Genomic DNA, 82,540 nt, shown 5'->3' with positions numbered 1-82,540 from the left:
CCAGCATCTGCTGGGGGCCTTTTTGCGTTCGCGGTTCGGCTACCGTGGAGCTATGGCGACGACGAAGATCGGCACGCACATCAACGCGTCTCGCGCGGAGGTCTACCGGTTGCTGCTCGACGGGGACGCGGTGCGGATGTGGATGGTGCCCGACGGCATGGCCAGCGAGGTGCACCGGTTCGAGGCGGAGGTGGGTGGATCGTTCTCGATCACCCTGATCTACGACGAGGTCACCGACGCAGGGATCATCCCGCAGCACGACGCCTACTTCGGGACCTTCCGGCAGTTGACGCCGGACGAACAGGTGGTCGAGGTGCTCGAGTTCGTCACCGAGAAGCCGGAGATGACCGGCGCGCAGACCGTCACCTTCACCCTGACCGACGAGGACGGCGGCACCCGCCTCGACGTGCTGCACGAGGACGTGCCGCACGGTCTGACCCCGGCCGACAACGAGGTGGGGTGGCAGATGGCGTTGCGCAAGCTCGTCCTGCTGGCCGAACGCGGCACGGTCGACTGATGATCCGTAGCGCGACCGCCATTTTCGGCGTCAGCTCCTCGTAAAGACGCGTCCCTACAGTGGAGGGATGTCGTCCCCGGATCGACACCCGTCCACCGTCGCGGACTACGACGACGCGCGACGGCGGGCGCGGCTGCGCGCGACCCGTCTCGGTCAGCATTGGCGTTCCTGGCGCCGCACCCGGTTGACGGCGGTGCGGTGCGCGCTGGTCGCGGTGGCGGTGCTGGCGCTGTTCGGCCAGTACTGGCGCTACGACGTCGCCCCCGAACGGGAGCGGCTCGCGCACACCACTCCGGCACTGCTGCCCGTCGCGCCACCGCTGCGCGAGGAGGGCTGGGACACCGCCGTCATCGACCTGGTCGGCCTGGGCGGCCTGAACGCGGCACCGACCGCGGCCGCGCTGCCCTCGCTCCGGAATCTGGGTGTGGTGTGGGGTGTGCGCTACGACAACGCCGGTATCGACACCAAGGTCATCGCCGACATGATCGTGGGCGCCACCCAGCGCGCGGGGGTGCGCGACATCGTGCTGGTCGGGCACAGCATGGGCGGGGTGATCGCGCTCGAGGTGGCCCGGCACATCCACCTCGGCAGCGATCGCCGACTCGTGTCGGTGGTGCTGGACTGCACCCCGGTGGATCTGGACGCGGTGCGGCCGCAGAGTCGGGGACGCGGTGCGGATCTGGTCCGGTTCATGGGCTGGCTGCCCGGTGCCCGGGAGAGTCGGTTGCTGCGGATGGCCGTGGAGACGACCGCGCGCCAGGACCGGTTCCTGCGGCGCGACCGAGGCGCGTTGCCGAGTGTCGATGTCGGTGAACTGCGCGGGGCGGTCGCGGAAGTGTTGCGCGACAAGATCTTCTCGCGGGACGCGGCCTCCAACGGCCTGATCGAGGCCCAGTTCCTGGCGATCGTCGCGGGCGGCGCGGCGGGGGATCTGCGGGCGCTGGCGCGGGAGTATCCGGACAAGCAGCGACCGGCCATCGTGTTCATCCGGCCGCGCGACGGTGACCGCGACCAGGTCGTCGATGTCGAGTACTCGCATCGCGTGCTGATCGAACTGTCCGGCGGGGTGGACGGCACGCTGCTGGTGGTGCGGCCGCGTGAGATCGAGCACGCCGATCCGCGCCAGCGCCCGGCGGAATACAACGCGATCATCGAGTCGCAGGTGCTGCCATTCGTGCAGCGCTACCAGCGGGCAACTCCGTCCTGACGGGGGTTCGCGCGGTTCGAATCACGCTAAGGCTAAAGGTATTAGCGCACCACCGTAGTTGCTTCAATCCGAGCTATGCACCGACCGAATCATTTCTTGCCCGGCCTGCGTGGCCGTGCCACCGCCGCGTTTCTCGCGGTGGCGACCATCGCGACCCTCGGCCTGAGCGGGTGCTCGGGCGGCAGCGAGCAGCCGGTCGGCACCCCGGACGCGCCCCTGCCGACCGAGGTCCCGCCGGGGACCACCCTGGTCGTGGCGGATCAGCAGGAGCGTTTGCAGTCGGCACTGCGGCTCTCCGGTGAGCTGGACAAACTGCCGTTCAAGATCGAGTTCGCGAACTTCGTCGGGGGGCCCGCGATCCTCGAGGCGTTCCGGGCGGGGGCGGCCGATGTGGGCCAGGTCGGGGACGTGCCGCCGATCCACGCACTGGCCGCCGGTCAGGACGTGCCGATCGTCGGCTCGTACCAGACCAACTCGCAGGCGCTGAAACTCGCGGTGGCGCCGGGGCGTTCGATCAGCAAACTGACCGATCTGAAGGGCAAGAAGATCGCCTACGCCGAGGGCACCGCCCAGCAGGCGGCGGTGCTCAAGGCGCTCACCAAGGCCGGGCTGAGCACCGGTGACGTGCAGCTGGTCCGGCTGCAGCTGGCCGAGTTCCTCGACGCCGTGCGCACCGGCCAGGTCGACGTCGCCCCGCTCATCGAGCCGAACGTCACCCGACTGCTGCGCACCCAGGGCGCCTCGGTGATCCCGGACTCGGAGACCACGGGCATCTACAGCGGCCTGGCCTACCTGTACGCGCGCCGGGCCGTGGTGACCGATCCGGCCAAGGCGGCGGCGACCCGCGCGCTGGTCGGTGCGTTCGTGCGGGCCTGGCACTGGACCAACACCCACCGCGAGGAATGGGCGACCCGCTACTACGTGGAGAGCCAGAAGGTCAGCGCCGACGACGCCGCGCGCATCGTCGAATCGCTGGGCACCTACACCTTCCCGCACCTGGACCAGGCGCTGGTCGCGCGGCAGCAGACCACCATCGACGCCATCGATTCCGCGGGTGAGCTGCCCAAGAAGATCAAGGCCACCGACGGCTTCGACCTGCGCTTCGACGCCGCGGTCACCGAGGCCGTCACCGCCGCGGGCGCCGCGTTCAGTCCGGCGGCGAGCTGATGGCCACGCTCGACGCCGGTGTGCTGCGCCGGATCCGGGGCGGCACCCCGGCACCGGCCCAGGCGCTCGCGCCACGCGGCCGGGGCAAGCGCAGGCTGGGTCCGGGGCGGCCGATCCCGTTCGGGTTCGCGCTCGGTCCGGCCCTGCTGATCGGGGTCTGGGTCGTCGGGTCGGCGATCGGGGGGATCGACCCCGAGACGCTGCCCGCGCCGTGGACGGTCGCGCAGACCGCCGGTGATCTGATCGCCGACGGCCGATTGCAGTCCAATCTGCTGACCTCGCTGCAACGCGCGGTGATCGGGCTCGGGCTCGGCGTGCTGATCGGGGTGGTGCTGGCCCTGGTGGCCGGGCTCAGCCGCCTCGGCGAGGCGATCGTCGACGGGCCGGTGCAGATCAAGCGTGCCATCCCGACGCTGGCGCTGATCCCGCTGTTCATCGTGTGGTTCGGCATCGGCGAGGAGATGAAACTCATCGTCATCACGACCAGCGTGCTCATCCCGGTCTACATCAACACCCACGCCTACCTGCGCAGTGTCGACGCGCGGTATGTGGAGCTGGCCGAGACGGTGGGGCTGTCGCGGTGGGGTTTCGTGCGACGCATCGCGCTGCCGGGCGCGCTGCCGGGCTTCTTCCTCGGGCTGCGGCTGGCGGTGACCATCTCCTGGCTGGCGCTGGTGGTGGTGGAACAGGTCAACGCGACCAGCGGCATCGGCTACCTGATGACGCAGGCACGCACCTACGGGCAGATCGACGTGATCGTGGTCGGCCTGGTGATCTACGGACTACTCGGACTCTTCGGCGATCTCGCCGTGCGGGCCACGGAACGGAAGGTACTGGCATGGCGACAGACACTGGGCGACTGAGCCAGGAACGCGTGGTGGTGCGCACCCGCGCGTTGACCAGAGGGTTCGGGACGCGGGTCGTCCTCGACGGGATCGACCTCGAGATCCGGCGCGGCGAGTTCGTCGCGCTGCTGGGCCGCAGCGGTTCGGGCAAGAGCACGCTGTTGCGCGCGCTGGCCGAACTCGACACCGAGGTGCCGGGGTCGGGCGAGCTGAGCGTGCCCACCCAGCGGGCGGTGGTGTTCCAGGATTCGCGGCTGTTGCCGTGGTCGCGGGTGCTCGACAATGTCGTGCTCGGGCTGTCGGGCCGCGACGCGAAGGAGCGTGGCCGCTCGGCGCTGGCCGAGGTCGGTCTGGCCGGACGCGAGAACGCGTGGCCGCGTGAGCTTTCCGGTGGCGAGCAGCAGCGGGTGGCGCTGGCGCGCTCGCTGGTGCGGGAACCGGAACTGCTGCTGGCCGACGAACCCTTCGGCGCGTTGGACGCGCTCACCCGTATCCGCATGCACGCGCTGTTGCAGGCGCTGTGCGCGCGGCATCAGCCCGCGGTCCTGCTGGTGACCCACGACGTGGACGAGGCCGTTCTGCTCGCCGATCGCGTGCTGGTCCTCGATGAGGGCCGCATCGCGATCGACCAGCGCATCGACACCCCGCGCCCGCGCAGGCACGCGCATCCGGAGTTCATCCGGTTGCGCGAGGTGCTGCTGGCGGGCCTCGGCGTCGACACCACCGAATTCGAGAAAGTGAAGCAGGCATCATGAGTGCGCCCCGGCAGCTGAGTCTCAACGCGTTCATCTATCCCTCCGGCCATCACGAGGCGGCCTGGCGGCATCCCGACAGCAGGCCCGACCGGATCTACGATGTCTCCTACTACCAGGAGATCGGGCGTACGGCCGAGGCGGCGAAGCTGGACGCGGTGTTCTTCGCCGACGGTCCCGCCCTGCGCACCGACGTGCGCCACAACGCGGCGCCCGGCCTCGAGCCGATCACGCTGCTCACCGCGATCGCTTCGGCGACAACGCATCTGGGGTTGATCGCCACCGCGTCGACCACCTACTACGAGCCCTACAACCTGGCCCGGCTGTTCTCCTCGCTCGACCACATCTCCGGTGGCCGGGCGGGCTGGAACATCGTCACCACCGGCACCGACCTGGCCGCGGCCAACTTCGGACTCGACCGGCACCCGGACCACGCCGAAAGATATGCCCGCGCGCGGGAATTCGTGGACGCGGTGGTGGCGCTGTGGGACAGCTGGGAGGACGACGCGATCCTGCTCGACCGGGAGGCGGGCGTCTACGCCGATCCGGACAGGATCCACCCGATCGACTTCGTCGGCGAGCACCTCCGGGTGCGCGGACCGTTCAATTCCGCGCGGACGCCGCAGGGGCATCCGGTGCTGGTCCAGGCGGGGGCCTCCAACGAGGGGCGGGCCTTCGCGGGCAAGTACGCCGAAGCGATCTTCACCGCGCATCAGCGACTCTCGGACGCGCAGGCGTTCTACGCCGACATCAAGGGCAAGGCCGCCGAGTACGGGCGCACCGCCGATCAGGTGAAGATCCTGCCGGGGATCAGCCCGTTCATCGCCGACACCGAAGAGGCGGCGCTGCGGCTCGAGCGTGAGTTCAACGAGCTCACCGTGCCCGAATACGGGCTCAAGCAGCTGGAATCCATCACCGGCACGTCGCTGCGGTCGCTGGCGCTCGACGAGCCGGTTCCGGTGGAGACCTTCGCGGGGGCGGGCGATGTCACCGACAACGCGCGCAGCCGGTTGCAGGTGGTGGCCGGGATCGTCGAACGGGAGCGGCCGACGCTGCGGGGGTTGCTGCACCGGTTGGCGGGCGCGCGTGGACACCGGGTGTTCGCCGGAACGCCCGAGCAGGTGGCCGACACGATCGAGGAGTGGTTCACCCAGGGCGCGGCCGACGGCTTCAATGTGATGCCGCCGTACTACCCCGGTGGGCTGGAGGTCTTCGCCGAGACGGTGGTGCCGATCCTGCAGGAGCGCGGGCTGTTCCGCACCGAATACAGCGGGACCACGCTGCGCGATCACTTCGGGCTGACCCGTCCGGAGAGCCGGTTCGCTCGCTCCGCCGCGCTCGCGGGATGACGGCCGCTGTTCCGAGGTTGAAAGAGGAGCCGCGCACGCGGCTGCGGTCGATGGCGCTGGCGGTGTTCGTGCCGTCGGCGGTGTACGGGATCGGTTCCGGCGCGGCGGCGCCCATGTTGCCGCTGCACGCGCTCGAATTGGGCGCGTCGGTGGGGACGGCGGGCGTGGTCGTCGCCATGATGGGCTTCGGGCTCATCCTGGGCGACCTGCCCGCCGGGTGGTTGGTGGCGCGGACGGGGGAGCGGCGCGCCATCGCGCTGGGCTCGCTCGCTTGCGCGATCGGGTTGCTGATCGCCATCCTCGCGCCGACCATCGCGGTGTTCGCGCTGGGTCTGCTGATCAACGGTGCGGCGGGCGCGGTGTGGGGGCTGGCCCGCCAGACCTATGTCGTGACCATGGTGCCCGGTGCGGATCGTGGGCGGGCCTTCTCGGCGCTGGCCGGGTGGATGCGGTTCGGGTTCTTCGCCGGGCCGTTCCTCGGCGCGGGGGCCGTGCACTGGCTCGGACCGGTCGGCGGGCTGTGGATCCAGTTCGTGACGACGGTCATCGGTGGCGTGATGGTGTTCGCCATGCCGGAACCCGAGGGCGCGCCCGCGGTGGTCAGCGATCACACGATCCGCTCGGTGGTGGTGCAACACCGCAGGCTGCTGGGGACGCTCGGGTTGGGTGCGTTGCTGATGGGCGCGGCGCGTGCGGCGCGGCAATCGCTGCTGCCGCTGTGGGCGGTGCACATCGGCGCGGACGCGGCCACCACGAGTCTGGTCTTCGGTATCGCGGGCGCGGTCGACGTGCTCATGTCCTATCCGTCGGGCATCCTGCTGGACCGCTACGGTCGGCGCGCCATCGGTGTGCCCGCCATGATCGGCTTCGCCGTCGGTTACGCGGTACTGCCCTTCGCCGGGTCGGTGGCCGGACTGACCGCGGTGGCGGTGTTGCTCGGCTTCGCCAATGGGCTGAGCAACGGGGTGATCATGACCGTGGGCGCCGATGTCGCCCCGCCCGAGCAGCGCGCCGAATTCCTCGGCGCCTGGCGGCTCACCCACGACATCGGCATGTTCGCCGGACCGATCGCGGTCGGCGCGATCAGCGCGGTGACGGTCCTCGGCGCGGCCGCGGCCACCCTCGCGGTCGCCGGAGTCGGCGGCGCCGCGGCGATGTACCGCTGGTTCCCGGGCCGGGTGACCGGGTCCGTGCCGGTGATCGATCCGAAGAGTGCCGGGCAGGTGGAACCGGGTCTTCCGGGGCCAGCCGTCCTCGGCGGACTACCGAACGGCGGCCCGTAGGACCGGCGGCTCAGGCCAGGCCGTCGACCAGTGGGGCGGGCAACTCCCTCTCGCGAATTGTCCGGCGCCGGTGTTCGGGGTGATCAGCGGATGCGGGTGCCGAGGATGCTGCGGACGCCCGCGAGGAAGAGTTGGAGGCCGAAGTCGAAGCGGGCGGTGGGGTCGGGGGTGTCGAGCAGGGGGGAGGAGTCGTCGGGCAGGGCGCCCGCGGAGTCCATCTGCATGCGGGACTGTTCGTCGACGGTCTGGCCCAGGACGTAGTAGAGCAGGGTGTAGGCCGTGAGTTCGGCTTCCTCCCTGGTCATTCCGGCCCGGATGACGATTCCGGCCAGGCGTTCACGGGCCTTGCTGGTGGTCAGGCGGGAGGCGTAGGTGGCCGAGACGAGTTCGGCGCCGTCGCGGTAGGCGAGCAGACAGTCGCGCAGGCGGTGGGCCAGTTCGGTGACCTGGCCCTGCCATTCGGTGGCCGCCACGGGCTCGTCCATGGGGGCCAGGATCCGGTCGGCGACCGCGCCGAGCAGGGTCTGCTTGTCCTTGACGTGCCAGTACAGCGCGCCCGGCTGCACCTGCAGCGCACCCGCCAATCTGCGCATGGTCAGGTCGGCCAGACCGTACTGGTCGAGGATCTCGACGGCGGCATCGACCACATCCGTCTTCCGCAGTTGCACGCGCGTCCTTCCGTCCGATTCGCCGACCCGGGTGTGATGGCTCACTCCCAGCCGCTACCCTATCCTGAACACCGTTCAAGTTGCGCGGCCACGCCGGGTGGATCACCCCTGTCGACCGCGCGTACCCCGACGAAGGGACTACACGTCGTGACGCAGGCACCCGTCCAGACCGACATTCTGGCCATCGCCCGTGAGCAGGTGTTCGAGCGCGGCGAGGGCCTCACCGAGGAGCAGACCGTCGAGGTGCTGCGCCTGGGTGACGACCGCCTGGAAGCGCTGCTCGAGCTCGCCCACGAAGTGCGGATGAAGTGGTGCGGCCCCGAGGTCGAGGTCGAGGGCATCATCAGCCTCAAGACCGGCGGCTGCCCCGAGGACTGCCACTTCTGCTCGCAGTCGGGCCTGTTCCAGTCGCCGGTGCGCGCGGCCTGGCTCGACATCCCCAGCCTGGTCGAGGCGGCCAAGCAGACCGCCAAGACCGGCGCCACCGAGTTCTGCATCGTGGCCGCCGTGCGCGGTCCGGACGCGCGCCTGATGGCCCAGGTCGCCGCCGGTGTGGAGGCCATCCGCAACGAGGTCGACATCCAGGTGGCCTGCTCGCTGGGCATGCTCAACCAGGAGCAGGTCGACCAGCTCGCCGCGATGGGCGTGCACCGCTACAACCACAACCTCGAGACCGCCAAGTCGCACTTCCCCAAGGTCGTCACCACCCACACCTACGAGGAGCGCTGGGACACCCTGCGCATGGTGCGCGAGGCGGGCATGGAGGTGTGCTGCGGCGGCATCCTCGGCATGGGCGAGACCATCGAGCAGCGCGCCGAATTCGCCGCGCAGCTGGCCTCGCTCGAGCCCGACGAGGTGCCGCTGAACTTCCTCAACCCGCGCCCCGGCACCCCCTTCGGTGACCTCGAGGTGCTGCCCGCCGCCGACGCGCTGCGTGCCATCGCCGCCTTCCGCCTGGCGCTGCCGCGCACCATCCTGCGCTTCGCCGGTGGCCGCGAGATCACCCTGGGCGACCTGGGCGCCAAGCAGGGCATGCTCGGTGGCATCAATGCCGTCATCGTCGGCAACTACCTCACCACGCTGGGTCGTCCGGCCGAATCGGACCTCGACCTGCTCGGTGAGCTGAAAATGCCGATCAAGGCGTTCAACGACACCCTCTGACGCGACGGCACAGTAGGGTGACAGACATGGACGAGCGCTACAACCCGTTCACCGGCAAGCGGATCGTGCCCGGTCTCGACGACGCGACGCCCGCCGCCGCGGCACTCGGGCTCGAACCGCCCCGGTTCTGCGAACAGTGCGGACGCCGGATGATCGTGCAGGTGAGCCCCGACGGCTGGTGGGCCAAGTGCTCGCGGCACGGGGTCATCGAATCGGCGCAGCTGGAACGCCGCTAGTGCTCGGCGCACAGCCGCGTCCGGAGGTGTTGCGGCGCGAGGTGATCGGGGTCGGCGTGGTCGCCGGTCTCGTCCTCGCGGCCAGCGCGGTGGCCGGGGTGGTGTGGGGTCTGCTCGCCCCGACCCAGCGCCTGCGGGTCACCTCGCCGGGCAAGGGCGCGGTCCTCACCGGCGAGAGCACGCACCTGTTCGACGCGGTCGCGGTGTTCCTGTGTCTGGGCGCGGTGGTCGCGGTGCTGAGTGTGGCCGCGGCCTGGCGGGTGCGCGGTGCGCGCGGGCCCGCGCTGGTGCTCGGGATGCTGGCGGCCTCGGGACTCGGTGCGGCCGTGATGATGTGGGTCGGCGAGTGGGTGGCCGAGCTGCGGCATCCACGGCCCGACGATCCCGCCATCGGTGAGATCGTGGCGTTGCCCGCCGAGGTGGGCACCCACCTCGCGCTGCTCGTGCAGCCCCTGCTGGCCGCGCTGGTGCTGTTGTTCCTGGCCGCGCTGCATCCGCGCACCGATCTCGGTTCGGGCACCGCGGGCCTGCTCGGTGACCTGCGACCGGCCGAATTCGACGACTATCCGGTGCACGACGCGGTGCCGGAGTATCGGCCCAGCGGCGATTTCGACGCGAGTCCGCAACCCCGGGCCTGAGCACCTCCCGATCGCTACCATCGCGAGTATTCGCAGGTGGGCGGCTCGGGAGGAGCGGTCATGGGATTCATCGGTGGCGGCCCGGTCGTCGAAGAGCTGGACGCGAAATTCTGGCGGCTCACCGAACCGCTCACGTATCAGGGGGCGGTCGAAACCTTCACCGTGCCCGCGGGATTCCGCACCGACTTCGCCTCGGTGCCGCGCGCGCTGGTCTGGTTGATCCCGCGTTACGGCGCCTACACGCGCGCCGCGATCCTGCACGACTATCTGTGTCGCGGTGCGCAAGTCAGCCGGGCCGACGCCGACGGCATCTTCCGGCGCTGTCTGCGTGAGTTCCGGATCTCGGTGCCACGACGCTGGATGATGTGGGCGGCGGTGCGGCTGGGCTCGCACCTGCGCGGCGCGACGGTGGGTGATGTGCTGCGCTGGTTGCTGATCGCGGTGCCCTCGCTGGTGTTCCTGGCCCTGCCGGTCACCGTGGTGACCACCTTCCTGCTGCTGTTCTGGCTGGTGGAACTGGCATTCTGGGCGATGAGCAGGCTCGGCAGGCGCACCACCGTGCCGCCGCCGACACCGCAGATGAAGACCGCCTGATTCACCCGGAACGGGCGATGCGCTCGCCCGGTGGGCGCTCTAGCGTCGGGGCGACAGTGGTCCGCCCACCACCAGGAGGCCCCGATGCGTCTGCCCGAGCAGGCTTCCGCACCCGCGTCACCGGAATGGTCGATTCCACGTGGCCTGATCGTCCTGCTGGCGGTGGCGGCGAGCGTGGTGGCCATCGGCGGTATGAAGGCGTTCTCCGGGGTGATCGGCCCGACCTTCCTGGCCCTCATGCTCACCATCGCGGTGCAGCCGGTGCAGGAGTGGGCGCGCAGGCGCGGCTGGCCCGCCTGGCTGGGCATGCTGTGCGCGCTGGGCGCGGTGCTGTTCATCCTGATCGGGCTGGTCGGGGCCCTGGCGCTGTCGGCCTATCAATTGGCCTCGCAACTGCCCGAATACACCGCCAGGCTCAACGATCTGCTCGACTACGCGCGTGATCTGCTCGCCGATCTGGGGGTGAGTACCGAACAGATCCAGAAGGCACTGCACAACATCGACATGAGCAAGCTCGTCGGCCTGGTCGACGACCTGCTCGGCGGGGCGATCGGGGTGTTCTCGAATCTGTTCTTCGTCGTCGCGCTGCTGCTGTTCATGGCGGTGGACGGGATGAGCATCCGTCAGCGCATGAGTGTGGTGGCGCGGCAGCGGCCCGCCATCGCGCACGCGCTGGGCGAATTCGCCTACGGCACCCGCAAATACCTGGTGGTCTCGACGGTGTTCGGCGCGATCGTCGCGGTGCTCGACGGTGGGGCGCTGTGGCTGATGGGGGTGCCGCTGCCGCTGCTGTGGGCGCTGCTGTCGTTCATCACCAACTATATTCCCAACGTCGGGTTCGTCATCGGCGTCATCCCGCCCGCGCTGCTGGCGCTGCTCGACAGCGGGCCGGTGCTGATGGTGTGGGTGATCGTGGTCTACTCGGTGATCAACTTCGTGATCCAGTCGATCATCCAGCCCAAATTCGTCGGCGACGCCGTGGGATTGAGCGTCACGCTGACCTTCCTGTCTTTGGTCTTCTGGACCTGGGTGCTCGGCGGACTCGGCGCGATCCTGGCCGTCCCGCTGACGCTGCTGGTGAAAGCGCTGCTGCTCGACATCGACCCGTCCACCCGCTGGGCCGACGTGCTGATCGGCGCCCCGCTGAACAAGAAGGAACTCGCCGAGGAGAAGGAGTCGCCATGACCCCCGCCCGCTCGGCCCCGCATCCGGTCCGGCAGGGGTTCGCCGGGGGCATCACCATGCTGATCGTGGTGTTGCTGCTCGTCTCGAGCACGCTGTCGATCCTGCGTGGGATCGCGCTGATCGCCGGTGATCAGCTCGCCCGGGTACCCGACTACAGCTATTCTCTCGACCGGACCACGTGGGGCTGGATCGATGTGGCGCTGGGTGTCCTGGGCGTCTGTGTGTCCGTCGGACTGATCCTCAGCGCCACCTGGGCGCAGGCCCTCACCATCGCCGTGGTGGCACTGTCGATCATCGGCAGCTTCCTGTCGCTGCCGTACCACCCGTGGTGGTCGGTGATCGTCATCGCGCTGGACGTGATCGTCATCTGGGCGGTGTCGAGCTGGCAGCCCTACCACTTCTGAGGCGCCGGAAAACCACTGGCGCCCACCCCCGTTCCTCCCTACCGTGGACCGGTCACGATCACCAGGGGGAGGACCCGACCATGCCCAGCACCGACCGACAACCCACTGAACGCCCCGACCTCACCGCCTGGCGCCACCGCCACGCCTTGCGCAGTTCCGGCGCCGCCACCCCGATCCCCAGCGCCCGCACCTACCGCCGCTCCGAAAAACACCGAAACCGCCGATACGAGTAGGTTCATCTCGCCGGGGAGGCGGGGTCACATGTCGAGGCCGAGGTCGAGGACTCGGACGGAGTGGGTGAGGGCGCCGATGGCCAGGTAGTCGACGCCGGTGTTCGCGTAGTCGGAGGCCTGGTCGAGCGAGAGGCCGCCGGAGGACTCGAGTTTCGTGGTGGGGGCGGTGGCGTCGCGGCGTTGGACGGCGGCCTGGGTCTGCCAGAGGGGGAAGTTGTCGAGCAGGACGAGTTCGACGTTCTCGGTGAGGACGGCGTCGAGTTGTTCGAGGCTGTCGACCTCGACCTCACAGGCGATGTCGGGGGCGAACTCGCGGACCGCGCGCAGGGCGTTGACCACCGAGCCCGCGGCCACTACGTGGTTGTCCTTGATCAGGGCCGCGTCACCCAGACCCATGCGGTGGTTCACACCGCCGCCCACCCGGACCGCGTACTTCTGCAGGGCGCGCAGGCCGGGCAGGGTTTTGCGGCTGTCGCGGATCGCGCAGCCGGTGCCCTCGACGGCGTCGACCCACGCCGCGGTGGCGGTGGCGATGCCGGACAGGTGGCAGACCAGATTGAGCATGGTCCGCTCGGCGGTGAGCAGCCCGCGCGTGGGGGCGACGATGCTCAGCACCGAGGTGCCGGGCTCCACGCGGGTGCCGTCGGCGACCCGGCCGGTGATCTCGTAGCTGTCCGCGCCGAGCACCTCGTCGAGCACGAGCAGCCCGACATCGAGCCCGGCCACGGTGCCGTGCTGACGGGAGACCACCGACGCCTTGCTGACCGCGTCGGCGGGCACCGTCGCCACGGTGGTGACATCGGGCCCGTAGCGCAGGTCCTCGTCGAGGGCGTTGCGGATCAGCGTCAGCAGTTCGTCGCGGTCCAGGCTGGCATCCAGCGCCATCACTGCACTCCTGTTCTCCGGCGCGCGGGGCGCCGAGTCGATCGGGTGGCGACGCGGCGCGCGCCACCGGTGGTCTCGTCCGGGCGCAACGCGTGCGCGGTGCCCGCAATCTCGGGATGATCGGCCGACCGAGCTCCGGCCGACCCGGCGAAACGCCGCCCGGTCCGCCGGGACGATTCGCCGGAGCCGACGGCCTCGGTGATCACCGTGCGCTCAGGGGGACCGGACCGGCCTCGACCGGCAGCTCTTCGCCCAGCGGTAGCGACGCCGCGGCCCGCACCTCGAGCTCGCCGTCCGCGTCGAGCCGGATCGTGGTGCTGTGCCGTCGGCCCTCGACCGGTCCCGCGTACTCCGAGCGGGTGTGGCAGCCACGGCTTTCCGCGCGGTCGGCGGCCGCGATCAGCAGTGCGCGGGCGGTCAGGGTGAGAGCGGCGTCCTCGACCCAGCGCAGTACTCGCGCGGAGTCGAAACCGGCGGGGTCGAGGGGTGACGCGACCGCGCGCGCGGCGTCGATCGTCGCGAGCGCGCCGGTGAGTCCGGCGCCGTCGCGGACGACCGAGGCGTGCTCGGTCATGGCCCGCTGGACCACGGACCGGTCGGCGAATTCGACTGTCCAGGAGTCGATGTGGCCGACCTCGGTGCGGTGGCCGAGGCGTTCGACGGCAGCGGCACCGGCCCGTTCGCCGACGACCAGACCTTCCAGCAGGCTGTTGGAGGCCAACCGGTTCGCCCCGTGCAGACCCGTCCGGGCGACCTCGCCCGCGGCGTAGAGGCCGGGAATTCCGGTCCGGCCGTGGGTGTCGGTGCGGACGCCGCCGCACTGGTAGTGGGCGCCGGGGGCGACCGGGATCAGCTGGGTCGCGGGGTCGATGCCCGCGGCCAGGCAGGAGGCGGTGATAGTGGGGAAACGCTCGGCGAAACCGTCGAGGTGGCGGGCGTCGAGGAAGACGTGATCGGTGCCGGTGGCACGCATGCGCTCGGCGATGGCCCGCGAGACCACATCGCGCGGGGCGAGATCGCCGCGCGGATGCACGCCCGCGGTCACCGATTCGCCGTGTGCGTCGAGGAGTGTCGCGCCCTCGCCGCGCACGGCTTCGCTGATCAGCGGCCGTCTCCCCACTCCACCCGGGGTGTAGAGGACCGTCGGATGGAACTGCACGAACTCGAGATCGGCCACCTCGGCACCCGCCCACAGGGCCAGCGCCAGGCCGTCACCGGTGGCGCCGGGCGGGTTGGTGCTGGAGGCGTAGAGCTGGCCGAGTCCGCCGGTCGCCAGCAGCAGGGCGGGGGAGCGGACCACCCCGAAACCGTTGGGCGACACCGCGACAACGCCACGCACGCCGTCCGGCCCGGTGAGCACGCGCAGGGCCGCCGCGCCGAACAGCACCGGCAGCCCGGCGGCATTGAGCGCCCGCTGCACCTCCGCGCCGGTGGCGTCACCGCCCGCGTGGATGATGCGGCGGGTGCTGTGCCCGCCCTCGCGGGTGCGCGAGATCTGGCCGTCGCGGCCCAGATCGAACACCGCGCCCAGATCGGTCAGCGCGGCCACCGCCGCCTGACCGCCCTCGACGATCGAGCGCACCGCGTCGACCTCGCACAGCCCGGCCCCGGCCTCCACCGTGTCGAGCACATGCGAGTCGACCGAGTCGCCGCGCGGCGCGACCACCGCGATCCCACCCTGGGCGTACTGCGTGGAGGTGTCGGTCGGGCCGCCCTTGCTGAGGATCAGCACGCGCAGGCCGCGCAGCGAGGCGGTGCGCGCGGCGGTGAGCCCCGCGACGCCGCCGCCGACGACCACCAGGTCGACCTCGGCCTCCCAGGAGACCGGAACCGTCGCCGTCACGGCCGTTACCGCGTCGACCGTGCGGGCGCCGAGGGGGTCACTCCCCACCGCCAGGGTTGCCGATCTCGATCATCCGCTGCACCGAAGCGCGTCCGGCCTCGGCCATCGCCAGGTCGACGTGCACCTCGTCGGCGCCCTCGACCAGGCAGCGCAGCAGCGCGGCCGGGGTGATCATCTTCATGTACGGGCAGGAGGCGCGGTCGTTGACGGCCTGGAAGTCGATGCCGGGCGCGGCCTTGCGCAGCTGGTGCAGCATGCCGATCTCGGTGGCGACCAGCACCTGGGTGGACTTGGCCTGCTTGGCGGCGTCGATCATGCCGCCGGTGGACAGGATGTGCACACGGTCGGCCGGGAACGAGCCCTCACCGGCCAGGTACAGCGCCGAGGTGGCGCAGCCGCACTCCGGGTGCACGAACAGCTCGGCGTCGGGGTGGGTGCGCGCCTGCTCGGTGAGCTCCTCGCCGTTGATCCCGGCGTGCACGTGGCACTCGCCCGCCCAGATGTGCATGTTCTCGCGCTTGGTCTCGCGCTTGACGTGCGCGCCGAGGAACTGGTCGGGCAGGAACAGTACCTCGCGGTCGGGATCGATCGAGGCGACCACGTCCACGGCGTTGGAGGAGGTGCAGCAGATGTCGGTGAGCGCCTTCACCTCGGCGGTGGTGTTGACGTAGGAGACCACCATCGCGTCGGGGAACTCGGCCTTCCAGGCGCGCAGTTCGTCGGCGGTGATGGAGTCGGCCAGCGAGCAGCCCGCGCGCTCGTCGGGGATGAGCACGGTCTTGGCCGGGCTCAGGATCTTGGCGGTCTCGGCCATGAAGTGCACGCCGCAGAACACGATGGTGTCCTCTTCGGCCTCGGCCGCGATGCGCGAGAGCGCCAGCGAGTCGCCCACGTGGTCGGCGACGTCCTGGATCTCGGGCAGCTGGTAGTTGTGCGCCAGGATGGTGGCGTTGCGCTCGCGTGCCAGTCGGCGCACTTCCCGCGCCCATTCCGGGGTCGCCTCGACACCCGCGTATCCGGTGGGTCCGTCGAACACCGAGCCCATCAGCGGCTGTGCAGTCGTCGTCGCCATGATGGCTCCCTTCTTCGTGCGAGCGGCGCCGTCGCCACGATTCGCACCTAACCAGGTTTTCGACTTATAATCGAAAACGTGCCCCATAGTAACACCATCCACGAATCGCTCACCGCGGTGTTCCAGGTTCGCCGCTTCCCCGCCGACATTTCCGCAGGTAGTGGCGTTTCGGGTCGGTCGAAGCACCCGGAACTGGCGGTTCTGCTGTGGGAGCGGGCGCTGGATCCACAGAAGGGCACCTGGTCGCTACCGGGCGGTCGGTTACGTGACGACGAGGACCTCGACACCTCGGCGCGCCGTCAGCTCGCGGAGAAGGTCGACGTGCGCGAGCTGTCGCATCTCGAGCAGCTCTCGGTGTTCAGCAATCCGCATCGGGTGCCCGCGCCGCGCCGCATCGCCTCGGCCTATCTGGGCCTGGTTCCGCTGACCACCGAACCGGAGCTGCCGCCCGACACCCGTTGGCATCCGGTCTCGGCGCTGCCGGACATGTCCTTCGACCACCGCACCGTCGTCGACCACGCCCGCACCCGCCTGGCCGCGAAACTCTCCTACACGAATATCGCCTACGCCCTCGCCCCGGATATCTTCACGCTGTCGGTGCTGCGCGAGATCTATTGCGCGGCACTGGGGTACGACGTCGATACGACCAACCTCCAGCGAGTCCTCACCCGCCGCAAGGTGATCACCCCCACCGGCGACACCGCCCCCTCCGGCCGCGCGGGCGGTCGCCCCGCCGCCCGCTACCGATTCACCGACTCCGGCCTGCGCGTCACCGACGAGTTCGCGGCCCTGCGCCCGCCGACCTGAGCGGTGTCGCGCGCCCGAAACCTGTCGGTGCCCGGTGCGACACTGCTGTCATGGATGCCGAATCGAATGCGCAGGACAGTGTCTCGACCGTTTCCTACGACGATCCCGACGCGCCGTGGAACCGCGAGTACTCGCCGGAGGAGATGGTGGGGTGGAACGACGGCGTCGTCACCGAGTTCCGGGAGAACGGCGGCGTGGTCGGCGGTGACTACGCGGGCGCGACCCTGCTCCTGTTGACGACGACGGGTGCGAAAAGCGGTCGCCCCCATCTGGTTCCGCTGGGCGCGCTGTACCGCGACGACACGCTGTACGTGAGCTCTTTCGTCGAGGGTCGGTACCCGGCCTGGTTCCACAACGCGAAGGCGAATCCGCGGGTGACGGTGGAACTGGGTGGGGAGACCTTCTCGGCCACCGCCGAGGTGCTCGAGGGTGCCCACTACGACGAGTTCGCGGCCTGGGCGCTGGCGAACAACAGCCTGCTGGCCGAGTACCAGGCCACGGTGGACAAGCCGCTGCCGCTGGTGGTGTTGCGTCGCGACGTGTGATCAGTGGTCAGCAGGCGCGCGTCATCGTCTGTTGATGCACTCGTCGGCCCTGGTAGCGCAGGCCCGGGACGTCGGCGGGGGCGCCCGTGGGGGTGAAGCCGAGGCGGGTGAAGAAGCGGACGGCCCGGGTGTTCTCGGTGAGGGTCTGTAGGTGGCAGCCGGGTGCTCCGGCGTCGCGGGCGTGGTCGAGGAAGCGGTGGACCAGGGCTTCGGCGGCGCCGGTGCCGCGGGCGGCCGGGGTCACATTGATGTGGAGGTGGGCGGGGAAGTCCGGGGCGGTGTAGTCGCCTGCCATGTCGTGGCGGCGCAGGCGTGAGGTGATGGTGTCGGCGATCGCGCGGGCGAAGAACAGGGCGGGGCCGCGACGCAGCGCCAGGCGGTAGCGGCGGATGGCGTCGGTCATCCGCTCCTCCTCGCTGGGGAAGCGCGCGGAATCGACGGCGCCGACGAGGTAGCCGGTGAGTGCGCCGTCGTCGTCGACCGAGACGAACACCGATTCCGGTTCCCGGTCCAGGTAGGGGGTGAGGTAGACCGCCGCCTCGGACTCGGGGTGGCCCCACAGGCTCTCGGTGGGTGACCCCGAACCCGCGAGCTCGGCCAGCTTCGTGAGGTCGGTGCGGTCCTGCTCGGTGAATCCACGGATTTCCACGTCTCCGACGGTACCCGAGGGTCGCTGGACCGCATCGTGGTCGGGTAAACCCTTGGTGGACACAGTGTTTCGGAGCCGAGTGACAGTGCGGGTCCCGTGCTGCGGCGCGGGACCCGTGGACGCCGCTGTGGTGACGGGAGCCCGCTCAGGCGGTGAGTTCGCGTTGCAGGGGGGTGCGGAAGCGGGGGATGGCGCGGACCTCGCCGAACCAGGCCGCCGTGCGGGCGATCTCGGCGTCGATGAGGGCGCGGTGATCGGTGCCGACGTCCTCGAGCAGACGGATGACGATCTCGCCGTCAGAACGCTGGGCCCAGCCGCCGACGATACGACCGTCGGCCCAGATGGTGGGCCCGATATTGCCGTTGGTGTCGAACAGGGCCGAGGCGTGCGGGCCGAGGAACCATTCGCGGGACTGCCAGCCCATCGGCGTCGGGTCCAGGGCGGGCAGTAGGGCGGCCCACGGTTCCGGCTCGGGGACCGGCTCGAGGTCGTCGGCGAGCAGGATGCCGGTCGCGCCGTCGAGATCGACCTCGACGATCGGCAGGGCGGCCAGCGCCTTGCGCACCTCACCGAGCGTCCAGCCGGTCCACCACTTCAGGTCGGTCACCGGCGCGGGACCGAAGGCGTACAGCCACTGCCGCACCAGCTCGACCCTGGCCTCCTCGGCCGAGAGCGTCGGAACCGATTGCGGCAGCCAGGTTTCCACGGGTGCCCAGGTGTACTGGCTGCTCGTCCAACTCCCGTTGGGGCGGCCCCGGACGATGCGGCCCTCGGCGCCGAGCACCACCAGCACCCACGTGGTGATGTTGGTCGGCTTGGAATACGACTTGCCCGGCGCGGTGTCGATCTGGGTGCGTAGGCGCGGCACGTCCTTGCTGAGCTGGGCACCCGTCGCCGCGCCACGGGCCAGCAGCGCCGCGTGCGTCTCGGCTTCGACTTCGGCCAACCAGTCGGCGATGTCGCCCTCGACGACCCCGGCCTGCTCGATCAACCGGCCGTAGGTGCGCCGCTGCTTGTGGGCGAGCGCGTCACAGGTCGCGGCCTGTAGGACCGGCACCAGTTCGGTGGGCGCCACGAACATGGTGCGGCGCATGGCCAGCAGCCGCACCAGCGCCCGTTCGTCGTAGAGGGCCCGCTCCATGTCGGCCGGGGTGAGATCGATGCCGCGGGCGCCGACCGACAGGTACACCGTGGCCGGGTCGGTGGCGTGCAGCACCACCAGCGAACGCGCGATCTCGACGGGGTCGGTCGAGCGGGCCGGGAGGGCGAGGCGGTGCCGCGTCGCCAGACGGGCCCGGCGCTGTGCGGTGTCGATCGAGGGCATGCGCGGATCGTAGGCGGACCCACCGACAATTCCGCCGCGCCTACGGAGCCTGTCCCGGACGAGCTCGAGCATGCAGGGGGAAACGGGCGTCGAGGTCGGTGACCCGGGCGTGGGCGGTGATCGCGGCGCGTCTGGCCGGTGGTGTCGTGGACGACGTGGTGGCGCGCGCGGGAGTCCGGGCGGGGACCGGAGTTCTGTCACTTTTGTGCAGAATTCCCGGTCGTCGTTTTCGCCGTGGGGCGCGGGCCGATGTTGTTATCGTCGCGCTCATGAGCGCAGCGCCACCGGTTGTCACGGCCGCTGAACTGGGCGTCGACGACGAGGAGCGACCGGCCAGGGAGCTCAGCGGATTTCCCGCGCGGCTGGTCGCGATCGTCGCGTTGGGGCTGGCCGGTTTGGCGCTGTGGCAGGTGTTCCGGCCGCTGTCGCAGGGCAGTCAGTACTACCTGGTGGTGTTCCTCGCGATCGCGCTGCCGCTGGTGTTCTTGAGCTACCGGTCGGGGTGGGGCAGGCTCGATCGGGTCGACGGGCCCGCGCCACTGGACTGGGTGCTGGCGGTGGGCGCGCTGCTGGTGTGCCTGTATCCGGTGCTGCCGTTCGTCCTCGGTGACGGTGGCGGCGGCTACAACGCCTTCCTGGACCGGCAGGGCATGCTGGCCGGGGTCGACGTGGTACTCGGCGCGATCCTGCTGGTGCTGGTCCTGGAGGCGTGCCGCCGCACCACCGGCTGGATCCTGCCCGCGGTCTGCCTGGTGTTCCTCGCCTACGGCTACTACGGCGGACTGCTGCCGCAGAGCTGGACCATCGCGCACGCGGGCCTGGACGTGGACCAGATCGTCGACGCCCTCTACAACTCCGGCAGCGGCTTCTACGGCACCCCGCTCGACGTGGCCGCCAGCTACATCGTGCTGTTCACCCTCTACGGCGCCGTCCTCGAATTCTCCGGCGCCGCACGGTTCTTCGTGGATCTGTCGGTCTCGCTGTTCCGGCGCTCGCACAGCGCGGCGGGCCGGACCGCGGTGGCCTCGGGGTTCCTGCTCGGCACCGTCTCCGGCTCGGGCACCGCGACGGCGGTGAGCACCGGCGCGGTGACCTGGCCGATCCTGCGCAAGGCGGGCTACCGGCCCGAACAGGCCGGTGGCATGCTCGCGGCGGCGGGCGTGGGCGCCATCCTCTCCCCGCCGACGCTCGGGGTCGCGGCCTTCATCGTCGCCGAATACCTGAACGTGTCGTATGTGACGGTGCTCGGCTGGGCGCTGATCCCGACCCTGCTCTACTACCTGGGCATCCTGCTCTCGGTCGAGATCGACGCCCGCCGCATCCACGCCGAGGGCCGCGCACCGGCCGATCTCGCCGACGTCCCGCCACCCACGCCGTGGTGGACGCTGCTGGGGCGCTTCGGGTATCACTTCTCCTCGCTGCTCGTGATCGTGGTGCTGCTGCTGGCGGGGATGAGCGCCACCCGCGCCGTCGTCTACGCCACGTTGCTCGCGCTGCTGCTCGCGATCCCGGACCGTCTCCTGCGCGCGCGAGCTTCGGAAGACCCTGCGGCGCGGACTGTTTCGCCGGGGACGTTCGTGTTCGACGCGCTGCGCGCGCTCTCGCTGGGGATGCGGGCGGCGCTGCCGGTGGTCGCGGTGTGCGCGGCGGCGGGGGTGATCACCGCGATGACGACCAAGACCGGGCTCGGCGCGCAGGTGGCCGCGCTGCTGGTGCGGGCGGGCTCGGTGCTCTCGGACAACCCGGCGGTGGTGCTGGCGACGACGGCGGTGCTCGCCGCGATCGCGCTGTCGCTGCTGGGACTGGCGGTGCCGGTGACGGCGTCGTTCGTGATCGGCTGGGTGATCATCGGGCCCGCCCTGCTGGAACTGGACGTGCCCGCGCCCGCCGCGGCGATGTTCGTCTTCTACTTCTCGGTGCTCTCGGAGGTCACCCCGCCCACCGCGCTGGCCGCGGTCGGCGCGGCCGCGGTGACCGGCGCCAAGGCGATGGCCACCATGTGGCACGCCCTGCGCTACGCGCTGCCCGCCTTCCTCGTGCCGCTGATGTTCGTGCTCACCGACTCCGGGCAGTACCTGCTGGGCCGGGGCACCGTCCTGGACGTGCTGTGGGTGAGCGCGGCGGCGGGCCTGGGGGTGGCGGCGCTGGCGGTGGCCACCGGTGGCTGGCTGTTCGGGATCGGCGCGGTCGGCACCGTCGTGCGGGTGCTGGCCGCGCTGACCGGGCTGACGCTGCTCTACCCGGCGCCCCCGGCCACCGCGATCGGTCTCGGCCTGCTGCTCGTCACGGTGCTCGCCGGTGTGGTCGAGCGCAGGCGTGGCGGGCCGATCGTCACGGAGACACCGTGAGTGGTCAGCGGACGGCGCGCGCGCCGTCGACGAGAGGGGACACCATGGTCAGAACTGTTGTGGCCGCGGTCGCGGTGACCGCCGCGGCGGCGCTGCTCACCGGTTGCGGCGGCAGACAGGACACCCCGACCGCCGACTCCGGCGGCGCGGTGACCTGCGAAGTCGGCCAGGACACCCGGATCGGCATCGCGACCGGCAATGCCACCGGCGTGTACTTCGCCCTCGGCAACGCCTTCGCCGAACAGGTGTCGAGCGCGACCGACGGCACGGTCAAGGCCACCGCCGCCGAGACCGGCGCGTCGGTGCAGAACATCCAGCAGGTGGTCGGCGGCACCTACCAGGTCGGCTTCTCGCTGGCCGACTCCGCCGCCGACGCGGTCCAGGGCACCGGCGGGTTCACCGAGGCCCAGCCGATCCGCGCGCTGGCCCGGCTCTACGACAACTACACCCAGGTCATCGTGCGGGCCGACGCGGGCATCGCCACCCTCGCCGACCTGCGCGGCAAGCGCGTCTCCACCGGCTCGCCGAAATCGGGCACCGAGGTGATCGCGCAGCGCGTGCTGCGGGCCGCGGGCCTGAATCCGGACAGCGACGTGTCCGCCCAGCGTCTGGACCTCACCAAGACCGTCGACGGCATGAAGGACGGCTCGATCGACGCCATGTTCTGGTCCGGTGGCCTGCCCACGCCGGGCATCACCGACCTGTTCACCACCGCGAAGGACAAGGTCCGTTTCCTCGACATCACCGGTGTGCTGCCGAAACTGAAGGAGGTCAACCCCGTCTACGAGGCCGGTGCCATCCCGGCCGCGACCTACGGACTGGCCGCCGACGTGCCCACCGTCGTGGTGCCCAACCTGCTCGTCGTCCGCGAGGACCTCGACGCGAACCTGGCCTGCGTGCTCACCCGCACCCTGCTGGACCGCAAACCCCAACTGGAACAGGCCAATCCGGCCGCCGCGGGCATCGACCGCGCCACCGCGAGCAAGACCGCGCCGGTGCCGCTGCACCGAGGGTCGGAGGTCGCGCTGGGCTGAGCGTCGTCGCCGCCTCGGACAGATGCTGGACGGCGGTCGCGCGCTGGCGGACAATCGCGGGATGAAGCGGGTCGGCGGGGTGGTCGCGGTGTGTGCCTTGGTGTTCGGCACGGTGGTCGCGCTCGGGCCCGTGGTGGGCGCGCAGCCGGAGTGCGCGGCGGGGGTGGCGGTGAACCCGGTCGCGTTGACCGTCGACGGTGAGCGGGCCACCGGGCGGGTCTACGAGCCGTACCGGTGCGTGCCGGGGGACGCCCCGGCGACGCGGCTGGTGGTCGCCGTGCACGGGCACGGCGGGTCCTCGGCCGACTTCGCGCCGTACATGACCGCGCTGGCGCGGGCGGGTGGCGCACCGATCCTGCTCATGGATCTGCGCAGCGCGGACGGACCGTGGCGCACCGGGGAATGGAATCTGTGGGCGGGCTGGCGCGATGTGGTCGCCGCGACGCGGTGGTATCGCGACGAGCACCGGGCGATCACCTCCACCGTGCTGTGGGGCTGGAGTCAGGGCGGGATCACCAGCGGACTCGCGGTCGCGCACGGTCCGGCCGGGCTGTTCGACTACTGGGTCGACAACTACGGCCCCGCCGACGACTTCAGCATGTGGGCCGCCGCGGGCACCGTGAACGCCGACCTGCCCGCCCAGATCGAACGCGACGCGGGCGGCTGTACGCCCCTGGTGTGCCCGCTCGCCTACATCGACCGCTCGCCCGCGCTGCTGGCCGGGCGGATGAGCATGCGCCGCGCCTTCCTGATCCACGGCACCGCCGACGCGGTGGTGCCCTTCGCGACCAGCGTGGAACTGCGGGCCGCGCTCACCGCGGCGGGCAAGCCGTTCTCCTTCTACACCGTCGTCAGCGGACACGACCTCGACGGCGGCGTCGTGCCGGGCAACCACGATGTCGGGCCCGCGCTGTTCGAAGGCGGCTGCGTCGTGCTGCGGCTGCTCGCGGGCACCGAACCCCTCGACCCGCCGATCAGCGACTATGTCGTCGACGTGGCCGCCGGGGTGGTCATCGCGCCGCCCGCCCCGCCGGACGCGAAGTGCGCGGCCTGAGCCGGAACACCAACTCGATCCCGGGTGTTGTCGCCAAGGCAGGGGACACTCCGGAAACGAGGACACGATGACCGAACCGGCGCGGCGCGCGGACCACTGGCAGCACCCGGACCTGGATCTGGACGCCTACCTGACCCGCATCGGCTCCGACGGACCGCGAACCCCCACCGTGGCGACCCTGCACGCCCTGGTCGAGGCCCACACCACGACCATTCCGTTCGAGAACCTCGAGATCGTGCTCGGGCGCGGAGTGCCCCTGGACCTGGCCACACTGCAGGACAAGCTGGTGCGGCGTCGCCGCGGCGGCTACTGCTACGAGAACGTCACCCTGTTCGCCGCCGTGCTGGCCCGGCTCGGTTTCGGCGTCACCGGCATCAGCGGACGGGTCACCATGGGCACCCTCGACAGCGGTATCGTCCGGCCCGCCACCCACGCGCTGCTGCGGGTGACCACCGAGTCCGACGACCGGGTCTGGCTCTGCGACGTGGGCTTCGGCTTCGGACCGCTCGCGCCCTACGAACTCACCGACACGCCCGAGGAATTCCGGGTCGGGCAGTGGCGGCTGCGGCTGGAACGGCGCGTCGACGACCTCGGCGGCGACCTGTGGGTGCTGCACCACTTCGCCCGCGACGGCTGGCAGGACCGCTACAGCTTCGGCACGCTCCCGCAGTACCCCGCCGACTACGCGGTGGGCAACCATTTCGTGTCGACCTCCCCGCATTCGCCGTTCACCCGCAGGCCCTTCGTGCAGCGGTTCCGGCCCGAGGCGCACCACGTGCTCGACGACCTCACCCTGACTACCGAGTACCCCGACGGCACCTCCCAGGCCCGTGAACTCGAACCGGGCGAATTGCCGAAAGTGCTGGCAGAAGTGTTCGACATCGACCTGGCCGCGGCCGACGCGGCTACGCTGGTCAGCACACCCTGGCGAGTGAACTAGGCACCGGCGCGGGGCGGTCTTCCACGGCCCGGCGGTTTGCTTCCGCGGTGTCGCTACGGCAAATTGATGGTTACTTGCCGGGAAACAACCCCGATGCTGGCTGTGGGGTTCGAGACAGTGGGGTCGTCCGTGCCGAAGCTTCCATCCGTGGTGCCGATTCAGCGGGAATCGGTGATCCGTCCGGGAACGGGCGACGCCGTCACCGTGCGGCGCGGGGATCTGGACGGACTGCGCGGCGTCGCGATCGCGCTGGTGGTGGCCTTCCACGTGTGGATGGGCCGGGTCTCCGGCGGCGTCGACGTATTCCTGGTGCTCTCGGGTTTCTTCTTCACCGGCGCGGTGGTGCGCGGGGTCGAGCGGCGCGGCGGAGTCGCCCCGGCGGCCACCGCGCGGCGCACCGTGCGCAGGTTGATGCCCTCGCTGGTGCTGGTGCTGGCCGCGATCGTGCTGGCCACCATCGCGCTGCGGCCCTACACCCAGTTCGGCGAGACCGCCGCGCAGACGCTGGCCTCGATGTTCTACGGCCAGAACTGGTATCTGGCCGGTGCCGAACTCGACTACCTGGCGCCCGACCCGTCGGTGAGCGCGCTGCAACACCTGTGGTCGATGTCGGTGCAGGGCCAGTTCTATGTGGCGATCGTCGCGGTACTGGCGGGCTGGGCGTGGCTGCGGCGGCGCGGCGCGGTCGGCAGACCCGCGCTGCTGCTCGTACTGACCGGCCTCGGACTGCTCTCGTTCTGGTACGCCGCGCACGGTTCGGCCACCCATCAGGCGTGGACCTACTACGACAGTCTCGCGCGCGCCTGGGAACTGCTCGCCGGTGCCGTGCTGGCCGTGGCCGCGCCCTACCTGCGGGTTCCGGTGCGATTACGTGGCGTCGTCGCGCTGATCGGGCTGGTCATGGTGCTGTCGTGCGGTCCGCTGTTCGACGGCGCCAACCAGTTCCCCGGCCCGGCGGCGTTGTGGCCGGTGGTCGCGGCCTGCCTGGTGATCGCCTCCGGCTTCGGACCCGTCGGGCCGCGCGCGTGGCCCAACCGCCTGCTCGGCGGCCGGATCTGCACCGAACTCGGCGCGCTGGCCTATCCGCTGTACCTGTGGCACTGGCCGATCCTGATCTTCTATCTGGCCGAGACCGGCCGCTCGCACGCCGGGCTGATCGACGGGCTACTCGTCATCGGCGTCTCGCTGGTGCTGGCCTACGCCACCTCGCGCTTCGTCGAGAACCCGCTGCGGACGCCGTCGGCGGGGCGCGAGAGCGGCGCGAACAACCGGGTCGCCGGAGGACTGGTCGGCGTGCTCGCGGTCGGGGTGCTGGCCGCCACCCTCGGCTGGCAGGTGGTGCTCAGCGCCAACCCGGCGGTGCCGCCGCAGGCACTGGACCCGCATCGCTATCCCGGTGCCTCTGCCCTGCTCTCCGGCGCCGAGTACTCGCCGGAACCCATGCGCCCCACGGTGTTCGAGGGCCAGGTCGACACGCCGTCACCCACCACCGACGGCTGTATCACCCCCAATCGTGAGGTCCGGGTCTGCACCTACGGCGACCCGACCGCCACCCGCTCGATCGCGCTGGTCGGCGGTTCGCATTCCGAACACTGGCTGCCCGCGCTGGAACTGCTCGGCGTCGAACACGGTTTCCGGGTGATCTCCTACCTCAAGGAGGGCTGCCCGATCGTGCTGTCGGATCAGCCGTCCTACGCCGAATACCCGTTCCCCGAATGTCACGCGTGGACCGTCGAGGTGCTCGACCGGCTCGCCGCCGACCCGCCGGGCTGGGTGCTGACCCTCTCGACCCGCTACCGCCAGAGCGGCGTCGGGGACGAGGTGCCGGTGGAGTACCTCGAGGCGTGGTCGGCGCTGCAGGACCGCGGCCTCAATGTGCTGGCCCTGCGCGACACCCCCCGGCTGCAACGTGACGGCGTCTTCTACCGGGCCACCGACTGTCTGGCGCACCGTGGCGACGCCGACAGCTGCGGCATGGACCGCACCGACGCCCTCGACGCCGTCGACCCGGCCGCCGAACCCGCCGCGGGCTACCCGAACGTGCATCTGCTGGATCTCTCCGACGCGGTGTGCCGTCCGCAACGCTGCCGGGTGGTCGAGGGCAATGTGCTCATCTACCGCGACGAACACCACCTGACCGCCAGCTACGCCCGCTCGCTCGCCCCCGAACTGGGCAGGCAGATCGGCCTCGTGACCGGCTGGTGGTAGCGCGGGATCCCCGCGTGGACCGGGGGTGGCGGTTACCCTCGGTCGCGTGCGCCTTCCCCGCAAGACCCCGGTCCTGCTCCTCGCGCTCGCCCTGCTGCCGGTGGCCTGTTCGACGGGGCCCGATCAGCCCGAGACCGTCGCCACGGCCTTCGCCGCCGCGCTGACCAGCGGGGACGCGGCCGCCGCCGCAGCACTCACCGACGCACCCGCGCAGGCCGCACCGGTCCTCACCACGCTGTTCGAGAACCTCGGCCGCAACGACACAGTCCGGGTCTCCGGCACCGACGACTCCGGCTTCACCCTCGAATCCACCTGGAAGTTCGGCCCCGAGGGCCGTAACGAGTGGACCTACACCAGCACCGGGACCGCCACCGACAGCGACGGATGGAAGATCGCCTGGCGCCCCGAGACGGTCGCGCCCGGGCTCGAGCTCGGCCCGCTGGTCTACAGCCCCGTCCCGCCGAAACCCGCGAGGGTGCTCGACGCCTCCGGCGGCGACCTGATGACCGAGCAGGAGGTGACCCTGGTCCAGGCCGCCCCCGACGCCGACCTGCCCGCCCTCGCCGCTCTGCTCGACCGGCACGGCGTCACCGAGGCGGGGATGCGCAGCGAGCTGGCCGCCGCCCAGGGCGAAACCATCACCGTCGTCGCCCTGCGCGCGACCGACATCGCCCCCGTCCGCGAACAGCTCGGCGCGGTGCGCGGGGTGACGTTGGCCCCGCAGACCCGCCTGCTCACCGTCGACCCGGCCCTGAGCGGCCCCACCCTGGCCGGGCTGAGCGACCTCTGGCAGGAACAGACCGACGCCGCCACCGGCTGGGCCGTGCGCGCCCGCACCGCCGAGGGCACCCAGCGCATCGCCGGACCCGACGCGAAACCCGTCACCGATCTCGCCACCACGCTCGACATCGACCTGCAGAACGCCGCCGAGGCGGCACTGACCCCGGTCACCACGCCCGCGGCGATCGTCGCGCTGCGTCCGTCGACGGGGGAGGTGCTCGCCGTCGCGCAGAACGACCCCGCCGACGACCAGGGCCCGATCGCGCTCACCGGCCTCTATCCGCCGGGATCGACCTTCAAGACGGTGACCGTCTCCGCCGCGCTGCAGGCCGGGGGCGTGAACGTCGACACCGTGCTGCCGTGCCCCGGCCGCGCGAGCATCGAGGGCCGCACGATTCCCAACGACAACGGCTTCGACCTCGGCGCGGTCCCGCTGCACACCGCCTTCGCCCGCTCGTGCAACACCACCATGGCCGAGTTGGGCGTGCGCCTGCCCGCCGACGGGCTCACCGCGGCGGCCGCCCAGCTGGGTCTGGGTGTGGATTATGTGACACCCGGGTTGACGACCGTCACCGGGAAGGTCCCCGCCGCGCAGAACCCGGCTCAGCGGGTCGAGGCGAGCATCGGGCAGGGCACGGTCACCGCGTCACCGTTCGGTATGGCGCTGGTCGCCGCCTCGCTCGCGCACGGTTCCGCGCCCGCCCCGGCGGTGGTGCGCGGGCGCCCCGGCACCGCCGATCGGCAGAGCGCGCCGGTGCCCGCGACGGTGACATCGCAGATAGAGACCATGATGGCCGAGACCGTGAGCGCCGGAACCGCCACCGCGCTGCGCGACATCCCCGGCCTGCTCGGCAAGACCGGCACCGCCGAATACCTCGACGACGAGCACGCGCACGGCTGGTTCGTCGGCATCGACGGCGATCTGGCCTTCGCGGTGTTCGTCGCCGACGCGGGCAGTTCCGGACCGGCGGTCGAGGCAGCGGGCAGGATGCTGCGTGTGAAACGATGATCTATGTCACGCGTCGCCGACGGGCAATCCCCCCGCTGCCGCACGCGGTCATCCCACGGGCAGCTACACTCGTCGACGGACCATACCCATGGTCAATACGCGGGATGTCACAATTTCGAGAAGGTTCGGAGTAGGCGCCATCGATACCGGTCAGAAGATCGCGGAGCATTACCGCCTGGTCGAGCGTATTGGTAGCGGCGGCACAGGCGTTGTATGGCGTGCTGTCGACGAACGCCTCCAACGCTCCGTGGCTGTGAAGCAGATCCACATCAAGCCCAGTTTGCCCGAGGGTGAACGGGATGTCGTGCGCCAGCGCGCGATTCGGGAGGCCCGCAACGCGGCGCGCTTCCAGCATCCCAATGCCATCGTGGTGTTCGACATCACCGAGCACAACGGTGACCCGTGCCTGGTGATGGAGTACCTCAAGTCGGTCAGCCTCGCGGCCGAGCTGGGCCAGAAGGGTCCGCTGCCGCTGGCCGAGGTGGCCCGCATCGGCGAACAGGTGGCCTCGGCGCTCATCGCCGCCCACCAGGCGGGTCTGGTGCACCGCGACGTGAAACCGGGCAACATCCTGCTCGGCGAGCACGGTGAGGTGAAGATCACCGACTTCGGCATCTCCCGCGCCACCGGTGACGTCACCCTCACCGAGACCGGCCTGATCTGCGGCACCGCCGCCTACCTCGCTCCCGAGGTCGCGCGCGGCTCCGATCCCACCCCCGCCGCCGACGTCTTCGCCTTGGGCGCAACGCTTTTCCACGCGCTGGAAGGCGAACCGCCCTACGGCGCCAACGCCAATCCGCTGGCCGTGCTCTACGCCGCGGCCAACGGCCAGGTGCGCGAGCCGCGCAACGCGGGCCCGGCGACCGACTTCCTGCTCGACCTGCTGAACCCGGACCCGCTGGACCGCCCGACCATGGCCGAGTCGCGTGCCGCGCTGGCCGCCTTCGCCGACGCGGACGCCGACGCCGTGCCCGCGGGCTTCGTCCCGGCCAGCGAGGCCTACAACCGTCGCAACTCCGCCGCGGCCACCCAGGTGATCCGCCAGTCCGGCCGTCGCGCCTCGCACGCGGGCGCCTCCACCGCGACCACCCGCCAGATCCGCTCCAACCCCCGCCCGCAGCCGCGTCTGGACACCGCCGCGCACCCGCCGACCCAGGCCCAGCCCGCGCCGCAGCCGCGTAAGCAGGCGGGCAAGGGCCGCGCGGTGCTGATCGGGTCGGGGGTGGGCGCGGTGATCGCCGCGATCGCCGTCGCCGTCAGCGCCATGAGCGGCTCGGACACGGAATCGCCGCAGGTGCAGGCGAGTCCGTCGTCGTCGGTGCAGTCGCCGGGCCCGGCCGCCAGCGACACCCCCGTGGCGGCGCCGCTGGGCCAGACCACCAATGTCGGCACCGTCGACATCGGTTCTGCCGGTCAGCTCGTCGAGGACTTCTACAGCAACCCGGCCGGTTCCTGGTCGCTGCTCACCCCGGCCGCGCAGAAGCTCTACGGCAGCGAGACCGCGTTCCGTGAGTACTGGAACGGGCGCATCATCAACACCTTCACCAGCATCACGGCGGTCAGCGGCAACAACGCCGACGGCTCCACCGACATGCAGCTGGCCAGCATCACCATCGACGGGCAGACCAGGTCCAACATGGTCATGCGCGTGGTGAACTCCGGCGGTCGCCTGCAGATCGACGGCAACACCCGCTGACACCGCCCACCCGAGCCGATCCCCGCGCCCGCGCCGGGATCGGCTCGCTGCTGTCCGGACCGGGGATGTGCCGGAAAAGCGATGGCGGGCGACCATTAGGCTGGTAGGTGACCTGAGACCGTGTAGAGACAGGATTGCACCCCGATATGACTCCCCGCATCGAGCTCGCCCGCGTCGACTTGCGCGGTCGTACTCCTTCCGCTGCCGAGCTGCGCACCGCGCTGCCGCGCGGAGGAGTCGACGTGGACTCGGTGCTGCATCACGTGCGGCCGGTCGTCGAGGACATCCGCGACCGGGGTGCCGAGGCCGCGCTGGACTACAGCGAGAAGTTCGACGGCGTGCGTCCCACCGCGGTGCGCGTGCCCGTCGCCGAGCTGGCGAAGGCCCTCGACGAGCTCGATCCGGCCGTGCGCGCCGCGCTCGAGGTGGCCATCGAGCGGACCAGGAAGGTGCACGCCGATCAGCGCCGCACCGACACCGTCACCGAGGTGGTGCCCGGCGGCACCGTCACCGAGAAGTGGGTGCCGGTGGAGCGGGTGGGGCTCTACGTGCCCGGCGGCAATGCCGTCTACCCGTCCTCGGTCGTGATGAACGTCGTCCCGGCGCAGGCCGCCGGAGTGGAGTCGCTGGTGGTGGCCTCGCCGCCGCAGGCGCAGTTCGGCGGACTGCCGCACCCGACCATCCTCGCGGCCGCCGCGCTGCTGGGCGTCGACGAGGTGTGGGCCGTCGGTGGCGCGCAGGCCGTGGCGCTGCTGTCCTACGGCGGCACCGACACCGACGGGGCCGCGCTCGAGCCGGTCGACCTGATCACCGGCCCGGGCAATATCTACGTCACCGCCGCCAAGCGACTGTGCCGTGGCCTGGTGGGTATCGACGCCGAGGCCGGTCCCACCGAGATCGCCGTGCTGGCCGACGCCACCGCCGACCCGGTGCACGTGGCCGCCGACCTGATCAGCCAGGCCGAACACGATGTGCTCGCCGCCAGCGTGCTGGTCACCGATTCGCCCGCCCTGGCCGACGCCGTCGACGCCGCCGTGAACGCCCAGCTCGCCGTGGTCAAGCACGACGAGCGGGTGCGCGCGGCGCTGAGCGGCAGGCAGTCGGGCATCGTGCTGGTCGACGACATCGCCCAGGGCCTGCGCGTGGTCGACGCCTACGCCGCCGAACACCTCGAGATCCAGACCGTCGACGCCGCCGCCGTGGCCGCGCGGGTGCGCAGCGCGGGCGCCATCTTCGTGGGCCCGTGGGCCCCGGTGAGCCTGGGCGACTACTGCGCCGGGTCCAACCACGTGCTGCCCACCGCGGGCTGCGCGCGCCACTCCTCGGGGCTGAGCGTGCAGACCTTCCTGCGCGGCATCCACATCGTGGAGTACACCGAGGCGGCGCTGAAGGATGTCGCCGGACACGTCGTCGCGCTGGCCGATGCCGAGGATCTGCCCGCCCACGGGCAGGCCGTGCGGGCCCGTTTCGAGGCCCTGTCGTGAGCACACCCACCGTTCCCGGCGCCGCCGCGACCCTCGACCAGCTGCCCCTGCGCGACAACCTGCGCGGCAAATCGCCCTACGGCGCACCGCAATTGACCGTTCCGGTGCAGCTCAACACCAACGAGAACCCGCACCCGCCGAGTCGCGCGCTCATCGACGACGTCGCCGAATCGGTGCGCGCCGCCGCCGCCGACCTGCACCGCTACCCGGACCGCGACGCGGTGGCCCTGCGCGCCGACCTCGCCGCTTACCTCACCCGGCAGACCGGTGTGCCCGTCGACGCCGCCAATGTGTGGGCGGCCAACGGTTCCAACGAGATCCTGCAGCAGCTGCTGCAGGCCTTCGGCGGGCCCGGCCGCAGCGCGCTGGGTTTCGTGCCCTCCTACTCGATGCACCCGATCATCTCCGAGGGCATCGACACCGAGTGGATCGAGGCCAAGCGCGGCGGCGACTTCTCCCTCGACATCGACTACGCGGTCGCCCAGATCGCCGAGCGCCGCCCCGACGTGGTGTTCGTGACCAGCCCGAACAACCCCACCGGGCACAGCATCCCGATCGACGAGCTCGAGCGGCTGCTCGACGCCGCCCCCGGCATCGTGGTCGTCGACGAGGCCTACGGCGAGTTCTCGGCCGCGCCGAGCGCGATCACCCTGATCGACCGGTTCCCGACCAAGCTCGTGGTCAGCCGCACCATGAGCAAGGCCTTCGCCTTCGCGGGCGGACGGCTGGGCTACCTGGCCGCGTCCCCGGCGGTGATCGACGCGATTCTGCTGGTGCGGTTGCCGTATCACCTCTCGGTGGTCACCCAGGCCGCCGCGCGCGCCGCGCTGCGCCACGCCGACGAAACCCTCGGCAGCGTCGCCGAATTGGCGGCCCAGCGCGACCGGGTCGCCGCCGCGCTCACCGCGCAGGGCTTCGACGTGATCCCCAGCGACGCCAACTTCCTGCTGTTCGGCCGCTTCACCGACGCCGCGGTGGCCTGGCAGCACTACCTCGACGCCGGGGTCCTCATCCGCGATGTCGGCATCCCCGGCTACCTGCGCGCCACCATCGGCCTCGCCGCGGAGAACGACGAATTCCTGCGCGTGAGCGGCGATCTCGCCGCCACCGACCTCACCCACTGACCGCTGGAGGCAATCGATATGAGCAGAACAGCGCGGGTGGAGCGCGTCACCAAGGAATCCAGCATCCTCGTCGAGCTGAACCTCGACGGCAGTGGCAAGACCGAGATCAGCACCGGGGTGCCGTTCTACGACCACATGCTGACCGCGCTCGGCCAGCACGGCGGGTTCGACCTGGTGGTGCGGGCCGAGGGCGACATCGAGATCGAGGCCCACCACACCGTCGAGGACACCGCCATCGTGTTCGGCCAGGCCCTGGGCCAGGCACTCGGCGACAAGAAGGGCATCCGCCGCTTCGGCGACGCCTTCATCCCGATGGACGAGACCCTCGCGCACGCCGCCGTCGACGTCTCCGGACGCCCGTACTGCGTGTTCACCGGCGAGCCGGAACACCTGGTGCACGCCATCATTCCCAGCGCGGGCCCCGGCGCCTCGTACTCGACGGTGCTCAACAAGCACGTCTTCGAGTCGATCGCGCAGAACGCCCGGATCGCGCTGCATGTGCGCGTGCTCTACGGCCGCGACCAGCACCACATCACCGAGGCCGAGTTCAAGGCGGTCGCCCGCGCCCTGCGCGCGGCCGTGGAGATCGACCCGCGCGTCACCGGGGTGCCGTCCACGAAAGGTGTGCTGTGAGCAAGAAATCCGTCGCCCTGCTCGACTACGGCTCCGGCAACCTGCACTCCGCCGAACGCGCCCTGGTGCGCGCCGGAGCGCAGGTGGAGGTCACCGCCGACCCGCAGGTGGCGCTGGCCGCCGACGGGATGGTCGTCCCCGGTGTCGGCGCGTACGCGGCCTGCATGGCCGGATTGCGTGCCGTCCGCGGTGACCGGCTGATCGGCCAGCGCCTCGCCGGTGGTCGTCCGGTACTGGGCATCTGCGTCGGCATGCAGATCCTGTTCGACCGCGGCGTGGAGTTCGGCGTCGAGACCGAGGGCTGTGGCGAATGGCCCGGCACCGTCGCGGGCCTGGATGCCCCCGTCCTTCCACACATGGGCTGGAACACCGTCAAAGCCCCCGCCGACAGCACCTTGTTCGCGGGCATGGACGCCGACACCCGCTTCTACTTCGTCCACTCCTACGCCGCCCAGCAGTGGGAACTCCCCGACAGCGACCACATCGCCCCCGCCCGCCTCACCTGGTCCGAACACGGCGTCCCCTTCCTCGCCGCCGTCGAAAACGGACCCCTCTCGGCCACCCAGTTCCACCCGGAGAAGTCCGGCGACGCGGGCGCCCACCTCCTCCGCAACTGGATCGACTCGCTATAGACCGCCTTCGTCAACACGACCATACACATCGCTAGTGATGTGTATGGTCGGTGGATGACCGCTGTTCCTCCGCGTCCCAAGCATCTCGATTCTCCGATGCTGCCCAGGATCTTCAAGATCATGGGGAAGACGCAGGTGTGGGTCTATCGGCGGACCGGTGGGCGCGTCGGGGGGAAATGGCGTGTGGGGGCGGGGTTTCGGAAGCCGGTGCCGACCTTGTTGCTCGATCACCGGGGACGCAGGTCGGGAGCGGTGTACACGACGCCGTTGCTCTACCTCGTAGACGGCGCGGACACGGTCGTCGTCGCCTCGCAGGGCGGGCTCTCGACGCACCCGCAGTGGTACCGGAACCTGTGCGCCACACCGGATACGCACATTCAGATCGGACGCACCCTCCGCCCGGTGCACGCCGTCACCGCCGACCCGGAGCAGCGGGCACGGCTGTGGCCCTTGCTGCTCGCGGCGTATGCCGACTTCGAGCACTATCAGGCGTGGGCCGACCGCGAGATCCCCGTCGTCATCCTTCGCCCGCGGACCGATCCAGACCGCTGATCAGCGGTTGTCCAGGTGGGCGCGGTCGGCGGCTCGGGTGCCCGCGTCCCAGCCGTCGGTGCTGCGGATGGTGATGCCCCGGGTGTGGGTGGTGGGGAAGTAGGTGGTGAGGGCCTGGGTGATGCGGGTGTCGTGGGCGGCGAGGAGGGGGAGGAGGGTGGTGGGGTCGGGGGAGTGGGCGATGGTGGATTCGGTGGCGGTGGACAGGCGGTCGCCGATGCGGGTGGCGTAGGCGGTGAGGAAGGCTTTGCGGTAGGCGCGGGTGCGGGATTCCTCGGTGTCGGGGGCGGTGTCGATCATGGTGCGGGTGGCCTGGACCAGCAGGGAGGTGGCCAGGAGTTCTACCGCGTCGAGGTCGGGGTCGTCGCCGATGAGGGTGACGAAGCCCCAGTCGGCGGCGAAGACGGCGCGGGCGCGGTTGGCGCGGGTGACCTGGTCGACGAGCAGTGCCTTGGCGTCGGTGTAGGGGGTGTCGAGCCAGAGGCGGCGGGCGCCGGGGAGGGTGGTGTCGCGGGTGTGGTGGGCCAGGACGGCGCGGTCGATGGCGTATTTGGTCATCAGTTCCTGGGCCTTGGCGGAGAGGGCCTCGGCTTCCTCGGGGAACGAGGTCGACTCGGCCTTCGCGAGCAGGCCGCGGACTCGACCCAGAGTCTTCTCGTCCACGTGCTCGTGGCGTGCGGCGGGTAGCGCGGTGCCGGGGAGCGGACGGATCGGTTCGAGGCGGGGAAGCTGGAGGAGCAGGGCGAGGGCGTCGAGGATCGCGGAGAGCGCCTCCTCGCCGGAGAGCATCGCGCGGTCGGCCCACTGCACCGGATGCGGACGGTCGGTGGTCCACCAGACGGTCGCGTTCACGGCATCGAGCTGGCTCTGCCAGGTTTCATCGACGGTGGCGGGGTCGAAGGGCGCTCGGTGCTCGGCCATCAGATCGGTCAGGTAGCCGGTCGCGAACTCGTCCACGCGGCGGCGGGCGGCCTGGTGGACGTCCATGGGCAGCCAGCCGGTCTCGAAGGCGTGCGCGATCAGCCGTCGGCTCGCCCGCGCCGTGCCCTCGGCCACGTCGGTGGTGAGCGAGCCCGGGCCGCCGAGGTGCTGGACGAAGCGGCGCACGCTCGCCTTGTCGCCGCGGGCGGTCGCCAGCGCGGCGGTCGTGAGCGATTCGGCGATCGCCGCCGGGTCGCCTGCGATGGCGTCGGCGTCCAGCGCCGGTCCCGGCACGGCTTTGCGGCCGGTGCGGCGGCGGCGATTCTGCTTGCCCACGGTCCTCCTCGGCGATCGGCATCAGCGCCCATTGTCCCGGTAGCGATACTGCGGACGATCACGTGGTAGGTCGTAGGACAACACCCTTCCGGGCGACGGCACGCACGGCCGGACCGGCGCCCCGCGGCCGCGGCCACACGGGGTGTGCTCCGCCGCGCGAGCGGATGATGTTCGCGCGGAAGGGAATCGGTGGCGAACGGTGTCGGGTGGTCGGCTCGGCGCCTACAGTGAGTCCATGAGCTATCGGGGGATGCTGGCCGCGGAACGCGCGGAGATGATCGAACTACTGCGCGGGCTCAGCGAGGAGCAGTGGGAGACGTCGTCGCTGTGCGCGGGATGGCGGGTGCGGGAGGTGGTCGGACATCTGCTCACCGACACGCTCGGCCCGCTGGCCTACCTGCGCACGACGATCGCGCATCGGGGGTCGGTCGATCGGATCAACAACGCCCTGGCCGAATCCTTCGCCGCGCTGCCCACGGCCGAACTGGTCGACAGATTCGCGCATCGCTCCGGACGGCTGTCGAAGTACGCGCCGCGGCTCATGCTCGCCGACCTCATGGTCCACCAGCAGGACATCCGACGCCCGCTGGGTCTGCCCCGCGCCATCCCGGCCGACCGCCTGAGCACGGTCCTTTCCCACCCGGACCCCTTCGCCTTCCCGGGCACACGCACCAAGGGCCTGCGCTTCGTCGCCACCGACATCGACTGGTCCTCGGGTGACGGCCCGGACGTGCGCGGGCCCGGCGAGGCGCTGGCCCTGGCCATGGTGGGGCGGACGGTGGCCCTGGACGAACTCACCGGCGACGGAGTCCCCGAACTCCGCCGCCGGTGCGGCTGATCTACTTCAGCAGCGGCGAGTCGAGCTCGTGCACCAGCCAGCGGCCCCGGGCGTCGGTGCGAACCCTGTCCGCACCCGCCGACAGGACCTGTAATCGGTTCCTGCTCACTGGGATTGGATGTGACGCCGAAGGGGCGCCGGGGATATCCGATGCAGGTGGCCGCCGGTGGTGCCGGGCACCCGGGTGACACGGACCTCACCCGTGCCGACCGGTGGCGGCGACCGGGGTGCAGACCTACTAGTCTGATCACGTGAGTCTTGTGCTGTTGCCCGCCGTCGATGTCGCCAATGGGGAGGCCGTGCGCCTCGTGCAGGGAGAGGCCGGTAGCGAAACCAGCTACGGCTCCCCCCGGGACGCGGCGCTGGCCTGGCAGCAGGCGGGTGCCGAATGGGTGCACCTGGTGGACCTCGACGCCGCCTTCGGCAAGGGCAGCAACCGCGATCTGATCGCCCAGGTGGTCGGTGAACTCGATGTGAAGGTCGAGCTCTCGGGTGGCATCCGCGACGACGACTCGCTGCGGGCGGCGCTGGCCACCGGCTGCGCGCGGGTCAATATCGGCACCGCCGCCATCGAGAACCCGCAGTGGTGCGCCAAGGTGCTCGGCGAGTACGGCGACCGGATCGCGGTCGGGCTCGACGTCAAGCAGATCGACGGTGAGTGGCGGCTGCGTGGGCGCGGCTGGGTCACCGACGGCGGTGACCTGTGGGAGGTGCTCGAGCGCCTCGAACGTGACGGGTGCTCGCGCTACGTCGTCACCGACGTCTCCAAGGACGGCACGCTCACCGGCCCCAACCTGGAACTGCTCAGCGAGGTCGCCAACGCGGCCGAGGCGCCGGTCGTCGCCTCCGGTGGCATCTCGGTGCTCGACGACCTGGTCGCCATCGCCGGACTCACCGAGGACGGCGTGGAGGGCGCGATCATCGGCAAGGCGCTCTACGCGGGCCGGTTCACCCTGCCCGAGGCCCTGGCCGCGGTGCGCTGACCGCCCCGATGACCGCCGCACCGAGCACCGCCGAACTGACCGACCTGCTGGCCGTGGCCACGCAGGTGCTGGACGCGACCGTCCCGCGTTTCGTCGAGGGTGTCGGGGCGCCGAGCGCGGTCACCAAGGGCCGCAACGACTTCGCCACCGAACTCGACCTCGAACTCGAACGCACCATTTCCGCCGAGCTGCGTCAGCGCACCGGCATCGCGGTGCACGGCGAGGAGTTCGGCGGTCCCGCCCTGGCCGAGGGCACGGCCTGGGTGCTCGACCCGATCGACGGCACCTTCAACTACTCCTCCGGCCACCCGCTCTCGGGCACCCTGCTCGCGCTGGTGCACGAGGGCGAACCGGTGATCGGCCTGACCTGGCTGCCCGTGCTCGGGCGCCGCTACAGCGCGGTCGCGGGCGGACCGCTGCGGCTCGACGGCGCCGTGCTGCCGCCGCTGGTGCCCGGCAAGCTGGCCGACGCGATGATCGGCTTCGGCGCCTTCAACCTGGACTCGGCGGGCCGCATCCCCGGACAGTTCCGTTTCGACCTGCTCGGCGCGCTGAGCAGGCTGTCCTCGCGGGTGCGCATGCACGGCTCGACCGGCATCGACCTGGCCTTCACCGCCTCGGGCGTGCTCGGCGGGGCGATCGTGTTCGGGCACCATCCCTGGGACAACGCGGCGGGCGTGGCGCTGGTGCGCGCGGCGGGCGGGGTGGTCACCGACCTGGCCGGGCGGCCCTGGACCATCACCTCCGGCTCGGTGCTGGCCGCGGCGCCCGGGGTGCACGAGGAACTGCTGGAAATGATTTGCACGGTCAGCGACGAAGAACGAGGCTGAGATCATGACATCGCGTACCGACGAACGCGCGGGCAGCGCCACCGCGAGCACCCTGGCCGTGCGGGTCATCCCGTGCCTGGACGTGGACGCGGGCCGCGTGGTCAAGGGCGTCAACTTCCAGAACCTGCGCGACGCGGGCGACCCGGTGGAACTGGCCGCGACCTACGACGCCCAGGGCGCCGACGAGCTGACCTTCCTCGATGTCACCGCCTCCACCGGCGACCGCGGCACCATGCTCGACGTGGTGACCCGCACCGCCGAACAGATCTTCATCCCGCTCACGGTCGGTGGCGGCGTGCGGACGGTCGAGGATGTCGACCGGCTGCTGCGCGCGGGCGCGGACAAGGTGTCGGTGAACACCGCCGCCATCGCCCGGCCCGAGGTGCTCTCGGAGATGTCGCAGCGCTTCGGCTCGCAGTGCATCGTGCTCTCGGTCGACGCGCGTACCGTGCCCGACGGCCAGCCCGACACCCCGTCCGGCTGGGAGGTGACCACCCACGGCGGCAAGCGTGGCACCGGCATCGACGCGGTCGAGTGGGCCATTCGCGGTGCCGAGCTCGGGGTCGGGGAGATCCTGCTGAACTCGATGGACGCCGACGGCACCAAGGCCGGTTTCGACCTGCCGATGATCGCGGCGGTGCGCGCGGCGGTGAAGGTGCCGGTGATCGCCTCCGGCGGCGCGGGCAAGGTCGAGCACTTCCCGCCGCCGGTGCACGCGGGCGCCGACGCGGTGCTGGCCGCGAGCGTCTTCCACTTCGGTGACCTGACCATCGGCCAGGTCAAGGCCGCGATGTCAGCGGACGGCATCACCGTCCGCTGACGCGTCGGCTCAGGACCCGCTGCCGCGCAGCCGGGCCAGGGCCGCCTCGGGCACGACCTCGTTGGGCAGCACGAAGCCCTGGGTGCCCGCGGGCTGCAGGAACACCGTGTCGCCCACGACGATCACCTTCTTGATGTCGGCGTAGCGGTTGGTCACCTGGCCGCTGGTCTGCTCCAGCTGCATGGCGTCGCGGGTGTAGCGGGCGGTGATCCGGTGGCCGGGACCGGCGACGGCGGTGAACTTCGGGTGCACCCGGGCCAGCTGCCAGGCGGTCGCCAGGCCGACCACCACGAGCTCGAAACCGAGCACGATGAAGAAGGCGCCGAACATCTCGCCGATCTCCGCGTGGCCGCCGTCGGAGAGCAGTTTGATGGTGCCGCGGATCAGCAGGAACGCCGGAAGCACCAGCAGGAAAGCCCATTTCGCGGGCAGCCGGAAGGTGACCAGCGCGGCGCCGCGACTCACCCGACGGGCGGTGCGGTCGTCGCAGACGTAGGTGACCTCGATGGTGTCCCCGTGCTGCTGGACACCGCCGCCGGGCGGGAACTGCTGCTGTTGGCTGGGCTGCGGCGCGAAACCGCCCTGAGCGGGGTAGCCGGGCTGCTGCGGCGGGTAGCCGCCCTGCTGAGGGTAGCCGGGCTGCGGCGGGTAGCCACCCTGCGTGGGATAGCCGGACTGGTACTGCGGCTGTGGATGGCCCGGCTGCTGATAGGGCGGCTGCGGGTAGCCGGGTGGTGACGGCTGATACGGCTGTTGCGGATGCACGAGATCCCCCTCCATGAACTGACACTCGTCGTCGCGAATCGTAAACAACCCTGTTCGGGACTGTCGAATCAGCGCGGACCGCTCATCGACGTGATTCGGCGGTGATCAGGGTCCGCACGACATCGCCGGTGCTGCCCTGGAAACGGTCGATCCGGTGGTCGGCGCACAGCCGGGCAATGGGGGAGGTCGCGAGAAAGCCGACCCCGCCGTGCAATCGGAGACAGCGGTCGATCACGCGGCCCGCCGCCTCGGTGCAGAACAGGGCGGCCGAGGCGGCGTCGGCGGTGGTGAGTTCGCCGCGGTCGTAGGCGGTGACGGCGCGGTCGACGACGGCCTCGACCGCGTCGGTCTCGGCGCGGCAGGCGGCCAGCTCGAACCCGGTGTGCGGGAAGGGCGCCGGTGCGCGGGATCGATCGCGCTGGCGGGTGTGGCGGCGGGCGAAGCGGATCGCCGCCTTGGCCTGCGCGCAGGCGTCGATGGCCAGCGACAGCCGTTCCAGGGGCACCTGCGCGGCCAGCGCGGCCAGGCCGTGGTGTGGGGCGCCGAGGCGGTCGGTGGCCGGGACCCGGACGTCGGTGAAGGTGAGTTCGGCGGTGTCGGAGACCGTGCGGCCCACCGTGTCCAGGGCGCGTCCGAGCCGGTAGCCGGGGGCGGTCGCGTCGACGACCAGCAGGGTGAGCCCGTATTCGGGGTCGTCGTCGCGCGGGGGCGCGGTGCGCGCGCACACGATCACGCGGTCGGCGTGCACTCCGCCGACGACATAGGTCTTGGAGCCGTTGAGCAGGTATTCGGTGCCGTCGGCCGACAGCGGCGCGGTGGTCCGCATACCCGCGGCGTCGGTGCCGGTGCCCGGTTCGGCGACGGCGAGGGCGAACATGGTCTCGCCGGTGACGGCGCCGGGCAGCCAGCGGCGCCGCTGGTCGACGGTGGCCAGGCTGGTCAGCAGCGGGAGGCACCGGGTGGTGTGGGCGCCCGCACCGCCGAAGGACACCGCGGCGCGGGCGATCTCCTCGGCCAGCACGGTCCGGTAGGTGAGCGAAGTGCGCCCGGCCCCGCCGTACTCGGTGGGCACCTCGAGGCCGAGCACGCCGAGTTCGCCCAGCCGGTAGTAGAACTCGCGCGGGACCAGGGCCTCGGCGTGCCAGCGGCCGAAGCCGGGCACGACCTCGGCGTCGATGAAGGCGCGCATCGCCGTGCGGAAGCGGTCGTGCTCGGCGTCGAAAACTGTTCTGCGCATGGGGTTCTGCCTTCTGCGCGCGGGTGCGCGCGGTCGGGACGGGCACCACCGCGGCGACCGGCCGCGCCCCCGTGGACGGAGGCGCGGCCGGTGCGCGGTGGCTGCCGGTGTTCCTACTTCGCCGGTGCCGGGACGGCCGGGTCCTTGCAGTAGGCGCCCAGGTCGGCCGGGCAGGGGGCGAGGATCGTCGAGAAGTACTGGTAGGCCGAGAACACCGCCAGCGGACCGCCCACGGTGATCAGACCGACCATGGTGCCGACCGCGCCGAGGGTGGCCGCGCCGAGTACACACCCGGCGACGGTCGCCCCGACCCAGGGCACCAGCAGCACGATCACCGGGCTGGCGATGGCCGCGCCCGCCGCGCCGCCGACCAGACAGCCGATGCCGCCGCCGAGCACCGCGCCGATGATGGCGCTGACCGCACTGCCGATGGTCAGGCGCTGGGTGAACATGCCCAGCGCGGTCTGGTCACGGGGCGTGAAGGATTCGGCGACCTGGCGCACGGCGGTGTCCTGGCTGATCAGGTCGGTCGCCGCGGCCACCGGGGTGCCGCCGTCACGTGACGGGGTGAGGGTCGCGGTGCCGCCCTCGATGCTGGCCGCGATGGGGAAGACCTTGTCGTCCATCCGATACGACAGCGGGAGGGCGGCGACCGGGATGTCCCCGGCGGTGGTGATCACCAATTGTCCGTCCACCAGACGCAGCGTGCCGTCGGTGGTGACGACGGCCGCGTCACCCTGCCTGCTGACCTCGTAGCGGACGTCGGTGCGCGGGGGAGTCGGTTCGGCGTGGCCGGTGCCCGCGCCGACGCACAGGGTCAGTGCCGTCAGGGCGGCGGTCGCGAGTGTGGTGGACATTCTCATGGGTGATCCTCATCGATCGGGGTGTTCGTACGGGGAGCCGCGACGCCGGATCGCGCCGCGGGGGAGTCAGCGGCCAGCGGTGTCGATCAGGCCGTCGGCGAGCGACCAGTGCTCGCCGGAGAAGGTCTGGATGCCGACGGCCTCGATCGGATAGCCGTCGCCCGCACCGGTTTTCATCGTGATGCCGGGCAGCATGAGGTCGGCGGCGACACCGTCGAGCGAGCGCATGGCGTCACGCAGGCCCTGGCGGGTCGGGCAGGTGGCGGCCTCGAAGGTCTTGCGGAAGCTCTCGGCCATCGCCCAGCCCGCCATGGTGTGCTGGTTCTCCGCGTCGACGCCGGGCGCGTACTGGGCCAGCTTCGACTTGTAGGTCCGCATGCCCTCGTCGGTGGCCCAGCGCGGGTCGGCGGCGTCCTTGAGGAAGGCGGCGCTCACCGTGCCCTGCACATTGGCCAGACCCACCGGCCGCAGCGTCGCCATGGTGTTGGACACCTGGGTGAGCACGTGCAGCGGGTTCCAGTCGGTATTGCGGGCGTCGGCGGCCAGGGCCTGCGAGGCGAACTTGGGGGTCGCGAAGTTCAGCAGCACATCGGCTTTCGCGTTGGCGAGGTTGCGGACCTGCGCGTCGACGGTGGGGTCGGTGACCTCGAAGCTCTGTTCGGCCACGATCCGGACGCCGCTGCCCGCGATGCCCTCGGTGAACGCCTTCAGCAGGTCCTTGCCGAAGTCGTCGTTCTGGTAGAGCACCGCCACGGTCGCGTTCGGCCGCACGGTTTTCACGTGCTGGGCGTAGGCGAGACCTTCGGTGCGGTAGCTGGGCTGCCAGCCGATGGTCCACGGATGTTCGGTGTCGGCACCGAATTCGGTGGCACCCGAGGCCACGAAGATCTGCGGCACCTTGCGCTGGCCGAGGTAGTCGCGCACCGCCGAGGAGGTGGCGGTGCCGAGGGTCTGGAAGACCGCGAACACCTGATCCTGCTCGACCAGGCGCCGGGTCTCCTCGACCGTCTTGGGCGGCTGGTAGCCGTCGTCCCGGACCAGGTATTCGACCTTGCGGCCGCCGATCCCGCCCTGTTCGGCGTTGACGTAGTCGAAATACGCCTGGATGCCCTTGGGAATCGCGCCGTAGGCCGAGGCCGGGCCCGACAGCGGATACACTCCGCCCAGCTTGAGGGTGGTGTCGGTCAGGCCCGTGGTCTGCTGACCTCGGCAGTCGCCCTGGCCGACCGTGCCGGTCTCGCCGCCGCGACCACCGCAGGCGGTGAGGGTGGTGAGCGCGGTGAGCAGCGCCGCCGTCACCCCGAGGGTGCGGATTGTCCTAGTGCGCATGGATTTTCCCTTTCCGGAGACGATGTCCGAGCCAGTGCGCCGCCTGGGTGGCCAGACCGGCCAGCCCGCGGGGCGCGAGGTACATGACCGCGATGATCAGCAGTCCGAAGACCACGCCGGGCGCGGCCTGATTGATGTCCTGGGCGAGGCTGGGCACGAACATCACGAACAGCCCGCCCAGCAGCGGACCCCAGGTGGTGCCGAGTCCGCCCACGACCAGTCCGGCGAGCAGGGTGATCGACAGCGTCACCGCGAAGGAGTCCGGGGAGACGAACGCGATCACCCAGGTGTAGACACAGCCCGCCACCCCGGCCAGCAGCGCGCTCCAGGCGAAGGCGAGGGTCTTGTAGTGGGCCAGGTTCACCCCGAGCACCTCGGCGGCGATCTCGTTGTCGCGCACCGCGTGCAGGGCGCGGCCCACCCGGGAGCGCAGCATCCCGGCGACCAGGACGAAGCTCACCACGGTGGTGGCCAGGGCCAGGAAGTACAACCACTGGTCCTCGGCCAGCCCGGTCCGCTCCGGCGGGACCGGCTTGGTGACGGTGAGACCCATCGATCCGCCGGTGAGGCCGTCGAAACGCTTGAGCAGCGGCACCAGGAAGATGGCGATGGCCAGGGTGACCAGGGCCAGGTACAGGCCGCGCAGGCGCAGGGCGGGGATGCCGAGCGCGAATCCGAGGACGAAGGTGACCGCGGCGGCGATCGGGATCGTCGCGAGGTAGGGCAGGTCGCCGTGCTGGATCGCGATGGCGGCGGTGTAGGCGCCGACAGCGAAGAAGGCACCGTGGCCGAGCGAAATCTGCCCGGTGTGGCCGACCAGCAGGTTCAGGCCGAGCAGGGTGACCGCGTAGATCATGGCCATCGCCAGCTGGAAGGTGTGGAAGGGCACCAGCTGGAAGGGGGCCGCGACGGCGGTCACCAGCAGGGCGGTGATCGCGACGGCGGGCAGCGGGATCGCGCGTAGCCGTGCGGTCACGGTGGTCGGTCGCGGGGCGACCGGGGTCGTCGTTTCGGAAGTCGTCGTACTCATACCCGCTCCACCGCCGCGTGTCCGAACAGACCTTGCGGGCGCACCAGCAGCACGCCCAGGATGATCACCAGCGGCACACCGATCTTGAGTTCGGTGCCGATCGCGTCGACATAGGCGCCGGTGAGGGTTTCGGCGACGCCGACGATGAGACCGCCCGCCACCGCGCCGCCGGGGGAGTCGAAGCCGCCCAGGGTCGCCGCCGCGAAGGCGTAGATGAGAACGCCGCCCATCATGTTGGGTTCGAGGAACAGCAGCGGCGCCGACAGCACGCCCGACACCGCGCCGACCAGTGCGGCCAGACCCCAGCCGAGCGCCAGGACGGTGCCCACGCGGATGCCGACCAGCCGCGCCGAGGACGGATTGCAGGCCACCGCCCGCATGGCCAGCCCGATACCGGTGAACCGGAACAGCACGTACAGCAGGGCCATCACGACGGCGACCATCGCGAAGATGCCCAGACTGCCGTAGCCGACACTCACCCCGCCGATCCGGATCGCGCCCTCGGGGAACGGATTCGGGAACGGTTTGACCTGATAGGACCAGATCCAGCCCGCCACGGCGTGCACGGTGAAGAACAGGCCGACGGTGACGATCACCAGGGTGATCTCCGGCGCCCCCTCGACCGGGCGGATGATCACCCGTTCGATGAGCATCCCGGCGGCGAAGGAGATCGCCAGGGTGAGCGGCAGGGCCGCCCAGAACGGCATCACCTGGCTCAGTTGCCAGGCGAGGAACGCCGAGAACATGGCCAGCTCGCCCTGGGCGAAGTTGACGATGCCGGTGAACCGGTAGATCAGGACCAGGGCCAGCGCCAGACCGGCGTAGATGGCGCCCGCCGACAGGCCCTCGACGAGTTGCTGCGCGAATTCGGTCACGGCCGCACCCGGATTCCCAGATACGAGCGGGTGACCTGCTCGTCGGACCTGATCTGTGCGGCGGTGCCGGACAACACGATCCGGCCGGTCTCCAGCACGTGCGCCTGATGCGCGATACCCAGTGCCAGGTGGGCGTTCTGCTCGACGACGATCACCGTGGTGCGTTCCTCCTCGTTGATGGTGTGCACGATCCCGAACAGCTCCTGGGTGACCAGCGGGGACAAGCCCAGCGAGGGTTCGTCGAGCAGCAGCACGCGCGGCCGCAGCATCAGGGCCCGGCCGACGGCGAGCATCTGCTGCTGACCGCCGGACAGTCCGCCCGCCGCCTCGCGGCGCTTCTCGCGCAGGATCGGGAAGTAGTCGTAGACCCGGCCCAGGTCGGCCTCCGTGCCGGAGCGGTCTCGGCGCGAGGACGCGCCCAGGCGCAGGTTCTCCTCGACGGTGAGCGGGCCGAAGGTGCCACGGCCCTCGGGCACATGGGCGACGCCGAGCCGGGCCATGGCCTCCGGGGCCTTGCCGGTCACCTCGGTGCCCGCCAGCCGCAGCGTGCCGCGCACCTTGACCATGCCGCACAGGGCGCGCAGCAGTGTGGTCTTGCCCGCGCCGTTGGGGCCGAGGATCGCGCACACCTCGCCCTGCTCGACCGAGAAGCTCACGCCGTGCAGCACGGTCGCGGCGCCGTAGCCCGCGCGCAGATCCGAGACGGTGATCATGCTGTCTCCTCCTGGCATGCTCGGGCGGCCTGCGTGGTCACGCTCCGCTGCCGCCTCCGGCTGCTGACCGCTCATGCCGCGACCCCCAGGTAGGCCCGGATCACGGCCGGGTCCTGTTGCACCGCTTCGGGTTTCCCCTCCGCGATGACCCGCCCGAACTCCAGGCAGACCACGCGGTCGCAGGTGCCCATGACGAAGCCCATGTGGTGTTCGACCACGACCACGGTCAGCGCCAGCTCGTGCTGTAGGGCGCGCAGGCGCTCGGCGAACTCGTCGACCTCGCCGTGGCTCAGGCCGTTCACCGGCTCGTCGAGCAGCAGCAGCCGCGGCCGGACCGCCAGGGCCCTGGCCAGTTCGATGCGTTTGAGGGTGCCGAAGGGCAGGCCCGCCGCCGGATGGTCGGCGACGGAGGTGAGGTCGAGGCGGTCGAGCAGGGCGTCGGCCTCGGCGCGCAGTGTGCGTTCCTCGCGGCGCACCCTCGGCAGGCGCAGGCCCGCCGAGATGAAACCGGCACCGGCGCGGTGATGGGCGCCGACGAGAATGTTGTCGCGCACCGACAGCCGGGGGAACAGGCCCAGGTTCTGGAAGGTCCGGGCGATGCCCAGGCCCGCCAGCGCGTCCGGGCGGACCGAGGCCAGGTCGGTGTCGCCGAAACGCAGGGTGCCCGAGGTGGGGCGGTAGCGGCGGGTCAGGCAGTTGAACAGGGTGGTCTTGCCCGCGCCGTTCGGCCCGATCAGGCCGACCATCTCGCCGGGGGCGACCGTGAACCCTACGTCCTGCAGGGCGGTGATGCCGCCGAAGCGCACCGTCAGGTTGGTTATCTCGAGCATGCGCCGAGACTAAAATCACAGGTCAGTGGTTACATCGGACGTTGTGGACCAATTCCGGGCCGCCGTGTCGTCCGCTGCGGACAGGGCCGCCGCCGGTTGACACCGGCAAAACGGACATGCAAACTCCCCGGACATGTCAGCTGGATCACACCTGGTCGCCGCGCCCGTGCCCGAATCCGTGCAGGCCGAGCGCGCGCGGATCGTCGGCTGCGCCTACGCGCACGCCGACGCCATCGCCGACGATGTGATGGCCACGATCCGCGACGAACTGCCCGGGTACGGCGCCGCCGATCCCGGCTTCCTGGCCGACGTGCACGACCAGCTGGCTCGGCTCAGCCGCACCGGCCTCGGCGCGCTGCTCGAACGCAAGCGCGTGACCCCGGCCGATGTCACCTACGCCCGTCAGGCCGCGGCCCGGCGGGCGCGCTCGGGACTGCCGCTGGTCGACTACATCGCCGCGTTCCGGCTCGGTCAGCGTGCCATCTGGCGATCGCTGCTCGCGCACGCGGGCGAGAGCGAGGTGGGTCGCGAGGCGGTGCTCTCGCTGGCCGGTCCGCTGGCCCGCTACACCGATCTGATCAGCGCCCAGGCCACCGACGCCTACCTGGAGTTCCAGCGGTATGTGGCGGCCGAGTCGGGCCGCGACACCCAGGCGCTCACCGACGCGCTGCTCGAGGGCACGCTGCCCACCAGCGGCCCGCACCTGTCGGTGGCCACCGCGCACGGCCTCGGCGCCGAGCGCACCACGCCGCTGGTCGTGGTGGTCGCGGTGGTGCTCGACGGGCCCGCCGAGACCAAGCAGCTGGTCTCGGCCGCTGCGGCGCGTGTGGGCGTCAACGGGTTGCGCACCCTCGCGGTGGTGCGCGGCGCCGAGATCGTGGCCATTCCGGCGCTCGGGGTCGACGGGTCGGCCGAGCAGTTGTGCGAGCGGTGGCGCCACACGCGCGCCGAACTCGCCGCCGAGGGCGTCGCGCTCGCGGTGGGCGTGAGCACCGCGGTGACCGATGTCGCCCAGATCCCGCGCGCCTACCGGCAGGCGCAGGCGGCGCTGGCGCTGCTGCCCGAGGACGGTGGCGTCCTGGCGCTTCCGCAGCTCACCCCGTTCCGGTACCTGCTACTGCGCGCCGACGACACCACCCGTCAGCTCGTCGACCCGCGCATCGGCGCCGCCCTGGCCGACGACCGCGCCCGCGGCGGCTCGCTGGCCGAGACCATCCGGGCCTTCGCCGCCGCCGACATGAACCTGCGCGAGGCCGCCGACACCCTACGGATCCACCTCAACACCGCCAAATACCGGCTCGGGCGCATCCAGGAACTCACCGGGCGCAATGTGCGCAGCGTCAACGACCTGGTCGAACTGCTGGTCGCGATCGAGTTGCTGTTATAAACGAGGCATGAGTCTGGATCCCGCCATCGCCGCACGTCTCAAGCGCAACGAGGCGGGGCTCGTCGCCGCGGTCGCCCAGGAGAAGGCGACCGGCGACGTGCTGATGATGGCGTGGATGGACGACGAGGCGCTCGCGCGCACCCTGGCCACCCGCAAGGCCACCTACTACTCGCGCTCGCGTCAGCAGTACTGGGTCAAGGGCGAGACCTCGGGCCACACCCAGTACGTGCACGAGGTGCGGCTGGACTGCGACGGCGACACCGTGCTGCTGATCGTCGACCAGGAGGGCGCGGCCTGCCACACCGGCACGCACACCTGCTTCGACACCGACGTGCTGCTCGGCGCGAACTAGCAGTCGCCCTCGCCGAGAATCCGGTTCAGCCGGTCGGACAGGGCCTCGCCGAGTTCGGCGAGCTGGGCGGTCTGCTCGTCGTCGAGACCGTCGAGGACCAGCTTGCGGACCGCGTCCACATAGCCCGGCGCCGCGGCGATCACCTTCTCGAAACCGGCGTCGGTGAGCACCGCGTGCACCCCGCGCCTGCCCGCGGTGGTGTCGCGGCGGGCCCAGCCCAGCCGTTCCAGTTTCGACACCACATGGGACAGCCGCGATAGCGACGCGTTTGCCTTGTGGGCGAGGTCACTGAGCTGCATCCGGTGCCCGGCCTCCTGCGAGAGCAGGCTCAGCACGCGGAACTCGAAATGCGTCAGCCCGGACTCCCGCTGCAGACGGGTGTCCAGTGCGCCGGGGATCCGGGTCATGAGGGCGACGATCGCCTGCCATGCGCGCTGTTCGACCGGGTCGAGCCACTGGGTCATCGCCGGGACTGCCTCGCGGCCGGGCGGCGGGCGGAAGGAAGTGGGTCGCGCACCGAACCGAGTTTGCCACGACGTCGCTACGGCGTCCGCGAGTTGGCGGTCCTCGTGAGGTCACTCACAGCAAGGCGAGTCCGTGTTCAGACGGGCGGGGCGGCAGGCGGTTCGGTGACCGGCGGGGTCTTGGCGGCCTTGCGACGGGCCAATCCGCGCTTGCCCATCAGGCCCAGCAGCAGCGCGAACAGCGCCGCGGCGAGGATCGCGCCGACCAGGCAGGCGCCGCGGAAGGCGGGCGCGTCGACGTCGAGAATGCGCTCACCGGCGTGCGCGGCGTTGTTGCCGCCCAGCACGATGGTCAGGGTCATCAGATTGGGCAGCGCGGCGAGCAACGCGACGATGACCGCCGCACCGGCGATGAACCTGCCGCCCTTGCGTTTCCACATCCGCACCGCGAGCAGGATCAGCAGCAGCGGAACGAGGGTGAACACCAGGCCGTAGACCAGACCCCACCAGATGCCGGAACTGAAGCTGCCGTGCACCAGGCTCGCCAGCCGCTGCGCCCACCAGCGCGGCACGAACGAGGAGAGGATGAAGTAGGCGATCACCAGCACCACGGCCGTGGCGAGGGTGATGATCGCCCGATTGCGCCACACGGTGGCCGTGGGCTTCTGACCGCTCGACTGGACCTCGCCGGATGTCATCTCCCCAGCGTAGGTGCGGTCGCGGTGCCGGGCCGCGATCCACGGCCCGGCGTTTCACGATCAGCTCTTGGTTTCGGCGCGCTCGCGCAGGAAGGCCAGCGCCTCGTCGGCGTGCACGGCCGCGCGCAGCTCACCGGTGACGACCTCGAGGACGGTGCGATCGGTATCGATGACGAAGGTGTGCCGCTTGACCGGGGCCAGTTTGCCGAGCAGGCCGCGCTTGACGCCGAAGGCGGCGGCCACCGTGCCGTCGGCATCGGAGAGCACGGGGTAGTCGAGGCGCTGCTTGGTGGCGAAACCGGCCTGCACGTCGACACTGTCGGTGCTGATCCCGACGGCGCTGGCGCCGAGGGCGGCGAACTCCGCGCTCAGATCGCGGAAGTGGCAGGCCTCGGCCGTGCACACGGGGGTGTTGGCGGCGGGGTAGAAGAACAGCACCAGCGGGCCGTCGGCGAGCAGGCCGTCGAGCGAGCGGGGTGTGCCGGTCTGGTCGGGGAGTTCGAACGGGGGCGCGGTCTGGCCTGGCTGCATCCGTCGACCCTAGCCAGCGGGGTGGCCGGAACGGAAGATCCCCGTCCGCGCGGGCGAACGGGGATCTGTGCCGACCGGCGCCGCCCCCGACGGACCGCACCCGCCGTGGCGGCCTAGCGTTCGAGCAGCGCGGCGATCTCCGGGCTCTTGACCTGCATCACGTCGAGGATGCCGTGCGCGCGCAGCAGCGGCTCGAGCCCTCGGATGAGTTCACTGTGCCCGGCGTACTCGTCCGGGAACTTCGTCTTGTCGAGATCCTGCATGGCCTTGGCGTAGGTGACGAACGAGTTCAGCGCGCTCGTCGCGGCCGCCTTCTGGCCGGGACCGTAGTGCTGCTGCGACGGGGCGGCCAACCGGCCGTCCTGTGCGCCCTGGTGCGAGGGGTACAACATTGCTCCTCTCGGAAAAAGGGGGTTACCGCATGCGACATGGAACGCGCGCGAGTGTAGTGATGCCGGTCACGCCCTGTTCCGGCGCGGGGTCGGGTCAGCGCGCGGTCGTCGTGGCGCGCCTGGGATGATGGGCCACATGCAGGGCGCGTCGACATCAACCACCACGACCCGCGACCAGTTCCGGCTGCTCGCCGCCGAACACCGGGTGGTCCCGGTGACCCGAAAGGTGCTGGCGGACTCCGAGACTCCGCTCTCGGCCTACCGCAAGCTCGCCGACGACCGACCGGGAACCTTCCTGTTCGAGTCGGCCGAGAACGGGCGATCGTGGTCGCGCTGGTCGTTCATCGGCGCGGGCAGTCCCTCGGCGCTGACCGTCGTCGACGGCGAGGCGAGCTGGCTGGGCACCGTCCCCGCCGACGCCCCCTCCGGCGGTGACCCGCTGCGCGTGCTGCACCAGACCCTGGAACTGCTGCGCACCGAGCGCCTGCCCGGCCTGCCCCCGCTGACCGGCGGCATGGTCGGCTACCTCGGCTACGACGCGGTGCGCCGCATCGAGCGCCTGCCCGAACTGGCCGAGGACGACCTGGGCCTGCCCGAGCTGGTCCTCATGCTGGCCACCGACCTGGCCGCCTTCGACCACCACGAGGGCGCCATCACCCTCATCGCCAACGCGGTGAACTGGAACGGCACCGACGAGAACGCCGACGCCGCCTACGACGACGCGGTGGCCCGCCTCGACCGGATGACCGCCGCGCTGGCCGCCCCCGCCCCCTCCACGGTCTCGGTCTTCGACCAGCCCGACCCGGAGTTTTTGCGCAGGCGCACCACCGAGGAGTTCGGCGCGGGCGTGCGCCGCCTGATCAAGGAGATCGAGGCGGGCGAGGCCTTCCAGGTGGTGCTCTCGCAGCGCTTCGAGATGGACTACACCGGCGACCCGTCGGCCGTCTACCGGATGCTGCGCGCGTCCAACCCGAGCCCGTACATGTACCTGATGCACATCCCCGACGGCGCGGGCGGCACCGCGTTCTCCATCGTCGGCTCCAGCCCGGAATCGCTGGTCACCGTGAAGGACGGGGTGGCCACCACCCATCCCATCGCGGGCACGCGCTGGCGCGGGGAGAGCCCCGAGGACGACATCCTGCTGGAGAAGGACCTGCTCGCCGACGAGAAGGAGAACGCCGAGCACCTGATGCTCGTCGACCTGGGCCGCAACGATCTGGGCCGAGTCTGCCGACCGGGCACGGTGCGGGTCACCCAGTACCGCCACGTCGAGCGCTACAGCCACGTCATGCACCTGGTCTCCACGGTGTCCGGGCATCTCGCCGAGGGCAAGGTCGCCCTGGACGCGGTGCGGGCGTGTTTCCCGGCGGGCACGCTCTCGGGCGCGCCCAAGGTGCGCGCGATGGAACTGATCGAGGAACTCGAGCCCACCCGGCGCGGCATCTACGGCGGCGTGGTCGGCTACCTCGACTTCGCCGGTGACGCCGACACCGCCATCGCCATCCGCACCGCGTTGCTCAAGGACGGCACCGCCTACGTGCAGGCCGGTGCGGGTGTGGTGGCCGACTCCGATCCGATCGCCGAGGACACCGAGGCCCGCAACAAGGCCATGGCCGTGCTGCGGGCGATCGCGGCCGCCCAGACCCTGCGCACCTACGAGGGCGGACCGGCATGACGGCAGCCGCACCCGCTCCCGCGCAGGCCAAGCCGGTCGTCCCGGTCGCGCTGCTGGCCGTGGCCGCCGCCGGACTGTGGGCGTCCTCGCGGATGACCTGGGTGACGGTGCACTCCGCTGACGGGCTCACCGAGCCGCGCACCGACGACCTCGACGGCGCCACCTGGTTCGGCGCGCTCACCCCGCTCGCGCTGGTGCTGGTGGCCGCGATCGCGGCGGTGTTCGCGGTCAAGGGCGCGCTGCGTCAGCTGCTCGGGGTGGTGATCGCGGTGGTCGCCGCCGTCGCCGCGGTGCCCGGCTTCGCGCTGACCGTGGGCGCCGGACGCACCGCCGAACGGGCGGGCACGCTGGCCGAGCTGCCGGTGCGCGCGGTGGTCGAGAGCGCCGAGACCCACCTCGCGCCCGCGATCCTGTCCATCGTGGCCGCGCTGTGCGCGCTGACCGCCGGTGTCCTGCTGACCCGCAAGGCCACCGTCGCCACCGAGCTGTCGGGCAAGTACGACAACCCGGTCTTCCGCCGCGCCGACGCCAGCGCCCAGGTCAGCAAGCAGCGCGAGGACGACGGCACCGCCGCGCCGCTGTCGGATCGGGTGCTCTGGGACGCGCTGGACGCGGGCACCGACCCGACCGAGGACCCCGACGACGACGCCGCGCCCGGTGACCGGAAACCGTGACCCCCGCCGCACTTGACATCCGTGGCAACCACTATTCTTGACCAGCATCGGTGAGACAGCGCCCGAGGGGACTCTCGGGTGAGAAGTTCGTCTCCCCAGAAAGGATTCGAGCCAGATGACGGTACTCGACTCGATTCTCGACGGGGTTCGGGCGGATGTTGCCGCCCGTGAAGCCCTCCTCGATTTTCAGGCGATCAAAGCCGCAGCGGCCGCCGCCAAGGCGCCGCTGGACGCCCGCGCCGCCCTGCACGAGGACGGGATCGGTGTCATCGCCGAGGTGAAGCGTGCCAGCCCCTCCAAGGGCGCGCTGGCCGACATCCCGGACCCGGCCGTGCTGGCCAAGGCCTACGAGGACGGGGGCGCGCGCATCATCAGCGTGCTCACCGAGAGCCGCCGCTTCGGCGGGTCGCTCGACGACCTCGACGCCGTGCGGGCGGCGGTGAACATCCCGGTCCTGCGCAAGGACTTCGTCGTCGGCCCGTACCAGATCCACGAGGCCCGCGCGCACGGCGCCGACGTGATCCTGCTGATCGTGGCCGCGCTCGAACAGGACGTGCTCTCCGCGCTGATCGACCGCACCGAATCCCTCGGCATGACCGCCCTGGTGGAGGTGCACACCGAGGAGGAGGCCGACCGCGCGCTCGAGGCCGGTGCCTCGGTGATCGGCGTGAACGCCCGCAATCTCAAGACTCTCGACGTCGACCGTGACGTCTTCGCCCGGATCGCGCCCGGCCTGCCCTCGGAGGTCATCCGGGTGGCCGAGTCCGGCATCCGCGGCACCGCCGACCTGCTGGCCTACGCCGGGGCCGGGGCCGACGCCGTGCTCGTCGGCGAGGGCCTGGTGACCAGCGGTAACCCGCGCGCCGCCGTCTCCGAGCTGGTGACCGCGGGCACCCACCCGTCCTGCCCGAAGCCCGCCCGGCGGAGCATCCGGTGACCGCGCTGCCCCAGGCCAGCGCGGGCGTCGCCCAGCCCAGCGACTACGAGCCCGACGCGGGCGGCCACTTCGGCGTCTACGGCGGACGGCACGTCCCCGAGGCGTTGATGGCGGTGATCGAGGAGGTCACCGCCGAGTACGACAAGGTGCGCACCGACCACACCTTCCTCGACGAGCTCGACCGGCTCCAGCGCGACTACACCGGCCGTCCGTCGCCGGTGTTCGAGTGCACGCGCCTGGCCGAGCACGCGGGCGGCGCGCGGATCTTCCTCAAGCGTGAGGACCTCAACCACACCGGCTCGCACAAGATCAACAATGTGCTCGGCCAGGCCCTGCTGGCCAAGCGGATGGGCAAGACCCGCGTCATCGCCGAGACCGGCGCCGGGCAGCACGGTGTCGCCACCGCGACCGCGTGCGCGCTGCTCGGCCTGGACTGCGTGATCTACATGGGCGCGGTCGACACCGCCCGCCAGGCCCTCAACGTCGCCCGGATGCGTCTGCTCGGCGCCCGGGTCGTCTCGGTGACCACCGGCTCGCAGACCCTCAAGGACGCCATCAACGAGGCCCTGCGCGACTGGGTGTCCCACGCCGACGACACCTACTACTGCTTCGGCACCGCCGCGGGCCCGCATCCGTTCCCGCTGCTGGTGCGCGATTTCCAGCGTGTGGTCGGGCTCGAGGCCCGCGAGCAGATGCTCGAGCGCGAGGGCAGGCTGCCCGACGCGGTCGTGGCCTGCGTCGGCGGCGGTTCCAACGCCATCGGCATCTTCCACGCCTTCATCCCCGACGACGGGGTCCGGCTGATCGGTTACGAGGCGGCCGGTGACGGCGTCGAGACCGGTCGGCACGCGGCCACCTTCACCGGCGGCACCCCGGGTGCCTTCCAGGGCGCCTACTCGTACCTGCTGCAGGACGAGGACGGCCAGACCATCGAATCGCACTCGATCTCGGCCGGTCTGGACTACCCGGGCGTGGGCCCCGAGCACGCCTACCTCAAGGACATCGGTCGCGCCGAGTACGAGCCGATCACCGACACCGAGGCGATGGACGCGCTGCTGCTGCTCTCGCGCACCGAGGGCATCATCCCGGCCATCGAGTCCGCGCACGCCGTGGCGGGCGCGCTGAAGCTCGGCGAGCAGCTCGGCCCGGGCGCGATCATCCTGTGCAACCTGTCCGGTCGCGGCGACAAGGACATGGACACCGCGGGCCGCTGGTTCGGTCTGTTCGACGACGACGCCGCCGAGGAGAACGCTCAGTGAGTCAGCAATCCCGTCTGGCCAACACCTTCGCCGCCGCGCGCGCGGAGGACCGGGCCGCCCTGATCGGCTACCTGCCCGCGGGCTACCCCGATCTGGCCGGGTCCATCGAGGTCTGCCGGGCGATGGTCGAATCCGGTTGCGACATCGTCGAAGTCGGCGTCGCCTACTCCGATCCGGTGATGGACGGCCCGACCATCCAGGTCGCCGCCGAGCAGGCCCTGCGCGGTGGCGTGCGGGTGCGTGACGTGTTCTCCGTGGTCGAGGCCATCACCACCGCCGGTGGTCAGGCCGTGGTGATGAGCTACTGGAACCCGGTGCTGCGCTACGGCGTCGACACCTTCGCCCGCGATCTGGCCTCGGCGGGCGGCGCGGGTGTCATCACCCCGAACCTGATCCCGGACGAGGCCGACGACTGGTTCGTCGCCTCGGCCACCCACAATCTGGACCGGATCTTCCTGGTCGCGCCGTCCTCCACCGAGGAGCGCCTGGTGAAGACCCTCGAGGCCTCGCGCGGATTCATCTACGCGGCCTCGACCATGGGTGTCACCGGTGCCCGCGACGCGGTCTCCTCGGCCGCGCCCGCGCTGTGCGCCCGCATCCGCGCGCACTCCGACATCCCGATCGGCGTGGGTCTGGGCGTGCGTTCGGGGGCCCAGGCCGCCGAGATCGCCGCCTACGCCGACGGCGTGATCGTCGGATCGGCGCTGGTCTCGGCCGCGGGGGAGAGCCTGGACGCGGTGCGCGCGCTGACCGCCGAACTGGCCGAGGGCGTGCGCTCGGCGACCGTGCGTTCCTGATCGAGGGTCCCGGGCCCGGCCGCCGACGTGCTGCCGGGCCCGAGTTCTGTCCGGGCCTGCACTAACGTGGGTCCCGTGAACCCAGTCCTGGCCTACCTTCCGAGTCCGCCCCAGGGTGTCTGGCACCTCGGACCCTTTCCGTTGCGGGCGTACGCGCTGTGCATCATCCTCGGCATCATCGTCGCCATCTGGTGGGGTGAACGGCGGTGGCGCGAGCGCGGTGGACATCCGGGCGCGGTGCTCGACGTCGCCATGTTCGCGGTGCCGTTCGGCCTGATCGGCGGCCGGATCTACCACGTCGCCACCGACTGGCAGAAATACTTCGGCGAGGGCAGGAACCCGGTCGAGGCGCTCTACATCTGGCAGGGCGGCCTGGGCATCTGGGGCGCGGTGTTCTTCGGCGGTGTCGGCGCCTGGATCGGCTGCCGGGTCTACAAGATCCCGCTGCCCGCCCTCGGTGACGCGATCGCGCCCGCGGTGCTGCTGGCCCAGGCCATCGGTCGCCTCGGCAACTACTTCAACCAGGAGCTCTACGGCCGCACCACCGAGGTGCCGTGGGGCCTCGAGATCTACAACCGGTTCGATCCCGAGACCGGCGCGCGCGACATGATGAACGGCGTGTCCACCGGCCAGGTGCAGGAGGTCGTGCATCCCACCTTCCTCTACGAGATGGTGTGGAACATCCTGATCGTGGTGCTGCTGGTGCAGCTGGACAAGCGCTTCAAGATCGGGCACGGCAGGCTGTTCGCGCTCTATGTGGCCGGGTACAGCTTCGGCCGGTTCTTCGTGGAGCTGATGCGCAACGACGAGGCGACCCACATCCTGGGCATCCGGATCAACTCCTTCACCTCCGCGCTGGTGTTCCTCGGCGCGATGGCCTACTTCGCGCTGGCGACCAAGGGCCGCGAGACCCCCGCGCAGTTGCAGCCCGACGGCGAACCGCGCCCGTGGCCGTGGCAGATCGCGGCCCTGCGCGCCGCCGGAGCGGCCGACAACGCCGCGGTGGACGTCACGAAGAAGCCGGAGCCGGTCGAGTCCGAGGACACCGAGTCCGACGCCGAGACATCCGAGCCGGAGACCGAAGCGAGCGCACCGGCCGCGAAGAAATCCTGATCGCGGACCGGTTCGCCAAAACGGCGGCGGTGCGGCAGCATTCCGGACAACCGCCGTGCACGAATGATGGAGGACATGAGTGTGACCGACCCCTACAACCCCAATCCGCAGTACGGGCCCGACCTGAGCAAGCAGCCCGGGCAGCCGCAGTACGGGCAGCCCGCCTACGGCCAGCCGTCGGACCCCTACGCGCAGCAGCCGGGGTACGGACAGCCCTCGGACCCCTACGCCCAGCAGCCCGGCTACGGCCAGCCGCAGTACGGGCAGCCGCAATACGGTCAGCCCGATCCGTACGCCCAGCCGCAGCCGGGGTACGCGCCCGGTTACGGCATGCCCACCGGCTACAACCCGGCCGACCCGGAGGCGCCCTACGGCCGGGACATGTACGGCGTGCCCTACTCCGACAAGCAGAAGCTGATCGCGGGCCTGCTGCAGATCTTCGTCGGCGGTCTCGGCATCGGCCGCTTCTACTTGGGTTACACCGGCCTGGGCATCGCCCAGATCGCGGTCACCATCTGCACGTGCGGTTTCGGTGTCGTCTGGACGCTCGTCGACGGCATCCTGATGCTCACCGGCAAGGTCCCCGATGTGCAGGGTCGCCCGCTGCGCGACTGATCGCGCACCGTCGTAAAACGGGTACTCCGCGTGCGGGGTACCCGTTTCGCGTTTCTCCCCGGCGAATTTCGCGCACGGTGAGCCATACTCTGTGTCGGGTGTGTGCCGACGCCGTAGCGTCGCTGGGCCTGCGCGTGCCCCACGCGCAGCGGAGAAAGGGATTCTCGCGCGCAAACTTCTCGCCGCCGCCGTGCTCGCCGTCGTGGCCGCGACCGGCCTGTTGGCCTGCTCCTCCGCCGACGACCCGAACGTGCTCACCGTCGGCACCGAGGGCACCTACGCGCCGTTCAGCTACCAGGACAACGGCACGCTCACCGGCTACGACGTGGAGGTCGCCCGCGTGGTCGGCGAAAAGCTCGGCAAGCGCGTGGAATTCGTGCAGACGCCGTGGGACTCGATCTTCGCCGGACTCGAGTCCCAGCGCTTCGATCTGGTCGCCAACCAGGTGACGGTCAATCCCGAGCGCACCGCGAAGTACGCGCTGTCGCAGCCCTACACCACCTCCGAGGGCGTCATCGTCACCAAGTCCGACTACACCGCCATCACCTCGCTGGCGGATCTGTCCGGCAAGACCACCGCCCAGTCGGCCACCAGCAACTGGAGCCAGGTCGCCAAGGACGCGGGCGCGAAGGTCGAGGCCGTCGAGGGCTTCGTGCAGGCGGTGCAGCTGCTCAAGGCGGGCCGGGTCGACGCCACCGTCAACGACACCCTCGCCGTCGGCGAGTACACCAAGAAGACCGGCGATACCGGGATCAAGATCGCGGGCAAGACCGGCGAGACCAGCAAGCAGGCCTTCGCCGCCCGCAAGGACGACAGCGCCCTGATCGCCGACATCGACAAGGCGCTCGAGCAGCTGCGCGCCGACGGCACCCTGGCCCGCCTGTCGGAGAAGTACTTCGGCACCGACGTCAGCAAGTAGCGGATGGATTCCGCGACCAGGGAGCTGATCTGGCACAACCTGTGGCCGATGCTGAAGGCCACGGTGACCATGACGCTGCCGTTGACGGCGATCAGTTTCGTGCTGGGCCTGGCCATCGCGGTGGGTGTCGCGTTGGCCAGGATGTCGCCGCGGCGGGTGCTCGAACTGCCCGCGCGGTTCTACATCTCGATCATCCGTGGCACCCCGCTGCTGGTGCAGCTGTTCATCGTGTTCTACGCGCTGCCGCAGTTCGGGATCGTCATCGAGCCGTTCCCCGCGGCGGTCATCGCCTTCAGCCTCAATGTCGGCGGGTACGCGGCCGAGGTGGTGCGCTCGGCGATCCTGAGCGTGGCGCACGGGCAGTGGGAGGCGGCGCAGTCGCTGGGCATGACCCACCCGCAGACGCTGGGCTACGTCGTGTTCCCGCAGGCCGCCCGGATCGCGGTGCCGCCGCTGTCGAACACGCTGATCTCCCTGGTCAAGGACACCTCGCTGGCCTCGACCATCCTGGTCACCGAACTGCTGCGCACCGCCCAGCTCGCCGCCGCCCCCACCTTCGACTTCTTCGCCCTCTACGGCGTGGCCGCCCTCTACTACTGGGTGATCTGCCTGATCCTGGGCTTCGGTCAGACCCGGTTGGAGACGCGACTGTCCCGGCATGTCGCGGTGCGGTGACAACCGATTTCGTGAACACCGCGCGAACTCACCGGTCAACCCGACCGGGACAGGGACTCGGCGAGCCGAGGGGACTACGCTCTAGTTCTGTGATGCGACGGACGAAGATTGTGTGCACCCTCGGACCGGCGACGGCCTCCCAGGACCGTATTCGTGAGCTCGTCGAAAGCGGCATGGATGTGGCCCGGCTGAACTTCAGCCACGGCGACCATGCCGACCACGCCGACAACTACAAGATGGTCAGGGCCGCCTCGGACGAGACCGGCCGCGCGGTCGGCATCCTGGCCGACCTGCAGGGCCCCAAGATCCGGCTCGGGCGCTTCGCCGAGGGCCGCACCGAATGGGCCAACGGCCAGCAGGTGCGGATCACCGTCGACGACGTCGAGGGCACCCACGACCGGGTCTCGACCACCTACAAGGAACTCGCCACCGACGCCAAGGCCGGTGACCGCCTGCTCGTCGACGACGGCAAGGTGGGCCTGACCGTCGAGGCCATCGAGGGCAACGACGTGGTGTGCCGGGTCACCGAGGGCGGCCCGGTGAGCAACAACAAGGGCCTGTCGCTGCCCGGCATGAACGTGTCGGTGCCCGCGCTGTCGGGCAAGGACATCGAGGACCTCGAGTTCGCGCTGAAGCTGGGCGTGGACTTCATCGCGCTGTCGTTCGTGCGCTCGCCCTCCGACATCGAGCTCGTGCACGACGTGATGGACCGGGTCGGTCGCCGCGTGCCGGTGATCGCCAAGCTGGAGAAGCCCGAGGCCATCGACAACCTCGAGGCGATCGTGCTGGCCTTCGACGCGGTGATGGTCGCCCGCGGTGACCTCGGTGTCGAGCTGCCGCTCGAGCAGGTGCCGCTGGTGCAGAAGCGCGCGATCCAGATGGCCCGCGAGAACGCCAAGCCGGTGATCGTGGCCACCCAGATGCTCGAGTCGATGATCGAGAACTCCCGCCCGACCCGCGCCGAGGCCTCCGACGTGGCCAACGCGGTGCTCGACGGCGCCGACGCGGTGATGCTGTCGGGGGAGACCTCGGTCGGCGCCTGGCCGATCGACGCGGTGCGCACGATGAGCCGCATCGTCACCGCGGTGGAGTCCGAGACCCACCGGGTCCCCCCGCTGACCCACGTGCCGCGCACCAAGCGCGGCGTGATCTCCTACGCCGCCCGCGATATCGGCGAGCGCCTCAACGCCAAGGCGCTGGTGGCCTTCACCCAGTCCGGTGACACCGTGCGCCGCCTGGCCCGCCTGCACACCCCGCTGCCGCTGCTGGCCTTCACCCCGCTGCCGGAGGTGCGCAGCCAGCTGACGCTGACCTGGGGCACCGAGACCTTCATCGTGCCGATGGTGGACTCCACCGACGCGATGATCCACCAGGTCGACCAGGCGCTGCTGTCGATGGGCCGGTACCGCAAGGGTGACCTGGTGGTCATCGTGGCCGGTTCCCCGCCGGGTACCGTCGGGTCCACCAATCTGATCCACGTTCATCGCATCGGCGAGGAGGACCACTAGTCGTGAGTAGTTCGGCAGGCGGATCGGTCGAGGTCGAGACAGGGCCCGGCGAGCAGTCCCCCGATCTGCGGGTCCTGCTCGACCTGCTCGACCTGGAACCGATCGGCGAGGACGTGTTCCTGGGCAACCATCCGGAGAAGGTGTGGAGCCGCACCTTCGGCGGTCAGCTGGTGTCGCAGGCCATCGTCGCTGCCGGACGCACCGCGGGCCAGCGGCCGCTGCACGCGATCAACGCGCACTTCGTGCGTGGCGGCGATGTGAAGAAGCCGATCGAGTACCACGTGCAGCGCCACCGCGACGGCCGCGCCCTGGCCAACCGCACGGTCACCGCCAGCCAGGACGGCCAGGAACTGTTCGTCATGCTGGCGGCGTTCCAGGACTGGGGCAAGGGCCTCGAGCACGCCCACGAGGGCCCCGAGGTGCCCGATCCGGAGACGCTGCCCCGGATCGAGGAGAGCTTCGCCGGTTTCGAGGACAAGCTCGAGATGTTCATCAACGCCCCGCATCCGATCGACATGCGCTACACCAACGATCCGGCGTGGATCCTCAAGGGCACCGGCGAGAAGCTCAACCACAACCGGGTCTGGATGCGCACCGACGGCGCGCTGCCCGAGGACCCGCTGCTGCACGTGGCGGCGCTGGGCTACTCCTCCGACACCACCGTGCTGGACTCGATCATCACCACGCACGGCCTGTCCTGGGGCCTGGACCGCATCCTGGCGGCCACGGTGAACCACTCGATCTGGTTCCACCGCCCGTTCCGCTTCGACGACTGGACCCTTTACGCCACCGAGTCACCGGTGGCGGCGGGCTCGCGCGGCCTGGCGACGGGCCGGTTCTATTCGCGCGACGGCGAACTGATCGCCACCACGGTGCAGGAAGGCGTCATCCGGCACTTCCCGGCCCGCTGAGCCCGCTCAGCGGCGGCCGTAGTTCAGTTCCTGCGCGCGATCGGTGCGCTGACGCGCGCGCAGCCGGAAGGGGACGGCGTGGCCCGGTGCCACGTCGTCCACCGTCAGCGTCAGGCCGTGTTCGAGGTGGGCCGTGTCGGCGTCGGTGAGGTCGTCGGGTTCGCCGACCAGGCTCAGGGCGATCTCGTAGGTGGCCTCGCCCGCCGACGGACGGTCGGGATGGGTTCCGCGCCACTGTGATTCGAGTTCCCCGTGCACGGGATCGGTGGCGTCGACGGGCAGGGTGAACCGCCACGCGAAGACCTCACGGTCCTGGAGGTGGTCGTCGACCACCGTGCGGATGCCTGCGACGATGCGGTCGAGCATGTCCGGAGTGACATACACATGGAGCGAAACATCCGAAATGCGTTTCGGCATGTCTGAGTCCTGTCGTGTGTCGAACCAGCAGGGAGAACAGCACGTCCGCGCCGCAGTCTAATCCCTGTGCGGCCCCGGCGAACAGCCCTCGCTGTCAGTGCCTGCGCTGGGCGGCGAGAAAGGTCGACAGGGGCGGCGCGTGATCGGGCGTGATCACCAGTCCGGCGGGGGCCTCGCGACGGTCCTCGGCCCGATGGTGCGGTGCCAGCGCGGCCAGCAACGGGAACAGTGATTCCGCGATCCGGTCGCCGACTTCGAGAAAGGCCTGCGGCGACAGCCCGATCGGGTCAGCGATGTTCTCCCGGCCCACATAGGCCAGGTCGTCGCGCGCCCGGTGCAGCGCGGCAATGGATTTCGCGCCGGTGACCTTCGCGATGCGATGGGCCTCGGGCAGGGTGAAAGTCCGGGCGGCCACCCCGAAGGACAATTCGGTGACCTGTGCGCGCAGGGATTCGGTCATGGTGAGGATCAGATCGGCGCGATCGACCATCTCCGGGCGCAGTCGACGGGCGGTGAATCCGCCGAGTTCGCCACCCAATCCCACGATGGTCTCCGCGGCCAGCGGTTCGGCCGGAAATCCCACCAGCGCGCGGGTGCCCGCGCTCTCCGCGGTGAGTCCGGTCAGGCCGTTGTCCGCCGCGAACGCCCACGTGAGTCGTTCGGCGATCACCGACCGGCAGACATTGGAGTTGCAGACGAACAGCACGTGCATACCGACACCGTAAACGGCTCGATTGTCGCGCAGTAGACCTACAGTGCAACCATCACGGGCGCGGAACTGTCTATTCACCTTTCGGTTGAATTCCGTACATCAATCACGATGCGGAAATCTGTTGTGTGTGACCGTGATACCCACGAGATAGACCGTGGAAACATCGCGGAGTTATGTGTCGACCGTCACTCGTCGGCCTCGTAATAATTCGATTCCGGAACCACCGGCGGCACTCCCGGCGCGGTGCCGTGCACGCGGCCCCGGGTGGAGAACATCGCCCCGCGCGCGGGCACCACCGGGGCGAAGCGGGCCAACCCGGTCGGGGCGGACATGTCGTCGTAGACCGCGTCGATGCCGCCGCGCCGGAAATAGGCCTCGTGCCAGAAGCCGGTGCCGCCGGAATCGCGCAGGAACTGCCGCCACCACTGCCGGTGCGGGTCCGAGCGGGTCCAGCGCTCCAGGGAGTCCAGATCGCGCCAGTACTGGCGCGCGCCCCAGTGCGGCGGCAGCATCGACCAGACCACGTCCTCGTGCAGCAGCAGCCCGTCGGGGCGGTCGGCGTGCGAGCGGTAGAGCTTGGGGCCGACCCCGAGCAGGCGCAGCACCCCACGCGGGGTGCGCACCCGCATACCCAGCAGGATCATCACCAGGTCGGGGTAGGCGTCGAGGTCGACCGTGGTCCTGCTCACACGCATGTTCGTGCCCTTCCGCCGGGAGGCTTTCCTGGTACTACGGTGCCGCGGGGGTTCCGGTTCGACGGCGGTTCGCGCCACGGCGCGCCGAGACGCTATAGTGACCGCGGTGCGCCGGGTTGGCGGAACTGGCAGACGCGACGGTCTCAAAAACCGTTGTCCGAAAGGACGTGTGGGTTCGAGTCCCACACTCGGCACCACGGCGGAAGCGCGGCATCGGCCGCGCTCCGCGGGGGAGTATCTGTCGCGGGGCCCGCGCGATGTCCTCGCACTCGCGTTCACCCGCGGTTTCTGCGCAGCTCGCGGCATTGCGCGCGGAAACGAAAGGTACTCTTTACATCGGCATCGGAAATCCAGAGGGGTCGTACCTATGAGCACGAATGCAGGGGGCGCGGGCGCAGCGCGTGAGACGGTCGCCAAGCGCGTCGTCGTCGCCGAGGACGAAGCCCTGATCCGCATGGACCTGGTGGAGATGCTCAAGGAAGAGGGCTACGACGTCGTCGGGGAAGCGGGCGACGGGCAGCAGGCCGTGGAACTGGCCGAGGAGCTGCGGCCGGATCTGGTGATCATGGACGTCAAGATGCCGCGCCGCGACGGGATCGACGCCGCCGCCGAGATCGCGACGAAACGTGTTGCGCCCGTGGTCATCCTGACCGCGTTCAGCCAGCGCGACCTGGTCGAGCGGGCCCGTGACGCGGGGGCCATGGCCTACCTGGTGAAGCCGTTCACCAAATCCGATCTGGTGCCCGCGATCGAACTGGCGGCCAGTCGTTTCCATGAAATCGCCGCGCTGGAAACCGAAGTCGCGAATCTGTCGGATCGCCTGGAGACCCGCAAGCTCGTCGAGCGCGCGAAGGGCGTGCTGATGCAGACGCAGGGGCTGTCGGAACCGCAGGCGTTCAAATGGATTCAGCGCACCGCGATGGATCGGCGCACCACGATGAAGGCGGTCGCCGAAGTCGTGCTGGAGAACCTCACCCCGCAGTGACGCGTGCGCGAAAGCCGGAAAACTTTACGTAAGCGAAACAATAAAGGGAACTACGACTGGACACGAAGCATCCGACATGATGCGAATGTGATGCGGATCTAACAATCCGGCGATATGTTCTGTCCGGGCTGAACGTGGTCGGCCCCCTCGGTGGACCCGAGGAGCACAGGACATAGAGGTGAGACGTGCTCAGTTCGACATGGCGCAGTCGTTCGACGCGGGGAGTTCTGGTTATCGGAGCTGCCGCGTCGTTGGTGTTGTCCGGATGCAGCGACAAGTCGTCCGACGGCGGCGGTGGCGGCAACACCGATCTCTCGATCCAGTCGGTGGTCCAGCTCGATACCGAGGGCAAGGCCGTGGCCCAGACCGACGCGGGCGCCGCCGCCGACCCGGCCGGTGACGGCAAGGCCAAGTGCGCGCCGCAGACCATCGCGATGGCGGGTCCGCTGACCGGTGGCAACGCCGCGCTCGGCATCAACATCATCAACGGCGTCAAGCTCGCGCTCGACCAGCACAACAAGGCCAACCCGGATTGTCAGGTCCAGGTCAAGCAGTTCGACACCGAGGGCAAGCCGCAGATCGCGACGCAGGTGATCCCCACCATCGTCAGCGATCCCAGCATCATCGGCCTGATCGGCCCCACCTTCTCCGGGGAGACCAAGGCGACCGGCCAGATCCTCAGCGAGGCGGGCATGCCCACGCTGACCGCCTCGGCCACCAACCCCACGCTGACCCAGAACGGCTGGAAGACCTTCTTCCGCGGCCTGGGCAACGACAACTCGCAGGGCCCGGCCGTGGCCAACTACCTGACCGGTGAGAAGGGCTACAAGAAGATCTGCGTCGTGCAGGACAACACCGACTACGGTGCCGGTCTGGCGCAGGCCTTCATCACCGCCGCGGGTCCGGCCGCCGACGCCTCCTGCGCGGTCAGTGTCAAGGAAGGTGACAAGGACTTCTCCGCCGCGGTGTCGAAGCTGTCGGCGGCCGCGCCCGACGCCATCTTCTACGCCGGGTACTACGCCGAGGCCGCGCCGTTCGTGCAGCAGCTGCGTTCCGGCGGCGTGAACGCCACCTTCGTCTCCGCCGACGGTAGCAACGATCCGGAGTTCGTCCGCCAGGCCGGTGCCTCGTCCAAGGGCGCGCTGCTGTCGTGCCCGTGCAGCCCGGCGCCCGACGAGTTCGCCTCGGAGTACAAGGCACTCAACGGCCAGGCGCCCGGCGTCTATTCCGTCGAGGGCTACGACCTGACCACGATCCTGCTCAAGGGGATCGACTCGGGCAAGGTGACCCGCGCCGAGCTGGTCGACTACGTCCGTAACTACACCGGCACCGGTGTCGCCCGCGAGTACAAGTGGGGCGAGACCGGCGAGCTGGCCAACATCCAGATCTGGATGTACGAGGTCAAGTAGTCCCCGAGAGTGTGGAGCGGTGCGCGTGGTGAGACCACGCGCACCGCTCGCCCGACGCGAGAGAAACCATGACATCAGCGGCATCGCTCGGTGTAACCCTGTTGGCGCAGGGGTCCATCGATTTCAACGTTTCCGGCGTGATCGACCAGTTCTGGAAACTGACCGTGGACGGTCTCACCTACGGCTCGATCTACGCCCTGGTCGCCGTCGGCTACACCCTGGTCTACGGTGTGCTGCGGCTGATCAACTTCGCCCACTCCGAGATCTTCATGCTCGGCATGTTCGGCACCTATGTGGGCCTGGAACTGCTCGGCTTCGCGCCCAGCGGTAACGCCTACTCCCAGGGTGTGCTGCTGACGGTGCTCTACCTCGGCCTGGCCATGCTGTTCGGCATGCTGGTCTCGGGCATCGCCGCGATCGGTCTGGAACGGGTCGCCTACCGGCCACTGCGCAGGCGTGGCGCCAAACCGCTGGCCTTCCTGATCACCGCGATCGGCATGTCGTTCGTGATCCAGGAGTTCGTGCACTACATCCTGCCCAAGATCAAGCCGGGCCTGGGCGGCTCCAACGCCCAGACCGGCATCCGGCTGGTGGAGCCGAAGGTGCAGTTCACCTTTCTCGGCGCGCAGGTCACCAATGTGGCGCTGGTGATCTTCGCCGCGGCCATCGTGCTCGCGATCACCACCGAGATCGTCATCAACCGAACGAAATTCGGCCGGGCCATCCGCGCGGTGGCCCAGGACCCCGACACCGCCACCCTCATGGGTGTCTCGCGGGAACGGGTGATCGTGCTGACCTTCCTCATCGGCGGCCTGCTGGCCGGTGCCGCCGCCATGCTCTACACGCTCTACATCCCCACCGGCATCATCTTCTCCGGTGGCTTCATCCTCGGTATCAAGGCCTTCAGCGCCGCGGTGCTCGGCGGTATCGGCAACCTGCGCGGCGCCCTGCTCGGCGGCATGCTGCTCGGCGTCGCCGAGCAGTACGGGCAGATCCTGTTCGGCAACGAATGGCGTGACGTGGTCGCCTTCGTGCTGCTGGTGACCGTGCTGATGTTCCGGCCGACCGGCATCCTCGGCGAGAGCCTGGGGAGGGCACGCGCATGACCGACCTGACGAAGACCCCCGCCAAGACTCCGCAACGGCGCGGCCTCGGCGACGCGATCCGCACCTGGTGGGACGGACTGTCCCGCCCCGGCCAGTGGGCCGTCGGCGTGCCGGTCATCCTGGCGCTGGCGTTGCTGCCGATCTACACCCCGCCGATCATCGACACCCCCGGCGTGAGCTTCGGTGGCGTGATGGCGCAGTTCGCGATGTACGCGCTGATCGCCATCGGCCTCAATGTCGTGGTCGGCCAGGCGGGCCTGCTCGACCTCGGCTACGTCGGCTTCTACGCCGTCGGCGCCTACACCGTGGCCCTGCTGACCAGTCCGAACAGTCCGTGGAACCAGACCGACGGCGGCTGGCTCGAACCCAGCTGGGCCTGGCTGGCCTGCCTGCCGATCGCGGTCGCGCTCACCGCCCTCGCCGGGTTGATCCTCGGGGCGCCGACCCTGCGCGTGCGCGGCGACTACCTGGCCATCGTGACGCTCGGCTTCGGTGAGATCGTCCGCCTGATGGCCGACAATCTCACCGAGCTGACCAATGGCAGCCTCGGCCTGTCCAAGGTCGCCTACCCCGATGTCGGCGAATCCGAGACCCATCCCGGTGGCGTCTTCTCTCCGGGCAATCTCGGCGATCCCGACAGCAACAACCCGCTACAGGCCGCCAACAGCGGCACCTGGTGGTTCTGGCTGGGCATGGTGCTGGTCGTGGTGGTGCTGCTGATCATCGGCAATCTCGAGCGCAGCCGCGTCGGCCGCTCCTGGGTCGCGATCCGCGAGGACGAGGACGCCGCCGAGATCATGGGCGTGCCGACCTTCAAGTTCAAGCTGTGGGCCTTCGTGATCGGCGCCTCGGTCGGCGGTCTGTCCGGCGCCATGTACGCCGGTCAGGTCACCTACGTCAACCCCAAGCAGTTCGACATCATCCTGTCGATGCTGTTCCTGTGCGCGGTCGTGCTCGGCGGCTCGGGCAACAAGCTCGGCGTGATCGTGGGCGCCTTCCTCATCGCGTATCTGCCGATGCGGTTGCAGTCGGTGCAGTTGGTCTCGAACGAGTCGACCGGGTACCTGCTGCTCGGGCTCGACGTCGCGCTGCTGATCGGCCTGTGGCTGCTGTGGCGGTGGCGCGGCGCCGCGCTCGGCGTATGGGCCCGGCGGGGCGTGATCACGGTGTCGATCGTCGCGGTGGTCTTCGGGTTGCTGCTGGCGGGCAGCGTGCTGCTGTTCCGCAAGGGCGGCGCCCAGACCCTCGGCGACCTGAAGTACTTCTACTTCGGCATCGCCCTGGTGGTGATGATGATTCTGCGGCCACAGGGTCTGTTCCCGGTGCGGCAGAAACTGCTCACCTACGGCAGGCAGGTTTATCAGGCGGTCGTGCGCAAGCCCACGGCCGAACCGATCGGAGCAGGGCGATGACGGGGCCGGGCGCAGGGGACGCGCTGTACGACAACGAGGACATGAAGGCCGGGTACAAGCCCGCGCCGGAGGTCGAACCGGCCGCCGACGTGGATGTCACCGCGGTCCTGCCCGAACTCGCCGACGCCGAGACGGTCGCCGAGGTGGTCGCCCCGCACCGCGAGATCGAGACCGCCGTCGGTGCGCCGCTGCTGCGCACCGACGGTCTGACGGTGAAGTTCGGCGGCCTGACCGCCCTGGACGGGGTGAGTTTCGAGATCCGCCGCGGCGAGATCCTGGGCCTGATCGGCCCCAACGGCGCGGGCAAGACCACCTGCTTCAACGCCATCACCGGTGTCTACAAGCCCGCCGCGGGCAGTGTGCACTTCGACGGCAGGCCGTTGGCCAAGACCAAACGCAACGAGATCACCCGTCTCGGCATCGCGCGCACCTTCCAGAACGTGCGCCTGTTCGGCGAGATGACCGCGCTGGAGAACGTGGTCGTCGGCACCGACGCCCGGCACACCACCTCGGTGCCCGGCGCCATCCTGCGCACCCCCAAGCACCGCAGGGAGGAACGCGACGCCATCGAACGCGGCATGGCGCTGCTGGAGTTCGTCGGTATCGCCCCGCGCGCGGTGGAGAAGGCCCGCAACCTCTCCTACGGTGACCAGCGGCGTCTCGAGATCGCCCGCGCGCTGGCCACCGAACCCAAGCTGCTGTGCCTGGACGAACCGGCCGCCGGATTCAACCCGAGCGAGAAGTCCGCGCTCATGGAGCTGATCCGCAAAATCCGCGACGACGGCTACACCGTGCTGCTCATCGAACACGACATGCGCCTGGTCATGGGCGTCACCGACCGGATCGTGGTGCTCGAGTTCGGGCGCAAGATCGCCGACGGGCTGCCCGCCGAGGTCCGCGAGGACCCGGCGGTGATCGCGGCCTACCTGGGCGTGCCCGACGCCGACACCGTCGCCGAGGTCCGCGAGGAGGCCGACGCCGCGGCCGCCGAGGGGGCGAGCCCGCCGCCGTCACCGGCCACCGTGGTGGTGGAATCGGCCGACGAGCAGGTCACCGAGGTCGTCGTCGCGAGTCCCGAGCCGCTGCTCGAGGTGCGCGACATGGTGGTGCACTACGGCAGGATCGAAGCGCTGCACGGGATCTCGCTGTCGGTGTCGCCGGGGGAGCTGGTCACCCTGCTCGGCGCCAACGGCGCGGGCAAGACCACCACCATGCGGGCCCTGTCCGGGCTGCTGCCGCTCACCTCGGGCCGCATCCTGTTCCAGGGCCAGGACATCACCACCATGAAGGCCCACGACCGGGTGGTCGCCGGGCTCATCCAGTCCCCGGAGGGTCGCGGGGTGTTCCCCGGCATGACGGTGCTGGAGAACCTCGACATGGGCTGCTACGGCAGGCCCTTCGAGCAGAAGGCCGAATACCAGCAAACCCTGGACTGGATCTTCGAGCTGTTCCCGCGCCTGGCCGAGCGCCGCAAACAGGTCGGCGGCACTCTCTCCGGCGGCGAACAGCAGATGGTGGCCATCGGCCGGGCGCTGATGGCGCGGCCGAAACTGCTGCTGCTCGACGAACCGTCGATGGGTCTGGCGCCGATGGTGATCCAGCAGATCTTCCGGATCATCAGCGAGATCAACCGGCAGGGCACCACGGTGCTGCTCGTGGAGCAGAACGCCCAGCAGGCGCTGACCCGCAGCGACCGCGCCTACATCCTGGAGACCGGCGAAGTCACCAAGTCCGGGGCGGGCTCGGACCTGCTCACCGACCCCGCGGTCATGTCGGCCTACCTCGGCTGAGTTCTTGGAGCGCTGGCGCGCTCGAGTCGCGGCCCCCTGGGGGGCCGCCGGTCAGGCACCGTTTCTTGCTCCTTCGTCGCCTACGAAACGGCGCCTGACCGGCGACCCGGGCCGCGACCGGCCGACTTCGTCGGCCGCCGCTCCTCGGGGTCGCGGGTGCGGGGCTGGGAGTGCGGTCATGGCGGGTTTGTTCGGGGCGCTGGTGTGTCGGGTCGGGGTTCTGTGGGGTTGCGGGTCATGGCCGTGGCGGGATACGGGGGTGTCGGTGGTGGTCCCTACACTCATGTGGGTGAGTTCACCGACGACTGCTCAGGCATCGACAACGACCACCGCCGACGGGGGTGAGCGGCCGACGCTGCTGCTCCTGGACGGGCATTCGATCGCCTACCGTGCGTTCTTCGCGCTACCGGCGGAGAACTTCAAAACCGTCACCGGGCAGACCACCAACGCCGTGTACGGGTTCACCTCCATGCTGATCAACCTGCTGCGCGACGAGAAGCCCACCCACGTGGCCGCGGCCTTCGACGTGTCGCGCAAGACCTTCCGCAGCGAGGCATACCCCGAATACAAGGCCAACCGCAGCGCCACCCCCGACGAATTCCGGGGCCAGGTCGAACTCACCAAGGACGTGCTCGGCGCGCTCGGCATCCCGGTCATGGCCATCGACGGCTACGAGGCCGACGATGTGATCGCCACCCTCACCACCCAGGCCACCGCGCAGGGGTACCGGGTGCTCATCGTCACCGGCGACCGCGACTCCATCCAGCTGGTCAACGACGACGTCACCGTCCTCTACCCGCGCAAGGGCGTCTCCGATCTCACCCGTTTCACCCCCGCCGAAGTCGAGACCAAATACGGACTCACCCCCGCCCAGTACCCCGACTACGCGGCGCTCCGCGGCGACCCGAGCGACAACCTGCCCGGTATCCCGGGTGTCGGCGAGAAGACGGCCGCCAAGTGGATCCGCGAGTACGGCGACCTGGCCACCCTGGTCGACCGGGTCGACCAGGTGAAGGGCAAGGTCGGTGACGCGCTGCGCGCGAACCTGTCCAGCGTGGTGCTCAACCGTCAGCTCACCGAGATGGTGCGCGAGGTCCCGCTGCCCTACACCCCCGATCAGCTCGCGCAGGCGCCGTGGGACCGCGAGAAGATCCATCAGCTCTTCGACGACCTGGAGTTCCGCGTCCTGCGCGACCGCCTCTTCGACACCCTCGGCTCGGCCGAGCCCGAAGCCGAGTCCGGGTTCGAGATCAGCGGTGCCGTGGTGGAGCCGGGCACGGTCGGTGACTGGCTGGCCGAACACGCGAAACCCGGTGTGCGCCACGGCCTCTCGGTTGTCGGCACCGGCACTCCGGTCAACGGTGACGCGCGCGCCCTGGCGTTGGCCGCCGCCGACGGTGAGGGTGGCTACCTCGATCTGACCACCCTGACCCCCGAGGACGAGGCCGCCCTGGGCATCTGGCTGGGCGACCCGGAGGTCCCCAAGGCCCTGCACGAGGCCAAGGCCGCCGAGCACGCCCTGCGCGGGCGCGGCTTCACCCTGGCCGGGCTCACCAGCGACACCGCCCTGTCGGCCTATCTGGTCCGCCCCGGTCAGCGCAGCTTCAATCTCGACGACCTCTCGCTGCGCTACCTCAAGCGCGAACTGCGCGCCGAGACCAGCGAGGACGGCCAGCTCTCGCTGCTCGACGACGAGGACACCGTCGCCGCCGACCTCGCCCGCGAGGAGATGCTGCGCGCCCGCGCCGTCGCCGACCTGGCCGACGCGCTCGACGCCGAACTCACCCAGATCGAGTCGACCGCGCTGCTGCACGAGATGGAACTGCCGCTGCTCGGCGTGCTCGGCCAGCTCGAGGACGCCGGGATCGCCGTCGACGTGCCCCAGCTGGAATCGCTGCAGCGCCAGTTCGCCGACCGGGTCACCGAGGCCGCCAACGCCGCCTACGACGTGATCGGCAAGCAGATCAACCTCGGCTCGCCCAAGCAGCTGCAGGTGGTGCTGTTCGACGAGCTCGACATGCCCAAGACCAAGCGCACCAAGACCGGCTACACCACCGACGCCGACGCGCTGGAATCGCTGTTCGAGAAGACCGGCCACGCCTTCCTCGAACACCTGCTCGCGCATCGCGACGCGACCCGGCTCAAGGTCACCGTCGACGGCCTGCTCAAGTCGGTCGCCGACGACGGCCGCGTCCACACCACGTTCAACCAGACCATCGCCGCCACCGGCAGGCTCTCCTCCACCGAGCCGAACCTGCAGAACATCCCCATCCGCACCGACACCGGCCGCCAGATCCGCGACACCTTCGTCGTCGGCCCCGGCTTCGCCGAGCTGATGACCGCCGACTACAGCCAGATCGAGATGCGGATCATGGCGCACCTGTCCGGCGACGCGGGCCTGATCGAGGCGTTCAACTCCGGCGAGGACCTGCACACCTTCGTCGCGTCCAAGGCCTTCGACATCCCGCTGCACGAGGTGAGCCCGGAGATGCGCCGCCGGATCAAGGCCATGTCCTACGGTCTGGCCTACGGCCTGAGCTCCTACGGTCTGTCCGCGCAGCTCAAGATCAGCACCGCCGAGGCCAAGGAGCAGATGGACGTCTACTTCGACCGCTTCGGTGGCATCCGCGACTACCTGTCCGATGTCGTCGACGAGGCCCGCAAGGTCGGCTACACCCAGACCCTGTTCGGCCGCCGCCGCTACCTGCCCGATCTGGACTCCAGCAACCGCCAGCGCCGCGAGGCCGCCGAACGCATGGCCCTCAATGCGCCCATCCAGGGCACCGCCGCCGACATCATCAAGGTCGCGATGATCAATGTGCAGAACGCGATCGAGGACGCCGGGCTGGCCTCGCGCATGCTGCTGCAGATCCACGACGAACTCGTCTTCGAGGTCGCCGACGGGGAGCGCGAGACCCTCGAAGCCCTCGCCCGCGAACAGATGTCCTCGGCCATCGAACTCTCGGTGCCGCTGACGGTCTCGGTCGGCACCGGCCACAGCTGGGATTCGGCGGCACACTGATGCGTATCCGCCCCGGCGATCGCCTTCCGCGACGCCGGGGCTGGCGGCGCACCGACGCGGTCGCCGCCCACTTCGACGCGGGCTTCACGGGGCCGCGGTGCTCTTGGAAGTAGCCCGGCCCGTCCTCGTGACGCCTTTGTCCAAGCCCGCTGGGTGCGCACCGTCGTACCGTGGACAAGGGGTGACCGGAAGGAGTCGACGATGACCGGGTTCGTGGCGACCGCCGAGGTCGATATCGCCGCCTCGCCGCAGCGGGTATGGGACGTGCTCACCGACCCGGCGGCGATTCGGGAGTTCATGTTCGGGGCCGAGGTCGAGACCGACTGGCGACCGGGGAGCCCGATCGTCTGGCAGGGCGAGTACGAGGGCAGGGCGTACACGGACCGGGGCCAGATCCTCGCGGTGGAACCGGGACGACTGCTCGAGATGACCCACTACAGCCCGCTCGGCGGCCAGCCGGACGCGCCGGAGAACTATCACACGCTCGGCTACCAGCTCAGCGGCGACGACTCGTCGACCCACCTGACGCTGAGCCAGGACAACAACGCGACCGAGGACGAGGCCGCGCACGCGCAAGGCATGTGGGAGGCCCACGTGGCCGGGATCAAGGCCGCCGCCGAACGCGCCTGACCGTGCGCACCGTCGGGCCAGCGGGCCCACGATGTGGCAGCATCGGACCGTGCCCGCCGATGTCATCGCGACCCCACTGCCCGCCTGCCCCGATATCGACCGGGCCTTCCCGGCGTCGTGGCCGGTGCGCCTGGGCGACACCGACGGCGACGACCGACTGCGCCTGGACGCGGTGGCCCGGTATCTGCAGGACATCGGCTTCGATCATCTCGACGCGGTCGAGGACGGCGACGCCCACCAGGCGTGGATCGTGCGACGCACCGTCATCGACGTCTACGAACCGATCGTGTTCGGCGACCGGGTGCATCTGCGCCGCTGGGCCGACGCCCTGTCCAACCGCTGGTGCGACATGCGCATCCAGCTGCGTGGCGAGCGCGGCGGCCACATCGAGGCCGCGGCCTTCCTGATCCACATCGACCCGGTCGCGGGCCGTCCCGCGCGCATGAGCGACGCCTTCATGGCACCGATGCTGGCCAGCACCACCGAGCACCGGCTGCGCTGGCGCGCCGCGCTCACCGAACTCGACGATCCCGAGGTCGAGGCGGTGCCCTTCCCGCTGCGCGTCACCGACGTGGACCGGCTCGGACACGTCAACAACGCGGTCTACTGGGGTGCCGTCGAGGAGGTCCTCGCCGCGCACCCGGACCGCCACCGCCTGCCGTACCGGGCGATCGTCGAACACGTCGGCCCGGTGATGATCGGCGACAAGGTGGTCCTGCGCAGCAGTCCGCGACCCGACGCCCTGCGCGTCCAGCTCGATGTCGACGGCTGCGCCCGCGCGCTCGCCTCGGTCGAACCGCTGTCCGGGGGACCGGCCACCCGACACCCGCGTGGGTGACCGGAACCACCGAGCTGAGCTGCGGTGACGGTACTCACCGGTAGACACGACGGAGTCGAAACCAGGTTGCGGTTTCACGACGATCGCCCTATTCTCGACAACGTGCCGAATCCCGCCGATCGCTTCGCCGCGCTGCTTGTCGCTGACCGCGACCGCGCGGCCGCTGCTGCGCAGACCGCGCAGGCAGCCACCCGGCAGATTCTTCTCGTAGTAACCCGCCGTAGCGGGGTCTGATTCGGACCAGCCCCCTCGCTGCGGGCTGATTTTCATTGTTCTGCTGGTCCCCACCTGCCAACGAAGACCATCTTCGGGAAGACCTCACCTGCAATGACACTGCTGACACTGGACCATGCCCTGTTCGACGCCGCCCCGCGCGGGCTGCGCGCCGAACTCACCGACCTCACTCCCGCCGAGTTCCTCGACCGGTACACCCGGTTCGAGGGTCCGATCACCCTCGGCGAATGGACTTGTTCCGGAACGGATTTCACCGGCACGCTGGAATTCGCCGACCATCTGCGGACCGTCCTGGCCACCGGTAGCCCGGTCGCGGCCCTGACCTCCGCGCTCTACGACGAGGGCTACCCCCTCGAGATCCTGCAGTTCCACCAGCGGCCCACCGCCGAGGGCATCGCCACCTTCGTCCGCTGCGACCTCGACGGCAGGCGCGGCTGGGCCGCGGCCATGGCCGCCGGTGGCGCCGAGTCGACCGTGCGCGCCATGATCGCCTGCGTCGGCAAGCTCGCGGGCTGATCCGCCCCGACACACGCCGAAAGGGTCCGTTCACCTCATCGAAGGTGAACGGACCCTTGACGTTTCGCGCCTATTCGGCGGGGGAGGACTGCTCGGCGATCTGCTTGCGCACCTCGTCCATGTCCAGGCCCTTGACCTGGGTCACCAGATCCTCCAGCGCCGCGGGCGGCAGCGCGCCCGGCTGGGCGAACACCAGCACGCCCTCGCGGAAGGCCATGATGGTGGGGATCGACTGGATGTTGGCGGCCGCGGCGAGCCCCTGCTCGGCCTCGGTGTCGACCTTGCCGTGCACCACGTCGGGGTGGCTCTCCGAGGACTTCTCGAAGGTGGGGGCGAAGCTGCGGCACGGACCGCACCAGGAAGCCCAGAAATCGACGAGTACCACGTCGTTTCCGGTGATCACTTCGTCGAAGTTCTGCTGGGTCAGCGTCTGGGTGGCCATGACGTCCTCTCCTTGTCGGTGTCCCCGGCTGTAACGCCGGGGCCTTTCTCTATCTTCCCCCCGCCACGAGGCGCTCCTGCCGCGCCTCCCCGTCCCAGCGGCGAATGCCCACCACAACGGCGGAAAAGTCGTGGTCGGCCGCCACCGCGCGCACGGCCGCGCCGAGCAGTTCCGGGGGCACCCGACGAGCCAGGGTGATGTGCGGAGTCCACGCGTCGGGAGCGACGTTCGCGGGGATTCCCGGGCAGGGCGCGACCAGATCGGCGACCCGGCGCTGCAGGGCCAACAGTTCCTCGGTGACGACCACCGCCCGCACCAGGATCGGCCTGCGCGCACCGAACACCAGCACGCCGCCGAGCCGTACGGGCAGCGGTGTGAACGCCATCCGCTCGAGCGCGTGGTCGATGCGCGGCCAGATCTCGCGGGCCACCGCGACGGTGATGTGCGGACGATGGGTGGCACCACCGGGGCTACCGATGCCCGCCTCGGCCAGCACCGCCCACTGCCTGCGGATCTCCGCGTCACCGCGCTCGTCCAGGAGCAACTCCACCGACTGCACCATGTCCGCCAACCTAGTCGTCCCGGCGTGTCCGGGTGGGGCGCTCGCGCGCACCGGGACGCCGACCCGCGAGGATGTGGGGGTGAACGGTGCGAAGACGAGCCTGCGGCTCGGTGTGATCGACGGTGACGGCATCGGCCCCGAGGTGGTGGCCGCGACCCGCGCGGTCGTCGACGAGGCCGTCGGCGCGGCCGGGCTCGACCCGGTCACCTGGGTACCCCTGCTGATCGGGCACGCGGCCATCGCCGCCCACGGCGACCCCCTGCCCGAGCGGACCCTCGACGGTCTGGCCGAACTCGACGCCTGGATCCTCGGCCCGCACGACAACGCCTCCTATCCCGCCGAGATGCGGGTCGCGCCGGGCGGGACCATCCGCAAGCGCCTCGGGCTCTACGCCAATATCCGGCCCGCGGTGGCCTTCGCCGGGGTGCGGGCCAGCGCGCCCGACATCGATCTGGTGATCGTGCGGGAGAACAGTGAGGGCTTCTACGCCGACCGCAACATGTTCGCCGGGTCGGGGGAGTTCCGCCCGACCGAGGACGTCGCGATGGCCGTCGCGGTGATCACCCGCCAGGCGTGCGAGCGCATCGCGCACCAGGCGCTGCGGCTGGCCCGGGGCAGGCGCCAGCGGGTGACCGTGGTGCACAAGGCCAATGTGCTGCCGATGACCACCGGCCTGTTCCGCGATGTCTGCTTCGAGGTGGCCGCGCAGTACCCGGACGTGCGGGTCGACGACGCGCACGTCGACGCGATGGCCGCGCATCTGGTGCGCTCGCCCGGTGACTACGACGTGATCGTCACCGAGAACCTCTTCGGCGACATCCTCTCCGACCTCGCGGGCGAACTCAGCGGCTCGCTCGGCATGGCCCCCTCGCTCAACTGCTCCGACACCAAGGCCATGGCCCAGGCCGTGCACGGCGCGGCGCCCGGCCTGGCCGGACACAATCGCGCCAATCCGGCGGCACTGCAATTGTCGGCGGCGATGTTGTTGCGCTGGTTGGCCGTTCGCGACGGCGACAGTCGGTTGCACGACGCGGCCGACCGGATCGACCGCGCGGTCGCGGCCACCCTGGCGGCCGGAGTGGCCACCGCCGATCTCGGCGGGCTGGCCTCGACGAGTGAATTCACCGAACAGGTCACCGCGCGCGTGCACCGGAGATGAAAAGGTTTCTTTCACATTCGCTGATGAATGTTCGGTTACTGTCGCACCACGCTGTGTCCGGTTCGCCTACATTGCCAATCAGACGCTGATACGTCCGACAGCGTCGAGGCGAATGGTGGAGGCCCTGTGTCAGGTCGAAATATTCTCGCTCGCCGCGCCGCGCGCACCCTCGGCGTCGTCGCGGGCGTGGTCCTGGTGACGGCCGGGTGCGTGCACAACACCGAGGGCGATACCGCCGATGTGGCCAAGGTGCAGGTCGAGAAGGTCGACGCCATCGCCGCGACCGTGCCCGAGCGGATCCGGCAGGCCGGAAAACTGGTGGTCGGGGTGAATGTGCCGTATCAGCCGAACGAATATCGCGACGCGAGCGGCGAAATCGTCGGCTTCGATGTCGACTTGTTCGACGCGGTGGCCACCACGCTCGGGTTGCGCGTCGACTATGTGGAGTCCGCGTTCGAAAAGATCATTCCCGCGATTCAGGCAGGCACCTATGACGTCGGCATGTCCTCGATCACCGATTCGCGCGAACGGGAAAAGCAGGTCGATTTCACGACCTATTTCTCCGCGGGAGTCCAATGGGCGCAGCGCACGGGCAAGGACATCGACCCCGACAACGCCTGCGGCAAGAAAGTCGCCGTGCAGGCGACCACCGTCGAGCACACCGAGGAAGTGCCCGCCAAGAGCGCGAAATGTGTCGCCGAGGGTAAGGATCCGATCGATATGAAAGCCTTCGACGAGCAGAGCGCGGCCACCAACGCGCTGGTCCTCGGTCAGGTCGACGCCATGTCCGCGGACTCGCCGGTGACGGCGTACGCGATCCGGCAGACCGACGGCCAGATCGAGGCGGCGGGGCCGATCTTCGAATCCGCGCCCTACGGCTGGGCGGTCCAGAAGTCCTCGCCGCTGGCGGTCTCACTGCAGAAGGCGTTGCAACACCTGATCGATACCGGCAAGTACGAGCAGATCACCACCAACTGGGGTGTGCAGGACGGGCAGATCACCACCTCGGTGATCAACGGGGCTGTGAGCTGACATGAGCGAACCCGACGACACCCCCGAAATCATCAAGGCCGTCCCGCTGCGCAGGCCCGGCCGCTGGATCGCCGCGGCCGTCATCCTGATCCTGGTCGGTCTGTTCGTCTACGGCGCGGCCACCAACCCCGCGTATCGGTGGGACACCTACGGCAGGTACCTGTTCGACTACCGGATCACCCAGGGCGCCATCGTCACGCTGGAGTTGACCGTGCTGGCCATGGCGATCGCGGTCGTCCTGGGCACCGTGCTCGCGGTGATGCGGCTGTCGCCGAACCCGGTCCTGCGCACCACGGCGTGGGTCTACCTGTGGATCTTCCGCGGCACCCCGGTGTTCGTGCAGTTGGTGTTCTGGGGGCTGGTGCCCTCGCTCTACCGGCAGATCGATCTCGGTGTGCCGTTCGGGCCGCAGTTCTTCCACCTCGACGTGCAGCAGTTGCAGGCGGCGTTCCTGTTCGCGGTGATCGGCCTCGGTCTCAACGAGGCCGCGTACATGGCCGAGATCGTGCGCGCGGGCATCAATTCCGTCGGCGAGGGGCAGCGCGAGGCCTCGGTGGCGCTGGGCATGTCGTGGCCGCAGACCATGCGGCGCACCGTGCTGCCGCAGGCGATGCGGGTGATCATCCCGCCCACCGGCAACGAGCTGATCGGCATGCTCAAGACCACCTCGCTGGTCACGGCCATCCCGCTGAGCACCGACCTGTTCGGCCGCGCCCGGGACATCTACGGCGTCAACTTCCAGCCGATCCCGCTGCTGCTCGTCTGTGCCACCTGGTACCTGGCGATCACCAGCGTCCTCATGGTCGGGCAGTACTACTTGGAGCGCCACTTCTCCCGGGGGGCCACCCGGCAGCTGACGGCCAAACAGCTCGCCGAACTGGCCACGGCGCAGGCGGCGGTGAAGGCGAAATGACCGAATCAGCAGTGACCACGCCACCGATGGTGCGGGCCGACCGGGTCTGCAAGAACTTCGGCGCGCTGAAAGTGCTCAGGGGTGTCTCGCTCGAGGTGCGGCGCGGCAAGGTGCTGTGCCTGGTGGGGCCGTCGGGCTCGGGCAAGTCGACCTTCCTGCGCTGTATCAACCACCTCGAGCAGGTGAACGCGGGCAGGCTCTACGTCGACGGCGAACTCGTCGGCTACCGGGAGAAGAACGGCAAGCTCTACGAGATGCATCCGCGCGACGCCGCCCGGCAGCGCCGCGACATCGGCATGGTGTTCCAGCATTTCAACCTGTTCCCGCACCGCACGGCGCTGGAGAACGTGATCGAGGCGCCCACCCAGGTGCGTGGCATCCGCAAGTCCGAGGCCGTGACCCGCGCCGAGGAGCTGCTGGACCGGGTCGGCCTGGCCGCCAAGCGCAATGCCTATCCGGCGCAGCTGTCCGGCGGGCAGCAGCAGCGGGTGGCGATCGCGCGGGCGCTGGCCATGGACCCCAAGCTCATGCTCTTCGACGAGCCGACCTCGGCGCTGGACCCCGAACTCGTCGGCGAGGTGCTCACCGTCATGCGGGAGCTGGCCGACTCCGGCATGACCATGGTGGTGGTGACCCACGAGATGGGTTTCGCCCGCGAGGTCGCCGACGAGCTGGTGTTCATGGACGGCGGGGTGGTCGTGGAATCGGGGCCGCCGCGCGAGCTGCTGGCGAATCCGCAGGAGGAGCGCACCAAGACGTTCCTGTCGCGGCTGCTGTGACGGGTCAGTCCGCGTCCGGCGTCAGCCGTTCCAACGACACCTGGGCCTGGGCGATGCGGCGGATGGCGGCCAGCGCGGTGTCACCGAGCACCGTGAGCACCACCACCGCGTCGACGATGTCCGCACGGTCGCCCGCCGCCACGGCAGTGGCGACATCGTTCTCCGCGATCACCCGCGCGCCGTCGAAATAGCTGGGCAGGGCGGTGGCGCCCCAGTCCCCATAGCCGAGCTGGGCCAGGCGCACCAGCACCGAGGTGAGGGTGTCGATGGCCTCCGGGCTGGGTTTGGTGTCCCAGCCGCGCCGATCCATCTCCGCCAGCACGGTCGCGGCGGTGCGCTCCCACTCGCTCGGCGGCGCGGTCGGCGCGGGCGCGGACAGACTGCCCTGCACCACACCGAGCAGACTGAACAGCGGCAGGTCGGGGGAGTCGACGGCGGCGAGCACCTCGCCCACCGTGGACACCGGTAGCCCGCCGACCTCGATCAGCGCGCGCACCAGCCGCAGCCTGCGCACGTGTTCCTCGCCGTAACTGGCCTGGTTGGGGCCGGTGCGCGTGCCCGCGGGCAGCAGCCCTTCGCGCAGGTAGTACTTGATGGTCGGCACCGCGATGCCGCTGCGCTCACTCAACTCCGAGATACGCACCGCTACCTCCGTTTTCGCTCGGCCCCCTTGCCGATCGCCCGGCCTGTGGATAGTTCAACTATCCATAACGGATAGTTGAACTATCTACTGCTGGGAGAGTCCGCCATGTCCATCCAGATCGCCGAGGCGCTGCCACGTCGTCGCGCCCCGCTGCACCGTCCACTGCTGTACTTCGCCGCCGTCAATGCCGTGCTCGCCGTCGTCGCGGGGATCGGCATGCTGGTCGACGACCGGGTGATCACCGGCGCGGCCGCCTGGTTCAAGCCGGGCAAGTTCGCGCTGTCGTTCGTGCTCTACAGCGTCGCGCTGGCCTGGTTGATCTCGTTGCGGCCCAAGCCGTCCCGGCTCACGAACGCGATGGCGACGGTCATCGTCGTCGCGGGCACGGTCGAGCAGCTGATCATCTTCGGGCAGGTCGTGCGCGGCAGGCGCAGCCACTACAACATGACGACCACCCTCGACGGCATCCTGTGGATCACCATGGGCGTCACCATCCTCGTGCTCTTCGTGGCCACCATGGTGGTGGCCGTGCAGCTGTGGCGCACCCGCGTCGGTGACGCGGCGATCACCTGGTCGATCCGGCTCGGGCTGGCCGTCACCCTGGCCGGGCTGGCGCTGGGCAATCTCATGCCCGGCCGCGAATCCGGGGTCGACGGCATCGTCGGCGCGCACACCGTCGGCGCCCCGACGGCACTCCGGGCATGCCGCTGACCGGCTGGAGCACCACCGACGGCGACCTGCGAGTCCCGCATTTCTTCGGCATGCACGCCCTGCAGGTCCTGCCGCTGGTCGCCGCGCTGCTGGTGCTCGCGGCACCGCGACTGCCGATCCTGCGCGCGGCGCGGGCGCGGCTCGGGCTGGTGCTCACCGCCGCGGCTGCCTACGCCGCGGTCCTGGCGCTGCTCACCTGGCAGGCGCTGCGGGGTCAGCCGTTGATCCATCCCGACCAGGCGACGCTGGGCGCTGCCGCCGTCATCGCGGTCGGAGTAGTTGTGGGAGTGGGTATCTCGGTCGCGAGCGCGATCGGTGTCCGGAAGGTGGCGATCGCATGAGCACGCTGTTCGACCTGTCGTTCTCTGTCACCGTCCCGTTCTGGGCGCTGATGATCT

Annotated in this window: 86 protein-coding genes, 1 tRNA gene and 1 pseudogene (1 of these 88 running past the window's edge); 63 read left to right on the top strand and 25 right to left on the bottom strand. The window is 70.3% G+C overall.

Annotated elements, in window-relative coordinates; all coding sequences use genetic code 11:
* The first annotated feature begins 52 nt into the window (after window positions 1-52).
* The 7 genes from QC180_RS28870 to QC180_RS28840 all read left to right on the top strand — a co-directional run bounded on the left by QC180_RS28870 (window position 53) and on the right by QC180_RS28840 (window position 7,120).
* Window positions 53-517 carry an SRPBCC domain-containing protein gene (locus QC180_RS28870; RefSeq protein WP_278266012.1) on the top strand — a complete coding sequence of 155 codons (465 nt, stop codon included), beginning with the start codon at window positions 53-55 and terminating at the stop codon, window positions 515-517.
* Window positions 518-584: 67 nt separating this feature from the next.
* Window positions 585-1,724, top strand: a complete 1,140-nt coding sequence (locus tag QC180_RS28865) for an alpha/beta fold hydrolase (protein ID WP_278266011.1) — start codon at window positions 585-587, stop codon at window positions 1,722-1,724.
* A 75-nt stretch (window positions 1,725-1,799) separates the two neighbouring features.
* Entirely contained in the window at window positions 1,800-2,891 is a 1,092-nt protein-coding gene (locus QC180_RS28860; protein ID WP_278266010.1) for an ABC transporter substrate-binding protein, read from the top strand.
* Complete coding sequence (locus QC180_RS28855; RefSeq protein WP_278266009.1) at window positions 2,891-3,754, top strand: ABC transporter permease; 864 nt, start codon at window positions 2,891-2,893, stop codon at window positions 3,752-3,754. Before QC180_RS28860 ends, QC180_RS28855 begins: the two co-directional genes overlap by 1 nt.
* On the top strand, window positions 3,730-4,491 hold the full coding sequence (locus QC180_RS28850; RefSeq protein ID WP_278266008.1) for an ABC transporter ATP-binding protein: 762 nt from the start codon (window positions 3,730-3,732) through the stop codon (window positions 4,489-4,491). The genes QC180_RS28855 and QC180_RS28850 overlap by 25 nt, the downstream gene beginning before the upstream one ends.
* Window positions 4,488-5,837 carry an LLM class flavin-dependent oxidoreductase gene (locus QC180_RS28845; protein ID WP_278266007.1) on the top strand — a complete coding sequence of 450 codons (1,350 nt, stop codon included), beginning with the start codon at window positions 4,488-4,490 and terminating at the stop codon, window positions 5,835-5,837. The genes QC180_RS28850 and QC180_RS28845 overlap by 4 nt, the downstream gene beginning before the upstream one ends.
* Entirely contained in the window at window positions 5,834-7,120 is a 1,287-nt protein-coding gene (locus QC180_RS28840; RefSeq protein ID WP_278266006.1) for an MFS transporter, read from the top strand. The genes QC180_RS28845 and QC180_RS28840 overlap by 4 nt, the downstream gene beginning before the upstream one ends.
* Window positions 7,121-7,203: 83 nt before the next feature.
* On the opposite strand, the gene QC180_RS28835 is transcribed toward QC180_RS28840, so the two are convergent.
* Window positions 7,204-7,788: a TetR/AcrR family transcriptional regulator C-terminal domain-containing protein gene (locus tag QC180_RS28835; RefSeq protein WP_278266005.1), complete on the bottom strand. Its 585-nt coding sequence runs from the start codon at window positions 7,786-7,788 to the stop codon at window positions 7,204-7,206.
* A gap of 147 nt (window positions 7,789-7,935) precedes the next feature.
* Here QC180_RS28835 and bioB point away from each other — a divergent pair, with 147 nt between their 5' ends.
* From bioB to QC180_RS28805, 6 genes are all read left to right on the top strand, one after another.
* On the top strand, window positions 7,936-8,949 hold the full coding sequence (bioB, locus tag QC180_RS28830) for a biotin synthase BioB (protein ID WP_278266004.1): 1,014 nt from the start codon (window positions 7,936-7,938) through the stop codon (window positions 8,947-8,949).
* 26 nt (window positions 8,950-8,975) lie between these two features.
* Window positions 8,976-9,185, top strand: coding sequence for a biotin synthase auxiliary protein BsaP (gene bsaP / locus QC180_RS28825; RefSeq protein ID WP_278266003.1), 210 nt, complete (start codon window positions 8,976-8,978; stop codon window positions 9,183-9,185).
* Window positions 9,185-9,823, top strand: coding sequence for a DUF2567 domain-containing protein (locus QC180_RS28820; RefSeq protein ID WP_278266002.1), 639 nt, complete (start codon window positions 9,185-9,187; stop codon window positions 9,821-9,823). Before bsaP ends, QC180_RS28820 begins: the two co-directional genes overlap by 1 nt.
* Window positions 9,824-9,883: 60 nt before the next feature.
* Window positions 9,884-10,417, top strand: a complete 534-nt coding sequence (locus QC180_RS28815) for a DUF1353 domain-containing protein (RefSeq protein WP_278266001.1) — start codon at window positions 9,884-9,886, stop codon at window positions 10,415-10,417.
* An 84-nt stretch (window positions 10,418-10,501) separates the two neighbouring features.
* The gene (locus QC180_RS28810; RefSeq protein WP_278266000.1) at window positions 10,502-11,602 is read left to right on the top strand and encodes an AI-2E family transporter; all 1,101 of its coding nucleotides are present in this window, start codon (window positions 10,502-10,504) and stop codon (window positions 11,600-11,602) included.
* Entirely contained in the window at window positions 11,599-12,006 is a 408-nt protein-coding gene (locus tag QC180_RS28805) for a DUF7144 family membrane protein (protein WP_278265999.1), read from the top strand. Before QC180_RS28810 ends, QC180_RS28805 begins: the two co-directional genes overlap by 4 nt.
* A 257-nt stretch (window positions 12,007-12,263) precedes the next feature.
* Here the strand turns inward: QC180_RS28805 and nadC are convergent, their stop codons facing one another.
* The 3 genes from nadC to nadA form a co-directional block, all read right to left on the bottom strand.
* Entirely contained in the window at window positions 12,264-13,124 is an 861-nt protein-coding gene (gene nadC / locus QC180_RS28800) for a carboxylating nicotinate-nucleotide diphosphorylase (protein ID WP_278265998.1), read from the bottom strand.
* 202 nt (window positions 13,125-13,326) lie between these two features.
* Window positions 13,327-14,967: an L-aspartate oxidase gene (locus QC180_RS28795; RefSeq protein ID WP_278265997.1), complete on the bottom strand. Its 1,641-nt coding sequence runs from the start codon at window positions 14,965-14,967 to the stop codon at window positions 13,327-13,329.
* A gap of 37 nt (window positions 14,968-15,004) precedes the next feature.
* Entirely contained in the window at window positions 15,005-16,039 is a 1,035-nt protein-coding gene (gene nadA / locus QC180_RS28790; protein WP_278265996.1) for a quinolinate synthase NadA, read from the bottom strand.
* A 78-nt stretch (window positions 16,040-16,117) separates the two neighbouring features.
* Between nadA and QC180_RS28785 the strand changes: the two genes are divergently transcribed.
* Together QC180_RS28785 and QC180_RS28780 are read left to right on the top strand one after the other, a co-directional pair.
* Entirely contained in the window at window positions 16,118-16,846 is a 729-nt protein-coding gene (locus QC180_RS28785) for an NUDIX hydrolase (RefSeq protein WP_278265995.1), read from the top strand.
* Between the two features lie 50 nt (window positions 16,847-16,896).
* Window positions 16,897-17,391 (top strand): nitroreductase/quinone reductase family protein, encoded by a 495-nt coding sequence (locus QC180_RS28780; RefSeq protein ID WP_278265994.1) that lies wholly within the window; start codon window positions 16,897-16,899, stop codon window positions 17,389-17,391.
* 7 nt (window positions 17,392-17,398) lie between these two features.
* Here the strand turns inward: QC180_RS28780 and QC180_RS28775 are convergent, their stop codons facing one another.
* On the bottom strand, window positions 17,399-18,040 hold the full coding sequence (locus QC180_RS28775) for a GNAT family N-acetyltransferase (protein ID WP_278265993.1): 642 nt from the start codon (window positions 18,038-18,040) through the stop codon (window positions 17,399-17,401).
* A 145-nt stretch (window positions 18,041-18,185) separates the two neighbouring features.
* Entirely contained in the window at window positions 18,186-19,364 is a 1,179-nt protein-coding gene (locus QC180_RS28770; RefSeq protein WP_278265992.1) for a winged helix DNA-binding domain-containing protein, read from the bottom strand.
* A gap of 269 nt (window positions 19,365-19,633) precedes the next feature.
* On the opposite strand from QC180_RS28770, the gene QC180_RS28765 reads away from it, so the two are divergent.
* The 12 genes from QC180_RS28765 (at window position 19,634) to QC180_RS28710 (ending at window position 34,858) form a co-directional block, all read left to right on the top strand.
* Entirely contained in the window at window positions 19,634-21,712 is a 2,079-nt protein-coding gene (locus tag QC180_RS28765; protein WP_278265991.1) for a TRAP transporter permease, read from the top strand.
* A gap of 44 nt (window positions 21,713-21,756) precedes the next feature.
* Entirely contained in the window at window positions 21,757-22,746 is a 990-nt protein-coding gene (locus QC180_RS28760) for a TAXI family TRAP transporter solute-binding subunit (RefSeq protein ID WP_278265990.1), read from the top strand.
* A 22-nt stretch (window positions 22,747-22,768) separates the two neighbouring features.
* Window positions 22,769-23,800 carry an alpha/beta hydrolase family protein gene (locus tag QC180_RS28755; protein WP_278265989.1) on the top strand — a complete coding sequence of 344 codons (1,032 nt, stop codon included), beginning with the start codon at window positions 22,769-22,771 and terminating at the stop codon, window positions 23,798-23,800.
* 67 nt (window positions 23,801-23,867) lie between these two features.
* The gene (locus QC180_RS28750; protein WP_278265988.1) at window positions 23,868-24,740 is read left to right on the top strand and encodes an arylamine N-acetyltransferase family protein; all 873 of its coding nucleotides are present in this window, start codon (window positions 23,868-23,870) and stop codon (window positions 24,738-24,740) included.
* 147 nt (window positions 24,741-24,887) lie between these two features.
* The gene (locus QC180_RS28745) at window positions 24,888-26,948 is read left to right on the top strand and encodes an acyltransferase family protein (RefSeq protein ID WP_278265987.1); all 2,061 of its coding nucleotides are present in this window, start codon (window positions 24,888-24,890) and stop codon (window positions 26,946-26,948) included.
* 46 nt (window positions 26,949-26,994) lie between these two features.
* Window positions 26,995-28,737: a penicillin-binding transpeptidase domain-containing protein gene (locus QC180_RS28740; RefSeq protein ID WP_278265986.1), complete on the top strand. Its 1,743-nt coding sequence runs from the start codon at window positions 26,995-26,997 to the stop codon at window positions 28,735-28,737.
* Between the two features lie 88 nt (window positions 28,738-28,825).
* Entirely contained in the window at window positions 28,826-30,433 is a 1,608-nt protein-coding gene (locus QC180_RS28735) for a serine/threonine-protein kinase (protein ID WP_278265985.1), read from the top strand.
* Between the two features lie 146 nt (window positions 30,434-30,579).
* The gene (gene hisD / locus QC180_RS28730; protein ID WP_278265984.1) at window positions 30,580-31,917 is read left to right on the top strand and encodes a histidinol dehydrogenase; all 1,338 of its coding nucleotides are present in this window, start codon (window positions 30,580-30,582) and stop codon (window positions 31,915-31,917) included.
* The gene (locus tag QC180_RS28725; RefSeq protein ID WP_278265983.1) at window positions 31,914-33,041 is read left to right on the top strand and encodes a histidinol-phosphate transaminase; all 1,128 of its coding nucleotides are present in this window, start codon (window positions 31,914-31,916) and stop codon (window positions 33,039-33,041) included. The genes hisD and QC180_RS28725 overlap by 4 nt, the downstream gene beginning before the upstream one ends.
* An 18-nt stretch (window positions 33,042-33,059) precedes the next feature.
* Window positions 33,060-33,674, top strand: a complete 615-nt coding sequence (hisB, locus tag QC180_RS28720) for an imidazoleglycerol-phosphate dehydratase HisB (RefSeq protein WP_278265982.1) — start codon at window positions 33,060-33,062, stop codon at window positions 33,672-33,674.
* Window positions 33,671-34,306 (top strand): imidazole glycerol phosphate synthase subunit HisH, encoded by a 636-nt coding sequence (gene hisH / locus QC180_RS28715; protein ID WP_278265981.1) that lies wholly within the window; start codon window positions 33,671-33,673, stop codon window positions 34,304-34,306. The genes hisB and hisH overlap by 4 nt, the downstream gene beginning before the upstream one ends.
* 54 nt (window positions 34,307-34,360) lie before the next feature.
* Window positions 34,361-34,858: a nitroreductase/quinone reductase family protein gene (locus tag QC180_RS28710; protein ID WP_278265980.1), complete on the top strand. Its 498-nt coding sequence runs from the start codon at window positions 34,361-34,363 to the stop codon at window positions 34,856-34,858.
* Here the strand turns inward: QC180_RS28710 and QC180_RS28705 are convergent, their stop codons facing one another.
* Window positions 34,859-36,115 (bottom strand): DUF2786 domain-containing protein, encoded by a 1,257-nt coding sequence (locus tag QC180_RS28705; protein WP_278265979.1) that lies wholly within the window; start codon window positions 36,113-36,115, stop codon window positions 34,859-34,861.
* 235 nt (window positions 36,116-36,350) lie between these two features.
* On the opposite strand from QC180_RS28705, the gene QC180_RS28700 reads away from it, so the two are divergent.
* The 4 genes from QC180_RS28700 (at window position 36,351) to hisF (ending at window position 39,586) form a co-directional block, all read left to right on the top strand.
* On the top strand, window positions 36,351-36,953 hold the full coding sequence (locus QC180_RS28700; RefSeq protein ID WP_278265978.1) for a maleylpyruvate isomerase family mycothiol-dependent enzyme: 603 nt from the start codon (window positions 36,351-36,353) through the stop codon (window positions 36,951-36,953).
* A 251-nt stretch (window positions 36,954-37,204) separates the two neighbouring features.
* The gene (priA, locus tag QC180_RS28695) at window positions 37,205-37,936 is read left to right on the top strand and encodes a bifunctional 1-(5-phosphoribosyl)-5-((5-phosphoribosylamino)methylideneamino)imidazole-4-carboxamide isomerase/phosphoribosylanthranilate isomerase PriA (RefSeq protein ID WP_278265977.1); all 732 of its coding nucleotides are present in this window, start codon (window positions 37,205-37,207) and stop codon (window positions 37,934-37,936) included.
* An 8-nt stretch (window positions 37,937-37,944) separates the two neighbouring features.
* Complete coding sequence (locus QC180_RS28690; protein WP_278265976.1) at window positions 37,945-38,766, top strand: inositol monophosphatase family protein; 822 nt, start codon at window positions 37,945-37,947, stop codon at window positions 38,764-38,766.
* Window positions 38,767-38,770: 4 nt separating this feature from the next.
* Window positions 38,771-39,586: an imidazole glycerol phosphate synthase subunit HisF gene (gene hisF / locus QC180_RS28685; protein WP_278265975.1), complete on the top strand. Its 816-nt coding sequence runs from the start codon at window positions 38,771-38,773 to the stop codon at window positions 39,584-39,586.
* A 9-nt stretch (window positions 39,587-39,595) separates the two neighbouring features.
* Here the strand turns inward: hisF and QC180_RS28680 are convergent, their stop codons facing one another.
* From QC180_RS28680 to QC180_RS28645, 8 genes are all read right to left on the bottom strand, one after another.
* Window positions 39,596-40,366 (bottom strand): hypothetical protein, encoded by a 771-nt coding sequence (locus QC180_RS28680; RefSeq protein WP_278265974.1) that lies wholly within the window; start codon window positions 40,364-40,366, stop codon window positions 39,596-39,598.
* Between the two features lie 67 nt (window positions 40,367-40,433).
* Window positions 40,434-41,588, bottom strand: a complete 1,155-nt coding sequence (locus tag QC180_RS28675; RefSeq protein ID WP_278265973.1) for an acyl-CoA dehydrogenase family protein — start codon at window positions 41,586-41,588, stop codon at window positions 40,434-40,436.
* Window positions 41,589-41,701: 113 nt separating this feature from the next.
* Complete coding sequence (locus QC180_RS28670; protein WP_278265972.1) at window positions 41,702-42,445, bottom strand: DUF8020 domain-containing protein; 744 nt, start codon at window positions 42,443-42,445, stop codon at window positions 41,702-41,704.
* Between the two features lie 72 nt (window positions 42,446-42,517).
* A complete protein-coding gene (locus QC180_RS28665; RefSeq protein WP_278265971.1) occupies window positions 42,518-43,780 on the bottom strand; it encodes an ABC transporter substrate-binding protein in 1,263 nt (420 codons plus the stop codon).
* Window positions 43,770-44,810 (bottom strand): branched-chain amino acid ABC transporter permease, encoded by a 1,041-nt coding sequence (locus QC180_RS28660; protein ID WP_278265970.1) that lies wholly within the window; start codon window positions 44,808-44,810, stop codon window positions 43,770-43,772. Before QC180_RS28660 ends, QC180_RS28665 begins: the two co-directional genes overlap by 11 nt.
* Complete coding sequence (locus QC180_RS28655) at window positions 44,807-45,685, bottom strand: branched-chain amino acid ABC transporter permease (protein ID WP_278265969.1); 879 nt, start codon at window positions 45,683-45,685, stop codon at window positions 44,807-44,809. The genes QC180_RS28660 and QC180_RS28655 overlap by 4 nt, the downstream gene beginning before the upstream one ends.
* On the bottom strand, window positions 45,682-46,398 hold the full coding sequence (locus tag QC180_RS28650) for an ABC transporter ATP-binding protein (RefSeq protein ID WP_278265968.1): 717 nt from the start codon (window positions 46,396-46,398) through the stop codon (window positions 45,682-45,684). Before QC180_RS28650 ends, QC180_RS28655 begins: the two co-directional genes overlap by 4 nt.
* Window positions 46,399-46,469: 71 nt before the next feature.
* Window positions 46,470-47,228, bottom strand: coding sequence for an ABC transporter ATP-binding protein (locus QC180_RS28645; protein ID WP_278265967.1), 759 nt, complete (start codon window positions 47,226-47,228; stop codon window positions 46,470-46,472).
* Between the two features lie 133 nt (window positions 47,229-47,361).
* Between QC180_RS28645 and QC180_RS28640 the strand changes: the two genes are divergently transcribed.
* The gene (locus tag QC180_RS28640; RefSeq protein WP_278265966.1) at window positions 47,362-48,615 is read left to right on the top strand and encodes a PucR family transcriptional regulator; all 1,254 of its coding nucleotides are present in this window, start codon (window positions 47,362-47,364) and stop codon (window positions 48,613-48,615) included.
* 7 nt (window positions 48,616-48,622) lie between these two features.
* Complete coding sequence (gene hisI, locus QC180_RS28635; protein ID WP_278265965.1) at window positions 48,623-48,967, top strand: phosphoribosyl-AMP cyclohydrolase; 345 nt, start codon at window positions 48,623-48,625, stop codon at window positions 48,965-48,967.
* Here hisI and QC180_RS28630 read toward each other — a convergent pair.
* The 4 genes from QC180_RS28630 to QC180_RS28615 all read right to left on the bottom strand — a co-directional run bounded on the left by QC180_RS28630 (window position 48,964) and on the right by QC180_RS28615 (window position 51,052).
* Window positions 48,964-49,431, bottom strand: a complete 468-nt coding sequence (locus tag QC180_RS28630; protein WP_278265964.1) for a MarR family winged helix-turn-helix transcriptional regulator — start codon at window positions 49,429-49,431, stop codon at window positions 48,964-48,966. The two genes, hisI and QC180_RS28630, sit on opposite strands and share 4 nt — an antisense overlap.
* 137 nt (window positions 49,432-49,568) lie before the next feature.
* On the bottom strand, window positions 49,569-50,129 hold the full coding sequence (locus QC180_RS28625; protein ID WP_278265963.1) for a permease: 561 nt from the start codon (window positions 50,127-50,129) through the stop codon (window positions 49,569-49,571).
* 60 nt (window positions 50,130-50,189) lie between these two features.
* The gene (locus tag QC180_RS28620) at window positions 50,190-50,660 is read right to left on the bottom strand and encodes a peroxiredoxin (protein WP_278265962.1); all 471 of its coding nucleotides are present in this window, start codon (window positions 50,658-50,660) and stop codon (window positions 50,190-50,192) included.
* A gap of 113 nt (window positions 50,661-50,773) precedes the next feature.
* The gene (locus QC180_RS28615; RefSeq protein WP_278265961.1) at window positions 50,774-51,052 is read right to left on the bottom strand and encodes a hypothetical protein; all 279 of its coding nucleotides are present in this window, start codon (window positions 51,050-51,052) and stop codon (window positions 50,774-50,776) included.
* A 136-nt stretch (window positions 51,053-51,188) separates the two neighbouring features.
* Here QC180_RS28615 and QC180_RS28610 point away from each other — a divergent pair, with 136 nt between their 5' ends.
* From QC180_RS28610 to QC180_RS28560, 11 genes are all read left to right on the top strand, one after another.
* On the top strand, window positions 51,189-52,727 hold the full coding sequence (locus tag QC180_RS28610; RefSeq protein ID WP_278265960.1) for an anthranilate synthase component I: 1,539 nt from the start codon (window positions 51,189-51,191) through the stop codon (window positions 52,725-52,727).
* Window positions 52,724-53,401, top strand: a complete 678-nt coding sequence (locus QC180_RS28605) for a TIGR02234 family membrane protein (RefSeq protein WP_278265959.1) — start codon at window positions 52,724-52,726, stop codon at window positions 53,399-53,401. Before QC180_RS28610 ends, QC180_RS28605 begins: the two co-directional genes overlap by 4 nt.
* Window positions 53,402-53,516: 115 nt before the next feature.
* A complete protein-coding gene (gene trpC, locus QC180_RS28600; protein WP_278265958.1) occupies window positions 53,517-54,338 on the top strand; it encodes an indole-3-glycerol phosphate synthase TrpC in 822 nt (273 codons plus the stop codon).
* Window positions 54,335-55,597 (top strand): tryptophan synthase subunit beta, encoded by a 1,263-nt coding sequence (trpB, locus tag QC180_RS28595; RefSeq protein ID WP_278265957.1) that lies wholly within the window; start codon window positions 54,335-54,337, stop codon window positions 55,595-55,597. The genes trpC and trpB overlap by 4 nt, the downstream gene beginning before the upstream one ends.
* Complete coding sequence (trpA, locus tag QC180_RS28590; RefSeq protein ID WP_278265956.1) at window positions 55,594-56,394, top strand: tryptophan synthase subunit alpha; 801 nt, start codon at window positions 55,594-55,596, stop codon at window positions 56,392-56,394. The genes trpB and trpA overlap by 4 nt, the downstream gene beginning before the upstream one ends.
* A 66-nt stretch (window positions 56,395-56,460) precedes the next feature.
* A complete protein-coding gene (lgt, locus tag QC180_RS28585) occupies window positions 56,461-57,507 on the top strand; it encodes a prolipoprotein diacylglyceryl transferase (RefSeq protein ID WP_474646556.1) in 1,047 nt (348 codons plus the stop codon).
* A gap of 75 nt (window positions 57,508-57,582) precedes the next feature.
* Window positions 57,583-58,122, top strand: a complete 540-nt coding sequence (locus QC180_RS28580) for a TM2 domain-containing protein (RefSeq protein WP_278265954.1) — start codon at window positions 57,583-57,585, stop codon at window positions 58,120-58,122.
* Between the two features lie 160 nt (window positions 58,123-58,282).
* Window positions 58,283-59,041 (top strand): amino acid ABC transporter substrate-binding protein, encoded by a 759-nt coding sequence (locus QC180_RS28575; protein ID WP_347567362.1) that lies wholly within the window; start codon window positions 58,283-58,285, stop codon window positions 59,039-59,041.
* Window positions 59,042-59,044: 3 nt separating this feature from the next.
* Window positions 59,045-59,716, top strand: a complete 672-nt coding sequence (locus tag QC180_RS28570; protein ID WP_278265952.1) for an amino acid ABC transporter permease — start codon at window positions 59,045-59,047, stop codon at window positions 59,714-59,716.
* 89 nt (window positions 59,717-59,805) lie between these two features.
* Complete coding sequence (pyk, locus tag QC180_RS28565; protein WP_278265951.1) at window positions 59,806-61,224, top strand: pyruvate kinase; 1,419 nt, start codon at window positions 59,806-59,808, stop codon at window positions 61,222-61,224.
* Window positions 61,225-61,226: 2 nt separating this feature from the next.
* Window positions 61,227-62,135 carry an acyl-CoA thioesterase gene (locus QC180_RS28560; protein WP_278265950.1) on the top strand — a complete coding sequence of 303 codons (909 nt, stop codon included), beginning with the start codon at window positions 61,227-61,229 and terminating at the stop codon, window positions 62,133-62,135.
* A 6-nt stretch (window positions 62,136-62,141) separates the two neighbouring features.
* Here the strand turns inward: QC180_RS28560 and QC180_RS28555 are convergent, their stop codons facing one another.
* The 3 genes from QC180_RS28555 to QC180_RS28545 all read right to left on the bottom strand — a co-directional run bounded on the left by QC180_RS28555 (window position 62,142) and on the right by QC180_RS28545 (window position 63,953).
* Entirely contained in the window at window positions 62,142-62,552 is a 411-nt protein-coding gene (locus QC180_RS28555) for a hypothetical protein (protein WP_278265949.1), read from the bottom strand.
* A 94-nt stretch (window positions 62,553-62,646) separates the two neighbouring features.
* Window positions 62,647-63,264 (bottom strand): arsenate reductase/protein-tyrosine-phosphatase family protein, encoded by a 618-nt coding sequence (locus QC180_RS28550; protein WP_278265948.1) that lies wholly within the window; start codon window positions 63,262-63,264, stop codon window positions 62,647-62,649.
* Window positions 63,265-63,449: 185 nt separating this feature from the next.
* Window positions 63,450-63,953 carry a phenylacetaldoxime dehydratase family protein gene (locus tag QC180_RS28545; protein ID WP_278265947.1) on the bottom strand — a complete coding sequence of 168 codons (504 nt, stop codon included), beginning with the start codon at window positions 63,951-63,953 and terminating at the stop codon, window positions 63,450-63,452.
* 116 nt (window positions 63,954-64,069) lie between these two features.
* Here QC180_RS28545 and QC180_RS28540 point away from each other — a divergent pair.
* From QC180_RS28540 to QC180_RS28485, 12 genes and pseudogenes are all read left to right on the top strand, one after another.
* Window positions 64,070-64,156, top strand: a tRNA-Leu gene (locus QC180_RS28540).
* Between the two features lie 170 nt (window positions 64,157-64,326).
* On the top strand, window positions 64,327-64,944 hold the full coding sequence (locus QC180_RS28535) for an ANTAR domain-containing response regulator (RefSeq protein ID WP_278265946.1): 618 nt from the start codon (window positions 64,327-64,329) through the stop codon (window positions 64,942-64,944).
* A 251-nt stretch (window positions 64,945-65,195) separates the two neighbouring features.
* A complete protein-coding gene (locus QC180_RS28530; RefSeq protein ID WP_278265945.1) occupies window positions 65,196-66,353 on the top strand; it encodes a branched-chain amino acid ABC transporter substrate-binding protein in 1,158 nt (385 codons plus the stop codon).
* 68 nt (window positions 66,354-66,421) lie between these two features.
* On the top strand, window positions 66,422-67,459 hold the full coding sequence (locus QC180_RS28525) for a branched-chain amino acid ABC transporter permease (protein ID WP_278265944.1): 1,038 nt from the start codon (window positions 66,422-66,424) through the stop codon (window positions 67,457-67,459).
* Window positions 67,456-68,871: a branched-chain amino acid ABC transporter permease gene (locus tag QC180_RS28520; protein WP_278265943.1), complete on the top strand. Its 1,416-nt coding sequence runs from the start codon at window positions 67,456-67,458 to the stop codon at window positions 68,869-68,871. Before QC180_RS28525 ends, QC180_RS28520 begins: the two co-directional genes overlap by 4 nt.
* Before the next feature lie 41 nt (window positions 68,872-68,912).
* A pseudogene (locus QC180_RS28515) lies at window positions 68,913-69,818 on the top strand (ABC transporter ATP-binding protein); the annotation flags it as partial.
* Window positions 69,819-69,971: 153 nt separating this feature from the next.
* Window positions 69,972-70,661, top strand: coding sequence for an ABC transporter ATP-binding protein (locus tag QC180_RS28510; RefSeq protein ID WP_278266018.1), 690 nt, complete (start codon window positions 69,972-69,974; stop codon window positions 70,659-70,661).
* 289 nt (window positions 70,662-70,950) lie between these two features.
* The gene (gene polA / locus QC180_RS28505) at window positions 70,951-73,683 is read left to right on the top strand and encodes a DNA polymerase I (protein ID WP_278265942.1); all 2,733 of its coding nucleotides are present in this window, start codon (window positions 70,951-70,953) and stop codon (window positions 73,681-73,683) included.
* A 201-nt stretch (window positions 73,684-73,884) separates the two neighbouring features.
* Complete coding sequence (locus QC180_RS28500) at window positions 73,885-74,313, top strand: SRPBCC domain-containing protein (RefSeq protein ID WP_278265941.1); 429 nt, start codon at window positions 73,885-73,887, stop codon at window positions 74,311-74,313.
* Between the two features lie 49 nt (window positions 74,314-74,362).
* Complete coding sequence (locus QC180_RS28495; RefSeq protein WP_278265940.1) at window positions 74,363-75,151, top strand: acyl-[acyl-carrier-protein] thioesterase; 789 nt, start codon at window positions 74,363-74,365, stop codon at window positions 75,149-75,151.
* A gap of 24 nt (window positions 75,152-75,175) precedes the next feature.
* On the top strand, window positions 75,176-75,385 hold the full coding sequence (locus tag QC180_RS28490) for a hypothetical protein (protein ID WP_278265939.1): 210 nt from the start codon (window positions 75,176-75,178) through the stop codon (window positions 75,383-75,385).
* A gap of 93 nt (window positions 75,386-75,478) precedes the next feature.
* Entirely contained in the window at window positions 75,479-75,901 is a 423-nt protein-coding gene (locus QC180_RS28485) for a 2-keto-3-deoxygluconate kinase (protein ID WP_278265938.1), read from the top strand.
* A gap of 70 nt (window positions 75,902-75,971) precedes the next feature.
* Here QC180_RS28485 and trxA read toward each other — a convergent pair whose 3' ends face one another.
* Both trxA and QC180_RS28475 read right to left on the bottom strand, forming a co-directional pair.
* A complete protein-coding gene (gene trxA, locus QC180_RS28480; RefSeq protein ID WP_278265937.1) occupies window positions 75,972-76,343 on the bottom strand; it encodes a thioredoxin in 372 nt (123 codons plus the stop codon).
* Between the two features lie 49 nt (window positions 76,344-76,392).
* On the bottom strand, window positions 76,393-76,905 hold the full coding sequence (locus QC180_RS28475; protein ID WP_278265936.1) for a 2'-5' RNA ligase family protein: 513 nt from the start codon (window positions 76,903-76,905) through the stop codon (window positions 76,393-76,395).
* A 79-nt stretch (window positions 76,906-76,984) separates the two neighbouring features.
* Here QC180_RS28475 and QC180_RS28470 point away from each other — a divergent pair, with 79 nt between their 5' ends.
* The 4 genes from QC180_RS28470 to QC180_RS28455 all read left to right on the top strand — a co-directional run bounded on the left by QC180_RS28470 (window position 76,985) and on the right by QC180_RS28455 (window position 80,788).
* The gene (locus QC180_RS28470; protein WP_278265935.1) at window positions 76,985-78,064 is read left to right on the top strand and encodes an isocitrate/isopropylmalate dehydrogenase family protein; all 1,080 of its coding nucleotides are present in this window, start codon (window positions 76,985-76,987) and stop codon (window positions 78,062-78,064) included.
* Between the two features lie 126 nt (window positions 78,065-78,190).
* Window positions 78,191-79,096 carry an ABC transporter substrate-binding protein gene (locus QC180_RS28465; RefSeq protein ID WP_278265934.1) on the top strand — a complete coding sequence of 302 codons (906 nt, stop codon included), beginning with the start codon at window positions 78,191-78,193 and terminating at the stop codon, window positions 79,094-79,096.
* 1 nt (window position 79,097) lies between these two features.
* Window positions 79,098-80,009 (top strand): amino acid ABC transporter permease, encoded by a 912-nt coding sequence (locus QC180_RS28460; protein WP_278265933.1) that lies wholly within the window; start codon window positions 79,098-79,100, stop codon window positions 80,007-80,009.
* A 26-nt stretch (window positions 80,010-80,035) separates the two neighbouring features.
* The gene (locus tag QC180_RS28455; RefSeq protein WP_278266017.1) at window positions 80,036-80,788 is read left to right on the top strand and encodes an amino acid ABC transporter ATP-binding protein; all 753 of its coding nucleotides are present in this window, start codon (window positions 80,036-80,038) and stop codon (window positions 80,786-80,788) included.
* Window positions 80,789-80,792: 4 nt separating this feature from the next.
* Here QC180_RS28455 and QC180_RS28450 read toward each other — a convergent pair whose 3' ends face one another.
* Complete coding sequence (locus tag QC180_RS28450) at window positions 80,793-81,431, bottom strand: MerR family transcriptional regulator (protein WP_278265932.1); 639 nt, start codon at window positions 81,429-81,431, stop codon at window positions 80,793-80,795.
* A gap of 105 nt (window positions 81,432-81,536) precedes the next feature.
* Between QC180_RS28450 and QC180_RS28445 the strand changes: the two genes are divergently transcribed.
* The 3 genes in view from QC180_RS28445 to QC180_RS28435 are tightly spaced (each overlapping or abutting the next) and all read left to right on the top strand, a layout consistent with a single transcriptional unit that may run on beyond the window.
* Window positions 81,537-82,142 carry a hypothetical protein gene (locus tag QC180_RS28445; protein WP_278265931.1) on the top strand — a complete coding sequence of 202 codons (606 nt, stop codon included), beginning with the start codon at window positions 81,537-81,539 and terminating at the stop codon, window positions 82,140-82,142.
* Window positions 82,133-82,483, top strand: a complete 351-nt coding sequence (locus tag QC180_RS28440; protein WP_278265930.1) for a hypothetical protein — start codon at window positions 82,133-82,135, stop codon at window positions 82,481-82,483. The genes QC180_RS28445 and QC180_RS28440 overlap by 10 nt, the downstream gene beginning before the upstream one ends.
* Window positions 82,480-82,540 carry the start of an ABA4-like family protein gene (locus QC180_RS28435; protein WP_278265929.1) on the top strand. 380 nt of this gene lie beyond the right edge of the window, so only the first 61 of its 441 coding nucleotides appear in the window; its start codon is at window positions 82,480-82,482; its stop codon lies beyond the right edge, outside the window. The genes QC180_RS28440 and QC180_RS28435 overlap by 4 nt, the downstream gene beginning before the upstream one ends.

Source organism: Nocardia anocheti, from assembly GCF_029675105.1.
Lineage (GTDB): Bacteria > Actinomycetota > Actinomycetes > Mycobacteriales > Mycobacteriaceae > Nocardia.
This window is presented reverse-complemented; position numbering and strand designations above follow the sequence as displayed.

Coding starts and splice junctions, on each gene's coding strand:
- QC180_RS28870 (WP_278266012.1), top strand. CDS start 53: ATGGCGACGACGAAGATCGGCACGCACATCAACGCGTCTCGCGCGGAG.
- QC180_RS28865 (WP_278266011.1), top strand. CDS start 585: ATGTCGTCCCCGGATCGACACCCGTCCACCGTCGCGGACTACGACGAC.
- QC180_RS28860 (WP_278266010.1), top strand. CDS start 1,800: ATGCACCGACCGAATCATTTCTTGCCCGGCCTGCGTGGCCGTGCCACC.
- QC180_RS28855 (WP_278266009.1), top strand. CDS start 2,891: ATGGCCACGCTCGACGCCGGTGTGCTGCGCCGGATCCGGGGCGGCACC.
- QC180_RS28850 (WP_278266008.1), top strand. CDS start 3,730: ATGGCGACAGACACTGGGCGACTGAGCCAGGAACGCGTGGTGGTGCGC.
- QC180_RS28845 (WP_278266007.1), top strand. CDS start 4,488: ATGAGTGCGCCCCGGCAGCTGAGTCTCAACGCGTTCATCTATCCCTCC.
- QC180_RS28840 (WP_278266006.1), top strand. CDS start 5,834: ATGACGGCCGCTGTTCCGAGGTTGAAAGAGGAGCCGCGCACGCGGCTG.
- bsaP (WP_278266003.1), top strand. CDS start 8,976: ATGGACGAGCGCTACAACCCGTTCACCGGCAAGCGGATCGTGCCCGGT.
- QC180_RS28815 (WP_278266001.1), top strand. CDS start 9,884: ATGGGATTCATCGGTGGCGGCCCGGTCGTCGAAGAGCTGGACGCGAAA.
- QC180_RS28810 (WP_278266000.1), top strand. CDS start 10,502: ATGCGTCTGCCCGAGCAGGCTTCCGCACCCGCGTCACCGGAATGGTCG.
- QC180_RS28805 (WP_278265999.1), top strand. CDS start 11,599: ATGACCCCCGCCCGCTCGGCCCCGCATCCGGTCCGGCAGGGGTTCGCC.
- nadC (WP_278265998.1), bottom strand. CDS start 13,124: ATGGCGCTGGATGCCAGCCTGGACCGCGACGAACTGCTGACGCTGATC.
- nadA (WP_278265996.1), bottom strand. CDS start 16,039: ATGGCGACGACGACTGCACAGCCGCTGATGGGCTCGGTGTTCGACGGA.
- QC180_RS28780 (WP_278265994.1), top strand. CDS start 16,897: ATGGATGCCGAATCGAATGCGCAGGACAGTGTCTCGACCGTTTCCTAC.
- QC180_RS28770 (WP_278265992.1), bottom strand. CDS start 19,364: ATGCCCTCGATCGACACCGCACAGCGCCGGGCCCGTCTGGCGACGCGG.
- QC180_RS28765 (WP_278265991.1), top strand. CDS start 19,634: ATGAGCGCAGCGCCACCGGTTGTCACGGCCGCTGAACTGGGCGTCGAC.
- QC180_RS28760 (WP_278265990.1), top strand. CDS start 21,757: ATGGTCAGAACTGTTGTGGCCGCGGTCGCGGTGACCGCCGCGGCGGCG.
- QC180_RS28755 (WP_278265989.1), top strand. CDS start 22,769: ATGCTGGACGGCGGTCGCGCGCTGGCGGACAATCGCGGGATGAAGCGG.
- QC180_RS28750 (WP_278265988.1), top strand. CDS start 23,868: ATGACCGAACCGGCGCGGCGCGCGGACCACTGGCAGCACCCGGACCTG.
- QC180_RS28735 (WP_278265985.1), top strand. CDS start 28,826: ATGGTCAATACGCGGGATGTCACAATTTCGAGAAGGTTCGGAGTAGGC.
- hisD (WP_278265984.1), top strand. CDS start 30,580: ATGACTCCCCGCATCGAGCTCGCCCGCGTCGACTTGCGCGGTCGTACT.
- hisB (WP_278265982.1), top strand. CDS start 33,060: ATGAGCAGAACAGCGCGGGTGGAGCGCGTCACCAAGGAATCCAGCATC.
- QC180_RS28710 (WP_278265980.1), top strand. CDS start 34,361: ATGACCGCTGTTCCTCCGCGTCCCAAGCATCTCGATTCTCCGATGCTG.
- QC180_RS28700 (WP_278265978.1), top strand. CDS start 36,351: ATGAGCTATCGGGGGATGCTGGCCGCGGAACGCGCGGAGATGATCGAA.
- QC180_RS28690 (WP_278265976.1), top strand. CDS start 37,945: ATGACCGCCGCACCGAGCACCGCCGAACTGACCGACCTGCTGGCCGTG.
- hisF (WP_278265975.1), top strand. CDS start 38,771: ATGACATCGCGTACCGACGAACGCGCGGGCAGCGCCACCGCGAGCACC.
- QC180_RS28680 (WP_278265974.1), bottom strand. CDS start 40,366: ATGGAGGGGGATCTCGTGCATCCGCAACAGCCGTATCAGCCGTCACCA.
- QC180_RS28675 (WP_278265973.1), bottom strand. CDS start 41,588: ATGCGCAGAACAGTTTTCGACGCCGAGCACGACCGCTTCCGCACGGCG.
- QC180_RS28670 (WP_278265972.1), bottom strand. CDS start 42,445: ATGTCCACCACACTCGCGACCGCCGCCCTGACGGCACTGACCCTGTGC.
- QC180_RS28665 (WP_278265971.1), bottom strand. CDS start 43,780: ATGCGCACTAGGACAATCCGCACCCTCGGGGTGACGGCGGCGCTGCTC.
- QC180_RS28660 (WP_278265970.1), bottom strand. CDS start 44,810: ATGAGTACGACGACTTCCGAAACGACGACCCCGGTCGCCCCGCGACCG.
- QC180_RS28650 (WP_278265968.1), bottom strand. CDS start 46,398: ATGATCACCGTCTCGGATCTGCGCGCGGGCTACGGCGCCGCGACCGTG.
- QC180_RS28645 (WP_278265967.1), bottom strand. CDS start 47,228: ATGCTCGAGATAACCAACCTGACGGTGCGCTTCGGCGGCATCACCGCC.
- QC180_RS28640 (WP_278265966.1), top strand. CDS start 47,362: ATGTCAGCTGGATCACACCTGGTCGCCGCGCCCGTGCCCGAATCCGTG.
- hisI (WP_278265965.1), top strand. CDS start 48,623: ATGAGTCTGGATCCCGCCATCGCCGCACGTCTCAAGCGCAACGAGGCG.
- QC180_RS28630 (WP_278265964.1), bottom strand. CDS start 49,431: ATGACCCAGTGGCTCGACCCGGTCGAACAGCGCGCATGGCAGGCGATC.
- QC180_RS28625 (WP_278265963.1), bottom strand. CDS start 50,129: ATGACATCCGGCGAGGTCCAGTCGAGCGGTCAGAAGCCCACGGCCACC.
- QC180_RS28620 (WP_278265962.1), bottom strand. CDS start 50,660: ATGCAGCCAGGCCAGACCGCGCCCCCGTTCGAACTCCCCGACCAGACC.
- QC180_RS28615 (WP_278265961.1), bottom strand. CDS start 51,052: ATGTTGTACCCCTCGCACCAGGGCGCACAGGACGGCCGGTTGGCCGCC.
- QC180_RS28610 (WP_278265960.1), top strand. CDS start 51,189: ATGCAGGGCGCGTCGACATCAACCACCACGACCCGCGACCAGTTCCGG.
- QC180_RS28605 (WP_278265959.1), top strand. CDS start 52,724: ATGACGGCAGCCGCACCCGCTCCCGCGCAGGCCAAGCCGGTCGTCCCG.
- trpC (WP_278265958.1), top strand. CDS start 53,517: ATGACGGTACTCGACTCGATTCTCGACGGGGTTCGGGCGGATGTTGCC.
- QC180_RS28580 (WP_278265954.1), top strand. CDS start 57,583: ATGAGTGTGACCGACCCCTACAACCCCAATCCGCAGTACGGGCCCGAC.
- QC180_RS28570 (WP_278265952.1), top strand. CDS start 59,045: ATGGATTCCGCGACCAGGGAGCTGATCTGGCACAACCTGTGGCCGATG.
- QC180_RS28555 (WP_278265949.1), bottom strand. CDS start 62,552: ATGCCGAAACGCATTTCGGATGTTTCGCTCCATGTGTATGTCACTCCG.
- QC180_RS28550 (WP_278265948.1), bottom strand. CDS start 63,264: ATGCACGTGCTGTTCGTCTGCAACTCCAATGTCTGCCGGTCGGTGATC.
- QC180_RS28535 (WP_278265946.1), top strand. CDS start 64,327: ATGAGCACGAATGCAGGGGGCGCGGGCGCAGCGCGTGAGACGGTCGCC.
- QC180_RS28525 (WP_278265944.1), top strand. CDS start 66,422: ATGACATCAGCGGCATCGCTCGGTGTAACCCTGTTGGCGCAGGGGTCC.
- QC180_RS28520 (WP_278265943.1), top strand. CDS start 67,456: ATGACCGACCTGACGAAGACCCCCGCCAAGACTCCGCAACGGCGCGGC.
- QC180_RS28510 (WP_278266018.1), top strand. CDS start 69,972: ATGGTGGTGCACTACGGCAGGATCGAAGCGCTGCACGGGATCTCGCTG.
- QC180_RS28500 (WP_278265941.1), top strand. CDS start 73,885: ATGACCGGGTTCGTGGCGACCGCCGAGGTCGATATCGCCGCCTCGCCG.
- QC180_RS28485 (WP_278265938.1), top strand. CDS start 75,479: ATGACACTGCTGACACTGGACCATGCCCTGTTCGACGCCGCCCCGCGC.
- trxA (WP_278265937.1), bottom strand. CDS start 76,343: ATGGCCACCCAGACGCTGACCCAGCAGAACTTCGACGAAGTGATCACC.
- QC180_RS28475 (WP_278265936.1), bottom strand. CDS start 76,905: ATGGTGCAGTCGGTGGAGTTGCTCCTGGACGAGCGCGGTGACGCGGAG.
- QC180_RS28460 (WP_278265933.1), top strand. CDS start 79,098: ATGAGCGAACCCGACGACACCCCCGAAATCATCAAGGCCGTCCCGCTG.
- QC180_RS28455 (WP_278266017.1), top strand. CDS start 80,036: ATGGTGCGGGCCGACCGGGTCTGCAAGAACTTCGGCGCGCTGAAAGTG.
- QC180_RS28445 (WP_278265931.1), top strand. CDS start 81,537: ATGTCCATCCAGATCGCCGAGGCGCTGCCACGTCGTCGCGCCCCGCTG.
- QC180_RS28440 (WP_278265930.1), top strand. CDS start 82,133: ATGCCGCTGACCGGCTGGAGCACCACCGACGGCGACCTGCGAGTCCCG.